At 75.1% G+C, this 112,976-nt stretch carries 103 protein-coding genes, 1 tRNA gene and 3 pseudogenes (1 of these 107 only partly in view); 45 read left to right on the forward strand and 62 right to left on the reverse strand.

Translation table 11 applies throughout. From position 1 onward, the window contains the following. Nucleotides 1–773 carry the 3' portion of an SDR family NAD(P)-dependent oxidoreductase gene (locus tag RM844_RS00460; protein ID WP_311663350.1) on the forward strand. It extends 52 nt beyond the left edge of the window, so 773 of the gene's 825 nt are visible here — the last part of the coding sequence; its start codon lies beyond the left edge, outside the window; its stop codon occupies nt 771–773. Nucleotides 774–800: 27 nt separating this feature from the next. Here RM844_RS00460 and RM844_RS00465 read toward each other — a convergent pair whose 3' ends face one another. Continuing rightward, nucleotides 801–1,709 carry an aminoglycoside phosphotransferase family protein gene (locus RM844_RS00465; RefSeq protein ID WP_311664287.1) on the reverse strand — a complete coding sequence of 303 codons (909 nt, stop codon included), beginning with the start codon at nt 1,707–1,709 and terminating at the stop codon, nt 801–803. 168 nt (nt 1,710–1,877) lie between these two features. On the opposite strand from RM844_RS00465, the gene RM844_RS00470 reads away from it, so the two are divergent. After that, nucleotides 1,878–2,537, forward strand: a complete 660-nt coding sequence (locus RM844_RS00470; protein ID WP_311663352.1) for an aspartate/glutamate racemase family protein — start codon at nt 1,878–1,880, stop codon at nt 2,535–2,537. Between the two features lie 19 nt (nt 2,538–2,556). Here RM844_RS00470 and RM844_RS00475 read toward each other — a convergent pair whose 3' ends face one another. Beyond that, complete coding sequence (locus RM844_RS00475; RefSeq protein WP_311664289.1) at nt 2,557–2,931, reverse strand: MerR family transcriptional regulator; 375 nt, start codon at nt 2,929–2,931, stop codon at nt 2,557–2,559. Nucleotides 2,932–3,016: 85 nt separating this feature from the next. Here RM844_RS00475 and RM844_RS00480 point away from each other — a divergent pair, with 85 nt between their 5' ends. Beyond that, on the forward strand, nt 3,017–4,126 hold the full coding sequence (locus RM844_RS00480) for an alkene reductase (protein WP_311663354.1): 1,110 nt from the start codon (nt 3,017–3,019) through the stop codon (nt 4,124–4,126). Here RM844_RS00480 and RM844_RS00485 read toward each other — a convergent pair. Together RM844_RS00485 and RM844_RS00490 are read right to left on the reverse strand one after the other, a co-directional pair. Next, nucleotides 4,078–5,199, reverse strand: coding sequence for a YihY/virulence factor BrkB family protein (locus RM844_RS00485; RefSeq protein ID WP_311663356.1), 1,122 nt, complete (start codon nt 5,197–5,199; stop codon nt 4,078–4,080). The genes RM844_RS00480 and RM844_RS00485 overlap by 49 nt on opposite strands. 301 nt (nt 5,200–5,500) lie before the next feature. Then, the gene (locus RM844_RS00490) at nt 5,501–6,034 is read right to left on the reverse strand and encodes an Asp23/Gls24 family envelope stress response protein (protein ID WP_311663358.1); all 534 of its coding nucleotides are present in this window, start codon (nt 6,032–6,034) and stop codon (nt 5,501–5,503) included. 460 nt (nt 6,035–6,494) lie between these two features. Between RM844_RS00490 and RM844_RS00495 the strand changes: the two genes are divergently transcribed. The 3 genes from RM844_RS00495 to RM844_RS00505 all read left to right on the forward strand — a co-directional run bounded on the left by RM844_RS00495 (nt 6,495) and on the right by RM844_RS00505 (nt 10,824). Beyond that, on the forward strand, nt 6,495–8,117 hold the full coding sequence (locus RM844_RS00495) for an alkaline phosphatase D family protein (RefSeq protein ID WP_311663360.1): 1,623 nt from the start codon (nt 6,495–6,497) through the stop codon (nt 8,115–8,117). 341 nt (nt 8,118–8,458) lie between these two features. Further along, nucleotides 8,459–9,826 carry a Bcr/CflA family multidrug efflux MFS transporter gene (locus RM844_RS00500; protein ID WP_311663361.1) on the forward strand — a complete coding sequence of 456 codons (1,368 nt, stop codon included), beginning with the start codon at nt 8,459–8,461 and terminating at the stop codon, nt 9,824–9,826. Further along, the gene (locus RM844_RS00505; RefSeq protein WP_311663363.1) at nt 9,823–10,824 is read left to right on the forward strand and encodes a small ribosomal subunit Rsm22 family protein; all 1,002 of its coding nucleotides are present in this window, start codon (nt 9,823–9,825) and stop codon (nt 10,822–10,824) included. The genes RM844_RS00500 and RM844_RS00505 overlap by 4 nt, the downstream gene beginning before the upstream one ends. Nucleotides 10,825–10,958: 134 nt before the next feature. Here the strand turns inward: RM844_RS00505 and RM844_RS00510 are convergent, their stop codons facing one another. Further along, a complete protein-coding gene (locus RM844_RS00510; protein ID WP_311663365.1) occupies nt 10,959–11,378 on the reverse strand; it encodes a hypothetical protein in 420 nt (139 codons plus the stop codon). 238 nt (nt 11,379–11,616) lie between these two features. On the opposite strand from RM844_RS00510, the gene RM844_RS00515 reads away from it, so the two are divergent. Then, on the forward strand, nt 11,617–11,871 hold the full coding sequence (locus RM844_RS00515) for a hypothetical protein (protein WP_311663367.1): 255 nt from the start codon (nt 11,617–11,619) through the stop codon (nt 11,869–11,871). 34 nt (nt 11,872–11,905) lie between these two features. On the opposite strand, the gene selB is transcribed toward RM844_RS00515, so the two are convergent. Further along, on the reverse strand, nt 11,906–13,774 hold the full coding sequence (gene selB, locus RM844_RS00520) for a selenocysteine-specific translation elongation factor (protein WP_311663369.1): 1,869 nt from the start codon (nt 13,772–13,774) through the stop codon (nt 11,906–11,908). Nucleotides 13,775–13,910: 136 nt separating this feature from the next. Here selB and RM844_RS00525 point away from each other — a divergent pair, with 136 nt between their 5' ends. Next, nucleotides 13,911–14,177 (forward strand): hypothetical protein, encoded by a 267-nt coding sequence (locus RM844_RS00525; protein ID WP_311663371.1) that lies wholly within the window; start codon nt 13,911–13,913, stop codon nt 14,175–14,177. Between the two features lie 64 nt (nt 14,178–14,241). Here RM844_RS00525 and selA read toward each other — a convergent pair whose 3' ends face one another. Then, nucleotides 14,242–15,549, reverse strand: a complete 1,308-nt coding sequence (gene selA, locus RM844_RS00530; protein ID WP_311663373.1) for an L-seryl-tRNA(Sec) selenium transferase — start codon at nt 15,547–15,549, stop codon at nt 14,242–14,244. A 155-nt stretch (nt 15,550–15,704) separates the two neighbouring features. Here selA and RM844_RS00535 point away from each other — a divergent pair, with 155 nt between their 5' ends. Then, nucleotides 15,705–16,028, forward strand: coding sequence for a hypothetical protein (locus RM844_RS00535; RefSeq protein WP_311663375.1), 324 nt, complete (start codon nt 15,705–15,707; stop codon nt 16,026–16,028). A gap of 51 nt (nt 16,029–16,079) precedes the next feature. Here the strand turns inward: RM844_RS00535 and RM844_RS00540 are convergent. Further along, a tRNA-Sec gene (locus RM844_RS00540) sits at nt 16,080–16,175 on the reverse strand. 84 nt (nt 16,176–16,259) lie between these two features. Here RM844_RS00540 and selD point away from each other — a divergent pair. The 8 genes from selD (at nt 16,260) to RM844_RS00580 (ending at nt 24,615) form a co-directional block, all read left to right on the forward strand. Then, complete coding sequence (selD, locus tag RM844_RS00545) at nt 16,260–17,267, forward strand: selenide, water dikinase SelD (protein ID WP_311663376.1); 1,008 nt, start codon at nt 16,260–16,262, stop codon at nt 17,265–17,267. Nucleotides 17,268–17,510: 243 nt separating this feature from the next. After that, nucleotides 17,511–18,215, forward strand: a complete 705-nt coding sequence (locus RM844_RS00550) for a hypothetical protein (protein WP_311663378.1) — start codon at nt 17,511–17,513, stop codon at nt 18,213–18,215. A 7-nt stretch (nt 18,216–18,222) separates the two neighbouring features. Continuing rightward, nucleotides 18,223–18,771, forward strand: a complete 549-nt coding sequence (locus RM844_RS00555; protein ID WP_311663380.1) for a MauE/DoxX family redox-associated membrane protein — start codon at nt 18,223–18,225, stop codon at nt 18,769–18,771. A gap of 2 nt (nt 18,772–18,773) precedes the next feature. After that, nucleotides 18,774–19,304, forward strand: coding sequence for a hypothetical protein (locus tag RM844_RS00560; protein WP_311663382.1), 531 nt, complete (start codon nt 18,774–18,776; stop codon nt 19,302–19,304). After that, nucleotides 19,304–20,224: a peptidoglycan-binding domain-containing protein gene (locus RM844_RS00565; RefSeq protein ID WP_311663384.1), complete on the forward strand. Its 921-nt coding sequence runs from the start codon at nt 19,304–19,306 to the stop codon at nt 20,222–20,224. The genes RM844_RS00560 and RM844_RS00565 overlap by 1 nt, the downstream gene beginning before the upstream one ends. Then, a complete protein-coding gene (locus RM844_RS00570; protein WP_311663386.1) occupies nt 20,224–20,400 on the forward strand; it encodes a hypothetical protein in 177 nt (58 codons plus the stop codon). The genes RM844_RS00565 and RM844_RS00570 overlap by 1 nt, the downstream gene beginning before the upstream one ends. Before the next feature lie 63 nt (nt 20,401–20,463). Further along, a complete protein-coding gene (locus tag RM844_RS00575; RefSeq protein ID WP_311663388.1) occupies nt 20,464–20,976 on the forward strand; it encodes a hypothetical protein in 513 nt (170 codons plus the stop codon). Nucleotides 20,977–21,462: 486 nt separating this feature from the next. Continuing rightward, nucleotides 21,463–24,615, forward strand: a complete 3,153-nt coding sequence (locus RM844_RS00580; RefSeq protein WP_311663390.1) for an ATP-binding protein — start codon at nt 21,463–21,465, stop codon at nt 24,613–24,615. On the opposite strand, the gene RM844_RS00585 is transcribed toward RM844_RS00580, so the two are convergent. The 3 genes from RM844_RS00585 to RM844_RS00595 all read right to left on the reverse strand — a co-directional run bounded on the left by RM844_RS00585 (nt 24,596) and on the right by RM844_RS00595 (nt 27,452). Further along, nucleotides 24,596–25,384, reverse strand: coding sequence for an ABC transporter permease (locus tag RM844_RS00585; RefSeq protein ID WP_311663392.1), 789 nt, complete (start codon nt 25,382–25,384; stop codon nt 24,596–24,598). The genes RM844_RS00580 and RM844_RS00585 overlap by 20 nt on opposite strands. Continuing rightward, nucleotides 25,381–26,349, reverse strand: coding sequence for an ATP-binding cassette domain-containing protein (locus tag RM844_RS00590; RefSeq protein ID WP_311663394.1), 969 nt, complete (start codon nt 26,347–26,349; stop codon nt 25,381–25,383). The genes RM844_RS00585 and RM844_RS00590 overlap by 4 nt, the downstream gene beginning before the upstream one ends. 170 nt (nt 26,350–26,519) lie before the next feature. Further along, nucleotides 26,520–27,452, reverse strand: coding sequence for an NmrA/HSCARG family protein (locus RM844_RS00595; protein WP_311663396.1), 933 nt, complete (start codon nt 27,450–27,452; stop codon nt 26,520–26,522). Between the two features lie 135 nt (nt 27,453–27,587). Here RM844_RS00595 and RM844_RS00600 point away from each other — a divergent pair, with 135 nt between their 5' ends. Further along, nucleotides 27,588–28,166 carry a TetR/AcrR family transcriptional regulator gene (locus RM844_RS00600; protein ID WP_311663398.1) on the forward strand — a complete coding sequence of 193 codons (579 nt, stop codon included), beginning with the start codon at nt 27,588–27,590 and terminating at the stop codon, nt 28,164–28,166. Nucleotides 28,167–28,199: 33 nt separating this feature from the next. On the opposite strand, the gene RM844_RS00605 is transcribed toward RM844_RS00600, so the two are convergent. Beyond that, complete coding sequence (locus RM844_RS00605; RefSeq protein WP_311664291.1) at nt 28,200–28,481, reverse strand: winged helix-turn-helix transcriptional regulator; 282 nt, start codon at nt 28,479–28,481, stop codon at nt 28,200–28,202. A 173-nt stretch (nt 28,482–28,654) separates the two neighbouring features. Between RM844_RS00605 and RM844_RS33730 the strand changes: the two are divergent. Continuing rightward, nucleotides 28,655–28,984, forward strand: a pseudogene (locus RM844_RS33730) (imine reductase family protein); the annotation flags it as partial. 53 nt (nt 28,985–29,037) lie between these two features. Here RM844_RS33730 and ddaH read toward each other — a convergent pair. Then, complete coding sequence (gene ddaH / locus RM844_RS00615; RefSeq protein WP_311664293.1) at nt 29,038–29,826, reverse strand: dimethylargininase; 789 nt, start codon at nt 29,824–29,826, stop codon at nt 29,038–29,040. A gap of 241 nt (nt 29,827–30,067) precedes the next feature. Between ddaH and RM844_RS00620 the strand changes: the two genes are divergently transcribed. Continuing rightward, nucleotides 30,068–30,760, forward strand: a complete 693-nt coding sequence (locus RM844_RS00620) for a bifunctional DNA primase/polymerase (RefSeq protein ID WP_311663400.1) — start codon at nt 30,068–30,070, stop codon at nt 30,758–30,760. A gap of 107 nt (nt 30,761–30,867) precedes the next feature. Here RM844_RS00620 and RM844_RS00625 read toward each other — a convergent pair whose 3' ends face one another. Next, nucleotides 30,868–31,881: a hypothetical protein gene (locus RM844_RS00625; protein WP_311663402.1), complete on the reverse strand. Its 1,014-nt coding sequence runs from the start codon at nt 31,879–31,881 to the stop codon at nt 30,868–30,870. A gap of 107 nt (nt 31,882–31,988) precedes the next feature. On the opposite strand from RM844_RS00625, the gene RM844_RS00630 reads away from it, so the two are divergent. Beyond that, nucleotides 31,989–32,741 carry a CDP-alcohol phosphatidyltransferase family protein gene (locus RM844_RS00630; protein ID WP_311663404.1) on the forward strand — a complete coding sequence of 251 codons (753 nt, stop codon included), beginning with the start codon at nt 31,989–31,991 and terminating at the stop codon, nt 32,739–32,741. Here the strand turns inward: RM844_RS00630 and RM844_RS00635 are convergent. Then, nucleotides 32,657–33,124: an adenylyltransferase/cytidyltransferase family protein gene (locus RM844_RS00635; RefSeq protein ID WP_311663406.1), complete on the reverse strand. Its 468-nt coding sequence runs from the start codon at nt 33,122–33,124 to the stop codon at nt 32,657–32,659. The two genes, RM844_RS00630 and RM844_RS00635, sit on opposite strands and share 85 nt — an antisense overlap. Nucleotides 33,125–33,495: 371 nt before the next feature. Here RM844_RS00635 and RM844_RS00640 point away from each other — a divergent pair, with 371 nt between their 5' ends. From RM844_RS00640 to RM844_RS00655, 4 genes are all read left to right on the forward strand, one after another. Further along, nucleotides 33,496–34,791: a glycosyltransferase gene (locus RM844_RS00640; protein ID WP_311663408.1), complete on the forward strand. Its 1,296-nt coding sequence runs from the start codon at nt 33,496–33,498 to the stop codon at nt 34,789–34,791. Then, nucleotides 34,788–36,539 carry a lipopolysaccharide biosynthesis protein gene (locus RM844_RS00645; RefSeq protein WP_311663410.1) on the forward strand — a complete coding sequence of 584 codons (1,752 nt, stop codon included), beginning with the start codon at nt 34,788–34,790 and terminating at the stop codon, nt 36,537–36,539. The genes RM844_RS00640 and RM844_RS00645 overlap by 4 nt, the downstream gene beginning before the upstream one ends. Nucleotides 36,540–36,860: 321 nt before the next feature. Further along, nucleotides 36,861–38,117 carry an MATE family efflux transporter gene (locus tag RM844_RS00650; RefSeq protein ID WP_311663412.1) on the forward strand — a complete coding sequence of 419 codons (1,257 nt, stop codon included), beginning with the start codon at nt 36,861–36,863 and terminating at the stop codon, nt 38,115–38,117. 93 nt (nt 38,118–38,210) lie between these two features. Beyond that, nucleotides 38,211–38,975 (forward strand): pentapeptide repeat-containing protein, encoded by a 765-nt coding sequence (locus RM844_RS00655; RefSeq protein ID WP_311663414.1) that lies wholly within the window; start codon nt 38,211–38,213, stop codon nt 38,973–38,975. Nucleotides 38,976–39,033: 58 nt separating this feature from the next. On the opposite strand, the gene RM844_RS00660 is transcribed toward RM844_RS00655, so the two are convergent. The 5 genes from RM844_RS00660 to RM844_RS00680 form a co-directional block, all read right to left on the reverse strand. Next, a complete protein-coding gene (locus RM844_RS00660; RefSeq protein WP_311663416.1) occupies nt 39,034–40,875 on the reverse strand; it encodes a bifunctional serine/threonine-protein kinase/glutamate ABC transporter substrate-binding protein in 1,842 nt (613 codons plus the stop codon). A gap of 387 nt (nt 40,876–41,262) precedes the next feature. Then, nucleotides 41,263–42,207, reverse strand: coding sequence for an aminoglycoside phosphotransferase family protein (locus RM844_RS00665; RefSeq protein ID WP_311663418.1), 945 nt, complete (start codon nt 42,205–42,207; stop codon nt 41,263–41,265). Between the two features lie 62 nt (nt 42,208–42,269). Next, a complete protein-coding gene (locus tag RM844_RS00670) occupies nt 42,270–43,142 on the reverse strand; it encodes an ATP-grasp domain-containing protein (RefSeq protein WP_311663420.1) in 873 nt (290 codons plus the stop codon). A gap of 26 nt (nt 43,143–43,168) precedes the next feature. Beyond that, entirely contained in the window at nt 43,169–44,641 is a 1,473-nt protein-coding gene (locus RM844_RS00675; protein ID WP_394814378.1) for a hypothetical protein, read from the reverse strand. A gap of 134 nt (nt 44,642–44,775) precedes the next feature. Further along, a complete protein-coding gene (locus RM844_RS00680) occupies nt 44,776–45,189 on the reverse strand; it encodes a winged helix-turn-helix transcriptional regulator (RefSeq protein ID WP_311663424.1) in 414 nt (137 codons plus the stop codon). Nucleotides 45,190–45,340: 151 nt separating this feature from the next. Here RM844_RS00680 and RM844_RS00685 point away from each other — a divergent pair, with 151 nt between their 5' ends. Beyond that, entirely contained in the window at nt 45,341–46,201 is an 861-nt protein-coding gene (locus RM844_RS00685; RefSeq protein WP_311663426.1) for an NAD(P)H-binding protein, read from the forward strand. Between the two features lie 109 nt (nt 46,202–46,310). Further along, complete coding sequence (locus RM844_RS00690; RefSeq protein ID WP_311664294.1) at nt 46,311–47,000, forward strand: DsbA family oxidoreductase; 690 nt, start codon at nt 46,311–46,313, stop codon at nt 46,998–47,000. Nucleotides 47,001–47,507: 507 nt separating this feature from the next. Here RM844_RS00690 and RM844_RS00695 read toward each other — a convergent pair. Continuing rightward, nucleotides 47,508–48,062 (reverse strand): CGNR zinc finger domain-containing protein, encoded by a 555-nt coding sequence (locus RM844_RS00695; protein WP_311663428.1) that lies wholly within the window; start codon nt 48,060–48,062, stop codon nt 47,508–47,510. 129 nt (nt 48,063–48,191) lie between these two features. Here RM844_RS00695 and RM844_RS00700 point away from each other — a divergent pair, with 129 nt between their 5' ends. After that, nucleotides 48,192–49,394 carry an MFS transporter gene (locus RM844_RS00700; RefSeq protein ID WP_311663430.1) on the forward strand — a complete coding sequence of 401 codons (1,203 nt, stop codon included), beginning with the start codon at nt 48,192–48,194 and terminating at the stop codon, nt 49,392–49,394. A 220-nt stretch (nt 49,395–49,614) separates the two neighbouring features. Here RM844_RS00700 and RM844_RS00705 read toward each other — a convergent pair whose 3' ends face one another. Continuing rightward, nucleotides 49,615–51,429, reverse strand: coding sequence for a vWA domain-containing protein (locus tag RM844_RS00705; protein WP_311663432.1), 1,815 nt, complete (start codon nt 51,427–51,429; stop codon nt 49,615–49,617). Further along, nucleotides 51,426–52,487: an ATP-binding protein gene (locus RM844_RS00710; RefSeq protein ID WP_311663434.1), complete on the reverse strand. Its 1,062-nt coding sequence runs from the start codon at nt 52,485–52,487 to the stop codon at nt 51,426–51,428. The genes RM844_RS00705 and RM844_RS00710 overlap by 4 nt, the downstream gene beginning before the upstream one ends. A 247-nt stretch (nt 52,488–52,734) precedes the next feature. Here RM844_RS00710 and RM844_RS00715 point away from each other — a divergent pair, with 247 nt between their 5' ends. The 5 genes from RM844_RS00715 to RM844_RS00735 all read left to right on the forward strand — a co-directional run bounded on the left by RM844_RS00715 (nt 52,735) and on the right by RM844_RS00735 (nt 58,162). Next, nucleotides 52,735–53,595: an MOSC domain-containing protein gene (locus RM844_RS00715; protein ID WP_311663435.1), complete on the forward strand. Its 861-nt coding sequence runs from the start codon at nt 52,735–52,737 to the stop codon at nt 53,593–53,595. Next, nucleotides 53,592–54,098 carry a tetratricopeptide repeat protein gene (locus RM844_RS00720; RefSeq protein ID WP_311663437.1) on the forward strand — a complete coding sequence of 169 codons (507 nt, stop codon included), beginning with the start codon at nt 53,592–53,594 and terminating at the stop codon, nt 54,096–54,098. The genes RM844_RS00715 and RM844_RS00720 overlap by 4 nt, the downstream gene beginning before the upstream one ends. A gap of 155 nt (nt 54,099–54,253) precedes the next feature. Next, nucleotides 54,254–55,054, forward strand: a complete 801-nt coding sequence (locus RM844_RS00725) for a hypothetical protein (RefSeq protein ID WP_311663439.1) — start codon at nt 54,254–54,256, stop codon at nt 55,052–55,054. Between the two features lie 171 nt (nt 55,055–55,225). Beyond that, entirely contained in the window at nt 55,226–57,010 is a 1,785-nt protein-coding gene (gene argS / locus RM844_RS00730; protein ID WP_394814404.1) for an arginine--tRNA ligase, read from the forward strand. Between the two features lie 6 nt (nt 57,011–57,016). Beyond that, nucleotides 57,017–58,162, forward strand: coding sequence for a glycosyltransferase (locus RM844_RS00735; RefSeq protein ID WP_311663443.1), 1,146 nt, complete (start codon nt 57,017–57,019; stop codon nt 58,160–58,162). Nucleotides 58,163–58,487: 325 nt separating this feature from the next. On the opposite strand, the pseudogene RM844_RS00740 reads toward RM844_RS00735, so the two are convergent. The 4 genes and pseudogenes from RM844_RS00740 to gmd form a co-directional block, all read right to left on the reverse strand. Then, nucleotides 58,488–59,309 (reverse strand): annotated as a pseudogene (locus RM844_RS00740) (glycosyltransferase family 2 protein); the annotation flags it as partial. Nucleotides 59,310–59,397: 88 nt separating this feature from the next. Beyond that, nucleotides 59,398–59,913, reverse strand: a complete 516-nt coding sequence (locus tag RM844_RS00745; protein WP_311663447.1) for a hypothetical protein — start codon at nt 59,911–59,913, stop codon at nt 59,398–59,400. Next, on the reverse strand, nt 59,910–62,747 hold the full coding sequence (locus RM844_RS00750; RefSeq protein ID WP_311663449.1) for a CBM96 family carbohydrate-binding protein: 2,838 nt from the start codon (nt 62,745–62,747) through the stop codon (nt 59,910–59,912). Before RM844_RS00750 ends, RM844_RS00745 begins: the two co-directional genes overlap by 4 nt. Before the next feature lie 223 nt (nt 62,748–62,970). Then, on the reverse strand, nt 62,971–63,984 hold the full coding sequence (gene gmd / locus RM844_RS00755; protein ID WP_311663451.1) for a GDP-mannose 4,6-dehydratase: 1,014 nt from the start codon (nt 63,982–63,984) through the stop codon (nt 62,971–62,973). A 113-nt stretch (nt 63,985–64,097) separates the two neighbouring features. Here gmd and RM844_RS00760 point away from each other — a divergent pair, with 113 nt between their 5' ends. Next, nucleotides 64,098–65,039, forward strand: coding sequence for a GDP-L-fucose synthase family protein (locus RM844_RS00760; RefSeq protein ID WP_311663453.1), 942 nt, complete (start codon nt 64,098–64,100; stop codon nt 65,037–65,039). Nucleotides 65,040–65,062: 23 nt separating this feature from the next. Here RM844_RS00760 and RM844_RS00765 read toward each other — a convergent pair whose 3' ends face one another. The 4 genes from RM844_RS00765 to RM844_RS00780 form a co-directional block, all read right to left on the reverse strand. Then, complete coding sequence (locus tag RM844_RS00765) at nt 65,063–66,535, reverse strand: exopolysaccharide biosynthesis polyprenyl glycosylphosphotransferase (RefSeq protein ID WP_311663455.1); 1,473 nt, start codon at nt 66,533–66,535, stop codon at nt 65,063–65,065. A 620-nt stretch (nt 66,536–67,155) separates the two neighbouring features. Beyond that, nucleotides 67,156–68,073, reverse strand: coding sequence for a heme ABC transporter ATP-binding protein (locus RM844_RS00770; RefSeq protein WP_394814405.1), 918 nt, complete (start codon nt 68,071–68,073; stop codon nt 67,156–67,158). A gap of 5 nt (nt 68,074–68,078) precedes the next feature. Next, entirely contained in the window at nt 68,079–69,182 is a 1,104-nt protein-coding gene (locus RM844_RS00775) for a FecCD family ABC transporter permease (protein ID WP_394814406.1), read from the reverse strand. 155 nt (nt 69,183–69,337) lie between these two features. Continuing rightward, nucleotides 69,338–70,381: a heme/hemin ABC transporter substrate-binding protein gene (locus tag RM844_RS00780; RefSeq protein WP_394814379.1), complete on the reverse strand. Its 1,044-nt coding sequence runs from the start codon at nt 70,379–70,381 to the stop codon at nt 69,338–69,340. Nucleotides 70,382–70,534: 153 nt separating this feature from the next. Between RM844_RS00780 and RM844_RS00785 the strand changes: the two genes are divergently transcribed. Together RM844_RS00785 and RM844_RS00790 are read left to right on the forward strand one after the other, a co-directional pair. Next, nucleotides 70,535–72,058 (forward strand): HtaA domain-containing protein, encoded by a 1,524-nt coding sequence (locus RM844_RS00785; protein ID WP_394814380.1) that lies wholly within the window; start codon nt 70,535–70,537, stop codon nt 72,056–72,058. After that, nucleotides 72,055–73,575 carry an HtaA domain-containing protein gene (locus tag RM844_RS00790; RefSeq protein ID WP_311663459.1) on the forward strand — a complete coding sequence of 507 codons (1,521 nt, stop codon included), beginning with the start codon at nt 72,055–72,057 and terminating at the stop codon, nt 73,573–73,575. Before RM844_RS00785 ends, RM844_RS00790 begins: the two co-directional genes overlap by 4 nt. Before the next feature lie 67 nt (nt 73,576–73,642). On the opposite strand, the gene RM844_RS00795 is transcribed toward RM844_RS00790, so the two are convergent. Further along, nucleotides 73,643–74,668 carry a LysR family transcriptional regulator gene (locus RM844_RS00795; protein WP_311663461.1) on the reverse strand — a complete coding sequence of 342 codons (1,026 nt, stop codon included), beginning with the start codon at nt 74,666–74,668 and terminating at the stop codon, nt 73,643–73,645. Nucleotides 74,669–74,764: 96 nt separating this feature from the next. Here RM844_RS00795 and RM844_RS00800 point away from each other — a divergent pair, with 96 nt between their 5' ends. Further along, nucleotides 74,765–75,733 (forward strand): threonine ammonia-lyase, encoded by a 969-nt coding sequence (locus tag RM844_RS00800; protein WP_311663463.1) that lies wholly within the window; start codon nt 74,765–74,767, stop codon nt 75,731–75,733. A gap of 330 nt (nt 75,734–76,063) precedes the next feature. On the opposite strand, the gene RM844_RS00805 is transcribed toward RM844_RS00800, so the two are convergent. The 10 genes from RM844_RS00805 to RM844_RS00850 all read right to left on the reverse strand — a co-directional run bounded on the left by RM844_RS00805 (nt 76,064) and on the right by RM844_RS00850 (nt 86,250). After that, complete coding sequence (locus RM844_RS00805; protein WP_311663465.1) at nt 76,064–76,450, reverse strand: Imm32 family immunity protein; 387 nt, start codon at nt 76,448–76,450, stop codon at nt 76,064–76,066. A gap of 79 nt (nt 76,451–76,529) precedes the next feature. Next, a complete protein-coding gene (locus RM844_RS00810) occupies nt 76,530–76,979 on the reverse strand; it encodes a VOC family protein (protein WP_311663466.1) in 450 nt (149 codons plus the stop codon). Between the two features lie 487 nt (nt 76,980–77,466). Next, a complete protein-coding gene (locus RM844_RS00815) occupies nt 77,467–78,162 on the reverse strand; it encodes a YoaK family protein (RefSeq protein ID WP_311663468.1) in 696 nt (231 codons plus the stop codon). Between the two features lie 93 nt (nt 78,163–78,255). Beyond that, nucleotides 78,256–79,158, reverse strand: a complete 903-nt coding sequence (locus RM844_RS00820; protein WP_311663470.1) for an alpha/beta hydrolase — start codon at nt 79,156–79,158, stop codon at nt 78,256–78,258. Further along, nucleotides 79,155–80,453, reverse strand: a complete 1,299-nt coding sequence (locus tag RM844_RS00825) for an amidohydrolase/deacetylase family metallohydrolase (protein ID WP_311663471.1) — start codon at nt 80,451–80,453, stop codon at nt 79,155–79,157. Before RM844_RS00825 ends, RM844_RS00820 begins: the two co-directional genes overlap by 4 nt. A gap of 93 nt (nt 80,454–80,546) precedes the next feature. Next, nucleotides 80,547–81,353 (reverse strand): ABC transporter ATP-binding protein, encoded by an 807-nt coding sequence (locus RM844_RS00830; RefSeq protein WP_311663473.1) that lies wholly within the window; start codon nt 81,351–81,353, stop codon nt 80,547–80,549. Nucleotides 81,354–81,441: 88 nt separating this feature from the next. Then, on the reverse strand, nt 81,442–82,404 hold the full coding sequence (locus RM844_RS00835) for an ABC transporter permease (RefSeq protein WP_311663475.1): 963 nt from the start codon (nt 82,402–82,404) through the stop codon (nt 81,442–81,444). 32 nt (nt 82,405–82,436) lie between these two features. Beyond that, a complete protein-coding gene (locus RM844_RS00840; RefSeq protein ID WP_311663477.1) occupies nt 82,437–83,411 on the reverse strand; it encodes an ABC transporter substrate-binding protein in 975 nt (324 codons plus the stop codon). Further along, the gene (locus tag RM844_RS00845) at nt 83,408–85,111 is read right to left on the reverse strand and encodes an AtzH-like domain-containing protein (protein WP_311663479.1); all 1,704 of its coding nucleotides are present in this window, start codon (nt 85,109–85,111) and stop codon (nt 83,408–83,410) included. The genes RM844_RS00840 and RM844_RS00845 overlap by 4 nt, the downstream gene beginning before the upstream one ends. Beyond that, entirely contained in the window at nt 85,108–86,250 is a 1,143-nt protein-coding gene (locus RM844_RS00850) for an acetamidase/formamidase family protein (protein ID WP_311663481.1), read from the reverse strand. The genes RM844_RS00845 and RM844_RS00850 overlap by 4 nt, the downstream gene beginning before the upstream one ends. A gap of 429 nt (nt 86,251–86,679) precedes the next feature. On the opposite strand from RM844_RS00850, the gene RM844_RS00855 reads away from it, so the two are divergent. Then, nucleotides 86,680–87,396, forward strand: a complete 717-nt coding sequence (locus RM844_RS00855; protein WP_311663483.1) for a FadR/GntR family transcriptional regulator — start codon at nt 86,680–86,682, stop codon at nt 87,394–87,396. Between the two features lie 233 nt (nt 87,397–87,629). On the opposite strand, the gene RM844_RS00860 is transcribed toward RM844_RS00855, so the two are convergent. From RM844_RS00860 to map, 13 genes are all read right to left on the reverse strand, one after another. Beyond that, on the reverse strand, nt 87,630–89,234 hold the full coding sequence (locus RM844_RS00860; RefSeq protein WP_311663485.1) for an alpha-amylase family glycosyl hydrolase: 1,605 nt from the start codon (nt 89,232–89,234) through the stop codon (nt 87,630–87,632). A 179-nt stretch (nt 89,235–89,413) separates the two neighbouring features. Beyond that, entirely contained in the window at nt 89,414–89,893 is a 480-nt protein-coding gene (locus tag RM844_RS00865; protein WP_311663487.1) for a macro domain-containing protein, read from the reverse strand. 58 nt (nt 89,894–89,951) lie between these two features. Next, nucleotides 89,952–90,074, reverse strand: coding sequence for a hypothetical protein (locus RM844_RS00870; protein WP_311663489.1), 123 nt, complete (start codon nt 90,072–90,074; stop codon nt 89,952–89,954). 57 nt (nt 90,075–90,131) lie between these two features. Continuing rightward, a complete protein-coding gene (locus RM844_RS00875; protein WP_311663490.1) occupies nt 90,132–92,648 on the reverse strand; it encodes a tetratricopeptide repeat protein in 2,517 nt (838 codons plus the stop codon). Nucleotides 92,649–92,719: 71 nt separating this feature from the next. Next, nucleotides 92,720–92,923, reverse strand: a complete 204-nt coding sequence (locus tag RM844_RS00880; RefSeq protein WP_311663492.1) for a DUF397 domain-containing protein — start codon at nt 92,921–92,923, stop codon at nt 92,720–92,722. 35 nt (nt 92,924–92,958) lie between these two features. Then, nucleotides 92,959–93,177 (reverse strand): DUF397 domain-containing protein, encoded by a 219-nt coding sequence (locus RM844_RS00885; protein WP_311663494.1) that lies wholly within the window; start codon nt 93,175–93,177, stop codon nt 92,959–92,961. After that, nucleotides 93,170–93,964, reverse strand: a complete 795-nt coding sequence (locus tag RM844_RS00890; protein ID WP_311663495.1) for a helix-turn-helix domain-containing protein — start codon at nt 93,962–93,964, stop codon at nt 93,170–93,172. Before RM844_RS00890 ends, RM844_RS00885 begins: the two co-directional genes overlap by 8 nt. A gap of 614 nt (nt 93,965–94,578) precedes the next feature. Continuing rightward, the gene (locus tag RM844_RS00895; protein WP_311663497.1) at nt 94,579–95,310 is read right to left on the reverse strand and encodes a DUF7873 family protein; all 732 of its coding nucleotides are present in this window, start codon (nt 95,308–95,310) and stop codon (nt 94,579–94,581) included. A 95-nt stretch (nt 95,311–95,405) separates the two neighbouring features. Then, the gene (locus RM844_RS00900; RefSeq protein ID WP_311663499.1) at nt 95,406–96,242 is read right to left on the reverse strand and encodes a carbohydrate ABC transporter permease; all 837 of its coding nucleotides are present in this window, start codon (nt 96,240–96,242) and stop codon (nt 95,406–95,408) included. After that, a complete protein-coding gene (locus tag RM844_RS00905) occupies nt 96,239–97,183 on the reverse strand; it encodes a carbohydrate ABC transporter permease (RefSeq protein WP_311663500.1) in 945 nt (314 codons plus the stop codon). Before RM844_RS00905 ends, RM844_RS00900 begins: the two co-directional genes overlap by 4 nt. Continuing rightward, nucleotides 97,180–98,454: an ABC transporter substrate-binding protein gene (locus RM844_RS00910; RefSeq protein WP_311663502.1), complete on the reverse strand. Its 1,275-nt coding sequence runs from the start codon at nt 98,452–98,454 to the stop codon at nt 97,180–97,182. Before RM844_RS00910 ends, RM844_RS00905 begins: the two co-directional genes overlap by 4 nt. Before the next feature lie 191 nt (nt 98,455–98,645). After that, a complete protein-coding gene (locus tag RM844_RS00915) occupies nt 98,646–99,305 on the reverse strand; it encodes a biliverdin-producing heme oxygenase (RefSeq protein WP_311663505.1) in 660 nt (219 codons plus the stop codon). 160 nt (nt 99,306–99,465) lie between these two features. Next, nucleotides 99,466–100,332, reverse strand: a complete 867-nt coding sequence (gene map / locus RM844_RS00920) for a type I methionyl aminopeptidase (protein ID WP_311663507.1) — start codon at nt 100,330–100,332, stop codon at nt 99,466–99,468. A gap of 34 nt (nt 100,333–100,366) precedes the next feature. Here map and RM844_RS00925 point away from each other — a divergent pair, with 34 nt between their 5' ends. The 3 genes from RM844_RS00925 (at nt 100,367) to RM844_RS00935 (ending at nt 101,677) form a co-directional block, all read left to right on the forward strand. Continuing rightward, the gene (locus RM844_RS00925; RefSeq protein WP_311663509.1) at nt 100,367–100,639 is read left to right on the forward strand and encodes a hypothetical protein; all 273 of its coding nucleotides are present in this window, start codon (nt 100,367–100,369) and stop codon (nt 100,637–100,639) included. A 45-nt stretch (nt 100,640–100,684) separates the two neighbouring features. Then, nucleotides 100,685–101,386, forward strand: coding sequence for an NADPH-dependent F420 reductase (gene npdG, locus RM844_RS00930; protein ID WP_311663511.1), 702 nt, complete (start codon nt 100,685–100,687; stop codon nt 101,384–101,386). A 75-nt stretch (nt 101,387–101,461) separates the two neighbouring features. Continuing rightward, on the forward strand, nt 101,462–101,677 hold the full coding sequence (locus RM844_RS00935) for a hypothetical protein (RefSeq protein WP_311663513.1): 216 nt from the start codon (nt 101,462–101,464) through the stop codon (nt 101,675–101,677). A gap of 50 nt (nt 101,678–101,727) precedes the next feature. Here the strand turns inward: RM844_RS00935 and panB are convergent, their stop codons facing one another. Then, the gene (gene panB / locus RM844_RS00940; RefSeq protein WP_311663515.1) at nt 101,728–102,606 is read right to left on the reverse strand and encodes a 3-methyl-2-oxobutanoate hydroxymethyltransferase; all 879 of its coding nucleotides are present in this window, start codon (nt 102,604–102,606) and stop codon (nt 101,728–101,730) included. A gap of 237 nt (nt 102,607–102,843) precedes the next feature. Here panB and RM844_RS00945 point away from each other — a divergent pair, with 237 nt between their 5' ends. From RM844_RS00945 to pspAB, 3 genes are all read left to right on the forward strand, one after another. Continuing rightward, on the forward strand, nt 102,844–103,875 hold the full coding sequence (locus RM844_RS00945) for an endonuclease/exonuclease/phosphatase family protein (protein ID WP_311663517.1): 1,032 nt from the start codon (nt 102,844–102,846) through the stop codon (nt 103,873–103,875). 97 nt (nt 103,876–103,972) lie between these two features. Further along, nucleotides 103,973–104,869, forward strand: coding sequence for a zinc metalloprotease HtpX (htpX, locus tag RM844_RS00950; RefSeq protein ID WP_311663519.1), 897 nt, complete (start codon nt 103,973–103,975; stop codon nt 104,867–104,869). Between the two features lie 84 nt (nt 104,870–104,953). After that, nucleotides 104,954–105,544 (forward strand): PspA-associated protein PspAB, encoded by a 591-nt coding sequence (gene pspAB / locus RM844_RS00955; RefSeq protein WP_311663521.1) that lies wholly within the window; start codon nt 104,954–104,956, stop codon nt 105,542–105,544. Nucleotides 105,545–105,590: 46 nt separating this feature from the next. Here pspAB and RM844_RS00960 read toward each other — a convergent pair whose 3' ends face one another. After that, the gene (locus RM844_RS00960) at nt 105,591–106,745 is read right to left on the reverse strand and encodes a S1 family peptidase (RefSeq protein ID WP_311663523.1); all 1,155 of its coding nucleotides are present in this window, start codon (nt 106,743–106,745) and stop codon (nt 105,591–105,593) included. A gap of 194 nt (nt 106,746–106,939) precedes the next feature. Beyond that, nucleotides 106,940–108,694, reverse strand: coding sequence for an NAD+ synthase (locus tag RM844_RS00965; RefSeq protein WP_311663525.1), 1,755 nt, complete (start codon nt 108,692–108,694; stop codon nt 106,940–106,942). A 212-nt stretch (nt 108,695–108,906) separates the two neighbouring features. Between RM844_RS00965 and RM844_RS00970 the strand changes: the two are divergent. Continuing rightward, nucleotides 108,907–109,689 (forward strand): annotated as a pseudogene (locus RM844_RS00970) (terpene synthase family protein); the annotation flags it as partial. A 265-nt stretch (nt 109,690–109,954) separates the two neighbouring features. On the opposite strand, the gene RM844_RS00975 reads toward RM844_RS00970, so the two are convergent. From RM844_RS00975 to RM844_RS00990, 4 genes are read right to left on the reverse strand one after another with little or no spacing between them, the layout of a single operon-like run. Continuing rightward, the gene (locus tag RM844_RS00975; protein WP_311663527.1) at nt 109,955–111,436 is read right to left on the reverse strand and encodes a cytochrome P450; all 1,482 of its coding nucleotides are present in this window, start codon (nt 111,434–111,436) and stop codon (nt 109,955–109,957) included. Next, nucleotides 111,433–112,137, reverse strand: a complete 705-nt coding sequence (locus RM844_RS00980) for a GTP-binding protein (RefSeq protein ID WP_311663529.1) — start codon at nt 112,135–112,137, stop codon at nt 111,433–111,435. The genes RM844_RS00975 and RM844_RS00980 overlap by 4 nt, the downstream gene beginning before the upstream one ends. Further along, on the reverse strand, nt 112,118–112,516 hold the full coding sequence (locus RM844_RS00985) for a DUF742 domain-containing protein (RefSeq protein WP_394814381.1): 399 nt from the start codon (nt 112,514–112,516) through the stop codon (nt 112,118–112,120). Before RM844_RS00985 ends, RM844_RS00980 begins: the two co-directional genes overlap by 20 nt. Continuing rightward, entirely contained in the window at nt 112,513–112,926 is a 414-nt protein-coding gene (locus RM844_RS00990) for a roadblock/LC7 domain-containing protein (protein ID WP_311663531.1), read from the reverse strand. The genes RM844_RS00985 and RM844_RS00990 overlap by 4 nt, the downstream gene beginning before the upstream one ends. Nucleotides 112,927–112,976 lie beyond the last annotated feature (50 nt).

Below are 112,976 nucleotides of genomic sequence, written 5' to 3' on the forward strand. Positions count from 1 at the left end.
TCGGGGCGGCCACCGCCGAGACCCTGGGGCGGCGCGGCATCGCCGTGCTCTGCGCCTGGCTGGGCGCGCCGCCCCCCGACCCCGCGCCGGACGGCCCGGCCGGCACCGGCACCTACCACGCCGACCGGGCCCGCTCGGGCGACGAGGTGGCGGACCGGATCCGCCGGGCCGGCGGCCGGGCCGCCGCCGTGGCGGCCGACCTCGCCGACCCGGACACGCCGGCCCGACTGCTGGACGCCGCCGAGGAGTTGCTCGGTCCGGTCGACATCCTGGTCAACAACGCCTCCGGCTGGGTCCAGGACTCGTTCACCGCCGACCGCCCCGACCAGGTGGGCCGCACCGCCCGGCCGGTCACCCCGGAGACGGTGGCCCGGCAGTTCGCGGTGGACGCGCAGGCGCCGGCGCTGCTGATCGCCGAGTTCGCCAGGCGGCACCGGGCGCGCGGCGCCGACTGGGGCCGGATCGTCGGCCTCACCTCGGGCGGCGGCGAACTCGGCTTCCCCGGCGAGGTCTCCTACGGCGCGGCCAAGGCCGCCCAGACCCACTACACGCTGTCCGCCGCCGCCGAGCTGGCCGCCTACGGCATCACCGCCAACGTGGTGCACCCACCGGTCACCGACACCGGCTGGATCACCGACGAGGTGCGGGCCTTCGTGGCCGGCAGCGGCACCCACTTCCACATCGCCGACCCGGCCGAGGTCGCCGAGACCATCGCCTGGCTGGTCTCCCCGGCGGCCGCGCTGGTCACCGGCAACGTGATCACCCTCAGGTAGGGCCGGGGCCGCCGTGCCGGGCCCGGGTCAGCCGTGCCGGGCGTGGTCGGCCAGCACCTCGGCGATCACCAGCCGGGAGTTGGCCGCCAGCACCGGGTTGGTGTGCCGGTAGTAGGGCAGTTGGATCAGCGCGACGGACAGCGCCCAGGCCCGGCCGCGCCGCCAGCCCGCGTCGTCCACGCCCAGCGCGTCGCGGAACGCGCCGCGCGCCTCGGCCGGCAGCAGGTTCCAGGCGACCTGCTGCTCCACGGTCGGGTCGCCGACGCCGAGGCCGCCGAAGTCGATCACCGCGCTCAACTGGCCGTCGTCGGTCACCAGGACGTTCCCCGGCGCGAGGTCACCGTGCAGCCAGCGGTCCTCGCCCGCGGCCGCGGGCAGCGCCAGCGCCGCTTCCCACACCTCGGTCAGCGCCGGCACGTCCACCGGCTCGGCCGCCGGTCCCAGCCGGGCCAGTTGGGCCAGCGCCTCGCGGGTCGGCGCGTCCCGGGCGGCCAGCGGCACGCCCCGGCCGGCCCGCGGCGCCCCCGCGGCCGGCGGCACCGCCCGCAGCGCGTTGACGAACCCCGCCAACTCCCTTGCCAGCCTCACCGGTTCGACCAGCCGGCCGGGCACCGGGTTGCGGCCGGGCAGCCAGCGGTGCACCGACCAGGGCCAGGGATAGCCGGCGGCCGGCTCGCCCACCTCCAGCGGCACCGGCACCGTCACCGGCAGGTGCGGCGCCAGCACCGCCGGCCAGTGCGCCTCCACGGCGATGTCCGCCGCCGCCCCCGGCCGCCTCGGCAGCCGCACGGCCAGCGCCTCACCCAGCCGGTACATCGCGTTGTCCGTGCCGGACGAGGGGACCGGGCGGACCGGCAGCCCCGCCCAGCGCGGGAACTGGGCCGCGACCAGCCGCGCCACCAGGTCCTCGTCGTGGTCCGGCTCGTCCTCGTGCATCTTCGTCGGTCGCGCCACAGCCGCAGTCCGCCTCCTCGACGGGACGCCCGGCCGGTCCCTCCGGCCCGGGGCGGACCCATCCGAACGCCCGCCGGGCCGGAAGTCCACCGCTTTTCCCGGTGCCGGCCCGCCACCCGGGCCGGGCGGGGGACGGCCTACGCTGGTCCGATGATCGGTTTCCTGCACACCGCCGCCGTCCACCGGGACACCTTCCAGGCGCTGGTGGACCGGCACGCGCCCGGCGTGGCCGCCGTGCACGTGGTCGACGAGGAGCCGCTGGCCGGCGCCAGGGAGCGCGGGCCGGACGCGCTGGTGCACCGGCAGGTGCGCGCCGGCCTGGACGAACTGGTCGCCCGCGGCGCCTCGTTGGCGATCTGCACCTGCTCCAGCCTGGCCGGGATCGCGGAGCGGCTGGGCCGGGACGCCGGCGGGCCGCTGCCGGTGCCGGTGCTGCGGGTGGACCGGCCGATGGCCGAGGCGGCGGTGCGGGCCGGCCGGCGGATCGGCGTCGTCACCACCAGCGCGTCCAGCGTGGCGCCCACCGGGGAACTGCTCACCGAGTGCGCCGCGGCGGCCGGCCTGGCCGTGGAGCTGGTGCCCGCCACCTGCCCGGACGCCTGGGACCTGTTCACCGCCGGCGACCTCGACGGCTACGCGCGGCGGATCGCCGCGACCGCCGAGCGGCTGGCCCCCGCGGTGGACGTGCTGGTGCTGGCGCAGGCCTCGATGGAGCCGGCGGCGGCCCGCCTGCGGCACCTGCCGGTGCCGGTGCTGACCACCCCCCGGCTGGCCGTCGAGGCGGCCGCCGAGCGGCACGCCGCCGGCTAGCGCCGCGCCGGGCGGCCGGTCAGTCGGCTGGCGGCCGGGTCCGCTCCGCCGCGGCGTCGATCACCTGGTCCAACACCTCGCGGTTGGCCCGCAGTTCGGCGATCATCCGGTCGAGCCTGGCCCGTTCCACCGCCAGCTGGCCGAGCAGGGCCGGGGTGGCGGCGGACGGGCCGCCGTCCGCGTCCCCCAGGCCGGGCAGCAGCTCGGCGATCTTGCTGCTGCACAGCCCCGCCGCGAACAGCTCCTGCACCCGGACCACCCGGTGCACCGCGCGCTCCGGGTAGCGGCGCTGGCCGCCCGGGGTCCGCTCGGCGGTCAGCAGCCCCTGCTGCTCGTAGTAGCGCAACGACCGTTCGCTGACGCCCGTGCGCCTGGCCAGCTCCCCGATGCCGATCCGACCGGCCGTCGGCGTCCCGCCACCCGGACCCGGCCGCACAGGACTTGAACCTGACACCGATGTCACCTCCTACCGTCCCGGCATGACGAACACGCCGCTCCTCACGCCCTATTCCCTCGGCCCCCTGACGCTGCCGAACCGGCTGGTGATGGCCCCCATGACCCGCTACCGGGGCCAACCGGACGGCCGCCCGCAGCCGGTCGTGGCCGAGTACTACGCGCAGCGGGCGGGCGCCGGCCTGATCGTCACCGAGGGTCTGTGGCCCAGCGTCGCGGGGCAGAGCGGCTGGCGCATCCCCGGGCTGGCGACCGCCGCGCACGCGACGGCCTGGCGGGCGGTCACCGACGCGGTGCACGCGGCCGGCGGCCGGATCTTCGCCCAGCTGATGCACGGCGGGCGCGCCGGCCACCCCGAGGGCCGGATCGACGGCGGCCAACCGGCCGGCCCGTCCGCCGTCACCGCCCCGGTCCGCATCGCGCTGCGCGACGGCACCCGCCAACCGGCGGTCGCACCCCGGGAGATGACCGAGGACGACCTCGACCGGACGGTCGCCGAGTACGTCACCGCCGCCCGGCTGGCGGTGGGCGCGGCCGGCTTCGACGGGGTGGAGCTGCACGGCGCCAACAGCTACCTGCCGCACCAGTTCCTCGCCGACAACACCAATCTGCGCACCGACCGGTACGGCGGCTCGCCGGCCAACCGGCGGCGCTTCCCGCTGCGGCTGGTGCGCGCCGTGGCCGACGCGGTGGGCGGCGCCCGCACCGCGCTGCGCCTGTCGCCGGGCAACCCGCAGTTCGGCATGGCCGAGGCCGACCCGGGCCCGGTCTACCGGCCGCTGGTGGAGGCCCTGAACGAGCTGGGGCTCGGCTACCTGCACCTGACCGACAACGACCGCTACCCGGCGCTGGCCGATCTTGGCCCCCGCTGGACCGGGACGCTGGTCGCCAACGTCGGGGAGAACGGGCCGCCCACCACCCGGGAGCAGGGCGCGGAGCTGGTCGCCAGCGGCCGGGCCGACCTGGTCTCCTACGGACGGGCGTTCCTCGCCAACCCCGACCTGCCGGCCCGGTTCGCGGCCGGCGCCGCGCTCACCGAGGTGGACCCGACGCACCTCTACGGCTGGGGCCCGGAGGGCTATGTGGACTACCCGACGCTGGAGGAGTCCGAGCGGGCCGCGGTGACCGGCGGCTGAGCCGGCCGTGGCGGCACCGCCGGCCGGCACGGCGGTAACGACAGCCGGGTCGGCGGCGGGCCCGGGGGTGGCGGCGGCGCGGCCGGCCGGGGCGGCACCACCGGGCCGTGCACCGGGACCGGCGGCGGGGCGGTCAGCGGCGCCGGCGGCGGGGTCGGCAGCGGCTCCGGCCGCCCGTTGAGCAGCGGCGGGACCGTCGGGCGGGCCGGCACCGGGGGCGTCTCGGGCGGCGCCGGCCGGTTCAGCTTGGCCAGCTCGGCGTTGAACTGGGCGCCGGACAGCAGCGCCAGGTTGGAGACCCACAGCCAGACCAGGAAGACCACGATGCCGGCGAGCGAGCCGTAGAGCCGGTGGTAGGTGCTGACATGGCTGGCGTAGAGCGCGAAGCCGGCCGACGCGACCAGCCACAGCAGCACCGCCAACACCCCACCCGGCAGCGCCCGCTGCGGCGACCGCGACTCGTCGGGGCCGGTGCGGAAGAGCATCAGCACCAGGGTGGCGATCAGCACCACCAGCAGCGGCCACTTGACCACCGTCCAGGCCGTCGAGCCGCCCTCGCCCATGTCCAGCATCCGGCCCAGCGCCCGCACCGCCTCGCTGGTCAGCAGCAGCGCCGCCGCGCTGGCCACCAGCAGCCCGAGCAGGCCGAGGGCGGTCAGTGTGGTGCGCGGGATGGCCCGCCAGGGCGGGCGCCGGTCGGCCACCCCGTGCATCGCGTGCAGCACCCGGCGGAAGATGCTCAGGTAGTTGTAGGCGGCCAGCACGGCGCTCGCGGCGCCGATGAAGGTCAGCAGCCAGGCGGCCGACCGCTCCTCCGTGACGTCGGTCAGCGCCCGGAAGACGTCCTCCCTGGAGTTGGCCGGAACCAGTGCCGCGACATGGCCGATCAGCTCGGGGCCGGCGGACGGGTGGGCCAGCCCGAGCAGCGAGAGGGCGACGAAGAGGGTGGGGAAGACCGCCAGCACCGAGTAGTAGGTGAGGGCGGCGGCCCAGTGGTCGATGTCGTCCCGCCACAGCGACACCGGGGTGCGGCGGAGGGCCACCCCCCAGCCACGGCGCCTGGTCCGCGTCACCTGTCCGTCCTCCGCCCGGCTCATCGGGGCGCCGCCGGTGCCGACCCGGTGCGGGCCCCGCCGGCGGCCGGCGCCGGCCGGCGCCACCGGCTCCAGTGTCCCCGGCCCCGCCCGCTGCCCCGGCACCCGTCCCGGCCGCCGACCCCGCACTCGGCCCGCCCGTGGCGGGCCCCGCCGCCGGCGGGGCCGTGGACCGACCCGCCGACCGCTTCCGAACCGCGCATCTCACGCTCCCGTACTCTCCGGGCCCGCGCCTGGGCGACGGGCCTGCTCGACGCCGCTCCCCGACCGCCGGGGAGCGTCACTGGACCCTGGGCTCGCCGTCCCCCGGGTCCTCGTCGGGCAGCCGGACGTCGACGATCGCGACGTTGACCTCGATCACCTCAAGGCCGGTCATCCGCTCCACGGCGGCGATCACGTCCTCCCGCACCTCGCGCGCCAGGTCGGCGATCTGCGCCCCGTACTCGACCACCACGTCCAGCTCGATGGCGGTCTGCCGCTGGCCGACCTCGACCCGCACCCCGCGGGCGGCCGGGCCGCGGCCGCCCGGCACCCGGTCGCGGACGGCGCCGAGGGTGCGGGACAGGGCGCCGCCGAGGGCGTGCACCCCGGGCACCTCGCGGGCGGCCAGGCCGGCGATCTTCTCCACCACGCCGCCGGCGATCGAGGTGCGGCCCCGGGAGGCGGCCGGCGCCTGGGCACCGGCGGTGCCCTCGCTGACCGTGGCGGTGTGGGCGTCGGCCGGCTGGCGTGGCAGCAGCTCGTCGGCCGGCCGGGGGGCCGGCTCCCGGGCCGGGCTCTCGGCCGTGGGCTGGGGGACGGTGCTGGTCGCCATCGCCTGCTCGCCTTCCTTCGGTGGGCCGCGACCCGCCGGGTCGCGCTGTCTACCTGGTAGGATATTCGGTACCGCTAGGACACCGGATTACCGGAAAGCCTACGTAGGTTTCCCGTAAGCGCCCTGTTTCGGCCATGATGGGCCGCCCACCGCCCCGGGGTAAAGCGGCGCCCGGCCCCGGCCCCGGCACCGGCCGGCCGACCCGGCGTCACCGACCGGTCGGCGGCGGGTGGCCCGTTCTTCGCCGGCCCCGGGTTTGGGACCGCCGACGATCGAACGTGCACCACCCGCGACCGGTTCCGGGTCGGCGGCCAACGGCCCGGTCAACGCCGGCTGAACGGCCGGCGCTTCGGCCGCGCCCCGGGCGTTTCCCGCCGGCCAGCCGGCGGTCACCGGATCGCCATGCCCCTGACCGGCCGGCGCCAGCCGGCGGCCGACCCGGTTGGCTGCACTCGACACCATGACGCAGATTCCGTCCCCCACCGAGGAACTCCGGGCCGCCGCCCGCCGGTTGGACCGCCGCCGCTTCCTGACCGTGACGGGTGCCGCCGCCGCGCTCGCCTTCGCCGTGAACCTGCCGAACACCGCCAGCGCCGCCGCCCCCGCCGACGGCGCCGCGCTGCCCACCGACCCGTTCACGCTGGGCGTCGCCTCCGGCGACCCGCTGCCCGACTCCGTGGTGCTGTGGACCCGGCTGGCGCCGGAGCCGCTGGCGCCGGACGGCGGGCTGCCGGCCGAGGCCGTCGAGGTGGCCTGGGAGATCGCCGCCGACCCGGCGTTCGACCGGATCGTGGCCGCCGGCACCGCGACCGCGCACCCCGAGTTCCAGCACAGCGTGCGTGTCGAGCCCGCCGGCCTGGCGCCCGCCACCACCTACTACTACCGCTTCCGGGCCGGGCGTTGGCGCAGCGAGACCGGCCGCACCAGGACCGCCCCGGCGCCGGACGCGCGGCCGGCCGCGGTCCGCTTCGGGCTGGTCTCCTGCCAGCGCTACGACCAGGGCTTCTACACCGCCTACCGGCACCTCGCCGCCGAGCCCGACCTGGACGCGGTGCTGCACCTGGGCGACTACCTCTACGAGTACCCGGTCAACGCGACGGCCGGCGTGCGGAACACCCCGGTGCCCGCGCACCTGAACCGGGAGACCCACACCCTGGAGGACTACCGGCTGCGGTACGCCCTCTACCACTCCGACCCGGACCTCAGGGCCGCGCACGCCGCCCACCCGTTCATCGTCACCTGGGACGACCACGAGGTGGACAACAACTACGCCGGCGCGGTCTCCGAACAGGACGTCCCGGCCGAGGAGTTCCTGGTCCGCCGGGCCGCCGCCTACCGCGCGTACTGGGAGAACATGCCGCTGCGCGCGCCCCAGCTGCCGGACGGGCCCGACCTGCGGCTCTACCGCCGGCTGCGGTACGGCCGGCTGGCCCAGCTGGACATCCTGGACACCCGGCAGTACCGCGACGACCAGGCGCACGGCGACGGCTGGCAGGTCCCGGGCGAGGCCGCCGCCGACCCGGCGCGGACGCTGCTCGGCGCCGCCCAGGAGCGCTGGCTGGCGGACGGCTGGCGGGACTCGACGGCCCGCTGGAACCTGCTGCCCCAGCAGGTGACCTTCGCCCGCCGCCGCAACCGGGTCGAGGGCCCGTGGCCGCTGTCCATGGACGCCTGGGACGGCTACCCGGCGGCCAGGGAACGGCTGTTGACGGCGGCCGAGCGGGCCGGCGTGGACAACCTGGTGGTGTGCACGGGCGACGTCCACGTGCACTACGCCTTCGACCTCAAGGCCGACTGGGACGACCCGGACTCCCGCACGCTGGGCGTCGAGCTGGTCACCAGCTCGATCAGCAGCGGCGGGGACGGCGCCGAACGACCCGCCAACTGGGCCGCGTTGACCGAGGCCAACCCGCACCTGCGGTTCTACGACGGGCGGCGCGGCTACGTGGTGCTCACCCTGGACGCGGAGCAGCTGCGCGCCGACTTCCGGACGGTGGACGCGGTGAGCACGCCGGACGCCGGGGTCGGCACCGCGGCCTCCTTCGTGTCCCGCGCGGGTGACCCGGGGCTGCGGGCGGTCTGAGGCCGCCGGGGGCGCGGCCCGGCCGGCGGCGCGGGCGCCGGGGTTTGCCCGAGCGACGTTCGCACGGGGGGCCGCAAACCCTCGGGGCGGGAAGTGAGACGTGATTCACTTCCCGCCCCGGCCGCCCGAACGGCCCGGGCTGACCGCCGTCCGGGCCGTGGGCCGGCGTCCTCCCGGCCTCCTCGGCAGCGGTGCTGGCCTGCGGAAACCGTCGGGGGATCGGCATACTGGCCGGGGTGGGGAGAGGCCGCTCCCCGGGCTCCTCGGGTGGGCTAAACCCAGAGGCGGGGACGTCGAGTCGTGGGATGATTGGATCGTCCTAACGATTCCCGGAGAGGTGCATGACTCAGCTCGGCCAAAGCCCAACGGCCGTACCAGGTACCGACGTTCGTCCACCCAACGCCACCGAGGCGGCCAGCGGAGCGACTCCCGGCATACCCTCGGCCCCCCTCGCTCCTCCCCAGCCCACCCCCGCCTCCCAGCTCAGTCGACGTCGCCGAGCCGGGCTCCTGATCGTTCTCATCCTGGGCAGCCTGTCCGCCCTGCCCCCGCTCTCCATCGACATGTACCTGCCGGCGCTGCCGGAGGTCGCCGACTCCCTGGGCACCGGCGCGGCCACCGTGCAACTCACCCTCACCGCCTGCCTGCTGGGCCTCGGCCTCGGCCAGCTGGTGGTGGGCCCGATGAGCGACCAGCTCGGCCGACGCTGGCCGCTGATCACCGGCATGGCCTGCTACGTGGTCGCCTCCGTCGCCTGTGCCTTCGCGCCCACCGTCGAACTGCTCACCGCCTGCCGGCTGCTGCAGGGCCTGTCCGGCGCGGCCGGCGTGGTGATCGCCCGGGCGATCGTCCGCGACCTCTACGAGGGCGTCGCGATGGCCAGGTTCTTCTCCACCCTGATGCTGGTCTCCGGCGTGGCGCCCATCCTGGCGCCGGTCTTCGGCGGCCAGTTGATGCGGTTCACCGACTGGCGCGGCATCTTCCTGGTGCTCGCCTTCCTCGGCCTGCTGCTCATCGGCGTGGTGCTCCGCTGGCTGCCCGAGACGCTGCCCGCCGAACGGCGGGACAGCGGCGGCGTGCCGGCCGCGCTGCGCGCCATGGGCGGGCTCTTCAGGGACCGGGTCTTCCTCGGTCACCTGCTGGTCGGCAGCCTGGTCTTCGCCGCGCTCTTCGCCTACGTCGCCGCCTCGCCGTTCGTCGTCCAGGAGATCTACGGCGCCTCGCCGCAGACCTACAGCATGGTCTTCATGGCCAACTCCATCGCCCTGGTGCTGATGAGCCAGGTCAACGGCAAGATCCTGATCGGCCGGGTGCCGGTCCACCGGATCATGTCGCTGGGCCTGCTGCTGGTCACCCTCTCCGCCGTCGCGCTGCTGGTGATGACCAGCGGGATCGTCGGCGAACCCAGCCTGCTGGTGATCTCCGTCGGGCTGTTCTGCCTGATGGGCTCCATGCCGCTGGTCCTGCCCAACGCCAACTCCGAGGGCCTGGACCGCGCCCCGCACGCCGCCGGCGCGGCCTCCGCGCTGCTGGGCGCGTCCCAGTTCTTCATCGGCGCGATCGCCTCCCCGCTGGTGGGCGTGGCCGGGGAGCACACCGCCGTGCCCATGGCCGTCACCCAGCTCGTCTCGGTGCTCGCCGGTGCCCTCGCCTACGTCGCCCTGTGCCGGCCGAAGCGGTCCGCCGCCCGGCCTACACTTCCCGGGTGACCAGCACCTCCGACCAGCTGCGCGCCGCGCTCGACCGGCTCCTCGACGGCCTCCCGCCGCGCCGGGCGGCGAGCGCCGTCGAACGGCTGATGGCCGGCTACCGGGGCCAGACCCCGGGGCCGGCCCCCGAACTGCGGGACCGGGCGGACGCCGTGGCCTACGCCGCCTACCGGATGCCGGCCACCTTCGAGGCCGTCTCGGCGGCGCTGGCCGCGTTCGCCGCCCGGCTCCCCGGCTGGACCCCGGCCGGCCAGCTCGACCTGGGCGGCGGCACCGGCGCCGCCACCTGGGCGGCCGCCGGCCGCTGGCCCGGCGAACGGCCCACCCTGGTGCTCGACCGGGCCGGCCCCGCGCTGGAGCTGGGCCGGGAGCTGGCCGGCGCCGCGGAGGCGCCGGCCGCGGTGCGCGGCGCCCGCTGGCAGCGCCAGCTGCTCGGCGCCGACCTGCCGCCCACCGAACTGATCACCGTCTCCTACGTGTTGGGCGAGCTGCCGGCGGCGGACCTGGACCCGCTGGTGGACGCGGTGGCGGCGGCCGGCCGGGCCGTCGTGCTGGTCGAGCCCGGCAGCCCGGACGGCTACCTGCGAATCCGCGCCGCCCGCGACCGGCTGCTGGCCGCCGGCCACACGGTGCTCGCCCCCTGCCCGCACGGCGCCACCTGCCCGCTGACCGTGGGCGACGACTGGTGCCACTTCGCCGCCCGGGTCAGCCGCTCGGCCCTGCACCGGCGCGTCAAGGGCGGCGAACTGCCCTACGAGGACGAGAAGTTCGCCTATGTGGCGACCTTCCGCGAGCCGCCGGTCGCCGAGGTGGCCGACCCGCCCGCGCCCCGGGTGATCCGCCGCCCCCGTCAGCGCAAGGGGCAGGTGCTGCTCGACCTGTGCCGGCCGGACGGCACCACCGAGGCCCGCACCGTCACCAAGCGGCACGGCACCGCGACCTACCGGCAGGCCCGGGACACCGGCTGGGGCGACACCTTCCCACCGGCCGAGGACTGAGCCCGGGGCCGCGGCTCGTCGGGTCAGGGCGGGCGGCCGCGCGCCGGAGCGCTTCGCCGGCTGCACGCCGGCGCGTCCCGCGTGGCCGCGCGCCGGAGCGTCAACGGTGGCCGCGCGCCGGCGCGTCGGCCGGCTCAGTCCGCCGGCGGCCGCACCCAGGGGGCGAACCGCTGCCCTGGCGCCGCATCCGCCCGCCAGTACCGCAGCACCGTCTCCGCACGCAGCTCCAGGCGCCGGGCCGCCACCAGCCCGGTGGCCGGTTCCGCGCCGTCGGCGTCCGCCTCGAAGGCGACCAGCACCGGCGGCCGGCCGGCCGCCGAACGCCGCCGCACCGACGCCAGCTCGGCCGCCGTGGGGGAGCGGAAGACCGGGTCCCTGAACTCCGTCGGGCAGCTGACGAACAGCGGCTCGCCGAAGACCAGTTCCAGGTCGTGGTGGTAGACGCTGTACCCGGCGGCCAACCGGAACTCCCCGGCGTCCCAGGCCACCACGTCCCAGTCCCACCAGTTGCCCTCGGGCAGCCGCAGCGGCGGGTGTGGCCGCTCGCCGTCCATCGCCGCCCCCCGTCCGCGCCCGTCCCGACCGCCGGCCATGCTAGGGCAACCCCCTGGTCGACCCGGCCGAGCGCCCCTCCCGCCCGCCGTGCGTCCGCCGGCCCCGGACGGGTGGTTTGCCGCCCGATGGCCGGGGCCGGCGATTGCCCGAGGCCGCGGCGGGCCAGGTTTCGGGGCGGAAGCACGGCCCCGGCACCGGCCGAGGGCGTACCGAGGTACCGGACAGAAGGAGCGGCAGATGGCCACGTACCACACCGAGATCCACACCGGCGGTGGCGGCTGGCAGGCGGACACGGACCTGGAGGTCGTGATCCGCAACCGCAACGAGGTGGCGCCGGCCGAGGGCGCCCCCGGCACCGGCACCACGGTGACCTGGAGCGGCGACCAGGGCAACGGCTCGGTCACCTTCTTCGACGGCGGACAGACCTTCCAGGGCACCGCCCAGTTCCCCGGCGAGGGTCCGGTCGGCTACCGCGGGCAGCTCGCCGGCTGACCGCCCCGATCCGCCACGCCCCCGGACGCCCGGCTCAGCCGGCGCCCGGGGGCGCCAGCGTGCGCCGGCCGTCCGGCTGGCGCCGGGTGACGCCGGCCGCGTCCAGCGCCTCCAGCAGCGGCACCGCGACCCGGCGGCTGGTGCCCCACGCCCGCCCGGCCGAGCCGACGGTGAACGGGCCGGGCAGCGAGCGGAGTTCGGCGGCGGCCAGGGCCAGCGCGCCGGGCGCCAGGTGGAGCGGGCCGATCCTGGTCAGCCGGCCGCGCCGCACCAGCAGGGCCAACGCGTCGGCGGTCAGGCCCAGTTCGGCCAGCCGCCGGGGGGTGGGCGCGTCGAGCGGCGCCCGCCGCAGCTCGGCCAGCAGCCGCTCCAGGGCGGCGGCCACCGGCGCCGGCAGCCGCTCGGCGTCCGCCGCCAGGTAGACCCGGCCGTCCCGGCTCGACAGGCCGGGCGCCGGGCCCCCGTTCGGGGCGTCGCCGCCGTCCCGCTCGACGAGCGCGGCCAGCGGCAGCGCCGCCGGCAGGTCGAGCAGACGCCGCGCCTCGGCGTGCGGCAGGCCGGGGTCGTTCGGGTGGTCGGCGGCGTGTGCCTCGACCGCGCGGGCCAGTTCGGCCCGCAGCCGGGCCGCGTGCCCGGCGGCCAGCAGCCAGTCGCCGGCCGGCTCCGCCGCCGGCAGGTGGTCCAACGCGTAGCCCATCGCGGCCAGTTCGGCCCGCCGGGCGTGGCCGACGGCAGCCAGCCGGACCGCCGGGTCGGTCGGATCGCCGACCTCGGCCAGCCGCCGCGCGCGCCGCGCGGCGGCGCCCCGGCCGCGCGGCGCGGGCGGGGCCACGTCCAGCACCGTCGCGCCGAGCAGCAGCCGGGAGCCCGGGTCCCGCAGCAGCAACCGGTCCCCGACGTGCAGCGGGAGCGGGGCGCGCAGGGTCAGCCGGGCGGCGTCCGCGCCGAGCGGGCGCAGCCGGGCCGAGGTGGCGGCGGTGCCGCAGTGCACCAGCGGCTCGGCCGGCGGCCGGGGCGCCGGCCGGCCCGGGTGCTCCGCCGGCGCGCTGGGCCGCTCGAACCGCACGTCCACGGCGCTCGTCAACCACCAGGCGCCGGGCGTGACCAGCGCGTGGCCCCGGCGCACCCGTTCGGTCGGGAGCCGGCGCGGGTTGACCGCGACCCGGGCCGGCCCGGTCACCCGGGTGACCGGCCGCCCCATCGACTGGAGGCCGCGCACCGCGGTCGGCGTCCCGGCCGGGGCCAGCTCCAACGCGTCGCCCACGGCCAGCGTGCCGGCCGTCAGGGTGCCCGTCACGACGGTGCCGGCACCGGCCACCGGGAACGCCCGGTCCAGCCACAGCCGGACCGGCGCCGCCGGGTCGGGCGCCGGCTGGCCGGCCGCCAACGCCGCCAGCGCGGAACGGAGTTCGGCGAGTCCGGCGCCGGTCCGGGCGCTGACGGCGACCGCCGGGGCACCGGCCAGGCCGGTGCCGGCGGTCCGCGCCCGCGCCTCGGCGAGCGCGTCCGCCGGGTCGGCGAGGTCGGCCCTGGTCACCACGAGCAGCCCGGCCCGGACGCCGAACGCCTCCAGCGCGGCGAGGTGTTCCGCCGTCTGCGGGCGCCAGCCCTCGTCGGCGGCGACCACCAGCAGCGCGGCCGGGGCGCTGCCCAGCCCGGCGAAGGTGGTGGCCAGATAGCGCTGGTGGCCCGGCACGTCGACGAAGGCGAGCGCCCGCCCGTCGGGCAGCGTGGTCCAGACGAAGCCGAGGTCCAACGTCAGCCCCCGGCGCTTCTCCTCGGCGAGCCGGTCCGGATCGGTGCCGGTCAGCGCCCGCAGCAGGGTGGACTTGCCGTGGTCGACATGGCCGGCGGTGGCGACCACGAAGGTGTCGCGCGGCGTGACATGGGCAGCATCGGGCAAGCGGACTCACCTCACGGTCCGGCGTGGGCAACAACGGCTGGGACACGCACAGAATGGCATCGAGTCCGCTCGGACGCCCCGGCAGCCCAAGGGGCCGGCCGCCGGAAACCGGGCGAACAGGCGGGAGGCCCCACCCATGCGGACGCGCGGCGTCGATCCCCGGGACACGTCCTGGGAGCAGGACCACGCCACCTACCGGGTCTCCTTCTGGGACGTGCCCGCGCACGTGGCCCACGAGTTCGAGATCGTGGACCGGGTCGATATCGAGGAACTCCTCCGCTGGGCCCGGGAGTACGCGGCGGAACGCGGCTGGGCCCACACCGTCTACGCGGTGGCCACCGACGCCGGGGAACGGGGACTGATCCGGCTCGCCGGCGTCCTCGGCGACCCGTTCGCACCCTAGCCCCCCGCCGAAGGCCCGCGCGCACGCCGGCTTCCCGCCGAAGGCCCGAGGCCGGCCGAGGTCGTCAGCCGGCCGGGGCCGACCGGTGGGCGGCGAGGACGGCCGCCAGCAGGGCCGGTTCGTCCGCCGCCGGCACCGTCCGCAGGTCCAGCAGCAGCCGGTCCGCGTGCAGCCGGCCGACCACCGCCGGCCGGCCGGCGCGCAGCGGCGCCGCGAAGCCGGCCGGCACCGCGACGGCCGCGCTGGCCAGCACCACCTCGGGCGCGCCGCCGCCGCCCACCCGCGCCTCGCTGGCCACCGGCTCGGCGACCACCCCGGCCGCCGCCAGCGAGCCGGCCAACCGGGCGGCCCGCGCGGCCAGTTCGGCCGGCTCGGCGGCCAGCGCGCGGGCCACCGGAGGGGCCGGACCGCGCAGGGTGGCCGCCAGCGCGGCCAGCGTCAGCTTGTCGACGCGCAGCGCCCGGGCCAACGGGTGACCGCGCAGCCGCTCCACCGGCTCCCGGCGGCCGAGCACCAGCCCGACCTGCGGCCCGCCGAGCAGCTTGTCGCCGCTGGCGGTGACCAGGTCGGCGCCGGCGGCCAGCGAACCGTCCGCGTCCGGCTCGGCCGGCAGCGCCGGGTGCGGCCGGAGCAGCCCGGAGCCGATGTCGTGCACCACGGGCACGCCCAGGGTGGCGAGTTGGGCGACCGGCACGGCGGCGACGAAGCCGGTGGTCGCGAAGTTGGAGGGATGGATCTTCAGCACGAAGCCGGTGTCAGGACCGATCGCCGCCGCGTAGTCGGCGAGGTGGGTGCGGTTGGTGGTGCCGACCTCACGTAGCCGGGCGCCGGTGCTCGCCAGCAGGTCGGGGAGCCGGAACCCGGCGCCGATCTCGACCAGTTCGCCCCGGCTGACCACGATCTCCCGGCCCTGGGCGAGCACCGTCGCGGCCAACACCAGGGCGGCGGCGTTGTTGTTGGTGAGGTGGACCGCCTCGGCGCGGGGCACCGCCTCGGCCAGGGCGGCCAGTGCCTCGGTGCCGCGCCCCGACCGGCGCCCGGTGGTCAGGTCGAACTCGACGTCGGTGGTGCCGGCGGCGGCCAGCAGCGCCTCGCGGGCCGCCGCCGAGAGGGCGGCCCGGCCGAGGTTGGTGTGCACCAGCACGCCGGTGGCGTTGAGCACCTCGCGCAGCCCGCCGGCGGTCTCCGGCAGCGCGGCCAGCGCGGCGTCGGCCGCCTCCTCGGGTGGCAACGCCCCCTCGCGCACCCGCTGTTGGGCGTCGGCGACGGCGGCGCGGACGAGGGTGCGACCCAACCGCGCGGCGGCGGCGGCCAGGCGCGGCTCGGCCAGCAGCGCGTCGGTGCGCGGCACCCGGCGTCTGACGTCCGACATCGGCAGTTCCCCCCACGACGGTGTCCCGGCGGCGGCCAAGCTACGCCACAACGCGGAACGCCCGCCACCGAACCACCGCCGGCCGGCGGCTCGGAACCGCGGAGATCCCGCGCAACTCCCGTTAGCGGCGGCGCGGTTGGTGGAAGCTACCGGACATGGACAGACGAGCGCGGCGCGAACCACCCCGACGGCCGGCCAGCCTCACCCCGGAGGCCGTCCACCGGTACCTGGCGCAGCTCGCCGCCTACCAGCAGGGGGTGGAGTTCACCGACGCGGACGCGGCGGAGGCGACCCGCGCCGCCGCACACCGCCGCCGGCCGGCCGAGCGGCCCACGGAGACGCACGGTGGCGGGCCGTCCGCGTCGCCCCCGGCCTCGTCGTCGTACGCGTCCCACCCGTCGTTCGACGACGACCACAGCGACAGCGACGATCACAGCGACAGCGACGGCCACGCCGGCGGCGGCTACGACGGCTGCTGACCGCGCGGGCGCGCCGGGGCGGCGGCCCGGTGGTTGGCGAGGGCGCGTGGTTGGCGGAGGCGCATGGGAATCGAACCCACCCGGCCGGGGTTCCCGACCGCATCGGTGTTGAAGACCGTGGGGGCCACCAGGCACCCGCCCGCCTCCGCGGCGGAGTCTAACGCCGCGCCGCGCCGGCCGGCCCGTCGCCGGCCCTGTTCCCAGGGGCCGGTGAGGCGGTAGGTTCCGCCGGTGACCGAGTTGCGACTGACCCAGTACGCGGGCGGCGGTGGCTGCGCCTGCAAGATTCCGCCGGGTGAACTGGACGATCTGGTGGCGGCGTTGGCCCGCCGGGACAGTGAACCCGTCGATCCGGCGGCCGAGTTGCTGGTGGGGCTGGACGGCGGCGGGGACGATGCCGCCGTGGTGCGGCTGGACGCCGAGCGGGCGATCGTCACCACGGCGGACTTCTTCACGCCGGTGGTGGACGACCCCTACGACTGGGGGCGGATCGCGGCGGCCAACGCGCTCTCCGACGTCTACGCGATGGGCGGCACCCCGTGGGCGGCGGTCAACCTGCTGGTCTGGCCCCGGGAGAAGCTGCCGATGGCGGTGGCGGCCGAGGTGCTGCGCGGCGGGCGGGACGTGGCGCACGCGGCCGGCTGCCAGGTGTCCGGCGGGCACAGCGTCACCGCGCCGGAGCCGAAGTACGGCATGTCGGTGGTCGGGATGGTGCATCCGGAGCGGATGCTGCGGCTGGACGCGGCCGAGCCGGGGCGGCCGTTGACCCTCACCAAGCCGCTGGGCAGCGGGGTTCTGAACACCTGGCACAAGGCGACCGGCACGGTCTTCCCCGAGGCGGTGGCGGTGATGGCGGAGCTGAACCGGGACGCCTCCCGGGCGGCGGTGGCCGCCGGCGTCAACTCCGGCACCGACGTGACGGGCTTCGGGTTGCTGGGGCACGCGTACCGGATGGCCAGGGCGGCCGGGGTGACGCTGGCGATCGAGGCCGGCGCGGTGCCCTATCTGGCGGACGCGAGAAGCGCGGTGACGGCGGGTCAGGTCAGTGGCGGCACCCGGCGGAACCTGGACTGGGTGGCGCCGCACGTGGACTTCGGCGGGGTGCCGGAGGACGAGCGGCTGCTGCTGGCGGACGCGCAGACCTCGGGCGGCCTGCTGCTGGCCGGCGAGGTGCCGGGGTATCCGGTGATCGGCGAGGTGCTGCCGCGCGGCGCGGCCCCGGTCGTGGTGCGCGGCTGAAGGGTGCGCGGCTGAAGGGTGCGCGGTCGTGGGGCGCGCGGTCGTGGGGCGCGCGGTCGAGGGGCGCGCGGTCGAGGGGCGCGCGGTCGAGGGGCGCGCGGTCGAGGGGCGCGCGGGGCGTCGGGGGAAGGCCCCGGCCGTCGAAACTACGCGCGTCTACTATGCGCGGACATGACAAGTGGGGTAGCGTGAACGATCGTTAAAGAGCGGGCAGTTCGGGTCCACACCCCCGGGAGGTACGACGTGGCGCCATCCGCAGCCGTCGAGCACCGCGCGCTGGACGGGATCGCCTACCAGCTGGCCGGCGACCTCGATCTGACGCGCCCCGCCACCTCCGTGGTCGAGGTGGTCGTCGGCGGCCGGCTGCACGAGTTCACCGCCGGTGACCTCGGCCTGGCCGACGCCGTCGCCGCCTCGCTCGGCATCACCGCCTTCGACAGCGAGTTGACCTTCCAGGGCGGCACCCTGCGCACCGCCACCACCAGCGAGTTCGACGCCCAGGCACAGCAGGTGGAGAACCCCACGCTGGTGGTCTGGCAGGGCCGCCGGTTCAGCCTGCTCACCCGGCTCTACCGGGCCCAGCTCGCCGACGTGTTGCTGCTGCTGCGCACCCTCGGCCTGGCCGAGCACTCCGACGGCCTGACCCTCACCCCCGACCAGGCCGCCGGCGCCCGCTGGGCGCGGCCGGCCACCGTGGTCAAGGAGGTGCCGGGCGTCGGCCTGGTCGAGATGTCCCGGCGCACCCGCGAGCACGCCGCGGAACTCCCGCCCTGGGAAGGCGCCTCGGTCCGCTCAGGTGAGCTCTTCCGGGACAGCCTCTCCGACGGCAGCCCCTTCTTCGTGCTCGCCGGCGCCGAGGTGTGGGCCACCGTGGTGCCGCTGGCCGACACCACCGTCGACCGGGTGCCGACGCTGCTCGGCGGCCTCGACGTGCGGGCCGTGGGGTGAGGTTCGGGTGACCACCCTGATCGGCGCCGTCGCCACCGGCGTGCTGCTGCTGGTACTGCTCGCCGGCTGCGCCGGCCACCTGAGCCGGCCGGCGACCCTGCCCGACGCGCTGCGCGCCCACCGGGTGCTGCCGGACCGGGCGGTGCCGGCGGCCGCCCGCGCGGCCACCGCGGCCGAGGGCCTGCTCGGCCTGGCCGGCGTGGCCGCGCTGCTGGCCCGGCAGCGCGTCGGCCTGGCCGTGGTACTGGCCGGCGCCGCCGTCCTCTTCCTCGGCTACGCGCTCTACACCCGCCACGTGTTGGCCACCGGTCGCGGCGGCCCGTGCGGCTGCTCCCGGGCCGAGGTGCCGCTCAGCGGCTGGGTCACCGGCCGGGCCTGGGCGCTGGCCGCGCTGGCGCTGGCCGGTGCCGCGCTGGTCGCCGGCCCGGCGGCGGTGCCGGCCGACCCGGCCGAGACGGCGACCGCCGCGCTCGCCGCCGTCACCTTCGCGGCCCTGCTCTGGACGCTGCCGGCGGCCATGGCCCGGCCGGCCCTACCCGCGACAGGAGGCCACTGACCATGGACTTCGTGACCAGCGCCCTGCTCGTCTCCTGGGTCGCCATCGCGCTGCTCGCGCTGGTGGTCTCCGGCCTGGTACGGCAGGTGCACCAGCTGAGCCGCGGCGGGGTGGCCCGCGCCCCCGGCCGCCTCGGCGTCACCCCTGGCAGCGCCGCGCCGCACGCCGACGAGCTGCTCGCCGACGACGTGCTGGCCGCCGGCCGGGAGACGCTGCTGCTCTTCCTCAGCGCCGAGTGCCGCACCTGCGCCCAGGTGTTGACGGTCGCCGCCGAGCTGGCCGAACGGCCGGCGGCGCCCGCCGTCCGGGCGGTCTACGCCGGGGCCGCGCCGGCCGACGCCACCGCCACCGCGGCCGTGCCGGTCACCGAGCACCGGCCCGACCTGTTCACCGCCTACGACGCGATCGCCACCCCGTTCGCCGTCGTGGTCGGCGCCACCGGCCGGGTGCTGCGCTCCGAACCCCTGGGCGCCGCCGCCGCGTTGCGTGACCTGCTCGCCGAACCGCAGCCAAGCCAGCCGAGGAGCGCGTGATGACCAGCCTGGACCAGGTCCCCCAGCTGCGCCGGGCCGGCGCCACCGACCGGCCGGCCCGGCGCCAGGACGCCCGGAGCCTGCCCCGCTTCGTGCCGACCCGCCGCACCGTCCTCCAGTCGGCGACGGTCGTCGGCTTCGCCGCGCTCGGGGCCTTCGGCCCGGCCCGGGAGGCGTACGCGGACGGCTACGACATCTGGACCGGCGAGTGCCCGTCCTACGCCTCCGAGCACGACTGCTCGCCTGGCTGCGGGCCCAGCCTGGTCTACGCGGCGGCCTGCGTGACCACCGGCCAGTACACCGGCTTCCACAAGAACGACGGCACCACCTGGACGCTGCGCCCCAACCAGTGCTACGCCGGCTCCTACGACGGCTGGCTGTGGCGGTTCAGCGGGCCGTGCGGTGCCTGCGGCTGCGGCATCGAACGCCGTTGCCACGACGGCTACTTCAACTCCGGCTCCGGCTGGGTGCGGTCGATCTGCCGGTGGACCACCGACTGCGGCTGCGAGGGTGCCGTCAACTGGCCCACGGTGGCGGACGGTTCCCGGGGCCCCGACGTGTACGCGGTGCAACACCTGGTCACCCACCGGGGGTTCGCCACCGAGCCGGACGGGATCTTCGGGCCGAACACCGCGGCGGCCGTCGCGGACTTCCAGGAGTCCGTCGGGCTGACCGCCAACGGCGTCGTGGACGCCCGCAGTTGGCCGGAGCTGGTGGTCCAGGTCCGACAGGGTGACAACGGTCAGGCGGTGCACGCCGCCCAGCGGCAGCTGGTCAAGCACGGCCACCAGATCACCGTGGACGGCGCCTTCGGGGCGCTGACCGCGGCGGCGGCCCGGGAGTTCCAGCGGAGCGCCGGGCTGACCGTGGACGCCATCGTCGGCCAGCAGACCTGGCGCGCGCTGACCGGCACGGTGTAGTGGGCGACGTCCAGACGGGGCCGGCCAGGCCGGCCTGGCGCGGCCGGCTGACCGACCCGGCCGTGCCGGTGCTCGCGCTGGTCTGCGGGGCCGTCGCCGCCGTCTGGTACGCGCCCCTGCTGACCTGGGCGATCATCGGCGGCCTTGCCGGCTACTCGCTCTCCGGCTCCGTTTGAACGCGGAACAGCGCGCACGCGCTGGCCTCGCCAGGTTGGCGGGCGGTACATCGACAGACCACCGTGCTCGGGGTCTTCACGGCGGGACTGCTGCTCGGCGGCACGCTCTCGGCGCTGGTGCTGTGGTCGGCCTCCGGGCTGACCAGCCCGCTGCCGGCGGGCTGGTGGGCGCCGATCACGGTCGGTGCCGCGCTGCTCGGCGTCGCGCGCGACGCCGGCCTGCTCGCCCTCCGGCTGCCGCAGAACTCCCGGCAGGTGCCGCAGGACGTGCTGCAACGCGACCTGGTGCGCGGCGCCCTCCAGTTCGGCTTCGAGATGGGCACCGGGGTGCGCACCTACGTGTCGGCGAGCCTGCCCTACGTGGCGGCGCTGGCCGTGCTGCTCGCCAACGACCTGGCCGTGGCGCTGCTGACCGGCCTCGGCTTCGCGCTGGGCCGGGCCGCCACGCCGGCGCTGCGGTTCGCCTCCGGCGCGGGTGAGGAGTGGGACGACCGGCTACAGGACCGGCTCCCGTTGCTGAAGGTCGGCGGCGGCGCGGTCCTGGCCGCCACGTTGCTGGCGCTGGCCCTGCGCTAGCCCCTGCCGGGGGCTGAACGCCGGCGCCGGGTCGGTTCGTTGGCCGGCCTGCCACCAGCGCCTCGGGACGGTGGGGGCCACAGCCCGGGCCCGGATGGCGTGGGAGGCGTAGGCGTTGCCGGCCAGGACCACCTCCGGCGTGGTCCCGGTCGGCCGGGATACCCGCGGGTGGGCCATGGCCGGGACCATCTCCGGCGCGGACCTGCCCGGCCGGGCCTGGCCGCCGCGCGCTGCCCGGCCCACCAGGTGTGAACTCCGCGCGGGCCGGAGGTCGTTGGCCTGCCTGGCCGAACGCGGTGCGCGGTCCGGGGCCCCGCCGGACGGGCGCCCGGCCTCGGGCGGTCGTGGCACGGGGGCCGGTGGCTGCCGCGTGCGGCGCGACTCCGCGCGCCCCGCGGCCGGCTCCCGTTCCGGGCGGCCGGGGCCCCGCCTCACACCGTTGCCCCGTGGGGTGGTGGCCGTGGCGGCTTGGCTTAATCTGCACCGGTGACCACCGACCTTGTGCTGCTGCCGCGTGTCGCCTACCGCGGGCGGGAGGTCACCGCGCCCCGGATCCGCGGGCTGCTGGCCCTGCTCGCGGGGGAGTTGAGCGGCGGGTGCGGTACCGCGCGGCTCGTCGCGGGGCTCTGGCCGGGGGAGTTGCCGGCGCGGCCGGCCAAGGCCCTACAGGTGCTGGTGTCCCGGGCGCGGGCGCAGCTGGGGACGGAGGTGCTCGTCAGCACGCCGACGGGGTACCGGCTCGCCCTCGCCGAGGAGCAGGTCGACAGCTCCGCGCTCCTGCTGCACGCCGCCGCCGGCGCCGACCGGGCCCGGGCCGGGGACCACGCGGGCGCGCTCGCCGCCGCCGAGGCCGGGCTCGCGCTGTGGGAGGGCACCCCGGACGAGGACGGGGAGCCCGAGGACCCGGTGGCCGCGCTGCGCGCCGAACGCGCCCCCGTCCGCGCCGCCCTCGCCCGCGCGCGGGGCCTCGCGCTCGCCCGCCTCGGGCGGCACGCCGAGGCGGCCGGGCCGCTGGCCGCGGCCGCCGGCGAGCGGCCGCACGACGAGGAGGTGCTCGCCGAACTGCTGCGCGCCGAGGCGGCCACGGCCGGCCCCTCCGCCGCGCTCACCCGCTACGAGTCCTACCGCCGCGAGCTGCGCGAGGCGCTCGGCACCGACCCGGGCGCCGCGCTCCGGGCCGTGCACCGCGAGCTGCTGCGCGCCGAGGCGCCCCCCGTCCGGCACGGCGTGCCGCACGAGCCGAACCCCCTGTTGGGACGCGACGATGACCTCGCCGCGGTGGAAGCGCTGCTGAGCGCCTCGCGCGCCGTCTCCGTCGTCGGCCCCGGCGGCCTCGGCAAGACCCGGCTCGCGCACGCCGTCGGCCGCCGGGCCGGGCAGCGCGCGGTGTACTTCGTGCCGCTCGCCGGCGTCACGGCGGACGAGGACGTGGCCGCGGAGGTGGCCTCCGCGCTCGGCACGGGCGAGGGACGGCCCGGCGCCCTGGCCGGCCACGCCGCCGCCGACCCGGTGGCCGGCATCCTCGCCGCGCTCGGCCCCGCCCCCGCGCTGCTGGTGCTGGACAACTGCGAGCAGGTCGTCCGCGGCGCCGCCGACCTCGTGCGGACGCTGGTCGCCCGTTCCCGGGACCTGCGCGTGCTCACCACCAGCCGGGCCCCGCTCGGCCTCAGCTCCGAGGCGGTGTACGCGCTGCCGGAGCTGGGTCTCGACACCTCGGTCGAGCTGTTCACCCAGCGGGCCAGGGCCGCCAGGCCCGGGGTCGGGCTGCCGCCGGACGACGTGGCCGGGCTGTGCCGCCAGCTCGACGGGCTGCCGCTGGCCGTGGAGCTGGCCGCGGCCCGGGTGCGGGTGCTGTCGGTGCCCGAGATCGCGCGCCGCCTCGGCGACCGGTTCGCGCTGCTGCGCGGCGGGGCCCGGGACGTCCCCGAGCGCCACCGCACGCTGCACGCCGTCGTCGAGTGGAGCTGGAACCTGCTGGAGGAGGACGGCCGGGCCGCGCTGCGCCTGCTGTCCGTCTTCCCCGGCGGCTTCTCCGGCGAGGCGGCGGAGCGCGTCCTCGGCCCCGACGCGCTGTTCCTGCTGGAGCAGCTGGCCGGCCAGTCGCTGGTCACCGTCGCCGACACCGCCGCCGGCGCGCGCTTCCGGATGCTGGAGACGGTACGGGAGTTCAGCGCGGCCCGGCGCGCGGAGGCCGGGGAGGACGAGGAGGCCGTCGGTCGGTTCCTCACCTGGGCGCGGGACTTCGGCGTCGCGTACCACGACGCGCTGTTCGGCTCCGAGCCGCTGGCCGCGTGGCACCGGATCCGGCCCGAGCAGGACAATCTCGTGCTGGCCCTGCGGCACGCCCTGGCCCGGACGGACGGCCCCGCCATCGCCGCGCTCACCGCGGTCCTCGCCACCCAGTGGTCCACCGACGTCAACTTCCCCCGGCTCATCGCCCTCGCCGCCGAGACCGGCCCGCCGCTCTCGCACTACCACCCGGCCGAGGAGTACGTCGAAGTCGCCCGCGCCGCCGCCGTGTTGTGCGGCGGAACGCTGCTGATGGGCCTCGGCCCGCACGCCGTGCGCCAGCTCGTCACCCTCCGCCGGCTGCCCCCGGCCCCGCCGGACAACCTGCTGCGCGCCACCGCGGCGGTGCTGTGCGCGATCCCCGACATGCGGCCGCCCGACCACACCGTCCTGAAGCGTCTGTGCGACAGCGGCAGCCGCGTCGACGGCGGCAGCGGGCGCTCGCTGGTCGCCGGCATAGCCGAGTGCGTCGCCAGCTACGTCTGGGAGTACGAGCACGACATCGACCGCGCGCTCGTCTCGGCCCGCCGCATGGTCGCCGGGCTGGCCCCGGTGGACAACCCCTCCATGCTGCTCACCGGCCATTCCCGGCTCGGCGAGCTGTGCCTGCGGACCGGGCGGGGCGAGGAGGCGTACCAGCACCTCACGGCCGCGCTCACGGTGCTGCCGCGGCTCGGCGACGGCCAGGACCACATCGGCGTCCGCACCGGTCTCGTCCTCGCGTGCCTGCAGCGTGGCGACCCGGAGGAGGCCGACCACTGGCTGCGGGAGGCCGAGCGCGACGCCGCCCCCCAGGAGGACACCTACTACAGCCCCGACTTCGGCGGGCGCGCCGAGATCGCGCTGGCCCGCGGGCTGACCGAGGTCGGGCTCGGCCTGTGGCGCACCGCCGTGAGCCGGCTGCCCGCGGCCGGCTTCCCGCACGGCGGCGATCCCCGGCTCGACCCCTGGGCGCTGCAGCTCCAGTCGGCGGCGGTGGCGGCGCACGCGTACGCGAGCCGCACGGCGCTCGTCGCGGACCTGGTCGACGGGCTGGAGCGGCGGCTGGAGATCCTGGCCGGCGACCCCGCCCGGCCGCCCATCGAGCTGCCCGTGCTCGGGACCGTGCTGCACGCCCTGGGCCTGGCCGGGCTCGCGGACGGCGACGTTCGCGCCGTCCGGATGATCGCGCTGGCCGAACGGCTGCACGTCCTGCGGGACTTCCAGCCGACGATGGCGGAGGACCGCGCCCGGCGCGCGGCGCGGGACGCCGCCGGGGCGGCGTACTCCGACGCGGTGTCGGAGTACGCCGCCCTGGAGCGCGACGACCTGCGGGGCGCCGTGCGCGCGCTCATCGCGGATCGCGGCTGAACAGCGCGGTGGACCAGCGGTAGCCGAGCACCGTCAGGCCGAGGCACCAGGCGAGAGCGAGCCAGCCGTCGTTTCCGATCTCGGTGCCGAGGAGCAGCCCGCGCAGGGTCTCGATGGCCGGCGTGAACGGCTGGTACTCGGCGACCGGCCGGAACCACCCCGGCATCGTCTCGGCCGGGATGAAGGCGCTGGAGATGAGCGGGAGCAGGATCAGCGGCAGCGCGTTGTTGCTGGCCGCCTCGGCGTTCGGGCTGGCCAGTCCCATCCCGACGGCGACCCAGGTGAGCGCCAGGGCGAACAGCGTGAGCAGCCCGAGCGCGGCGAGCCACTCCAGGGCGGTGGCGTCGGTGGCACGGAAGCCGATGGCCAGGGCGACGGCGCCGACGAGGAGCAGGCTGGCGAGCACCTGTAGCACGCTGCCGGCGACGTGACCGACGATCACGGAGCCGCGGTGGATCGCCATGGTGCGGAAGCGGGCGATGATGCCCTCGGACATGTCCATGGCCACGGAGACCGCGGCCCCGATCACGGTGCTGCCGATGGTCATCATCAGGATGCCCGGGACGAGGTAGGCGATGTACGCGGACCGGTCGGCGTCGCCGCCGATGCCCGCGCTCATCACGTCGCCGAAGATGTAGACGAAGAGCAGCAGCAGGACGATCGGCGTGAGCAGCAGGTTCAGGGTGAGGGACGGGTAGCGCCGGGCGTGCAGCAGGTTGCGGCGCAGCATCGTGGCCGAGTCGCGGACGGCGAGGCCGAGGGTGCTCATCGGGCTGTCTCCGTGGTCTGGTCGGGGGTTCCGGTGCCGCCGGTCAGGGCGAAGAACACGTCGTCGAGGTCGGGGGTGTGCACGGTCAGCTCGTCGGCCTCGACGCCCGCGGCGTCCAGCCAGTCGAGGACGGAGCGCAGCTCGCGCTGGCTGCCGTCGCTCGGGATGCGCAGCGAGAGGGCCTCGTCGTCCCGGCTGACCTCGCGCAGGGCGGTGGCGGCGGCCTGGTAGGCGGCCGGGTCGGTGAAGCGGAGGCGGATGTGCCCGCCGGGGACGAGGCGCTTGAGCTCCTCGGCGGTGCCCTCGGCGGCGATCCCGCCGTCGTGGAGGACGGCGATGCGGTCGGCGAGTTCGTCGGCCTCCGCCAGGTACTGGGTGGTGAGGAAGACGGTGACGCCGTCGGAGACCAGCTGGCGGATGATCCCCCACATCGAGTGCCGCGAGCGGGGGTCGAGACCGGTGGTGGGCTCGTCGAGGAAGATGATCCGCGGGCCGCCGACCAGGGTCATGGCGATGTCGAGGCGGCGTCGCATGCCGCCGGAGTAGGTGGCGGCGGGCTTCTTCGCGGCCTCCACCAGGTCGAAGCGCTCCAGCAGCCCGGCGGCGGTGCGGCGGCCCTCGGCGCGGGGGAGATGGTGCAGGTCCGCCATGAGGAGCATGTTCTCCTCGCCCGTGATCAGGCCGTCCACGGCGGAGAACTGCCCGGTGACGCCGATCGCGGCCCGCACCGCCCGCGGGTCGGTGGCCAGGTCGTGCCCGCCGACGCTCAGTTCACCGGCGTCCGCGGTGATGAGCGTGGAGAGGATCTTGACGACGGTGGTCTTGCCGGCCCCGTTGGGCCCCAGGAGGGAGAAGACCGTCCCCGGCGGCACCGTGAGGTCGATACCGCCGAGGACCTGCTTCGCGCCGTAGGACTTGGTCAGTCCCCGGGCCGCGATGGCGGGTTCGTTCGCTGTCGTTGTCATGCCGCACAGCCTGTGGGGGAGCGGCTTCAGCGGGGTTTCAGAGTGGCTTCAGGGGCGGCCGCCCGGTGAAACCGGCCGTCCCCCGAGCCGCGACAACCGGGGCGTTTCCGCCGGATCGCGCCGCCCGCCGTTCCGCCCCCGCCGGGCCGGCCGGCGGCGGTCCGTGTGGCTCAGACCGTGGCGGTGACCGGTCGGAGGTGTTCCGTGGCCCAGGTCTCGAAGCCGGTGAGGGACAGGCCGAGGGCCTGGGCCAGTTCCGGGCGCGCCGGTTGGCCGACCACGTTCAACCACTCGTGGGTGGCGCCCATGCCCGGCATGCCGGCCGCCCTGGCCTCCGCCTCGGTCAGGTCCGGCGCCGCCAGCTCGGTGCCCAGGGCGCGCGACAGCACCGCGGCGATCTCCGTCATCGACAGGTACTCGCCCGCCAGTTCCAGCTCGACCCGGTCGAACCGGTCCGGCTCGGCGATGGCCGCTGCGGCCACCCGGCCGATGTCGGCCGCCGCTATCAGGGAGAGCCGGGTGGCCGGCTTCACCACCGAGACCAGGCCGCCGGCCACCCCACGCGGGAAGAGGAAGGCCATCTCGGGCTGGAAGTTCTCCATGAAGAAGGCCGGCTTGATCAGCGTCCAGCGGGCGAATCCGGCGGCCCGCAGCCGGTCCTGGATGGTGGCCTTGGCGGTGAGGGTGAGCGCCATCTCCGCCCAGCGGCCCTCGAACCAGCCGGGCGCCTCGGTGTGCTGGCCGGCGCCGCTGACCGAGGTGTGCACGAACTGCCGCACCCCGGCGGCCTTCGCGCCCTCGATGAGGTTGACGCCCTGGTTGATCTCCGCGCCGAAGTCGAAGGTCTGGCCGACCAGGGGCGCCATCTGTACGGAGAAGACGGCCCTGGCGCCCTCGGCGGCCCGGACCACGGAGGCCCGGTCGTCGAGGTCGCCGACGACGAGTTCGGCGCCGAGGGCGGCGACGGCCCTGGCCCGGTCGGTGTCCGGGTTCCGGACCAGGGCGCGGACCGGCACCCCGGCCGCGCGCAGGGCGCGGGTCGTGGCGCCGCCCTGGCGGCCGGTGGCGCCGGTGACCAGAACGGGTGCGGAGTCGGTTGGCATGGTGCTGCTCCTGCGGGGTCGACAACGGAAGGCGTAAACGGCGGGGCCCGCCGTTTAGCTGCCCGCTACGATACGGCGGGGCCCGCCACTTAATCCAGTGGGGGCATCGAGAGACCGAGATCGAGAGGTGACGCCATGCCCGCCCAGCAGCGCGCGGACGCCCGGCGCAACTACGCGCGCATCCTCGCGGTGGCCGAACGGGAGGTCGCCGCGCACGGCGCGCACGCCTCCCTGGAGCAGATCGCCCGGACCGCCGGGGTCGGTTCGGCGACCGTGCGCCGGCACTTCCCCACCCGGCGGGCGCTGGTGGAGGCGGTCTCCGCGACCAGGGTCGAGGCGCTCCGCGTCCGGGCCGGGGAACTGGCCGACCTCGACGACAGCCGGGACGCGCTGCTGACGTGGCTGGGCGAGGTCGTCGTCTACTGCGCCACCGCCCGCGGCCTGGCCGCCGCCCTCACCCCCGACGACGCCGACGCGGGAACGGACGCCGAGTCGCCCTACGACAACTCCTGCGCCACCGTGATCGAGGCGGCCGGCACCCCGCTGCTCCGCCGGGCCGCGCGGGACGGCGCGGTGCCGGAGGACGTCACCATGGCCGAGCTGCTCACCCTGCTGGTCGGCATCGCGCTGGCCACCGAGCACCGGGCCGACCCCGAGGCGACGGCGGACCGGCTGTTCCGGCTGGTGGTGGCCGGGATCAGCCCCGGGCACTGACCCGGGGCCCGGCGGCCCGGCCCCCGGCGGGCGCTAGGAGACGGCCTCGATCCGCTCCATGTGGTCCTCGCCCCACTGCCCGAGCGGCGCCATCGCCTCGTTCAGCGACCGGCCGAAGGCGGTCAGCGAGTACTCCACTTTCGGCGGGACCTGGTGGTACACCTCGCGGTGCAGCAGCCCGCAGGACTCCAGCTCCCGCAGCTGGCGGATCAGCACCCGTTCACTGATACCGGCGATCGTCCGCCGCAACTCACCGAAGCGCAGCGGGCCTTCGGCGAGCGAGAAGAGGATCAGCCCCTTCCACTTGCCGCCCATCATGTCGATGGCCGCGTCCAGCCCGCAGGTGTAGCCGTGCCTTCTTGTTCACTGATCAGAATGTCAGTACCCGATGAAATAGTAGGTACTTGAGAGAACGTGTGCGCGAATGGAGCATGGAGTGCGCCGAATCCCCGGGCCGTTCCGGGGAGTTCCCCCTTTTCCGGAGAACGGAGCACCGCCATGTCCTGCGGGTGCTGGGCGGGGACACCGTGCACCTCGGCGCCGAGCCGGGCCTCGCGGCCCTCTACGAGTCCGCCGTCGGTGCCACCCCGCTGCCCGCCCTGATCGGCTTCCGCCACGGCGCGGCCCTGGTCACCGGGCGTGGGCTGCCCGCTGCCTCGCTGGTGCGGTACCAGGCGCAGTGGCTGGCGATGATCGGCTCGATCCTGCCGACGCTGGCCGCGGAGATCGACCGTGGCGACTACACGGAGCCGGCCTCCTCGCTCGGCCTCTTCCGGGAGGGCATGCCGCAGGACGTGGCGACCGCGGCGGCGGCCGGCCCCGCCGGCCACCGCCGCCACCCGCCCGGCTCAGCGCGCCGGCGGCGCCGGGGTCAGCGCAGCTCCCCGGTGCAGCACTTGACGCTGCCACCGGCCTTCAACAGCTCGCTCAGGTCGATCGGCACCGGCTCGTAGCCGCGCTCGCGCAGCGGCTCGTACAGACCGAGGGCGGCCTGCGGCAGCACCACGTGGTGGCCGTCCGAGACCGCGTTCAGCCCCAGCGCCAGGGCGTCCGACTCCGCCGCCACGATCGCCTCCGGGAAGAGCCGGGCCAGCACCGCCCGGCTCCCGGGCGAGAACGCCCCTGGGTAGTACATGACGCCGCCACCGCTCCGGTCCTGGTCGTCCAGCACGCAGAGCGCCGTGTCCAGGTGGTAGAACCTCGGGTCGACCAGGTCCAGGCCGATCACCGGGCGGCCGAAGAACTCCTGCGCCTCCTGCGGGGCCAGCGGGCTGGAGCGGAAGCCGTGACCGGCCAGCAGCCAGTCGGCCGTCACCGCGAAGTCGCCCTCTCCCTCGTTGGTGTGTTGCGCGCGTTGAAACTCCGCGCGCCCGTGCTCCCGGTGCCACTCCTCGTGCACCCCGGCCTCGCCGTACCGCTCGGGGTGCGCGAACCGGGCGCCCAGCACCCGGTCGTCCAGGACCAGGCCGCCGTTGGCGGTGAAGACCAGGTCGGGCAGGTCCGGGTGGGGGGTCAGCTCGTGCACGGTGTGCCCGAGTGCGCGAAAACAGTCGCGCAGATCACTCCACTGAGCCATCGCCAGTCGCGCGTCGACCGGTTTGGTCAGATCCATCCACGGATTGATCGAATACGTGACCCGGAAATGCTCCGGGGGACACATCAGATAGCGACGGGCTCGATACACCGGGGCTCCTTGAGGGTGAGGGGCCGCTGAACTGGTGCGGGTACGCACCGCGGTGATCACAGTGTGCCCAGCGTGGGCCCCGTTCACCAGACCTCTCCCGATTACCCATCGGGGGTGGGGACAGGGCAGGATGAGCGCCAACCCCGGGAGGAGGAATACGCCGCACTTCCGGGTTGCTGGTCTGCTTACGGGACGAGAGTGAGGCGGTAGGCACTTGATGGCACGCGAGAGCAGGATTCCCCGCTGGTTGCGTCGTGGTGGTCGGGCCGCCGGCGGGGTGGCGGCCGCCGCCCAGGCCCGTGAGGAGTCGCTGCTCGCCGCTGCCGAGGCCGGCCTGCCCGTCGCCCCGGCCGCGCACCCGGAGGGCTACGGCTGTTCCTGCGCCCGGATCGGCTGTCCGACGCCGGCCCGGCACCCGGTCTCCCTCACCTGGAGCACGGAGGCCACCACCGATCCCGAGCGGGTGCTGCGCTGGCTGCGCGCCGATCCCGAGGCCAACTTCGTCACCGCCACCGGCCGCGCCCACGACGTGCTGGACGTCCCGCTCGCCGCCGGCCAGCAGGCGCTGGAACGTTTGGCCGCCGAGGGCGTCGAGGTCGGCCCGGTGGCCGTCGCCGACCCCGACCGGATGCTCTTCTTCACCGCCACCCGCGGCACCCCGGACGACGAGGACGAGTGGTGGCCCTGCGAGTTGGACTGCCACCCCGAGACCATGGACGAGCACCCGGGGCTGCGCTGGCACTGCCGCGGCAGCTACGTGCTGCTGCCGCCCTCCCGGCTCACCGAGGACGGCCGGTCCGGGGTCCGCTGGCTGCGCGGCCCCGAGCACCCGCTGCCCGACCCGCTGGCCCTGCTGGAGACGCTCACCGACGCCTGCGCCAGCCACCGCGAGCCGGCCTGGCCCGGCTGACCCGCCCCTGGACACCCGAAGGGGGGCGACGCCACCGGCGTCGCCCCCCTTCCGCGTTGCTCGTGAGGTTCCCGCGCTTCCCGCGCTTCCCGCGGTCGCCCGCGCCGCTACTCGCCCAGCGCCTGGAAGACGCCCGCCATCCGACCGCGCAGGTCCACCGGGTCCTCGCCCTCCGGCACGTAGGCGGTGAAGGTGGCATACCGCTGGAGGGTGACCGCGCTGTCCGCCGTGCCCTGCATCAGCGGCTTCACCATCTCGTGCACCTGCGGCGTCTCACCCTCGGCCCAGGTCCGCTTCTCGTCCATCCGCATGGTGAACAGCACCAGCGCCCCGCCGTCCGCCGTGCGCACCGCGAACGTCGGGTGGGCGTCCTGCTCGGACGGCACGTCCGCGAAGTCCGTCGACGAGGCCGGGTCCTCGGCCGCCGCCTCCCGGGCGGCCAGCACCTCGGAGGTGTACGGACCACCGAGGAACGAGCCCTGCCCCTGGTCGAGGTACTCGGTGTACGCGGTGCCCAGCTCGCCCGGCACCACCGAGAGGCCGGTGTCCTCGCTGGCGATCTGGATGTCCTCCAGGTAGCCGTCCTCGTCCTCGGCGAACTCCGGGATCGCGGACGGCTGGAGCACCGAGAGGTAGCGCGCCTTCCACTCCTCGTCCACGCTGTTCCGGGAGAAGGTGAGCAGCCAGCGGCTCTCGTTGCCCTCGATCTCGGTGTCCACCATGAAGAACTTGGGCCAGCCGGCCTGCTGCGGGATCAGGAACCGCGGGTTGGCGTAGGACAGCTGCGCCGCCCCGTCCGTCTCCTCGCCCTCGGCACCCTCCTCGCCCTCGGCGGCCGCGGCCTCCTCGGCGAGCGCGCCCTGGGCGGTCAGCCCCGCGCCGTTGATCTCCGCCAGCGCGCCGGCCTCCACCGTCGCGTTCAGCTCCGCGTCGTAGGTGCGCCGGGCCTCGTTGGTCACCTCGAAGTAGCGCTCCAGGACCTGCTCGGCCTCGTCCTCGGTGGCCGCCGGCACCACGGCGGTCTCGCCGTGCACCGTCATGCAGCCCGACAGGGACGTGACCGCCGCCAGGGCCATGAACAGCCCCGCCGTGGTCGTCGTCAGTCGTGCGCGCAGCCGCATCCTGGGCCCTCCCCGTCGTGTTTCGCTCCGGCCCCCGCATGGTATCCGTGCCACGGGCCGGTCCGTGCGGCGGATGCGCGGCCGGCCGCCGTGGGAGGATGCCCCCCATGGTGGGGACGGGGCGCACGATGGGGTACGGGGCGGCCGTGGCGCGGCTGGCCGAGGCGCAGAAGACCGCCAAGGGCGTGTCCCTCTACTCCCGTTACGTCAACCGGCCGGTCGGCCGCCGGCTGGCCGCCGCCGCCTACCGGCTCGGCCTCAGCCCCGACCAGGTCACCCTGCTCAGCGCCGTGGTCAGCGGGCTGGCGCTGGCCGGCGTCGCACTGGCCCCGCCCTCCTGGGCGCTGGGCGCGGCCGTCTGGTTCGGCCTCTTCCTCGGCTTCGCGCTGGACTCGGCGGACGGTCAACTGGCCCGGCTGCTGGGCGTCTCCAGTCCGGCCGGCGAATGGCTGGACCACGTGGTGGACCTGGCCAGAATCACCGCCCTGCACGCCGTGGTGCTGATCGCCTTCCACCGCTTCTTCGAACTGCCCGGCGACGGCTGGCTGTTGCTGCCGCTCGGCTTCCAGCTCGCGCACCTGCTCATCTTCTTCGGCGGGCTGCTCACCGACCAGCTGCGCCGGTCGGCCGCCGGCCGGCCGGCCCCGCCCGCCGCCGTCTCCCGGGTCCGTGCGGTGGCCCTGCTGCCGGTCGACTTCGGCACGCTCTGCCTGGTCTTCCTGCTACTCGGCGACGAACGCGCCTTCCGGTTCGGCTACGCCGCCCTCGCCGTCGCCTACGGCCTGTTCTTCCTGGCGTTCTCGGCGCGCTGGTTCCGCGCGCTCTCCGCGCTCAACGCGTCGAGGGCGCCGCGCAGTTGAGTGCTGGAGGTGTGCACCGTGTACGGGAAGTAGACGATCCGCACGCCGACCGCGGCGAAGTCCCGCTCCAGCCTCTCGCCCTTCGCGGTGCCCCGCCAGTCGTCGCCCTTGAACAGCACGTCGAACCGCACCTGTTGCCAGGTCTCCAGCTTGTCCGGCACGGTCTCCACGAAGGCCGCGTCCACGTGCCGGATGCTGCGCACGATCTCCAGCCGCTCCACCAGCGGGACCACCGGCGGCCTGCCCTTGGCCAGCGTCGCCATCTCGTCCGAGACCACCCCCGCCACCAGGTAGTCGCAGTGACTCCTGGCGTGCCGGAGGATGTTGAGGTGCCCCACGTGGAAGAGGTCGTAGACCCCCGGTGCGTAGCCCACGGTGTGCATGACGCCCGAACCCCCCACTGGCCGGTCGTGAACCCGTCTTACCGTGCCCTGCCGCGCGCTGCCTCGCCGCGCGCTGCGGGACCGGCCGGGCCGGCCCGCGCCGGCACCCCAACTCGCCGGTCCCACAGGCACTTTAGCCCGCGCTGCCGGCCGCGGGGCGGGGAATGGCGCGGCTCGCCCGAATGCGCCAGGATGGCGGCCGGAACCGCCACCGGGACCCCGCCGAGAGTCCGCTGGCACCCGCCGACACCCGCTGTGCGACCGGAAGCTGACGCTCGGTCGTGTCCTTTGCCGGGCGCGCCGCTAGGGTGTGGGGCACCGCCGCCCGGGAAGTCCACCGCTGTTCGGGGCGGCGGAGAGGGAGGACAGTCGTGCGCAACCCGCCGGGTCCCGGTGGCGAACGTCTGCTGCTGGTATCCACCAACTACGCCCCGGAGCAGGCCGGTATCGGCCCCTACGCCAGCCAGCTCGCCGAGCACCTGGCCGCGGCACGCGACGCCGAGGTCCACGTGCTGGCCGGCCTGCCGCACTACCCGGCCTGGCGCGTCGACCCGGCCTACCGGGGCCGTTGGCGCCTGGTGGACGAGCGGGCCGGCGTGCTGGTGCACCGCCGCCGGCACTACGTGCCGGCCCGGCAGAGCGCGCTGCGCCGCGCCGCCTACGAGGCCACCATCCTGGGCCACGGGCTGCTGGCCCCGCCCAGGATCGCCCGGCCGGACGCCGTCCTGGCCCAGGTGCCCAGCCTGGCCGGCGGGTTGCTGGCCGCCCGGCTGGCCCGCCGGTACCGGGTCCCCTTCCTGCCCGTGGTGCAGGACCTGATGGGCGCCGCCGCCGCGCAGAGCGGGATAGCCGGCGGCGGCCGGGTCGCCGCGGTCACCTCGGGGGTGGAGCGCCGGATGCTGGCCTCGGCCGCCCTGGTCGGCGTCATCCACGAGTCGTTCCGGGACCGGGTGCGCGCCCTGGGCGTGCCCGACGAGCGCATCCGCCTGGTCCCCAACTGGACCCATGTGACGGCCCCTTCGCAGCCGCGGGCGGCCACCCGCGCCCGGCTCGGCTGGCCGGCCGGCCAGCAGGTGCTGCTGCACTCCGGCACCATGGGGCTCAAGCAGGGGCTCGACGTGGCGGTCGAGGCCGCCCGGCTGGCCCCGGAGCTGCGCGTGGTGCTGATGGGCGACGGCGCCACCCGCGCCCACCTGGCCCGCCTCGCCGCGCCGCTGCCCAACGTCGAGCTGCGGCCGCCCGCCCCGGCCGCCGAGTTCCCGGAGATCCTGGCCGCCGCCGACGCCCTGCTGGTCACCCAGCGCGCCAGCGTCCTGGACATGAGCGTGCCGTCCAAGCTCACCTCGTACTTCGCCGCCGGCCGGCCGGTGCTCGCCTCGGTCGCCGGCAACGGCGGCACCGCGCAGGAGCTGCGGCGCTCCGGCGGTGGCCGACTGGTCCCGCCCGAGGACCCGGCGGCGCTGGTCGCCGCCGCCCGCGAGCTGGCCGCCGACCCGGCCGGGGCCGACGCGATCGGCGCCAGGGGCGCCGCCTACGCGGCCGGCCACCTCTCCCGCGCCGCCGGTCTGGCCCGGCTCACCGCGCTGCTGGACGAGGCGCTCACCGGGCACCGGACGGCCGCCCCCGCCGCCCGCCCCGCCACCCCGCCCCGCGGAGCGCCCGCGTGAGCGCCGGCGCGAGCGCGGAACCGCGCGCCGGTCAGCCCCACCAGCCCTGGGACGAACCCGACCTGCTCCGCGACCAGTTCCGGCAGCTGCTCCGCTACCGGATGCTGATCATCTGCGGCATCCTGCTCGGCCTGGCCGGCGGCGCCTGGCTCGGCCTGACCGCCAACGAGAGCTACGTCGCCACCAGCGAGATCACCCTCCGCAGCCCCACCGCCGACCCGTTCGCCGGCGGCGCCCCGCTGGACCGGGTCGCGATGGGCTCGGAACGCCGCACCGCCGTCAGCGACATCGTCGCCGAACGGGCCGCCCAGACGCTGGGCACCTCGGAGCGGGCGCCCCGGCTCAAGCGCGGCCTGCAGGTCACCAACCCGCCCAACACCGAGGTGCTGCGCTTCGCCTACACCGCCGACGACCCGGAGACCGCGGCGCAGCGCGCCAACGCCTTCGTCGCCGCCTACCTCGCGCACCGCCAGGCCGACGCCGACAACACCATCGCGCAGAACGTCAACGCCCTGGAGGCCCAGCGCGAGCCGCTGCTGGAGCGCCGCGACCAGCTGCGGGCCGAGACCGACACCCTGGTCGAGGGCACATCCGCCTACGACCTGGCGGTCGCCGACCTCTCCCAGGTGGTCGGCCAGATCTCCGAACTCAACTCCGACATCGCCGCGTTGCGCGCCCTGGACACCACCGGCGGCCGGGTCATCACCGAGGCGACGCCGCCGAGCGAGCCGGCCGGCCCCGGGCTGCCGCTGCTGCTGGGCCTCGGCTACGTGGTCGGCATCGGCATCGGCCTGCTGGCGGCCTGGGTGCGGCTGGTCTTCGACCCCACGGTCCGCTCGGCCGGCGACGTCACCCGCACCCTGCGGGCCCCGGTGCTCGGCGTGCTGCCGCGCGCCGGCCGGGTCCCCGACCAACTGCTGGCCGAGGGCCGGCTCGCCGAGGAGTACCGCTCCATCGCCTTCCGGCTCGCCTACGACGAGAGCTTCGCCCAGCGGCGCCGGCTGCTGGTCGTCGCGCCGCGCGGCGGGATCGAGACCCCGCTGGCCACCGCGGTCAACCTCACCGCGGCCTTCGCCGAGATGGGCATGAACGCGCTGCTGGTCGAGGCCGACCTGCGCACGCCCACGCTGATCGAGCAGCTCCGGCACGCCGACGGCGTCCGCCCGGGCTGGGCCAGGACGCCGGGGCAGGCCACCGACGGCGGCTGGCCGGCCGGCATGCGGGTGCCGATAGACGGCGGCGAGTCCGGCATCTTCGACCTGGTCCCCGGCCGCCGGGTGCGCAACGTGCCGCGCGCGCTGACCTCGCCGGCCGCCACCGCGCTGCTCGGCCACGCCGACACCAAGGGCTCGGTGGTCGTGGTCCTCGCCCCGCCGGTCCTCTCCTACGCCGACGCCATCGCGCTCAGCGACCGGGTGGACGGCGTGCTGGTGGTCTGCGACCCGGCCGAGGTGCGCCGCGAAGACCTCGGCCGGGTCCGTGAACTGGTCGTGGGCGCCGGTGGGTTGCTGCTCGGCGCGGTGCTCCACTCGTGGGGTAACGGCTCCGAGCACACCCGGGGCCAGGCCCCACCGGAACCCGCCGCGGCACCGTCGCCGCACCCCGCCCGTCCCGCCGTCGGCACCGCGCCCGGCGGGCGGGGGACCGTCCCCGGGGGCACCGGCGCCGACCGGGGGGACCCCGCCGAGACCATGGGCCTGCGGGTCCTCGACCCGGCCGACCTGGAGGACGGCAACCCCCGGTACTGATCCGCCGCGCCCCCGCGGTCGCACGGCCGGGACCCCGCCCCGGCCCGCACGCCGGCGCGCACCGTCGCCCGCACGCCCCCAGCGCGTCCCGCACCACCGCCCCAGCCCTCGCAACCAAGCCCCGCAAGCCCACCCCAGCACCCGCGGGCCCCGGACCCCGCACGCCCCAGCACCCGCACGCCCCCACCGCCGGCACCCCGCCGGCGCCCCCCCCGCGGCCCCTGACCCGGGGCCCCGACCAGGGCCCCCGAAGGAGCCCGCCCAACCCCCGCCGGACTCCCCGGAGTTCGCCGAACCCACCCTGAGCAGAGAAACCAAGCTGTGAGCAGAGATAACGGCGCGACCAGCGGCCAGGCCGCCGCGCCCCACCCCCGTGCGTCCCTCACCACCCTGGCCGCAGTCGCCGACCAGGGCGTGGCCGCCGCCACCAACATCGCCGTGGTGATCGTCGCGGCCCGCCAGTCCACCGCCGACGACTTCGCCTCCTTCGCCGTCGTCTACACCGTCGCCGCGGTGCTGCTCGGCGCCACCGGCGCCTTCGTCGGCCAGCCGCTGGTCCTCCGCAAGGGCCAGCGGTTCACCCTCAACCGGCACTGCTGGGACGCCGTCACCTTCACCCTCGCCGGCGCCACCGCCATCGGCGCCGTGCTGGCCCTGGCCACCTTCGCCCTGTCGGGCGGCGTCGCCGCCGGCCTGACCGCGCTCGGCCTGGTGCTGCCGATCGTGCTGACGCAGGACGTCCTGCGCTATGTCTGCTCGCTGCTGGGCGTTCCCGCGCTCGCGCTCGGCGGCGACCTGCTGCGGCTGGCCGTCGTGCTGCCGGTGCTCGCCGCCCAGCCGCACGGCACCGATCCCGGCCAACTCGTGCTGGCCTGGGGCCTGTCGGCGCTGCCCGCGCTGCTCCTCGGCGCCGGGCTGCTGGCCTGGCACGCCCGCGAGGTGCGGGGCATCCGGCCGGCCAGGCTGCTCGGCCACCGGCACCTCGGGCGCCGCTTCGTGGTGGAGTTCGGCGTCGGCAACGCCGGCTCCCAACTGGCCATCATCGTCCTGGGGTTGATAGCCAACCCGCTGGTCGTCGGCGCACTGCGCGGCGCCAGCACCCTGTTCGGCCCGCTCAACGTGCTCTTCAACGCCGCCACCGGCTTCGGGCCGCCGCTCCTCAACCGGCACGAGGGCCCGCACCGGCAGGCCAGGACCGCGCTGGGCGCCGGCGTGGTGCTGGCCGGCGTGGCCGCGCTCTGGGGCCTGACGCTGACCGTGCTGCCGGACCGGCTCGGCCGCGAACTCCTCGGCGACACCTGGGACTCGGCCACCGAGATCCTCACCGCCACCGGCACCCAGTACACCTTCATGGCGCTCGGCACCTGCGCGTTGCTGCTGCTGCGGGTCCTCAGCCCGCGCGCCACCCTCCCGATCCAGCTGGTGTGCTCCGCGCTCACCGTGCTCGCGCTGTTCGTCGGCTACGCGCTGGGCGGCGTCCTCGGCGCGGCCTGGGGCCTGGTGCTCGGCTCGGCGGTGAAGGCCGGCGCCGGCTGGCTCCGCGCCTCGCTGGAACTCCGCACCGTGGTACGGAACTGATCATCAGTCACTGACCCCACGGCCACCGATCCCACGGCCACCGCCCCCTTGGCCCGGCGCCGCCACCCGGCGCCGGGCGCTAGGATCGAACGCGTGTCCGGAACGAGGGGGGCGGGCGGTGCCACCGCGCTGCGCCGACGATGGGGCGCGGCCGAGATCGCCGCGCTGCGGGCGGACCTGCTCGCCCAGTCCCGCGTGGTGCGCGGCCCCCACCTGCTCACCGCCCCCTGGGGGACGACGCCGGACGGTTGGACCGACCTGCGCGGCCTCGCCGACCCCGACGGGCTGTCCGTGCGCTGTCTCACCCTGACCCGGGTGGACCTCAGCCACGCCAGCGGTCGGCTGCGCTTCCACGAGACCGAGGTCACCGACGGCCGTTTCACCCGGGTCGTGGCCACCGCGGGGAGCCGGCTCGACCGGCGGTTCGAACGCTGCGACTTCCGGTCGGCCCGGCTGCCCGGCACGGTGCTCGGCCGCCGCTTCGTCGACTGCGACTTCAGCGGAGCGAAGCTGCGCAAGGCGACCCTGGGGGAGAACGCGGTCTTCGAGCGGTGCGACTTCACCGGCGCCGACCTCACCGACGCCACCCTCGTCGGCGGCCGGTTCGTGGACTGCGTCTTCGCCGACCTCACCCTGTCCGCCCTCAGCCACCTGCACCGCTGCGCGTTCCAGGGCGGTCGCCCCGATCCCGGCCCCGCCCGGCTCACCCGCTGCGCCCACGACGGGACGCCGCTGCCCGACGCCTGGGCCGGCCAGCCGGCCGCCGACCAGCTGGAAGCGGCCTACCTGCGGCGCTACGTCGCCGCCGCCCGGGCCGGCGCGGCCGACACCCTGCCGCTGGCGCCCGAGTCCCCGTGACCGGGGCCGCCCGGCCTGCCGGGCCCGTCGGGCCTGCCGGGCCGGAGGCCAACTGCGCTCAGAACACGGGTGGTTCGGGCGCGTAACCACTCGCGCCGCCGAGATGGGCCTCGACGGCCGCCGCCCAGGAGCCGTCCTCGACCATCCGCCGCAGCGCCGCGTCGACGTCGGCCCGCAACGCGGTCTCGCCCTCCGGCAGCCCCACCCCGTACGGCAGTTCGCCGCCCAGCCGCAGCCCGGCCAGCTCGAAGTCGCCCGCGTACCTCTCCTGCGCCGCGTAGCCGGCCAACAGCGCGTCGTCGTTGGTCAACGCGTCCACCTCGCCGCTGCCCAGGGCGTCGAGACACTCCGTGAGGGTGGAGCGCTCGACCAGCGTCACGCCGGGCGCCAACGGCAGCAGGGCCTGGCCCGCCGAGCTGCCGGTCGGCGCGCATACCGACAGGTCGTTCAGCGCCTCGATATAGGGGACCGTCTCGCCCGCCCGGACCAGCAGGTCCTGGTAGGCGGCCAGATAAGGGCCGGCGAAGTCGATCTCCGCCTCCCGGCTCTCGGTGATCTGGAAGGTGGCGACGACCAGGTCCACCTGGCCGCTCAGCAGCAGGTCCTCCCGTTCGGCGCTGCTGACCTCCACCAGGGCGACGTCCTGTTCGGCGACGCCGAGTTCGGCCGCGACATAGCGGGCCACCTCGATGTCGAAGCCGGCCAGCTCGCCGTCCTCGCCGAAGACCCCGAAGCCCGGCTGGTCGTACCTGACCCCGATGGTCAGCCCCTCCGGGGCGCCGCCCACCGGCTCATCCTCCGGGTCGTCGCCCTCCGGGCCCTCGACCACCCCCTCGACCGTGCCCTCCGGCCCCGGCTCCACGTCGGCCCCGGAGTCGGCCTGGCCTTCGGCGGACTCGGACGTCGGGTCCTCCGCCCGCGCCCCGTCCCCGTTCTCCGGCCACAGCCACACCGCCGTCACCACCCCGAGCCCGGCGGTCGCCAGCGTCGCCGTCGCCCACAGCCCGGCCCGCCGCCGGCCGCCGCCCGGCGGATGCGGGGGCGGCGGCGGCACCGCGGCCGACCCGACCAGCCGCTGGTACGCCGGGTCCTCGGCCAGCGTCCGGTCGACGGCCAACCGCCGCACGATGGTCAACGGGTCCGGCCGGTCCGCCGGTTCGCGCGCCACACAGTGCCGGATCAGCTCGGCCAGCCGCGGCTCCACCCCGGCCACGTCCACCTCGCCGTGCACCACCCGGTAGCTGACGGCCGGCCACTCGCCGCCGCCGTAGGGGGGTCGGCCGGTCGCCGCCGCGGCCATCGTGGCGCCCAGCGCGAACACGTCGGCCGCCGGCCCGGCCGCGCCGCCCAACAACACCTCGGGCGCGGTGTAGCCGACCGTCCCCGGCGTCTGGCCGGTGTGGGTGAGCTGGGTGTGCTCGGCCGCCTTGGCTATCCCGTAGTCGATCAGCTGCGGCCCGCCGGGGGACAGGATCACGTTGTGCGGCTTGACGTCCCGGTGCACCACGCCGTGGCCGTGCACCGCCGCCAACGCCTCCGCCAGCGCGGCGAACAAGCCGGTACACAGGTCAGGTTCGAGCGGCCGGCCCCGGGACGCGTGCAGCAGCGTCGGGCCCGGCGCGAACTCCGTCGCCAGCCAGTAGGGCGGCGCGTCCAGCGACGTCGCGACCAGCCGCGCCGAGTACGGGCTGCGCACCGCCCGCACTGTCGCCGCCTCCCGCCGGAACCGCGCCAGCGCGTCCGCCTCCTCGGCGACATCCGCCCTGATCACCTTCACCGCGACCGACATCCCACCCGGCGACCGGCCCAGGAACACCACCCCCATCCCGCCGCTGCCCAGCCGCGCCAACAGGGTGAACTCGCCCAACCGCTTGGGGTCTTGCCGTCTCAGAGGCTCCACCCCCCTACTCTGGCAGAGCCACCGCCGCCCCGGTGCCTGACCGGGCGATGACCCGGCGGCGGGCGCGTGGGGCGGGCCGATGGCGGCCCGCCCGGTGACGCACCGGAGAGCGGGCGAGGCGGATGACGGGATCGCACACGCCGGTTCGGGAAGCCGATCTGGCCCGCGAGATCCTCGCCCCGCCGGCGGCGACCGTCCCGGCCGGGGGTGCCGACCACCGAGACCAACGCGCTCCGGCCTGGGCCCCGGGCGTGACCGGCCTCCGCACGCTCATCCGGTGCACCGCCGCCGCTCCCACCCGCCACCGCCGGGGCCCGCTGACCGGTGGGGTCTGACCGTCGTGGGCGGCTGACCGGCGGGTCGGGCGGCGGCGTGGCGCGTCGGTGGTCAGCGGCGGTGGTGGGTCAGGATCTCGGCGACGCGGCGGTGCGGGGCCGGGTGGGCGGCGGTCGTGGGGGCGTCGCTCTCGCTCTCCCACAGCAGGTTCTGCAGGACCCGGGCCTGCGTCCAGGCCGCCGCCCTGGGCCGGTCCAGGCCGAGCACCTCGGTCATCAGGTCGAAGCGGCGCAGCACCGCCCGGTCCACGTCGCCGCCGGCGACGGCCTCGTCCCAGCGGTTGTGCAGCGCCGGCAGCAGCTCGAACGCCGGGTCGCCGGCCAGCGGTTTGGGGTCGATCGCCAGCCACCCGGCGCGCTGCTCGCCGTCCGGCAGCGGGGCCAGCACGTTGTCGTAGTGCAGGTCCCAGTGGAGCAGCCGGTCGCCGGCGCCGTCCGGCAGCACGTCGGCGAGGGCGCCGGCGCACCGCGTCAGCAGCCGGCCCGTCGCCTGGTCGGCGGCGGCCACCGCGGCGGGGACCCGGCGCAGCAGGTCGGCGGCGATGTCGGCGAGCCGGGGCAGCCCGGCCGGGGCGGGCACGGCGGTCAGCTGGGCGAGCCGCTCGCTCAGCAGCCGCAGCGCCTGGGTCACGTTCGGGACCGAGCCCAACGAGCGGCCGGCGTCCAGCCGTTCGAGCAGCATCGAGCCGGAACCGGGGTCGTGCTCCAGCAGCCGCACCGCGCCCGCGCCGTCCCAGGCGCGCAGCGCGAGCGGCTCACCGCGGGTCTCCTCGTCCACCGGCTGGAGCTTCAGCACGGCGGCCGTGCCGTCCGCCCGCCGCACCGGCAGCACCAGCGCGACGGCTCCGTTGGCCACCGGCCCGTCCGGCGTCAACGCCCAGCGCTCCAGGCACCGTTCGGCCAGCGCCGGCAACCCGGCCACCCACCCCCGGCCGGCCGCCCCGAAGGCGTCCACCAGCCCCGCCGGCACCTCGAACAACGGACGGGGACGGACCATGCGGACACCTCACGACGGCTGGGCGGACGACGGACAAATCCCCATGGAACCCGGCCCGGCGGTCAGCCGTCCGTCGGCGGTGTCAGCAGCAGGGTGGCCAGGGCCCGGGGCGGGACGCTCGGGTGGCGGTCGCTGACCTGGGCGTCGCCGACCTCGATCAGGCGCCAGGTGCCGTCCGCCCGGCGGGCCACGTCGGTGGTGATGAACGGGCAGCCCAACCGCGCGACCGGGTCCCGCAGTTGGTCCAGCGGCGGGGTGGGGACGGCGGGGTCGGCGGCGTCCGGGTGGGGGGTGTGCAGCACCGGCTCGCCGGCCAGCCACCAGACGCGGACCTCGGGCCCGGTGTAGTGCTCCCAGGCGCGCAGCGCCACCCCGCCGGCCAGGAACTCGTCCTGGAGCTCCATCATGCGGGCCACCACCCGCCGCAGCCCCGGCGTGTCGGCCAGGTCGGGCACGTAGGCGGCGGTGTCCCACTCGTGCTTGCGGGACTTGACCCAGTCCTTGACCACGCCGGGCCCGGCCGGCAGCGTGCTGGCCAGCCTGGCCAGCTCCTCGGCGGTCGGCACCTCGCCCGGCTCGGCGGCCAGCCACCGACTGGCCGCCGTCACCGCCTCGAACTCCGGGTACCAGTAGGGCAGTTCGTGCGCACAGCGGTACTCGTCAGCGGACACCCGCAGCGGGGTGCCGCGGGCGGCGAGAGCGGTCGCCAACTCGGCGTAGCGCTGCTCCGGGATCATCCAGCCCCGGTACCAGACGGGCCCCAGGTCGCGCGGGACCCGTGCCACCGCGTCCCGCGCGTCCCCGGCCAGCAGCGCGTCGTGGTCCAACAGTGCGACCGTGCCACCCAGTTCGCGCACCGCCTCCGCCTCGGGGGCGAAGTGGGCGTCGACCCGGCGCGGGTTGAGCGGATCGCGGCAGAACAGCACCTGACTCATGGCCTCACCGTAACCGGCCCGGCCGGTCAACGCAGTTCGGTATGCGGCCGGGGCCGGAACGTGGTGACCAGGGCCAGGCAGAGCAGCGCGATGCCGATCCGGCCGGACGCCTGGAGCAGCGAGCCGCGCAGCAGGATGAAGCCGTAGCCGGCCAGCACCGGCACGACCACGGCCAGCACGTTCCCCGGCGACGGGTCGTCCAGGGTTCTCCGCACATAGCGGCGGTCGGTGCGGGCGGCCAGGTAGCCGATCCCGGCGAAGCCCAGTGACATGCCCAACAGGCCGAAGTCGAGCCACAGTTCGGCCCAGAGCGGGGAGGACAGGTTGGCGCTGTCGGTGCCCATCCAGCCGCCGACCAGGAAGCCGGTGTCCTCCGGCTTGTCCGCCCACATCCCGCGCGGCACGAAGAACAGCGCCGCGCCGAGGAGCTGTTCGCCGTAGGAGTGGCCGTGCCCGTCGCCGGCGAAGGTGACGGTGTTGGCGAACATGTTCAGCTGGTCGTAGTCCTTGATGACCAGCGGTTCCAGCACCGAGTCCGTCTCCAGTGGGCGTCGTTCCTCCTCCGCGTACCGGAACCGGTCGGTGAACGGGAAGATCAGCAGCGCCACCACCAGGCCAAGCGCCAGCGCCGCCCGGTACATCACCGGGCTGCGCGGGAAGACGGTGAAGAGCAGCGCGAAGAGCACCGTGAGGAACCAGTAACGCGGGTTGGAGATCGGGTTGTTGACCACCGCGTTGAGCAGCAGCAGCCCGGCCCAGGCCAGCACTACCGCCGGCCGTCGGCGGGCCTCCCCCGAGGTGACCAGCCAGCGGGTCAGGAAGAGCAGCGCCAGCAGCGCCGGCACCGTGCCGAAGCCGCGCAGCAGCGCGCTGCCGGCCTCGCCGCCCTCGCCGTCGACCGGCGTGCCGGTGGCCTCGGCCAGGCTCAGTCCCAGCTCCTGACGGCTCGTGAAGAACACGGCAGGCCCGCCGAGTTGGACGATCAGCAGACCGCTGGCCGCGTAGCCGAGCAGCACCAGCAGCCAGAGCCGGCCGCGGTGCACGCTCGCCGGCCGGCGGCGTTCCCGCCCCAGCGGGCGCACCCGGGCCAGCAGCGCCCCCACGTCGAAGGCGATCATGCCGCAGAGCACCAGCGCGGTGGCCAGCTGGGTGTCCTCCCGGGGGCCGAGCACGGGCGTCGGGTCGCGGCCCAGCACGCTCTGCGCCAGCGGCGCGATGCCCATCGCCAGGTAGCCGAAGAGCCAGAACGCGCCCTGCACCAGCCGCCGGCGGCCGGAGAGGACCATCGCGCACAGCCGCACCCCGGCGTAGCCGGCGACCACCAGCTGGAGCCAGAACGTGGCGTCCCGCAGCCCGGAACCCTGCTGGGCGGCGACCGCCAGCGGCAGGGCGCCGACCACGGTGGCGATCAACGGGACCGAAAGCGGCCGGGAGAGCACCGCCCGGCGGGGCACCTCGATCGCCACCCGTCCCCCTCCGCCAACCCGGACCCCCGGCATCGCGGAAGGCCATCACGGAAGGGTCAGTCTAGGTCCCCCAGCCGTTGCCGCACGGGCCAACCGACCCGTCAACGGCCGCCGTTCGGCCACCCGTCCGGCGAGGGGCCCGGTCAGGGGCCGCGCGGCCGGCGGCTTCAGGACCGGGCTTCCGGGGCCCCTCCGCCGGCGGCGGCGTGGGCCTCCCGTGCCGCCATCACCTCGGGCATCCCGGTGTGGATGTGCTCGATCAGCGCCAGCAGGTGGTCCGCCGTGCTCTCGCCCAGCGGGGTCAGCGAGTAGTTGACCTTGGGCGGCAGCACCGCCAGCACCTCGCGTGTCACGAAGCCGTCCCGCTCCAGCGCCTGGAGGGTCTGGGCGAGCATCTTCTCGCTGACCCCGTCGATTCGGCGGCGCAGCCGGTTGAACCGCGCCGGGCCCCGGCGGAGCCCGGCCATCACGAGCACTCCCCAGCGGCCGGTGAGGTGCTCCAGCACCGTGCGGGACGGACAGTCCCGGGAGAACACGTCGAAGGCCAGTTCCTCGGCCTGCCGCTCGTCCTCGGGGCGCATAGCCCGCTCCATGGTGACCACCTCCCGCCGGTAGCGTATCCCCAGCTTCTCACTGTCGAAAAGTTTGCGCTTTCGAAAAGAAAGCGTACGGTGGCGCTGACGACGGGGACGAAGGGTCGCCGCCGTACCGGCCGACCCAGGGAGCGTTGCCATGATCGTTGTCACCGGAGCCACCGGCGGGCTGGGGAACGGGGTGGTCCGTGGGCTCCTCGCCCGCGGGGTGCCCGCCGGCGAGGTGGTCGCCGCCGTGCGCGCCCCGGAAAAGGCGGCCGACCTGGCCGCGCTGGGGGTCACCGTGCGGCACGCCGACTACGACCGGCCGGAGACCCTGGAGCCCGCCTTCGCCGGCGCGGCGAAGCTGCTGCTGGTCTCCTCGGTCGGCACCGACGAGGTCCGGCTCGCCCAGCACCGGGCCGTGCTGGCCGCCGCCGGGCGGGCCGGCGTGCGGCTGCTGGCCTACACCTCGCTGGTCGAGGCCGACACCAACCCGCTCGGCCTGGCCGGCACGCACCGCGCCACCGAGCGCGCGATAGCCGAGTCCGGGCTGCCCCACGTGCTGCTGCGCAACGGCTGGTACACGGAGAACTACCTGTGGCGGCTGCCCGCCGCCGTCGCCCGGGGCGAGCTGCTCGGCAGCGGCGGCGAGGGGCGGGTCGCCGCCGCGGCCCGCGCCGACTTCGCCGAGGCGGCGGCCGAGGTGCTCACCCTGGACGACCAGGCCGGCCGGGTCTACGAGCTGACCGGCGACACCGCCTGGACGGCGGCCGAGCTGGCCGCCGAGGCCGCCGCCGCCACCGGCCGGCCGGTGGCCTACCGTGACATCCCGGGCGAGGAGTACGCGGCCACGCTGGCCGCCGCCGGGCTGCCCCCGTTCGCCGTCGACCTGTTCGTCGACGCCGACCTGCGGGTGTCCGAGGGGGCGCTGGCCACCGTCTCGGACGACCTGGCGAAGCTGCTGGGGCGGCCCACCACCCCGCTGGCGGCCAGCGTCGCCGCGGCGCTCGCCGACTGACCGCCGACTGACCGCCGACCGACCGCCGAACCGGGGACCGACCGCCGCCGGTCGAGACCGCCACGACCACGACCACGACCACGAGATGAGGGGACCCGAGATGACGACCATGCGGGTGGAGATCTGGGGCGATGTCGTCTGCCCCTGGTGCTACATCGGCACCGCGCGCTTCGAGCGCGCCCTGGCCGACTTCGAGCACCGGGAGCGGGTCGAGGTCGTCCACCGTTCCTTCGAGCTGGACCCGAGCCGAGAGCCCGGCCAGACCGAGCCGGTGACCGACCTGCTCGCCCGCCGATACGGGCCGCAGGCGGTCGAGATGGAGCAGCGGGTCGCCGGCATCGCCGCGGCGGAGAACCTGCCCTACCGCTCGGAACGGCTGATGGGCAGCACCCTCGACGCCCACCGCCTGTTGCAGCTGGCCAAGGAGCGCGGCGTTCAACACCGCCTGCTGGACGTGCTGTACGAGGCCAACTTCGGCAGGGGCGAGAACGTCTTCGACCACGCCGAGCTGCTCCGGCTCGCCGGCGCGGCCGGGTTGGACCCGGCGGAGGCCCAGCGGGTGCTCGACGACCCGACGGCGTACCGGGACGCGGTGCACGCCGACCAGCGGGCCGCCGCCCAACTCGGCGCCAACGGGGTGCCGTTCTTCGTGCTGGACGGCCGCTACGGGGTCTCCGGCGGCCAGCCGGTCGAGGTCTTCGCCGAGGCCCTGCGCCAGGCCTGGGGCGACCGCCCCGTGCTGGACACGCTGGGCGGCCCGGCCGACGGCGCGGTCTGCGGCCCCGACACCGCATGCTGAACGGTCCCGTCCCGCCGGGCCCGCCACGCGAGTCGGCTCGCCGCGGGCACCGGTGGAGCCGGTGTGGTGGGGCCGGCGGGAACACGGCCGCTGGGCGGACTCGTTGAGCCGCGGCTTGGACGGGCGGCTTGGACGGGCGGCTTGGACGGGCGGCTTGGACGGGCGGCTTGGACGGGCGGCTTGGACGGGCGGCTTGGACGGGCGGCTTGGACGGGCGGCTTGGACGGGCGGCTTGGACCGGCCTGCTTGGACCGGCCTGCTTGGGCGGGGCAGTTGGACGGGCCCGCTGAGGCCGCCCGGGCTGGACGCCGGCCCGCGCGAGCCGGTCCGTCGGGGTACCACCGATGGCGCGATCGGCCGGGCGGCCCACCGGGGGCGGCACGTTGACGGCCCCCGCCGGGCCCGGCGGGCACGGAGTGGCCCGTCGGGCTGGGGTCGCCGAACCGGCCCGCCGGGCCCGCCCGTCGGGGCGGTGGCCGCCGAGCAGCTCGGCTGGTGTGGAAGCGCTCAGCCGTCGGGCGTGGGGCGGTGACGGCGGCGGTGGGCGGCCACCCGGGCCCGGTTGGCGCAGCCCGGGGAGCAGTGCCGGCGCCGGCTGCCGGGGCCGAGGGCCAGGAAGAGCCGTCCGCAGGCCGGCGCGGCGCAGGCCCCCCACGCCAACCCGCCGCGTTCACTCAGGAGTTGGGCCAGCGCATGGGCGCTGGACGCGGTGAACCAGTCCGCCCAGGAGGCGTCCTCGCCCCGGTCCACGTGCAGGTGCCAGCGCTGTCCGTCGTGCCGGGAGAGGCGGGGCCGGGCCCCGCACTCCGCGAGCAGTGCGTTGAGCGCCTCGGCGGCTCGGTCGGTGTCCGGCTCGGCGAGCACGTCGGCCAGCCGCCCGGCGGCGGCCCGCAGCGCGGCGGCGTCGGCCTCGGTCAGCCGGTCCCGGCGGACGTCGGCCGGTCGTTCTCCGTGCCGGACCAGCAGCGCGGCCAACTCCGCGCGGGGCAGCGCCGGGTCGGCGCGGACGGCGTTGGCCAGCTCGACCAGCCGGTGGGCCGGCTGGATGACAGGTGCGGACACGGGTCCATTCTCCCTCCCGGCCGGTCGGTCGGTCCGGCGGTGGCGTGCGGCGCACCCGGCCGGGGTAATGTCTTTTCGCCACAAGGCATTACAGGGGTTGGCCGACGGCCGGCCCGGGAGGGCGGTGGGATGAGCGGAGCGCTGGCGCGCTGCCTGGTCACGGCCTTCGGCGCCCGGCTGGCGGACGAGGGCATGGCGGTCGCCGTGGTGCTGGTGGCGCTGGCCAGGACCGGGGACGCCGCCGAGGGCGCGTTCGTGGTGACCGCCTGGCTGCTGCCGCACGTGCTGACCGCCCCGCTGACCGGCGCGCTGGTCGGACGGGCGCGCCGGCCGGCGTTGCTCTGCGCCGGCGCGCTGGCCTGTTTCGCGCTCGGCATCGCGCTGCTGGCCTGGCTGGTCGGGCGGGCGCCCACCCCGCTGGTGCTGGCCGTGGCCCTCGCCGGCGGCGCCTGCGGGCCCATGGTCTCCGGTGGACTCTCCAGCCTGGTAGCCGAGTTGACCCCCGCGGGGCGGGTGCGCGACCGCGCCTACGCGTGGGACTCGGCCGGCTACAACGCCGCCGCGCTGGCCGGCCCGGCGCTGGTCGCGCTGCTGGCCGGGGTGGCCACGCCCGGCGTCGCGATGGCGACGCTCGGCCTGGTCGCCGGCCTCGCCGCCCCGCTGGCCGGCACGTTGCCGCTCACCGGCCGCACGCCGGCGCGCACCAGCCGCCTGCGCGCCGAGCTGCTCGCCGGGGCGCGCGCGGTGCTGGCGGTCCGCCCGCTGCGCGCCATCACCGCGGCCACCACCCTGGCCTCGCTGGGGCTCGGCGGGCTGACCACCTGCACCGTGCTGCTCGCCGAGGGGTTCGGCGATCCGGGCGCCGCCGGCTACCTGGTGACCGCCTTCGCACTGGGCGCGTTCGGGGGCGCGCTCTGTGTGCCGAGCGCCCTGCCGCCCGAGCGGCTGGCCGGTTGGGCGCTGGTCGGGTTGGGCCTGGCCCTGGCCGGGGCGGCGACCGCCCCTGGGCTCGCGGTGGCGCTGCCGCTCTACGCCCTCGCCGGCTGGTTCGACGGCCCGCTGCTCAACGCCACCCTGCGGCTGCGGGCCGCGCACGCCCCCGCGCACGCCCGCGCGCAGGTGTTCACCCTGGGCGCCGGCCTCAAGCTGACGGCCGCCTCGCTGGGCGCGGCGGCCGTCGGCGTGGGCAGCCAACTCCCGCCCGCCGCCCTGCTGGTGGCGATCGCCGCGCTCTGCCTGCTGGCCGCCGCGACCCAGCACGCCCTGGCCCGCCCGCCCCGGGCGGCGACCGCCCCGGCCAGCCGCGCCGTCGGGAGCGGCCCACCGGCCTGAGGGCCTACCGGCCTGAGGGCCTACCGGCCTGAGGGCCTACCGGCCTGAAGACCTACCGGCCTGCCGGCCCAGCCCACCATCCCGGCCCGCCGCCGCCGGCCCACCATCCCGGCCCGCCGCCGGCCCACCCGCCCAGCCCACCATCCCGCCCACCGGCTCGGCCCGCCGCCGGCCCACCGGCCAGGCGCCCCGGGCCGCGCCACCGGCGCAGCCGGTGACTTCACCGCAGGCGGAAGACCGGCCCGCGCGGGGTGAAGGGCAGGCCGGCGCCCTCCGGGACGAGGTAGGCGTGTTCGGCGCGCACCCGCAACACGTCGCAGTAGCCGTCCGTGATGATCAACACCGGCGCCGCCGGCGGGAAGTCCGGCGCGCGCCGCAGCAGGTCCACGCCCGGCTGGAGGACCGTGCCGCCCCGCCCCCTGACCCGGACCCGGCCGGCGATCTCCGCCGGCGGCAGGTAGCCCGCGTCGTAGGCCGCGGCGTCGCAGAACACCACCCTGGCCGCCGGCACGTCCCGGGCCTCGGCGTAGGAGGCGATGGCGCCCAGCGCCTTGCCGAGCAGCCGGGCGTTCATCGAACCCGAGGTGTCCAGCACCACCCCGAACGTGCAGCGCGCCACCACCTCGGGCGGGAAGAAGCGGCCGGCGCGCGGGATGTCGGGCGTGGACGCCTGCCGCCTGGCGTACCGGGCATAGCTGCGCACCGGCTCCGGGCGCGGCACGAACTCGTCGAACCAACGGGCCAGCCGCGCGTCCCACGGCACCGGGGGGTGCGCCAGCGCCCGGATCTCCTGCACCAACCCGGCCGGCAACATGCCACGCCCGCCGCTCTCGTGCAGCTCCAGGCCCTGGGTCAGGCCGCGCCGGTAGAACTCGTCGAGGTCCACCCAGTCACGCGGCCGGCCGTCCAGCGGCGCGCCGACCAGGTCGCCGACGCCCTTGCCGCGCAGCGTGGCCAGCCGCCGGGCGCGCCGGGCGTCGGTGACGATCCGGTCGTACACCTCCTCCACCGAGAGTCCCCGCAACTCCGGGTCGTACAGCAGACCTTCCGGCATGGCGCCGACGGCCATCTCGACCAGCCAGCCGTTGACCACGTAGTCGGCGGCCACGTTGAAGAGGTACGGGTCGCGCGCCCCGACCCGGTCCTGGTGGCGCAGGGCGGCGTGCAGCATCTCGTGGGCCAGGACGAACCGCCACTCCTCGTCCTCGTACTGGCGCAGTGGGTTGACGTAGATCTCGCCCAGTGCGGCGTCCACCGCGGCCACCGCGATGCCGTGCGCGCGGGCGAGTTCGGCGTCCGCGACGATCCGCATGCCGGACGCGATGCCGCCGAGCAGCGGGTAGGCGGAGAGGAACCAGTTGAACGCCCGCTCCCAGGGCCGGCTCGGGCGCCGCTCGCCGGTCAGCGTGTCGCGCCGCCCGCCCGCCACGTCCATCGCCGCCGACATGGTGCGGGTCAGCGCGCCCGCGAACGCCGACTGCCAGTCGGGCGGCCCCTGCCACCCCGTCCACCTCAGCAGGATCTGGTCCGGCTCGGTGTCCGCGGCGCCGCCCCGCTCGAAGGCGGCCGGCACGCCGTCCCGCCGCCAGCGGTCGGCCAGCTGCTCCTCGTCCCCGCCGGGGAACTCCGTCGGCACGTGGTCGGGAGCCCGCCCGACGGGATAGCTGGCCAGGAAGCGGTTGACCACCGCGCAGCGGGCGGCCAGCGCGAACCGGTCCGGCTGCGGCCGGCGTTCCTTCGCGGCGGGCACATGGCCGAAGCCGAGGTGGATGACGCAGTGCGCGAGCGCCCAGGCCCATTCCTCCGGCTCGGCGCGGCGATCGGGGTGCACATGGAACCGGCCGTCCGAGTCCACCGCGGCCAGGCCGCGGGCCGGGGAGTGGTCGCAGTTCCGGTCGCGGCAGACGCCGGGCGCCAGCGCCCCGAGCGCCGGATGCCGCCGGACGACCTCCAGGCCGGCGAGGAACGCCGTGGTGGCCGCGTCCTGCCGCTCCTTCTTCTTCTGTTGGGACCGCCCGCGCCCGGCGCGGCTCACCGGCGGGCCTCGACCAGCCGGGGCAGGTCGCGGGCCGCCTCCACCAGGAACCAGGCGGGCAGCACCGGCTGCCCGTCCTCGTCGTCGCGGATCACCGTCTGGGCGACCTCGACCGAGATCTCGGCCAGCTGCACCAGCAGCGTCTTGGCCCGGTGCGCCGACTGCCGCAGCGCGGCCGGCACCTGCTCCCGGGTGGCCGGCAGCTCCCGCACCAGCCGGTCCCGGAAGGCGTCGGCCAGGAAGTAGAGCAGGTCCCGGTCCTCGACCCGGTGCGGCCAGGAGGCCGTGCCCTTGACGATGGCCTCGATGCCGTAGGCGTGCCGGACGATCTTGACGTAGCCGCAGAACGAGACGGCGTGCGCGGGGGTGAGCGTGCCGTGCGCGACGACCCTGAGCGTCTCCTCGTCCAGGTCGTCCCCGAAGGAGTGCAGCGCGTCGGAGAGCATGTGCCAGGAGCGCGGCGTGGAGAACGCCTCCTCGGTCTTCGGCGGCAGCGACCACAGGTGCCCGGGCCGCTCGGTCAGGTAGTCCACCACCCACCGGTGGATGCCGTGCGCCCCCGCCCAGACCAGCCAGTCGGTGGCCGAGGCCCGCAGATGGACGTGGGTGAGCCGGTTGACCAGCGCGGACGCGATCGGCCTGGCCAGCGCGTTGTCCGTGGCGCGGTTCCCGGCGCCGATCACGATGGAGCCGGCCGGCAGCTCGTAGGAGCCGATCCGCCGGTCCAGGATCAGCGAGTAGAACGCCTTCTGCACGTCGGGCGTCGCGGCGTTCAGCTCGTCCAGGAACAGGCAGTACGGCTCGTCCCTGGCGATCGCCTCCGGCGGGCAGAACACCGACCGGCCGTCGCGGATCTGCGGCACCCCGATGAGGTCCTCGGGGGCGAGCTGGGTGCCGAGCAGACTGACACACTCCAGGCCCAGCGACTCGGCGAAGTCCCGCACCAGCGAGGACTTGCCGATGCCGGGCGCGCCCCAGAGGAAGACGGGGCGCACGGTGGCCAGGCCGAGCAGCAGCTCGGGGACCCGGGCGGGGGTGACGGTGACGGCGGCCTGCAAGCGGGGCACTCCTGGGGTGGGGAACGTCGGTGGTGCGCCCGGCTCAGTGCCGGCGCCCGACCAGTGTGTCCGTGAAGTCCCGGCCCGCGCAGTCGATTTATCGGTGGGGCGGGTGCCGGTTATCGGTGGAGCGGGTGCCGGGCGGGGCGACCGGCCCGGTCGGACTGGCGTTCGGCGGCCCGACGCCTAGAGTGGGCAGCCAGTCGGTCAGCCGTCCTGATCAGCCAGGTGGAGGGGTGTGCGGATCATGGCCCGCGTCAGCGCGTTGTTCAGCTACCCGGTCAAGGGCTGCGCCGGCGTGCCGCTGGCCGCCGCCCGGCTGGCGCCCACCGGGCTGCCGCACGACCGGGCCTTCCTGGTCACCGACCCGGAAGGCGTCTTCCGCAGCCAGCGGGCCGACCCCCGACTCGCCCTGGCCCGGCCCGCGTTGGGCGCGCACGGCGACCGGCTGACGCTCACCGCGCCGGGTCTCGAACCGGTCACCGTGCCGGTGGACACCACCGGCCCCGCCCGCCGGGTGACGCTCTTCGGCGACCCCTACACCGGGATCGACCAGGGGCAGGCCGTGGCCGACTGGTTCACCGAACTCCTCGGCCGCCCCAGCCGCCTGGTCCGGGTGCCGCCCGACCACCGCCGCACCACCACCGGGCTGACCCCGGGCACCAGCAACTACGCGGACAGCGCCGCCGTCTCGCTGCTCAGCCAGGCCGCGCTGACCGGGCTCAACGAGCGGCTCGCCGCGCGCGGCGAGCCACCGCTGCCGATGGACCGGTTCCGGCCCAACGTCGTGCTGGACGAGGTGGACGCGCCCCACGAGGAGGACGCCTACCGCGCCCTCACCCTCGGCGAGGCCCGCCTCGGCTTCGCCAAGCTCGCCGTCCGCTGCGCGGTCACCCTCGTCGACCAGCGCACCGGCGCTCGCGCCGGCCCCGAGCCGCTGCGCACCCTCGCCGACTACCGGCGCGCCCCGGCCGGCGGGGTCGCCTTCGGCGCCAAGTTCGCGGTGCTCGGGCCCGGCGCCCTGGCGGTCGGCGACCGGGTCGCCGCGCTCACCCGGGCCGACGCGGCGGAGCCCGCGCCGACGGCGAGCGGGAGCGTGACCCGGTGACCGGGACCGACCGAGACGCCCGACTCGCCGCCGCCGTCGCGCTCCGCGAGGCCGGCCAGCCGGAGCGCGCCAGGGACGAACTCCGCGCGCTCGCCGAGGAGTTCCCCACCGACCTGACGGTGGCCTACCAGACCGCCTGGGTCCACGACGTCCTCGGCCTGGAGGCCGAGGCGGTGCCGTACTACGAACGGGCCGTCGCCGGGCCCGGCCTGACCGCCGAGGAACGCTCCAGCGCGCTGCTCGGGCTCGGCAGCACCTACCGGACCCTGGGCCGTTACCCGGAGGCGGTGGCCACGTTGCGGCGCGGGGTCGCCGAGTTCCCCGCGCACGGCGGGCTGCGCGCGTTCCTCGCCATGGCCCTGCACAACACCGGCCAACACGCCGAGGCCGCCGGCCTGTTGCTGGAGCTGCTCGCCGCGACCAGCGCCGACCCGACGGTCGCCGAATACCGGCGGGCGATCGCCTACTACGCGCCCCGGCTCGACCAGACCTGGCCCGCCTGACCGGCCCGCCGTGCCCGCCGGGTCCGACCGGTTTGCCGTGCCCGACCGGCCCGACCGGCCCGACCGGTCCGACCGGTCTGACCCGGCCGACCCGCCCGCGTCCGGCCGAGTGCCTGCCCCGTCCGAGCCGTCCGAACCGAGGAGGCGCACCCGCCATGTCCGACCTGTTCGACGGGCCTGACCGGCCTGGCGGGCCTGACCGGCCCGCCCCGGCCGACCTGCGTGTCGAGATCGAGCACCGGCTCCGGCGGCTGCTCGCCGACCCCGGCACGGCCGGCGCCACGGCCGACTGGGCCGTCGCCACCATGGCGGGCGACGCCCCCGAGCTGGCGGACGAGACCGTCTGGACCGCCCTCGACCAGCTCGGTGGCGCCGACCTGGAGACCGGGACGGGCCGGCTGCACGGTGCCGCCGACTTCGCCGCCTGGCTGGCCGAGTTCCGGGCCGGCCGTCCCCCCGGGCCCGTCGGCCCGGCGCCGCCCGGGCTGCCGCTGACCCTGGGCGGCCGGCCGGCCCGCTACCTGCCGGCCGGTGAACGCGTCCCGCCCACCTGCGCGTTGGCGTCCTTCGACGCCGAGGAGGACGCCCGACTGGCCGACCACCCCAGGGTGCGGCGGATCGTGCTGCGCCATCGCCCCCGGTGGGTCCCGACGGTCCAGTGCCTGCACTGGTCGGACGGGGCGGACCCGCGCGCCCTGGACGAGCTGGTCGCCGAGGGAGTGGCCACCGACGCGGACTTCGCCGGCGCCCTGCCGGCCCAGGCCGTCGACCTGACCTGTCGGCGCTGCGGGGTGCCGAGCCGGGTGCTGCTGGCGGCGCCCGGCACGGCGCTCCTCGACGACGAGCCGGCCCGGCTGCGGGCGCACCGGTGGGTCGAACGCTGCCCGCGCTGCGCCGGCCGCTGGACGGCGAACGTGCTGGAGATCCTTCCCGACGCCGCCCCGCCGGGCGGCTGACCGGGCCCGCCCCCGGCTGTTCCCCCCGCCCTCACCCGTCGCCGACCCGTTCCGGACCGGCCGGGACCGGGATATGGGTGCGCGGCGGGTCCCGGCGCCTGCCATGCTAGAAGTGGCACAGGCGCACGTGCGGCGCGGTTCGACTCCCGGGGAAGAAGTACACAGAAGATGGTGGAACAGGTACGGCCGTTGGCCGACGAGGTGGCCGCCGCGGTTTCCGCGGCGATGGAGCAGGCGCTGCCGGCCGAGTTGGCCTCGGCGGACCCGCTGGTCCGCCCGTCGGACCACGCGGACTTCCAGGCCAATGTCGCGCTCTCCATGGCCAAGCGCCTCGGCCGGAACCCGCGTGAGCTGGCCGGCACCCTCCGTGAGCACCTGCTGGCCGACGCGCCCTTCGTCGCCTCGGTCGAGGTGTCGGGGCCCGGCTTCCTCAACATCGACCTCACCGACGCCGCGCTGCTGCGGCGGCTGGCCATCCGGCTGACCGCGCCCCGCCTCGGGGTGCCCGAGTCGCAGGCCGGCGAGACGGCCGTGGTGGACTACTCGGCGCCCAACGTCGCCAAGGAGATGCACGTCGGCCACCTGCGGTCGACGCTGATCGGCGACGCCCTGGTGCGGGTGCTCGGCTTCCTCGGCGCCCGGGTCGTCCGGCAGAACCACATCGGCGACTGGGGCACGCAGTTCGGGATGCTCATCCAGTACATCTTCGAGCACCCCGAGGCCAGTTGGCGCAGCAAGGACGAGGACGTCGCGCAGGCCGGCGTCGGCGGCGCGGTCTCCGCCCTGGACGTCCTCTACCGGACCGCCCGCAAGGAGTTCGACGCCGACCCGGCGTTCAAGGAGCGGGCCCAGCGGCGGGTCGTCGCCCTGCAGGCCGGGGACCCGGAGACGACCGCCATCTGGCGAGAGATCGTCGCCGAGTCGGAGGTGTCCTTCCAGCAGGTGTACGAGCGGCTCGGGGTGCTGCTCACCCGGGACGACATCGCGGGTGAGTCGTTCTACAACCCGTGGCTGGACGACGTGGTGGACGAGCTGGCCGGCAAGGGCATCCTGGAGGACAGCGAGGGCGCCAAGGTCGTCTTCTTCGACGACATCAGGGGCCCGGAGGACAAGCCGGTGCCGATGCTGGTCCGCAAGTCGGACGGCGGCTACGGCTACGCGGCGACCGACCTGGCCACCATCCGGCGCAGCATCCAGCACCACGCGGGCACCCGGCTGATCTACGTCGTCGACTCCCGGCAGTCGCAGCACTTCGACATGCTGTTCCGGGTGGCTCGGCGGGCCGGCTGGCTGACCGACGACATCGAGGCCGTGCACGCCGCCAACGGCACCATCAACGGCCCCGACGGCCGCCCGTTCAAGACCCGCGCCGGTGGCACGGTCCGGCTGGCCGACCTGCTGGACGAGGCGCTGGCCGCGGCCCGCGAGGTGGTCGCGGAGAAGGATCCGGACCTCGACGAGGAGCAGCTGGCCGAGATCGCCCGGCTGGCCAGCATCGGCGCCATCAAGTACGCCGAGCTGTCCACCTCGCGGACCAGGGACTACTCCTTCGACGTGGCCCGGATGGTCTCCTTCAACGGCCAGACCGGCGTCTACCTCCAGTACACCCACACCCGGATCGCCTCCATCCTGCGGCGGGCCGCCGAGGGCGAGGGGCCGGGCGCCGCGTTCCACCCGGAGCTGGCGCTTGAGCCGGCCGAGCACGCGCTGGGCCTGGCGCTGGACGGCTTCGGCCGGGCGCTGACCGAGGTCGCGGCGGCGCTGGAGCCGCACCAGCTCGCCGGTTACCTCTACGGCCTGGCGAAGGCGTTCACCGCCTTCTACGAGTCCTGCCCGGTACTCAAGGGCGTCGAGCCCGAGGTGCGGGCGAACCGCCTCGCGCTCTGCGAGCTGACGCGGGCGACCCTGGCGCAGGGCCTGGACCTGCTGGGGATCGCCGCGCCCGAGCGGATGTAGCCGCCGGTGCGGGTGCTGCACGCGGTGACCCTGCACACCCCCAGCCACGCGTTCGGCGGGCCCACCCGGGTCGCCCTCGGGCTCTGCCGGGGGCTCGCCGAACGGGGGGAGCACGCCACGCTGTTGGCGCTGGGGGACGAGTTCCCCGCCGGCCCGCTGCCGCGCGTCGTGGAGGGCGCCCGGGTCCGGCTCTTCCGGGCGCGGCACGTGCTGCCCCGCTTCGAGGTGAGCGGGATCACCTCCCCGGCGCTGCTGGCCAGCGCCTGGGGGTATGTGCGCTCCGCGGACGTGGTCCACGTCCACCTGATGCGGGACCTGGTGACGCTGCCGGTGGCGCTGCTCGCGCTGCGCGCCGGCACCCCGCTGGTGCTGCAGACCCACGGCATGGTCGACCCCACGGAGAACCGGGTGGCCCGGCTGGTGGACCGGCTCGGCGTCCGGCGGGTGCTGCGGCACGCCGACGCGGTGCTGCACCTGACCGAGCGGGAGCGGCGGGAGACCGCGGCCGTGGTCGCGCCCGCGCCGCTGGCGCCGGCCCACCGGCTGGTCAACGGCGTGCCGGCGCGGGAGCGCGCGGCGCCGCCGCAGGGGCCGCCGCGGCTGCTGTACCTGGCCAGGGTGCAGGCGGGGAAGCGGCCGAAGGACTTCGTGGGGGCGATGCCCACGGTGCTGGCCGCCCACCCGGCGGCCCGCTTCACGCTGGCCGGGCCCGACACCGGCGCGCTGGCCGAAACCCTCGCCCACGCCGAGGAGTTGGGGGTGCGGGGCGCACTGGACGTGGTGGGGGCGCTGGACGGCCCCGCGGTGCTGGCCGCGCTGCGCGAGGCGAGCGCGCTGGTGCTGCCGTCCACCCAGGACGCGTTCCCGCTGTCGGTGCTGGAGGCGATGTCGGTGGGCACCCCGGTGGTGGTCACCGACAGCACCGGGCTGGCGCCCGACGTGGCGCGGGTCGGGGCGGGCCGGGTGGTGCCGGCGCGGGCGGCGGCCAACGGGCCGGCCGTGGGGCGGGCGATCCTGGAGCTGCTGGCGCCGGCCGCCCGGGAGCGGGCCTCCCAGGCCGCCTGGCGGCTGGTCCGCGACGAGTTCACGCTGGACGCCGTCGTGGACCGGCTCCGCGGCCTCTACACCGAGGTCCTCGACCGCCGGCCCTGAGCCGGCCATCCGGCCCGCTGGCCCGCTGGCCCGCTGGCCCGCTGGCCCACCCGCCCACCAGCCCGCTGACCGGGGCCGGGCCGGCTCAGGTGGACTCAGGCACCCGTGCCGGGCGCGGTCGTGCCCGGCACCGCGTCGGGCGGCGGCCTCAGCGGTCGCGGGCCCCGGGGTCCGGCTGGCCCCCTGACCACCCCGCTCCGGTAGCGGCGTCGAGCCCCGGACCGGCACCGCCGCCGCCACCGGTACCGCCACCGGCACCGGCATCGGCGTCGGCACCGCCACCCGCGTCTCGACCGGCCGGCGGCGCGGCTTCGGGCGGCGCCGCCGCCCGCGCCTCGCGGGTCTTGAGGCCGATCTGCCAGCGGTAGAAGCTCATCGCCAGCGCGTAGTCCAGGCCGGCGCGGCCGTCCAGGAAGCCCCGCCGGTAGACGTAGGCGTAGCCGAAGGACAGCAGCGGCTTCAGCGGCGCCCGGTGGAAGAGCTGGCCCTGCCGGGTCTTGGCCAGCCGGATCTCCTCGCGCACCGCCGGATGGCACTCCAGCCAGGCCTCCCAGTCCGAGTAGCGGTTGTGCCGCTCGAACCAGGTGCGCACCGGATCCAGGTCCCGGTGCTCGATCGGGGCCCGCAGCCGGTACACCGGCTCGGCCAACGGCTGGTAGTGGCCCTCCTGTTCGCCCATCCCCGGGGCGGCCAGGTCGGCCGGCTCGGGGAACCTGGCCCGGGTGCGGTCCAGCAGGGCCCGCTTGACGATGGTGTGGCCGTGCCGCAGCCGGCGGCCCGCGAACCAGTACCCCAGCGGGATGTCGAACGCCGCCGGCCGCACCGGGCGGCCGTCCAGGAAGATCCGCCGCAGCTCGGCCAGCAGCTCCCCGCTGGGCGTCTCGTCGCCGTCCAGGAACAGCACCCAGTCGATGTCGGTGCGGACCCGGTCCAGGCACCACTGCTTCTTCTTCGGGTAGCCGCCGTCCCAGGTGTAGCCGATCACCTCCGCGCCCTCGGCCTTGGCCAACTCCCGGGTGTCGTCGGTGCTTTCGGAGTCCACCACGACCACGGCCGTGAAGTGGGCGATGACCGAGCGCACCGTCGAGACGATGTTGGCCGCCTCGTTCCTGGTGGGGATCACCACGGCTATCGGTAGTCGGGGCACACTTCTCCTCGGGTTGGGGACGGCACTGACCGGGTCGGGCTGGCCGGGCTGGGCGGGCTGGCCGGGCTGGGCGGACCGGGGCGGCGGCTCATCCGGCGGGGGCGAGGGACTCGGCGTACTCCGGGCACAGGTGCGTCACCGCCGCCTCGGCCTCGGGGATCTCGCCAGCCGCGACCGCCTCGGGTATCGCCTCGGGCGCGTGCCGGGCGAGGTAGCCCAGCCGCTCGCAGGCGGCCATCCCCTGGTCGAGGACGGCGCCCGGGGCCACCCCGGCCGGCACCCGCTCGACCAGGAACTCCCGCTGCTCCTCGGTGAACTCGCCGTCAGGCGGCGCCAGCTCGTCCTCCGGCAGCGGCTCCGCCGAGGAGAGGTCCGTCAGCGCTGACCCCGCCGCCTCGCCGGCAGCCTCGCCCGTCTCCTCGTCCGCCTCCCCGGCCGGCGCCGGCCGCTCCTCCGCCGGCCCCGCGCTCTCCGTGGCGGCGGCCTGCCGGCCGGCGCCGTCCTCGGCCGGCTCCTCGCCGGCCGATCCGCCACAGCCGGCCAGCAGCAACAGCAGCCCGAGGACCGGCGCCGCCGCCCGCGCGGCGCGCCCGCGGGCCGTCACGGCGCCCCGAAGGTGAGCAGCAGCTGCGGCCGGGCGGCGACCTGGCCGCTCTCCCTGGCCCGCAGCCAGAGACTGTCCGTGCCCTCGCCGGTCAGCGCCAGGCCCAGCTCGCCGCCGAGCGCGTCGGCTATCTCCCCGACCTCCAGCCGCGCCGTGTAGCTGCCGCCGGGCGCCTCGGGCGCCGCCAGCGTGCCCAGCGACTCCTCGGCCAGCTCCGGTCTGTTGGCGTAGGTCGTCGTCGCCTCCGACCAGTCGCCGACCGTGGCCCGCACCGCGAAGTCGTCCAGGGAACCGGCCGCCGCGTCGTCGCTGACCCGGACCCGCAGCGCGGCGTCCTTCAGCACCGTGCCCGGCGGGGCGGCCGGCAGGGTGAAGGCGAGGTAGCTCTCGTAGCGGCTGCTGCCGCGCACCGCCAGCTGCTGGTGGGTGCCGTGGATGGCGTTGACCGCGGCGCCGTTGACATACGTGTCGGCATCCGGGGTGAGCTGGGTGACCGTGTCGACCGGCAGCGCGGCCGCCGCGTAGTGCGCCGCGATCCGGGCGGCCGGCAACTGCGGCGCGTAGACCGCCGTCTCGTCCAGCCGGCCCTGGTAGAAGTCGCTGCTGGGCCGGCCCGGCCAGCTCTGCAGGCTGTCCCCGCCGGTGCGCCAGTAGCCGTTGACCTCGCGGCTGGCGGTGATCGAGGTGTTGACCGCGACCTGCTCGCCGTCCACGTAGAGCCGCATCCCGGCCGGCCCGACCGAGGCGGCGACCTGGTGCCACTGGCCGTCGTTGTAGCTCTCCCGACTGGTCACCGTGTGGTACCTGCCGTCGTAGACGCCGAACGCGACCCGGCCGTCGTTGAGCAGGTAGATGTTGTTGTCCCGGTTGGCGCTGGGCTGGAGCGTCCGGTCGCCCAGGCCGATCAGCTTGCCGCCGCGGCTCGTCGTGGTGTTGAACCACGTCTCCAGGGTGAACTCGCTCATCCCGCCGTACCGGACGTCACCGTAGGTGTAGTCGTCCACGCCGTCGTACCCGACGCCGGCGGCGGCCGGGCCCGGCACCGCCGGGGGCGTCACCCCGCGCTGCGGGCCGCCCCGGTGCACGCCGGCCGAGTCGTTCCCGGAGGCGTCCGAGACGAAGTTCCCCGCCGACTCGTCGTACCGCCAGTAGAGCAGCGGCTCGTCCGCCAACACGGCGTCCGCGTAGGGCTGTCCGCCGCTGGCCGTGGTCACCGAGACCGGTGTGGACAGGGCGCTGGTGTTCCCCGCGGCGTCGGTGGCCGTGATCCGGTAGCTGTGCGTCTCGCCCGGCGCCGTGTCCTCGTCGGTGTACCGCAGCTGGGGGCGGCGCCAGGGCAGCGAGGAGCCGTCCACCGTGTGCACCGGGGTGGCCGCGCCGTCCCGGTAGACCCGGTAGGTGAGCAGGCTGTCGTCCAGGTCGAGGCTGGACCGCCAGCTCAGCTCCACGACGCCGTCGGCCGGGGAGGCGGCGTGCGCCTCGGGGGCGGTCGGCGCCCCCGTGTCCGGCTCGGTGGTGAAGCGGGTCAGGCCCCACTGCGGCTGGCCGTTGACCGTGGTGAAGCCGCCGCCCACCCAGAGGAAGTCCCGGTCGTCCGCCGGGTGGTCCTCGACGACGGCCAGGGTGCGCGGGCCGAGCCGCTCGCCCAGGCCGTCGTTGGTGTTGGGGAACCAGCCGAGCAGCGCCGGATCGTCCACGCCCTGCCCGAAGAGGTGGTAGCGCTCCTGGTTGGGGAACTCGCCCATGCTGGAGCAGTCGTGCGCGTGGTGCCCGCTGTAGAGCACGTCCCGGTGGACCTCGACGGCCTGGGTGGCGCCCAGGCAGGTGTCCCGCCAGCGCTCGTCGAAGGTGTCCAGCTCCAGCGCGATCCGGCCGTCGAAGGCGCCGGTGCCCTCGTTGCCCGTGTAGAAGCCCGTCTCGTCCACGGCGAGGTCCTGCACCGTGGAGCGGGTGTCGATGAAGCCCTCCGGGTATCCGCGGGTCAGCGCGCCGGAGTCGGCCTCGACCACCGCCAGGGCGTGGCTGTCCGCGCCGTTGACCGTGAAGAAGTCCCCGCCGAGCAGCACGTGCTCGCCGTCCGGGGTGAGCGCGATGGCCTTGCCGGCCTCGTCGGCGTCGGCCCGCCAGTCGAGCAGCTGGCCGGCGGTGTCGACGGCGCCGAACTTGGCCCGCGGCGTGCCGCTCAGCTGGGTGAAGTCGCCGCCGACATAGACCGTCTCGTCGGTGGCGGCCAGGGCCCGCACGATGCCGTTGGCGGCGACCGGGAACGGCTTGCGGGCGCAGCCCGGCAGCTCGAACGCGGCCAGGCTGGAGGCGCCGGCGCCGGCCACCGAGCCGAAGGTGCCGCCCGCGTAGAGCGTGCCGCCGTCGGGGGAGACGGCCAGCGCCCGGATCGTGGCGTTGCCCGAGCCGACCGTGAACGCCAGCGCGCAGTCGGCCAGCGGCTCTCCCGTCGCCGCGTCGAGGGCGACGAAGTTGACCGCCGGCTGCTCCTGGGTGTCGGGCTCGGCGCCCGGCGGGCGGACGGTCGTGAAGGAGCCGCCCGCGTAGACCACGCCGTCGGCCTCGGCCAGCGCGTGCACGATGCCGTTGGTCTGCCAGGTCGGGAGATCCTCGGCGGTCATGGTCAGCGGGGGCGTCACCGCGCCGGCGCCGCCGGTCACCCCGCCCGGCCCCAACAGGCCGGCGCCCAGCGCCAGCGCCGCGGCCACCACCACGGCCCGCCGGGAGCGCCGCCGGCCGTGCCGCGCCCGGCCCGGCGCCCGGGCCGTCCGCGCGAACCACGCGAGCCGCGAGGGCCGCGTCAGCCGCGACCCGCCACCTCCAAGCCTCATGGCCCCTCCCCTTCGACTGCCGCACCCACGGCCCCGGTCATCCGACTGTCCCCATACTCCTGCACGGCACTGACACTTGGCACCCACACAGCTGACGCACCGTGAGCCTGGACCCCCGGCACGGGGCGCACGTTGTCGGCGCACGGTGGTGTGAAGGGCGCACAATCCGGGCGGACCGGCCGCCGCACGCCCCTCGGCCGGCCGGCGTCCGGCCGTCGCCGGCTCATCGGTCGATCCGCACGCGCGAGCCGCTCAACTCGGCCTCCAGCGCCTCGACGTCGGCCGTCACCATCAGCTCGGCCAGCTCCCGCCAGTAGGTGCTCGGCCGCCAGCCCAGCAGCCGCGCCGCCTTGCCCGGGTCGCCGACCAGCGCGTCCACCTCGCTGGGCCGCTCGTACTTGGGGTCGAAGCGGACGTGTCGCTCCCAGTCCAGCCCGCCGGCCGCGAACGCCGCCTGGAGGAACTCCCGGACGGTCGCCGGCACCCCGGTGGCCACCACGTAGTCGTCCGGGGTGTCCCGCTGGAGCATCAGCCACATCGCCGTCACGTACTCCGGCGCGTACCCCCAGTCCCGGACCGCGTCCAGGTTGCCCAGGTAGAGCCGGTCCTGGAGGCCGGCCCTGATCCGGGCGACGGCGCGGGTGATCTTGCGGGTCACGAAGGTCTCGCCGCGCCGCGGCGACTCGTGGTTGAAGAGGATGCCGTTGACCGCGAACATGCCGTACGCCTCGCGGTAGTTGACGGTGGACCAGTAGGCGTAGACCTTGGCGCATCCGTACGGGCTGCGTGGGTGAAAGGGGGTGGCCTCGTGCTGCGGCGGCGGCGCCGAGCCGAACATCTCGGACGAGGACGCCTGGTAGATCCTGGTCTCCACGCCGCTGGCCCGGATCGCCTCCAGCAGCCGCAGGGTGCCGAGCCCCGTGGTGTCCGCCGTGTAGAGCGGCGCGTCGAAGGAGACCCGGACGTGGGACTGGGCGCCCAGGTTGTAGACCTCGTCGGGCGCGATCTCCCGCAGCAGGTTGACCAGCGCGACGCCGTCGGCGAGGTCGGCGTGGTGCAGCAGCAGGGTGCGCTCCGGGTGCTGCGGGCCCTGGTAGATGTGGTCGATCCGCTCGGTGTTGAACGAGGAGGACCGGCGCAGCAGGCCGTGCACCGTGTATCCCTTGGCGAGCAGCAGCTCGGCCAGGTACGAGCCGTCCTGCCCGGTGATTCCGCTGATCAGCGCGGTCTTGCCCATGGCTGGTTCTCCTTTGCTCGATGGTCGGACGAGGCGGTCGCGGTCGCCGGGCGAGCGTCACCGACCGTCGTGCGGCCGGTCGCTGTCAGTGCTGCCTGGCACAATCCCCACCCATGAAGACGCTGTTGCCGCGCCAGGCGCGGATCTTCGTGGCCGGGCACCGCGGGTTGGCCGGCTCCGCCATCGCCGCGGCGCTGACCGCCGCCGGCCACGAGGTGCTCACCCGGCCCAGAGACCGGCTGGACCTGCGGGACGCCGAGGCGACCGCGGCCCACCTGCGGGACCTCCGGCCGGACGCGGTCGTGCTGGCCGCCGCCCGGGTCGGCGGCATCATGGCCAACGCCACCCAGCCGGTGCCGTTCCTGGAGGACAACCTCCGCATCCAGCTGAGCGTGCTCGCCGGGGCGCACGCGGCCGACGTGGACCGGCTGCTCTTCCTCGGCTCCTCCTGCATCTACCCGCGTGAGGCGCCCCAGCCGATCCCCGAGGAGGCGCTGCTGACCGGCCCGCTGGAGCCGACCAACGAGCCCTACGCGCTGGCCAAGATCGCCGGCATCGCCCAGGTGCGGTCCTACCGGCGGCAGTTCGGCCGCTCCTACATCGCGGTCATGCCGACCAACCTCTACGGCCCCCGGGACAACTTCGACCCCGAGACGGCCCATGTGCTGCCGGCGCTGATCCGCCGGCTGGACGAGGCCAGGCGGGAGGGGCGGGCCGAGGTGACGCTCTGGGGCAGCGGCCGGCCGCGCCGCGAGTTCCTGCACAGCGCGGACCTGGCCCGGGCCTGCCGGCTGCTGCTGGAGTCCTACGACGGCGAGCTGGCGCTCAACGTGGGCTGTGGGGCGGATCTCTCGATAGCCGAGCTGGCCGGGGAGATCGCCTCGGTGGTGGGGTACCCGGGCCGGATCGGCTGGGACACCGGCAAGCCGGACGGCGCCCCGCGCAAGCTGCTGGACATCAGCCGGCTGCGCGCGCTGGGCTTCACGCCGGAGATACCGCTGGCGCAGGGGCTGGCCGACACCTACGCCTGGTGGCGCGCCCAGCGCCCGGGGTGAACGACGGGTCATCGGCGGGCCGTTCAGTACGCGCCCCGGCCGCTGACCACCGCGCGCACGGTCCTGGCCAGCACGTCCAGGTCGCCGGTGAGGGTCCAGTTGTCGGTGTAGCTCAGGTCGAGGGCCAGGCCCTCGTCCCAGGACAGCTCGGAGCGCCCGCTCACCTGCCAGGGCCCGGTCAGCCCCGGCCGGACGGTCAGCCGCCGCAGCTCGACGGTGCTGTAGCGGGCCACCTCGTCGGGCAGCGGCGGTCTGGGCCCCACCAGGGCCATCTCGCCCCGCACCACGTTGACCAGCTGCGGCAGTTCGTCCAGCGAGGTGCGGCGCAGCAGCCGGCCCAGCCGGGTGATCCGCGGGTCCTGGCGGATCTTGAAGAGCGGGCTGGCGCGGTGTTCGTTGGCCGACTCCAGGGCGGGCCGCCGCCGGGCCGCGTCCGGCACCATGGTGCGGAACTTCCACAGCGTGAACGGCGTCCCCCGGTGGCCGATCCGGGTCTGCCGGAAGAGCACCGGGCCCGCCGAGTCCAGCCGGACGGCCAGCGCCAGCAGCGCCAGCAGCGGGGCCAGCAGCGCCAGCGCCAGCGCCGCCAGCACCCGGTCCAGGGCCGACTTCCACAGCACGGCCGCGCCCCGGCGTGGCGGCGGCGCCACGTGCAGCAGGTTGAGCCCGGCGGCGCTGGCCACGGTGACCCGGTGCCGGGCCACCTCGGTCAGCCCGGTGGCCACGGTCAGGGCCAGCCCGGCGTCCTGCACTGACCAGCTGAGCCGGCGCAGCCGGTCCCCGGAGAGCCGGGCGCCGGGCACCAGCAGCACCAGGTCGGCGCACTGCTGGCGGGCGGCGGACAGCACCACGGAGCCGTCGGTGCCGGCCGGCACCAGGTCCGGCACGGCGGGGGAGTGGGCCGGGGCCGCCGCTGGCAGCCGGGCCAGCGGCGGGGCGCCGCTGGTCAGTTCGCCCGGCCCGAGCAGGACGGCGCCGACCGTCACGTAGGCGTGGTCGGTGCCGGCGGCCAGCCGCGCGGTGACCAGGTCGACGGTGTCCGGCTCGCCCACCACCAGCACCCGGCGCACCGCCTCGGCACGGTGCCGGCGCCCGGTGAGGTGGCGGTGCAGCGCGGCACTGGTCAACGAGGTCACCAGCGGTGCCCAGAGCAACCCGAGGGCGGCGGCGGACACCTCCGACCGCTCGCCGGTGACGGCCCGCAGCCCGGCCAGCAGGCCGAGCAGCAGCAGCCAGTCGTGCAGCGAGGCCAACAGCCCGCGGCTCTCGCCCAGCGCGCCCCGCCGGTAGCGGTGGTGGGCCGCGCGTAACCCGAGCCAGCCGAGCGTCGCGACGGTGGCCGCGGCCAACGGCCTCGGCTGGGCCGTGAGGTAGTAGACCGTCAGGACGGGGACGAAGGCGCCGAGCGCGTCCGAGGTCAGGGCCACCGGCCGGTACCAGCGGGCGGTGCCCGCCGGCGGCAGCGCCCGGCGGCGCGGGACCTGCGGTCTTCGCACCCGTCGGGTACGTGAGATGTCTGGATGGCGCATATCCCCCCCGAGCGGTGAATGCGGGTGACGCCGAGCGAGCGACGGGAAGTGGAGCAGGAGAGCGGTCGAGCACGGTGTGGCGACGGAGCGGCGGAGCGGACCGCCACGGCGGAACGACCGGGCGGCGCGGGGGGACGGGTGGGACGACGGGGCGAGGGCGCCGGGCCGGCGGGGACGGACCGGGAGCGGGGCCCGGGCCGGCCGGCCACGGCCCGGTGGCGGGCGGCGGCGTCGGCGGCGAACCGGGAGACGGCTGCGGGGACGGCGGGGACGGCGGGGGGTGGAACGGAGTGTCGGTGTGGGACGGGCAGTTGGCGGCGGCTGGCGGCTGGCGGCTGGCGGCTGGCGGCTGATGGCGGACGGCTAACGGCTGGCGGCGACTAAGAATGACCGGGAACGACTGAGGGTGACAAGACGACAAGGAGAAGGCGCGTCCTCAACCGCCGTGAGTGCGCGCCTTGCCGCTGAAAAGGCTAGAACATCTCCGAGTCGTTCGCCCGGCGTTCGCGGTAACTTTCCGCCGTCGCCCGCGCGCCATGAGTACCGGCCGCCGCCCGGCGCGGGCGCCGCGCCCCCGCCGGCCCTGGTCAGCCCCCCGACACGCCCCGCTCCCGCGCCACCGGCGGTGGCGCGGCTCGGCTGGCGGCCGTCACCCGCTCCCGGGCGCTCCCCGTCGCGCCCGCGCGCCGGCCGGGTCGTTCCGGCACGATCAGCGGCGCGTCGGTGTCCGGGTCGCGGAGCACCCGCACCGGATGCCCGTACACCTCGCTCAACAACTCCTGGGTGAAGACCTCGTCGGGCGGGCCCGCGGCGGCCAGCCGCCCCCGGTGCAGCACCGCGGCCCGGTCGGCCCAGGCGGCGGCCAAGCCCAGGTCGTGCAGCACCACCACCACGCCCCGCCCGGCGGCGGCCCGCTCCCGGCAGATCCGCATCACCTGCTCCTGGTGGCGCAGGTCGAGCGCCGCGGTCGGCTCGTCGAGCAGCAGCAGCTGGGTGCGCTGGGCCAGCACCCGGGCCAGCGCCACCCGGGCGCGCTCCCCGCCGGAGAGCGCGCCGAACGGCCGGTCGGCGAAGGCCAGGACGTCGGTGGCCGCCATCGCCTCGGCGACGGCCGCTTCGTCCTCGTCCGCGGCCGCCGTGTTCGCCCACGGCGCCCGGCCCATCCGCACCACCTCGACCACCGGGAACGGGAAGGAGAGGGTGGCGGCCTGCGGCAACACGGAGCGGCGCAGCGCCAGTTCCCTGGTGGTCCAGTCGGCGGCCGGCCGGCCGTCCACCAGCAGCGTGCCCTCCGACGGGGCGAGGTCGGCGGCCAACGCGGCCAACAGCGTGGACTTGCCGGCGCCGTTGGGGCCGACCAGGGTCAGCACCTCGCCCGCCCGGACCGCGAGGTCCACCTCCCGCAGCACGGGCCGCTCGCCCAGCCGCACGGTCAGTCCCTCGGCCGCCGCGAGCACCGCGCCCGGCGGCCGCTCCGTCGGTGTCGCGGTCGTCCTGCCCCGCAACCTGATCACGCCCAACCTCCCTGCCGGCGACGGGTCCTGCGCAGCAGCCAGAAGAAGAACGGGCTGCCGATCAGCGCGGTCAGCACCCCGAGCGGCAGCTCGGCCGGGGCCGCCGCGGTGCGTGCCACCAGGTCGGCGGTGGCCAGCACCAGCGCGCCGCCCAGCGCGCTGCCGGGCAGCAGGAACCGGTGCCCCGGGCCGGCCACCATCCGCAGCAGATGCGGCACCAGCAGCCCGACGAAGGTGATCACGCCGGCCATCGCCACGGCGGCGGCCGTCAGCAGCGCGGTGACCAGGATCAGCACCACCCGCAGCCGCTCCACGTCCACCCCCAGGTGGCGGGCGGGCCGTTCGCCGAGCGCCAGCAGGTCGAGCCGGCGCGCGTACCAGGGCGCGATCAGCAGCCCGATCGCCGCGCAGGGCAGCACCGCGACCACCTTGGGCCAGGTGGCCTGGGCCATCGAACCCAGCTGCCAGAAGGTGATCTCGGAGATCTGCGCGTTGTCGGCGAAGAAGATGGACAGGCCGATCAGGGCGCCGGCGAAGGCGTTCACCGCGATCCCGGTGAGGATCAGGGTGACCACTTCGGTGCGCCCGTCCGATCGGGACAGGAGATAGACCAACAACACCGTGCCAAGACCGGTGATGAAGGCGACACCGGTGATCGTCCAGTTGCCGAGGAAGTCCAGCCCGAAGGCGATCGCCACCACGGCGCCCACCGCCGCGCCCGAGGAGATCCCGATCACCCCCGGCTCAGCCAGCGGGTTGCCGAAGACGCCCTGCATCAGCGCCCCGGCGCAGCCCAGCGAGGCACCGACCAGCAGCGCCAGCACCACCCGTGGCAGTCGGGCGTTCCACAGCACGCTCTCGCCGACCTGGTCCAGCGGCTCGCCGCCCAGGTGCGCGCGGTGCAGCACCGAGCCGATCACGTCGCTCAGCGGGATCGAGTAGGCGCCGGTGACCGACGAGAGCAGCGTGACCACGACCAACGCGCCGGTGAGTCCCAGCGTCAGCAGGGTGATCCGGCCCAACCCCGGGCCGCGCGGCGCCCGTTCGCCGGCCGCTGTGGCGTCCCCAGCCTCCACCCCCGCCCCCGCGCCGCCGGTCACCGCGCCGCCAGCCGCCTCGCCGCCGGCCCCCGTGCCGCCCGTCGCCTCGACGGCTCCCGACGCGTCGCCGCCCGCCGGCCCGTCCCGGTCCGGTGCGGCGCGGCCGTCCCGCTTATCGCCCGGGCCGGAGGCCGCCCCGGCGGCGGTGGGCGCGGTCACGAGGCCGGCTCCCCGGCGTGGATCTGCTCGGCCAGCGAGGCCAGCACCTGGTCGGTACGGGGGCCGTAGTTGAGCAGCACCCCGTCGTCCACCGAGGCCACCCGGCGGTTCATCCCGGCCGGCGTCTGGGCGATGCCCGGGATCTCCACCAGCCCGTCGACCCCGCCCACCGATTCGAGTCCCTTGGTCATCACCAGCACCACGTCCGGCGCGGCGGCGGCCAGCGCCTCGCTGGTGATCGGCGTGAAGTCCTTGTCCAGGCCGGACTCCGAGCCGGCGTCCACCCCGCCGGCCGCCTCGATCAGCGAGACCGCGCCGGACTCGGCGCCGCCCAGCAGGTAGACCGAGGCGCTGCCCCGCAGGTAGAGGAAGGCCACCCGGGGGCGGTCCCCGTCGGTCGGCAGCTCGGCGCGCACCGCCTCGACGCGCTCCGTGGTGCGCGCCGCGAGCGCCTCGCCGGCCTCCGGCACGCCCAGTGCCTCCGCCACCGCCGCGATCCGGCGGTTGACGTCGTCGAGTTCGAGCGCCGGGTCCAGCACCACCAGCGGCACCCCGGCCGCGCGGATCTGGTCGACGGCCTCGGCCGGTCCGGTGGTGGACTCGGCCAGCACCAGGTCGGGACGCATCGAGAGCACGCCCTCGGCGGACACGTCGTGGCCGCGGGTGATCACCGGGAGGTCGGCGGCCTGTTCGAAGGTGGCCGAGACATCCCTGGCCACCACCCGGTCGCCGAGCCCCAGGCTGAACACCAGCTCGGAGAGCGAGCCGGAGAGCGGTACCACCTGGTCCACCGACTCGACGGTCACCTCGGTGCCGTCCGCCGAGGTGACGGTCGTCGGCAACGCCGGCTCCGGCGGCGGGCCTTCGAGCGGCTCGACGCGGTCGGGGGCCGCCGGGGTGGCACCGCCCGCGTCGGCTCCGCCGGTCGCGTCCGACCCGTCGGCGCCGCCACCGCAACCCGTCAGCAACAGCACGAGGGACAGGGGGATGGCCAGGGCGGCGATCAGCCTGCCGAGCAGCCGTCCGGAGTGAGGGGCCACCGCGCTTCCACCTTTCTGGGGGCTCCGCCGGGGGCGGCCAACCGGCCGGCCCCTGGCGTGGTTCGGGCGGCGGGGCTACCCCCCGAGCCCGGATTAGCTTAGGTTAGCCTAACCTAGCCTCATTGAGCCCCGGGTGCCCTGGGAGGACCTTTGATGCTGCCCAAAGCGCTGCGTCACACCACATTCACGTTGACCGCCGTGCTGTTTCTGACGCTCGCCGCGCTCTGCGGACCACTGGCCGCCGGGACCGCGCAGGCGGCGCACCCCGACCGGCCAACGGTCGAACGCCCGGTGGCCGGCGGCCGGTTGGACTGGGGCATCAAGGCCTCCTTCCAGACCTATGTCACTGGCCCCATCGCCGGCGGCAGTTGGAGCCTGAGCGGCGGCGCCGCGACGGTCGGCCAGAGCCAGTTCCGCTTCCACTCCGCCAGCGGCGGCTACGACCCGGACAGCGGCGCGCTGACCGCCGGCTACTCGGGCGGCGTGCGCTTCGTCGGCCACCAGAAGGACGACGGCTCCTACGAGCTGGACCTGACCATCAGCAACCCCTCGCTGTCCGTCTCGGGTCAGTCGGGCACCCTGCACGCGGACATGCGCTCCAAGGACCGCGGCAACGGGCAGGTCACCGAGCGCGGCCAGGTGCCGCTGGCCACCGTCGACCTGACCGGGATCGACCTGCGCGGCGGCACCCAGATCGCGGTGACCGGCGCGCCCACCACCCTCACCGCCGACGGCGCCACCGCCTTCGCCGGCTACTACCAGGCCGGCGACCCGCTGGACCCGGTCTCCTTCACCGCCGACAGCCAGGAGCCGGCCGCCGACGAGCCGGCCGACGAGCCCCCGGCCGACGACCGGGACGCGGACGCCGAGGAGGCGGACGGCGCCGGCGACGGGGAGCCCGAGGCGGCCGGCGGGCCGGCCCAACTGGCCGCCGCCGCCGTGGACTGGGGCGTCCGCCGCACCTTCCGCGAGTACGTCACAGGACCCATCGCCGAGGGCTCCTGGGCGCTGTCGGACGGCGCCGAGGACGGCGGGGCGCTGTTCCGCTTCCCGCTGGCCGAGGGGGTGTGGGACGCCGAGGCCGGCACCGTCGAGGCCGAGTTCACCGGCGCCGTCCAGTTCACCGGCAACGACCTGGACCTGACCCTGGACGCCGTCCGGGTGGCCGTCGCGGACGGCACCGGCACCCTCACCGCCGACGTGCACACCGCCGGCGAGACCGCCGAGGACCAGCCGCTGGTCACCTTCCCGGCCGAGGAACTCGCCCCGGCGGACGGCCTGGTGCTGCTCTCCGAGGTGCCGGCCGCGCTGACCGCCGAGGGCTCGGCCGCCTTCGCCGGCCTGTACGCCGAGGGCACCGAGATGGACCCGCTGACCCTGGCGCTGGCCGTCACCGAGGACGCCACGCTGCCGCCGCTGCCCGACCTGGGCAGCGAGCCGACCGCCCCGGCGGAACCGGCCGCCGACCCCGAGCCGACCGCCGAACCGGAGGCCACCTCGGCCGACGACGACGGCGGCGTCACCCCCACGCTGATCGCGCTCGGCGCCGGTGCCCTGCTGGCACTCGCCGCCGTCGCGTATCCCCTCGCGCGACGCAGGCGTCGCGCCACCCCCACCGATCACTCCGCTGACCCGTCAGCGACCAGCTCCGACTCCGAGGAGACACCCCGCTCATGACCACCAGAACCCTCCCCGCCCGCGCGGCGCGCCGGGGCGCCTCGCTGCTCACCGTGGCGTGCGCCACCGTGCTGAGCGTCACCGCGTTCGCCGGCCCGGCCGTGGCGGACGACGCCGCGCCCGCGCAGGTCATCGAACTCGCCGACGCGCAGCTCGACTGGGGCGTCAAGGAGTCCTTCCGCCGCTACATCACCGGCCCGATCGCCGGCGGCAGCGCGGAGCCCACCGGGGGCGCCGAGGCGACCGAGACCGGCTTCCGCTTCGGCGGCGGCAGCGGCACCTATGACCTGGCCAACCACGGGGTGACCAGCGCCTTCCCCGGCGGCGTCCACTTCACCGGCCACCACGGCGAGTTGGACCTCGCGCTGGCCGACCTCCAGGTGGTCACCGAGGGCACCACCGGCACCATCCTGGCGGACGTCACCGTGGCCGGTGCCACCACCGAGGACGTCGAGTTCGCCACCCTCGACCTCTCCGGGGTGTCCCCGGGGCGGGGCGACGGCGGCGCGATGGTCTTCGCCGACATCCCCGCCACCCTGACCGCGGACGGCGCCACCGCCTTCGAGTACCACGGCTCGGCGATGTACCCGGAGGGCACGGCCCTGGACCCGGCGACCCTCACCGTCACCCCGGGCAGCAGCGGCGGCACGGACCCGGGCACCGACCCCGGTACCGACCCGGGCACGGACCCGGGAACTGACCCCGGCACTGCCCCCGGTACCGACCCGGGGACGGACCCGGGGACCGACCCGGGCACCGACCCCGGTGAGGTCTCCGGCGAGGTCGTCGACGGTCGGCTGGACTGGGGCGTCAAGGAGTCCTTCCGCTCCTACGTGACCGGCCCCATCGCCGGTGGCGAGGTCGAACTCTCCGGCGGCGCCAGCGAACTGGCCGACGGCTACCGCTTCCCCGACGCCTCGGGCGCGCTCGACGCCGAGGCCGGCACGCTGGCCAGCGACTTCGCCGGCGGCGTCCGGTTCACCGGCCACGAGGGCGCGCTGGACCTGCGGTTCAGCGAGCTGAGCGTGGAGATCGACGGCACCGAGGGCGCCCTGGTCGCCGACGTCTCGTCCAAGGACCGGGAGACCGGCGAGGTCACCGAGTACGACGACCTCACCCTGGCCGAACTCGACCTGCCGGCCGACGCGTTGAACCCCGAGGGTGACGTGCTGACCCTCGCCGGCGTGCCGGCCACCCTCACCGCCGACGGCGCCGAGGCGTTCGGCGGCTTCTACGAGGCGGGCGAGGCGCTCGACCCGGTCAACGTCTCGCTGGCGCTGAGCGACGACGCGCGGCTGCCCGACGGCGACCCGGGCGGCACCGGCGGCACCGGTGGTGCCGAGGCCGGCGGCGCGACCGGCGGCCCCGGCCCGCAGGGCGGCGCCAACGGCGGCGCGCTGGCCGCCACGGGCGCCGGTGGCCAGCAGCTCGCGCTGCTCGGCGGCGCCGGCGCGCTCGCCCTGGCGGGCGCCGCGGCCGTGCGCTACTCCCGGATGCGCCCGCGCCCCCAGGGCTGACCAGGCGGCCGGCTCCGGCCCGGCCCCGGTTCCCCCCTCGGGGGCCGGGGTCGGGCCGGGCCCGGCCTCAGCCCTCGGTCACCCGGCCCGTCCCGTCCTCCCCGTCCCCGCCCGCCGGCCCGTCCCCGCCGGCCCTCCCGATCCCCGGCCCGTCCCCGCCGGTCTCCCCGCCGGCCGCCACCCATCGCTGCTCGGTCACCGTCCGCTGGAGTGCCTCGCTGAACGCGCGGACCGGCTCCGGCGCCGGCGAGGTGCCGTAGACGGCCAGCGCCACCCGCCGCGTCTCGTGCGGCAGCAGCTGGGCCCGCACCCGCCGGTCGCGGTGCGCGGCCAGCGCCAACCCGGGCAGCAGGCTCACCCCGAGCCCGGCCGCCACCAGCGCCTGCACCGCCACGTAGTCGTCCGTCTCGAAGGTGATCCGGGGCGCGAAACCGGCCCGCTCGCAAGCCGCCGTCAGATGCGCCCGGCACCGTTCGCAGCCGGCGATCCAGCTGTCCCCGGCGTGCCGGGCCAGCCCGCCCGGCCGCCGGGCCGCCGGCGCCTCGCCCGGGTCCGCGTCCCCCGCCCTGGTCACCAGGTAGAGCGGCTCCTCCAGCAGCGGCAGCAGCGTGGTGTTGCGCTGGTCGCCTGGCGGCGGGTCGTCGTGCGCGAAGACCAGCGCCGCGTCCACGTCGGCGTTGCGCAGCGCGGTCAGCGCGGCCGGCGGCTCCGCCTCGGTCAACGCCAGCTCCACGCCCGGGTGTTCGGCCGCCAGCGCGGCCGCGGCCGGCGGCACCAGGGTGGCCAGCGCGGACGGGAAGGCGGCCAGCCGCACCCGGCCGGTGCGCAGCCCGGCGTGCGCGGCCACCTCGGCCCGCGCCGACTCCACCCGCCCCAGGATCTCCTCGGCCCGCGCCACCAGCAGCCGGCCGGCGTCGGTCAGCAGCACCCCGCGCCCCACCCGGCGCACCAGCACCACCCCCAGCTCGGACTCCAGCCTGGCCAGGTGGTGGCTCACCGAGGGCTGGGCGTAGTGCAGCGCCTCGGCGGCGCCGGTCACCGAGCCCTCCCTGGCCACGGCGACCAGCACCCGCAGTCTGGTGAGGTTCCACATGGAGCCGAGCCTAGACCAGCACTCATAGACGACATCGATGGAAGGAGAGAAAACCGGCATTGGAGCTATGCGTCCGCTCCGTGCGACAGTGCCCGTATGCTCCAGCCGACCATCTCCGACGCGCTGGCGGCCCGCCGGGTCATCGCCGGCCAGTTGCCCCCGACTCCGATGTGGAACTATCCGGCGCTGGACGCGACCACGGGCGCGACCGTGCTGGTCAAACACGAGAACGTGCAGCCCACGGGCGCCTTCAAGGTGCGCGGTGGGCTCAACCTGCTGGCCGGACTCGGCCCGGCGGAACGCCAGGCCGGCATCGTCGGCTACTCCACCGGCAACCACGCCCAGTCACTGGCCTTCGCGGCCCGGCGGCACGGGGTGCCCTGCGCCATCGTGATGCCCACCGACCCCAACCCGTGCAAGGCCGCGGCGGTCCGCGCGCTGGGCGCCGAGCTGATCGAGGCCGGCGCCGACATGGGCGAGGCCGCCGAGCGGGCCGCCGAGCTGGCCACGGCCCGCGGCGCCCGACTGGTGAGCGCGGCGGACGAGCCGGCGCTGATCGCCGGCGTCGCCACCGCCTACCTGGAGATCTTCGAGCAGGCGCCCGACCTGGACGCCGTGGTGGTGCCGGTGGGCGGCGGCAGCGGCGCGGCGGCGGCCTGCCTGGTGGCCCAGGCGCTGGCCCCGCGCTGCCAGGTGATCGCCGTGCAGTCGGCGGCCTCGCCGGCCGCCCACGACTCCTGGCGCGCCGGCCGGCTGCTCAGCCGCCCCAACCGCACCCGGGCCGAGGGCCTGGCCGTCGGCTCCGGCTTCGCCCTCACTCAGGGCCTGCTCGGGCCGGGACTGGCCGACTTCCTGCTGGTGGACGACGAGCGCATCAGCCAGGCCCAGTGGGTGCTGATGCGGGACGCGCACACCCTGGCCGAGCGGGCCGGCGCCGCCGCGCTGGCCGCGCTGCTGGCCCACCCCGAGCGGTTCGCCGGCCGCCGGGTTGCGGTGGTCTGTACCGGCGCCAACGCCAGCGAGCACGAGCTGCGCGGCCAACTGGGCCTGGCCAGCGCGGCCTGAGCGCGAGGTGGCCTCCGGCCGGGGCGGCAACGGCCTCCGGCCGGGGTGGGCGGCCTGGTCGGGGCGTGCCCCGACGGGAGACGGCGCTGACCGGGAGGTGGCCCGATGGGGAGACGGTGCTGATCCGGAAGTGGTCTCAGTCCGCGGGCGGCTGGGGTTCGGAGGCGGTTCCGATCCGGGCGCGGCTCCGACGCGGCTGCGGGCGGGATCGGACGGTGGTCCCGATCGGGAGGCTCGGCCGGGCCGAGCGCGCGGCGAGCACGGCAGGAGAGTGGCCGGCGCCGGCGTAGGCGCGGCCAAGCGCCGGGCGGCGCCTGCGCCGGCGCGCCATCAGCGGGCCGGCATGCCCCCGTGCGGGCTGTCGACCACGACCGGCACCGACCCGGCGACCAGGTAGGGGTGCTCGGGGAAGTGGTCGATGTGCAGGTGGCCGCTGTCCGTCGCGGTCGCTATGGCCCGCAGGTTGTCCGCGAGGACCGCCAGCGCGGCGGCGTCCCCGCTGATCACCAGGACGCGCCGGCCGGCGTCGCGGGCGATCCGCACCCCCGGCCCGGCCGTGCCGGTGACCTCGATCCCCGTCAGGGCAGCACCGGCCCCGGCCGCCGTGGCGTCGAGGAGGCCGGCGCCGGCGGCCACCGCCTCGGCCAGCGCGGCCAGTTCGGCCGCCGAGGCGGTGAGCACCACCTCGTCGCACGCGGGATCGGAGACCAGTCGCACCGGCGGCACTCCCTCGGGGTCGGGCCTCCATGATGCCGCGCCGGGCCGGCCGCTCCCGACCGGACGCAGGCCGGTGGCGTCAGGCCGGCGGGGTCGGCGTCGGCACCGGGTCCCGGCCGAAGACCCACGGGGCCAGCACCACCAGCCAGCCGTCCGGGTCCGGGAAGAGCAGCCCGCCGCGCTCCGGCCAGTACGGGTTGGCCGCCGGCACCGGCCGGTGCCCGCGGGCGGTGAGCCGGGCCGCCGCCGCGTCCCGCGCGGCGGGGCCGCGCAGGTAGAGCACCAGCTGGTTCTCCGGGTGCGGCGGCGGCACCACGGGTGGGTCCTCGTTCTGGGTGATCTCCAGGTGCACCGGGGCGTCCGGCAGCCCCAACACCACCCCGTTGTGGCCCTGTTTGTCGCGCCATTCGGCCAGCACCGGCAGGCCGAGATCGTCGCGGTAGAAGGTGATGATCTCCTCGAACCTGCCGGTCGGGCGGGCGAACCGCACGGCGCCAACCGCCAGGTGCTCGGGCCAGTCGTTGGTCATGCGCCCCACGGTGACACCCCGCGCCGCCGGCCCACCACGGGCGCTGGTCGCACGCGGGACCGGTCCCGGGACGTAGGGCTGGTGCGCCGGCTCGGCGACTGCCACCATCGGTGCCATGACCGCCGACCGCGCCCCTTACCCCGACTGGGTCACCATCGCGTACTACGAGAACCTGCCGGGCTGCCCCCGGCCGTGGGCCGCCGCGCGCGGTTGACTGCGCGCGCGGGGCATCGACTGGCTGCCCTGGGCGGCCGACGAGCTGCGTGCCGCACTCGTCTGCGGGGTCGGCCCGGACGGCCGCTGGCACGGCTGGCACCGGGTGGAGGTACGCGCGGCGGCGCTGCGGCGGCTGGGCCTGCACCCCCGGCAACCGACCGCCCGGGTCACCGGCCCGGCGCCGCCAGCCTGGTGGCACGCGGCGGCCGAACGCCGGGCCCGCGGCGCGGGCGGCTGACCCCGGAGCGGGTCCAGGCCGGCTGACCCCGGCTCAGGCCGTGGGCGTGGCCGGCGGGCGCAGCCGGTAGTGGCCGAGCAGGGTCACCGCGCCGGAGAGCACGGCCGCCAGGCCCATCGGCACCGCGAGGTGCGCCTTCAGCAGCAGCGCGCCGGCCAGCGCGCCCACGAATATGGCCAGGATCGCCGCCGTCCGGCGGTTGGCGATCGAGCCGAGCCCGCCCTTCGGCAGCGACTCGCTGGCCAGCGTGGTCAGCGTCGAGGTGACCACCACGGTGGTCATCTCGGCCACCCCGATCCGGCGGGCGACGGCGGCCTGGCCGCCCATCGCGGCGGCCGTGCCCGCGGCGATCAGCAGTTGGGCCAGCGGGTCCGGCTCCTCGCCGAGCACCGCGAGGGCCAGCGTGAGCCCGGCCAGCAGCCCGCTCTGCGCCGCCAGCAGCACGATCACCGGCCCGCTCCAGCCGGTCGGCCGGCCGCGCAGCGCCAGCCCGGCGACCAGCGCCCCGCCGGCGAACGCGACCAGCGCCAACGCGGGCCCGAGGACCGGGAGTTCGTCGGCGCCGGCGGCCCCCATGCCGAGGATCACGATGTTCCCGGTCATGTTGCCGGTGAAGACCCGGTCCAGCCCGAGGAAGCCCACCGCGTCCACCACACCGGTGACAAAGGTGAGCACCACGGTCAGCAGCAGCGCCAACCGTTCGGTTCCGGGCATTCTGGTCGGGCTCACAGCGACTCCTCCAGGAAGTTCGTACGGGGCGGCGGCGGGCGCCGGTCCGCGGGCCGGCGCCGGCGGGTCGGGCACACCGGGGGAAGCCGCCGGTCAGGGCTCCAGCAGGCGCAGCGCCGCGCGGGTCAGGGCCCCGTCGGGGGAGCGTAGCTCCTCCAGCACGGTGAAGTGGTCCCGGTCCACCAGCGGCAGCAGCTCGCCCGGCGCGCCGGCCGCCCGGCGCAGCCGCCAGAGCCGGTGCGCGTCGGCGACCAGGGTGGGCAGCTCGGCGGTGCCGAACGCGACGGTCAGCGGCTTGGGTTCGACGGGCCGGCGCAGCGGCGAGAGCCGGCGCGCCGCCTCCTCGGTCAGCCCCAGCGCCGCGTTCAGCCAGGTGTCCCGCAGCGGCGGCAGGTCGTACGGGCCGGAGACGGCCAGCCCGGCGCGCACGCCGGCGTGCGGCAGCGCGAGCGCGGCCAGTTGCGCCCCGGCCGACCAGCCGGCCAGCACCAGCGGGCCCGCGACGCCGTGCCGCGGACCGGCCGCCACCAGCCAGTCCAGCGCCCGCTCCACCTCGGTGGCGATCTCGTCGAGCGAGGCGGCCGGGGCCAGCGTGTAGCCCGGGAGCGCGGCCGACCAGCCGTGCGCCCGGACGCCGGCGACCACGTGTGCGAAGTCCTCCCGGCCGTTCCGCTGCCACCAGCCGCCGTGCAGGAACACCAGGCAGGGCGCGGCCGGTTCGGGCCCCGGGTAGAGGTCGCAGCGGTTGCGTGGCGCGGGGCCGTAGGGCAGGTCGAGCCGGGCGGCGGGCAGGCCGGCCGGGGTGCCGGCGCGGTAGCCGCGGGCGGCGGCGTTCCGCGCGGCGATCAGCACGTCGCTGTCCGGGACGGCCGCGTTGTTGTCGTAGGCGGCGTCCCTGGCCGCCTGGTCCAACTCCGCCCAGCCGGCCCGGGGATCGGCGACCCCGCCGGCCCCGTCCCCGGCCCCGTCGCCCGGTGTTCCGCCGCCCCCGGTCACGCCGGCACGGGGACGGGCTCGGGCAGCAGCGGCGAGTCGGCGTCGAACCGCTGCCCGGCGCGCAGGCAGAAGTCGGGCCGCAGCAACCGCTCGGTCGCCACCTCGGTGCCCTCGTTGTCGCGCAGCAGGAACGTGCCGCGCTCGTCGGCCAGCACCGTCACGTCCGCCACCCGGCCCGGGGCCAGCGAGCCCAGCTCGTCCGAGAGGCCCAGCAGCCGGGCCGCGTTGGTGGTCACCATGGGCACCACCGAGGCGAGCGGCAGCCCGAGCGCCAGCAGCGAGGTCATGGCCTGCACCAGGCTGAACCTGGCCTGGCCGACGAACGGGTGGTTCTCGTCGTCCGGGTGCTCGGTCGGCGTGCCGGGCGGAGCGGGCACGTGGGTGTTGTAACCGTGCATGTCGGCGCCGAGGGTGTCCGGCACCACGCCGGCCGCCAGCGCGGTGCGGGCCAGCCGGTAGGAGAAGTGGCTGCCGTGCCCCACGTCCACCTTCAGGCCCCGGTCCAGCGCGGCCCGGATCACCGGGTGCACCTCGCCCAGCCGGTTGACGAAGCCGCCCGGGTGGCGGGTGAACGGGTGCGCCAGCACGTCGCCCTCGTCCAGCAGCGGGATGACGCGCTCCAGGATGGTGTCCGCGTCCTCGCCGTTGGCGCCGCTCTCCGGGAGGCCCCAGAGCTGCCCGAAGTGCACATAGAGGGGCAGTTCCGCGCGGTGCGCGATCTCGGCGGCCAGCTCGATGACCCGGATGCCCCAGCGGGCGAAGCCGCCGATCTCGGCGTGCGCCTTGATGCCGCGCACCAGGTCCCGGTTGGCGGTCGCGGACGCCACCGTGGCCGCGACGTCCACCCCGTCGGGGCTGTACAGCTGGCTGTAGAGGTGGCCCTCCAGGCCGCCCACCAGGTAGGCGGAGAGGAAGGCCAGGCAGCGTGTGGCCGACGGCTCGGCGACGTGGTGCCGGTAGCCGGGCAGCGTCATGCAGGACGGGCCGCCCTGGTCCACCACGGTGGTCACCCCGGAGCGCACCCCCACCAGGTCGGCGGCCAGGCCGAAGCGGCCGGTCACGTGCTGGTAGATGTGGCCGTGGGTGTCGATCAGCCCGGGCAGCACCAGCCGCCCGCCGACCTCGTGGGTCACCCGGGCGGTGGCCGGGTCGATCCGCTCGGCGACGGCGGCGATCCGGCCGTCGCGGACGGCGAGGTCGCGGAGCCCGTCGGTGCCGGTGGCCGGGTCGATCACCCGGCCGCCCCGGAGCAACAGGTCGTAGGGCGCGGTGGGTTGGGCGGTGCGGTCGGACATGGGACGCTCACGTTTCCGGTTCGGGGTGCTGGGGCCTTAGCTGGGACTGGGGGACTGGGGGACTGGGGGACTGGGGGACTGGGGGACCGGGGGTCAGCCGACGGTGACCTCGTTGCCCTGGTGGACCAGGGCGTCGATGCGCCGCTTGAGCGCGTTGAACTCGGGCGACGTGGTGTCCCGTTCGGCCGGCAGGTCGACGTCGACGATCTCCCGGACGTGGCCGGCGTTGCCGTGCGCCGAGCCGCCGGCCATCACCACCACCCGGTCGGCCAGGTAGACCGCCTCCTCGATGCTGTGCGTCACGAAGACGACGGTGACGCCGGCCTCCCGGTGGATGCGTTGCAGCTCGGCCTGCATCCCGGACCGGGTCAGCGCGTCCAGCGCGCCGAACGGCTCGTCCATCAGCAGCACCGTCGGCTCGTTGGCCAACACCCGGGCGATGGCGACGCGTTGCTGCATGCCGCCGGAGAGCTGGTGCGGGAAGGAACGTTCCATCCTGGTCAGTCCGACGGCGGCCAGCGCCCGGCTGGTGCGCTCCCGGACGGTCGCCTTGGGGAGTCTGGCCTGGCGCGGGCCGTAGGCGATGTTCTCCGCGACGGTCAGCCACGGGAAGAGGCCGTAGTCCTGGAAGACCACCGCCCGGTCCGGGCCGGGGCCGGTGATCGGCGCGCCACCGACCCGGGCGGTGCCCTTGCTGGCCGTCTCGAAGCCGGCCAGGATCCGCAGCAGGGTGGACTTGCCGCAACCGCTGGCGCCCACCACGCAGACGAACTCGCCCCGGGCGATGTCGATGGTCACCTCGTCCATGGCGTAGGCGGCGGCGCCGGGGTAGCGCTTGCCCAGGTCGGCGATCTCGATGCCGGCGGCCTGGGCCGGCGGGCTCTTGGCGGCTTCGGACACGGGGTGCTCCTCTCTGCGGCGCCGCCCGAGGGGGCGGGGCGGCCGGTGCGAAGGACGGGGGGCGTTGGTGAGGGACCGCGCCGGGCGGTCAGTTGATCAACGGGCGCCGGCCGGCGATCAGCCGGACCAGCAGCATCAGCAGCCGGTCGGCCAGGAAACCGGCCAGACCGATCACGATCATCACGGCCACGATCAGATCCGTGCGGGACTGCTCCCTGGCCTGGGTGATCAACGCGCCCAGGCCGGTGCTGATACCGACGGTCTCGCCGACCACCAGAATCACCCAGGCCAGCCCCAGCGCGATCCGCAGCCCGCCGATGATGCTGGGCATGGCGGCCGGCAGCACCACCTTGTACAGCGTCCGCGCCGGCCGGGTGCCGAGCATCGCCGCGGCCTCCACCAGCCGCTCCGGCACCTCCCGCACCCCGGCGATGGTGTTCAGCAGGATCGCGAACACCGAGGCCAGGAAGACCAGGAAGATGGTCGACTGGTCGCCGAAGCCGATGATCAGCAGGGACAGCGGCGCCCAGGCGGTCACCGGGATCGGCCGGATCAGGTTGATCGTCGGCTCCAGCAGGCGGAAGACCACCCGCGAGCGCCCCATCACCACGCCCAGCGGGATGGCCACCGCGGCGGCCAGCGCGAAGCCCTGGAGCACCCGGCGGGTGCTGGCCCACAGGTGCTCCCAGAGGGTGCCGCTGTAGGTGTCGTCGAGGATGCCGCCCACCGCCAGGTCGAGGAACCGGCGGGCCACGTCGTAAGGGGCCGGCAGGTGCTCCATCTGGATGCCGAACGGCAGCAGCCAGGCGCCGGCCACGCCGCGGTCCCAGAGGATCACCAGCAGCACCGGCACGGGGACCCCGTAGAGCACGCCGGTCAGCGCGGACCGCAGCCGGCGGCGCCGCTCGCCGCCGGCGCGCTCCCGGTGCGGCCGCGCCCGGGCGCCGTCGGGAGCGGCCTTCGAGCCGGACGTGGCCTCGGCCACGGCGTCGGGCGTCCGGTCGGACGCGGGGGTGTCGTTGGACGTCGAGGGGGATGTCGAGGTGGACATGGAGGGCTCCTTTCAGCTCCGCGCCGGTCCGGTTACTCGGCGAACTCGCTCGCCTCGACGAACGTCGGGTCGATCAGGGTGTCCAGGTCCGGCTCCCCGGAGATCTGGTCGAAGACCACCATCTGCTCGGCCTGCGCCCCGAGTTCGGTCAGGTACGCCTCGTCCAGCGCGTACCGCGGGGTGATGTTCTGCACCGACCGGGCGGTCACCGCGGCGTCCAGTCCGAAGGTCTCCACCACACCGTCCACCCAGGTGTCCGGGTCCTCGTTCATCAGCCCGATGGCCTGGATGAAGGAGTCCGTCACCGACTGCACCAACTCCGGGTTGTCCTCGATCAGTTCGGCGCGGGTGCCGAAGACGATGTTCACCCCGCCGATCGGCGTCTCGTAGGGCGAGGCGATCTCGTGCGCGCCGGCCTCCAGCGCGATCGAGACCCCGGTCTCGGCGCTGAGGAACGCGTCCACCTGGCCGGACTCGTAGGCCGGCGCCATGTCCGGGTAGGCCAGGTTGACCAGCTCCACGTCCTCGTCCGGGTCGATGCCGTGGGCCTCCAGGGTCAGCTTCAGCAGGATCTCCTGCGAGGAGCCGGCCGGGTAGCCGATCCGGGCGCCGGCCAGCGCCTCCGGGCCGCTGATCTCCGGGGTGCCGACGAAGCCGGAGCCGCCGTTGGCCGCCGAGCCGATGATCCGCACGTCCTCGCCCGCCGCCGAACCGGCCAGCATGGAGGGCGCCCCCAGCACCGCGAAGTCGATCGCCCCGCTGGAGAGCGCGTTCTTGATGTCGGGTGAGTTGTCGAAGGTGGTGACCTCGTAGGAGACCCCCTCCTCGGCGAACCGCTCCATGAAGTACGGCTGGTAGAGGTGGGGTTGGCTGCGCAGCGTGCCGATGGTCACGGTGTCGGACGAGCCGCCGTCCGCGCCGTTCGAGGTGCCGCAGCCGGTCAGGGCGGCGGTCAGGGCCAGGCCGAGCGCGGCGGTCAGGCCGGCCTTGGGCAGGTGGTGGTTCATCTGATGTCCTCCGTGACGGGGGTCGGGCGGCCGGTCAGGGTGGCGGCGGCGCCCAGGGCGAAGCGGATCAGCGCCAGGTCCGAGCCGGCGGGGCCGACCAGACCGAGGCCGTACGGCAACGGGCTCCCGGCGGCGCTGCCTTGAGCGGTGGTGGGGTGTGCGGGGGTGGGCTCGGGGGCCGGAGTCGGGGCCGAGGTCGGGGCCGGCAGGGTCAGCGCCGGCAGGCCGGCCAGCGAGGCCAGGCAGGTCAGCTGGAGCGTGCGGTCCCTGGCGGCGGCCAGCGCCGCCGGGTCGGCGGCCGGCGGGGCCGGCGTCGCCGTGCTCGGCAGCAGCAGCACCCGGCCGGCGAGACCGGCCCGGAGCAGCCCGGCCGCCCGGTCCAACTCGACTCGCGCGGCGGCCTGTTGGTCCTCGGTGACGGTGGCGGCCCAGGCCATCCTGGCGGCCACCTCGGCGCTCAGCGCCCCCGGGTGCTCCGTCACCCAGGCGCCGTGCGCGCGCCAGGCCTCGAAGCCCTGCACGGTACGGAAGGCCGCGTACCAGCCGGCCAGTTCCGCGCCGAGGTCGACACCGAGGTCCAGCGGCCGGGCCGCCAGCGCCCGCGCCGCGGCCTCGACGCCCCGCGCGATCTCCGGATCGGCCAGGGCGTTCAGCGCCGGCACGGTGCACACCTCGGGGTGCTCACCCAGTGCGTCCTGCCCGTCCTCGGGCCCCTCGGGGACCAGCGTCCGGGCCACCGCGTACAGCGTCGCGCCGTCCCTGGTCAGCCAGCCCACCGCGTCGAAGGACGGCGCCAGCGGCAGCAGGCCCCGGGTGTCCACCCGGCCGGTGCTGGTCCGCAGCCCCCACAGGCCCAGGTAGGAGCCCGGCACCCGGATCGATCCCGCGGTGTCCGTGCCCAGGCCCACGCTCACCTCGCCGCGGGCGACCGCGACGCCAGGACCGTTGGTCGAGCCGCCGGGGACCCGGCCGGGGGCCGTCGGGTGTGCCGGGGTGCCCCAGTGCCCGCCGAGCCCGCTGACGCTGTAGGCGAACTCGTCGGTCTGCGCCAGGCCGGTGACCGAGGCCCCGGCCGCCAGCAGCGCCGCCACGGCGGCGGCGTGCTCCGCCGCCGGCCGGCCCTCGGCCAGGAAGGCCGGCACCCCGGCGCCGACCGCCTGGCCGGCCACCGCGAAGAGGTCCTTGACCGCGACCGTCTCGCCGGTCAGCGGGCCGGTCGCCGACGCCGCCACCAGCGGCGCGCCCACCACCCGCCAGACCGCGCCGTCCACCGGCCGGTCCCGCGCCGGCCGCGGTGGGGCCGTGACATGGGCCGCCGCCACCCGCCAGCGGCCGGCCACCCGCTGCCAGAGCTGGGTCTGCAGGCCCGGCGCCCCGGCCGGCGAGGCCACCTCGGCGACCAGCAGCGCCACGTCGTCGGCCGGCAGCCGGACGTGCACCCGGACCAGCCGCCGCTCCGGCGCCGCCGGCCGGCCGGCCCGGAACGCGGCGATCGCGTCGTGCCCGACCAACACCCCGGTGTGGTCCGCCCGCAGGGTCAGCTCGCCCGGCGCGAAGGAGGCGTCCAGGGCCGGCACGTCGTTGCTCAACAGGGCCCGGTCGTAGGCCAGGAAGGCCGCCCACAGGTCGGCCGGCAGCGGTCCTTCGCCCAGCACCTCGGGCGACGTCGGGGCTGACTCGGGATGCCCGGTGTCGGTCATCGCGCCCGCTCCAGGATGCGGCGGGCCACCGGCCCCGGCACGCCGTCCAGCGCGAAGTCGGCGACCCGCAGCTCGCCGTGCACCCCGGCGACCTCGTCCACCGCCTGGGATATCTGGAAGTCGGCCGCCGCGCTCAGGTAGAGGTAACCCTGCCGCTCGTCCAGCCCGGAGACCGCGCTCAGCAGCCCCACCGCGTTCCGCACGCAGCGGCGCAGCGCCTCGTTCAGGTCGGCGTCCAGGCCGGTCGGCACCAGCAGCCCGTGCCCGGCCGCGAACGGCCCCCGCACCCCGCCGAGTTCCTCGGCGACCAGCTCCCGGGGCAGCAGGTCCACGCTCAACTCGGCGCGCAGCGGCGCCTCGAACGCGGTCAGCGCCACCTCGCCGTTGCCCTGGGCGTAGTGCGGGTCACCCACGTAGAGCAGCGCTTCCGGCACCTGCACCGGGAGGAAGAGCGTCGCGCCCGGGGTGAGCAGCCGGATGTCCACGTTCCCGCCGTGCGGCCCCGGCGGCACCGAGTTGACCCGGCCCGGGGTGTCGGTGGCCACGCCCACGATGCCCAGAAACGGGGCCAGCGGGAAGCTCACCCGCGGACCGTCGCCCGGTTCGGCGTCGTGCCGGGTGGGCAGCGAGCCCTGCCAGCGGCCGCCGGGACCGGCGGTCACCGAGCAGAACGTGTGGTAGGCGCCGCCGAGTTCGGGGTCGGCGGCGAGCACCCCGCGCCCGTGCCGGGTGGAGATCACGCCGTAGGGCGCGCGCATCTCCAGCCGCTCGGTGCGCACCGCGAGCAGGTCGCCGGGGCGCGCGCCGGCCACCGCGATCGGGCCGGTCACCACGTGCGGGCCGTCCCCGGCGACCCGCCGGCCCCGGGCGGTGATCTCCACCGCGTCCTGGAGCACCTGGTCCCCGGCCACCCCGTACCGGCCGAAGAAGGCCACCGGGTCGGAGCCCTGGTCGTCGAGGATGCCCTCGTGGCTGACGGTGTCCACCACGATCCGCTCGCCGGGCGCCACCGAGGCCACCGGCCGGTCCCCGGCACAGGGGAGCCGGCCCCAGAGCACGTGCTCCGGGTCGGCGGGCAGGTAGTCGATGCCCGTCGGCAGCCGCTCGCCCCGCTGGAGAACGGGGAAGGCCCCCGTCATCGTCGCTGTCACTGCTGGTCGCGCCCCCTGCGTCAGCGCCGCCGTCCCGCGGCGTTCTGTCCCGGACTCCAAGCGGACTGGTACTGGCCCCGGCTCGGTCGGAACCGGCCTGATGCGGTCTCGTTCGAACCGATCCGGCGCGGTCGCCGTATTGGTCAGACCATCCGATGTCCTGGCCACAGTGGCCGGGGTGGCCGACCCGCGTCCAGGGCTGGCGGCATTCGTCACGGCGCTTTTACCTGGCCGAAACGGCGCCGGCCGTACGGGCTTTACCGCAGGTCAGCAGGAAACACGCCGGACACCGAACGGTCTCGGCCATCCCACCACCCGCGCCCCGTGACGTCTTGCGGGCGCGCGATCCCGGGTGGTAGTCATTGGTCAGACCAGTGGGCCCACTCGCCGGTCCGGTCTCAACAGGGGGAGACGCCGATGAGCTTCGCGTCCATTCCGCCGATGGTGCGCCGCTCGCGCAGCGTCGGCGCCGAGGTGGCCGCCCATCTGGAGCGCCTGATCACCAGCGGGGAGCTGCGCGCCGGCGACCGCCTCCCGGCGGAGCGGGAGTTGGCGGCCAGCCTGAACGTCTCCCGCGCCTCGTTGCGCGAGGCCATGTTCGAGCTGGAGTCCAAGAAGCTGATAGAGCGCCACCAGGGCCGCGGCAGCGTGGTCGCCGAGCAGCCCGAGGGCGTCGCCCAACTCTACGAGAACCTCTCCGAGTTGGATGTGGAGATAGCCAACGCCACGGAGCTGCGTGACCTGGTCGAGCCGCGGATAGCCCAGCTGGCCGCGCTCCGCGCCGCCGACTCCAACCTGATCTCGCTGGAGGAGGTGCTGGCCCGCTCGCACGCGGAGCTGAGCCCCGAGGAGTCGCTGGCGCTGGACGTCGAGTTCCACACTCTGCTGGCACACGCCGCGCAGAACCCCCTGCTGGTGACGCTCTGCACGATGACCACCAGCTGGACGCGGAACACCCGGGAGCTGGGCCACCGCACCCGGCAGGGCCGGGAGGTCTCCTTCCGCGGCCACCAGGCCATCTACGAGGCGGTGTTGGCCCGCCGCCCGGCGCCGGCCGGCGCGGCGATGGAGCGGCACCTGCGGGAGGTCCGGGAGGTCAGCTCCCGCCAGGGCGCCCACCCCGAGCCGGCCTGACCCCGGACCCGGTGTCGGGGCGGTGGGCGGAGGGGCGACCCGCCGCCCGACGCCGGGCCGTCCACTCGGGTCCGCACGCGGGCCCGGCCGATCGGGGCCCGGCCAGACGGCTCGGGGCCGGACTGACTCGGGGCGGACGGTCAGGCCCGGACGGTGCGGGCCGGACGGGCTCAGGCCCGGGACGGACCCGGGCGGTCGGGCGCGGACGGCTCAGGCCGGGACGGGTGTGGGGCTCAGGGCCGCAGGTCGAAGACGCCGTAGCCGAAGCCGGCGGCCGCGATGCCGTCCGGCCCCACCGTCACCCCGTCGCCCAACACCAGCCGCGCGGTGGCCAGATCCGGCCGGGGCAGCGGATGCTCCGCCCGCTCCCGGCGCGGGTTGACCACCACGAGGAAGCGGTCCCCCCGCAGGTAGACCAGCGGATAGCCGGTGTGGAAGACCTCAAGCCCACACCGCGCGCCCAGCTCGGCGTGCGAGCGGCGCAGCGCGATCAGCCGGCGCACCAGGTGCAACAACGAGCCCTCGTCGGCCCGTTGGGCGGCGACGTTGGGCCGCTGCGGATCGGGGTCGATCGGCAGGTAGAGCCGCTCGGCCGGCGCCGTCGAGAAGCCGGCGTTTGCGGAGCCGTCCCACTGCATCGGGGTGCGCGAGCCCGCCCGGTTGTAGCGCGGACCCAGCCGGCTGCCCTCGTGGTCCGGCAGGTCGGGCAGATACCGCATGCCGATCTCGTCGCCGTAGTAGATCGCCGGCAGCGCGGGCCAGGTCAGCTGGAAGGCGAACGCCGCCGGCAGCTGCTCCGCCGTGCGGCTGCCGCAGGCCAGCCGGGAGAAGTCGTGGTTGGCGCTCGGCAGCGTGACGAAGCCCTGGTCGCCGATGGCCCCGCTCACCGACTCCCAGGCACTGACGAAGGTACCGGCCGAGGTCTGGCCCGCCGCGTCGAAGTAGCAGTGCTCCTGCGTCCAGTGCTCGGCCACCGTGCCCTGCCCGTTGTTCCACAGCGAACGCAGCGGCAGCCCGTCCGACGGCCCACCGAACTGGAGGAAGAAGTCCGAGTGGAAGCCGGCCGGCACCGAGACCGAAGGATCGCCCCACTCGGCCAGCAGCGCGGCGTGCGGGTGGGCGTCGTCCAGCCAGCCGCGCAGCTCCGTCCACAGCGTGCTGGTCTCGGTCAGCCCCGGATCGTCCTTGACCAGCGAGTGCGCCATGTCCACCCGGAAGCCGGCCAGCCCGAGCCCCAGCCAGTGGTCCATCACCTCCCGCAGCGCCGCCCGGTTCGCCTTCGGCCCGGCCGCGTCCACCGGCTGCCGCCACGGCTCCGCCGGGTCGGTGCGGGCATAGCCGAAGTTCAGCGCGGGCTGGCTGTCGAAGAAGTTCGGCAGGTAGCCGCCCGGCCGGCTGCCCGGCGAGGTGACGAACCCCTTCGGCAGCTCCTCGTCCACCCGGTCGGTCCAGATGTAACGGTGGTCCTCCGGGTCGTCCACCGCCGCCTGGAACCAGGGATGCTGGTCCGAGGTGTGCCCGGCCACCAGGTCCAGCATCACCCGGATCGACCGCCGCGCCGCGGCCTCCACCAGCTCCGCCAGCTGCTCCTCGGTCCCGTACCTGGGCGCCACCCGCAGGTAGTCCGAGACGTCGTAGCCGGCGTCGTTGAACGGCGAGGCGAAGCACGGGTTGAGCCAGACGGTGTTCACCCCCAGCCAGGCCAGGTGGTCCAGGCGCTCGGTGATCCCGGCGAAGTCACCGATCCCGTCGCCGTCGGAGTCGGCGAAGCTCTGCGGGTAGATCTGGTAGAGGACGGCGTCGGCCAGCCAGGTGGGCGCGGGGCGGAAGGGCGACATGCGGGACGACCTTTCAGGCGGGTGCCCGCCGCTCGCGCGGCGGTCTCGGACGTTCGACACGCTCTCAGACGTTCGACCCAAACCAGACGATCATCGCCGATCACCCCCCGGCCGGCGTAGGGCGTGTCCGGGGCGGACGCCGGCGCCCGCGCCCCGTGGCGGGCTACCGGAGCGTCCCCTCAGCCGTGGTCGTAGACGGTGGTCGGCACGGCCCGGGCCAGCAGCGTCCGCTCGATCAGCGGCTCGATCCGCTCCCACTTCCCGCCCGCCAGCCCACAGCCGATTCGCGGCATGTGCACCGAGGCGCCGAGCGTCCCGGCGTGCTCGGCGACCGTGCCGAGACAACGCTCGACCGCCTCGTACCGGATCGGCACCCCCTTGCTGCCGGTCTTGATCCCCCGCTGCCCGACCATGTTCGCCACCCAGACATCCGGCCGCACCCGCACCAGCCCCACCGCCCCCAACCCGAAGTCGTTCCCCGCCCGCTCCCGGTGCCAACGCCGGTACTCCCGCTCCGGCTCCGGCCAGCGCCGCGACAGCGCCAGCACGAAACCCTTGCCCCAACCGCCGATGTCGTTGCAGACATGCGCGATGATCTTCGGCCCCTTGGCCTGCGGATCGGTCGCGTCCCCCGGAATGATGCGCAGCGTCGTCGTCATCCCCCCAGCCTCGACCACGGGCCTGGCCGTTGGCCAGGCGATTCCCACCGGGGCGGGGTCACCGCCCCGCGGCGACCAGTAGCTCCCTTACGCGGCGGATCGGCTCGGTAGCGGGCAGGTCCGGCCGGAAGTTGTTGATCATGAACAGCACCTCCCGCACCTCGTACCAGGGCGGCGCCACTGTGCTTGGCCGTACTTTCTCCGGCGTGTGGAAAGCCAGCAGATAAGCCTCAGCGAATCATGGGGATGATTGGTCTCTTTTGAGGTGCACTTCGTCATGCTGAGTGCCGGGTGGGGCCGGGGAGTACACGGAGATGAGTCGGAAGGCGCGGCGCAGGTCGGCGAGGGCCTGCTCGTAATGGCCCAGGAGTTGACGGATTTCGCTCCGCTCGCTGAGGGCCAGAACATGTCCGGGGTCAAGTCGAATGGCGTGGTCCAGGTCGGCGAGGGCCTGGTCGGTGTGCCCCAGGGCGCGGTGGATCTGTCCTCGGCTGGCCAGCGCCCAGGGGTATTCGGGATCCAGTCGGATGACGTGGTCTAGGTCGGTGAGGGCCTGCTGGTAGTTGCCAAGGAGACGATGAGTGGTGGCACGCTGGGCGAAGGCCCAGGTGTACTCAAAATTGAGCTTGATGGCGCTGTCCAGGTCGGCGAGGGCTTGCTGGTGGTCGCCTAGGAGATGGTGGATCTCACCGCGTCGAGCGAAGGCCCAGGCATCCGCCGGGTTGAGCTGGACAGCGTGGCTGAGGTCGACGAGGGCTTGGTCGAGTTGACCGAGGGCTCGATGGGTGAGACCGCGCTGAGCGAAGGCCCAGGAGTACTTGGGGTTGAGCTGGACGGCCTGGCTGAGATCGGCGAGGGCTGGTTCGTGCTGACCCAGGAGCCGGTGGGTGACGCCCCGGAGTCCCCAATGTTCCGCATCCGCCGGATCGATCTGGACGGCTCGATTCGCGTCCGCATGGGCGCCCGGCAGTTGGTCCAACTGCAACAGTGCCTTGGCCCGTCCAACATAGGGAGAGGCGAAGTCGGGTCTCAGGTCGATGGCCTGGGAGAAGTCGGCTACGGCCGCGTCGAGCTGGTCGTCCGTGTGGTGAGTGCGGCCCCGAAGAGAGTGCGCTAACGCGCGGTCAGCGTCGGTCAGGCCAGGGGCGGCCAGCAGGTGGTTTAGAGTTGCGACCAACCGACCATTCGCGGATTCACTGCCCTCTTCCGGCAATGGCGAGGTGAGTCGTTTGGACCACTCCATCAGGACCCTGCTGTCGGTGTCCCGTCCTGCTTGACGAAATGCGCGTGCGTGGTGGCGAAACAGCGAGATATCCACGACGCCGGCGTTGAGCATCTCGCGTAGCGCGTGGGGCAGTGCCGCTTGTGGTTCGGCGCACAGCCGGTGGTGGGTTTCAGAGCAGCGTGCTTCCCGCCAAGCAGTGTCCTGCCAGCGGTCATCGGCTGGCAGTATCTCCTCAAGTGTTTGCCGCCGCTCGGCGAAGTGCGCAGCCAGCGCGGTGTGTTGGGCGCGCCAGCGGGTGGGGGAGCGGTGTCGTTGGAAGCGGAGCATGATGGCCCGGACCACCTCGTGGTACTGAAGTTCACCGCCATGTTCTTGAACGAAGCTGAGCCGCCGCAACCACGAAAACCGGTCCGCCACCGGCTCCGGCGCCAGCACGCGGAACACGTCCTCGTCCAGCCGCAGCGGCAGCGCGCAGGCCAGCGCGGCGGCGCGCAGGTCGTCGTCTGTCTCCCACCTCAGGAACCGCTCTACGGCGGACTCCGAGGGGTCGGGTATCTCTGGCAGGGGCGCTGGGCTGGCCTGAGCGAGCTGCTCCACCAAGGCCGGCAGGCCATGGCTGAGCCGGAGGATCTCCTCGATCACCGTTTCGTCGGTGACGCCTTGGCCGGCCAGCAGGGCCCGGCTCTCCGCCTCGCTGAAGACGTCCAGCGGGACGTCCGTGACCCAACGCCCGTGGTCGCCCCAGACCAGCTGGTCCAGCTCGCCTTGGCCGGCGATGACCACGATCACGTTCTGGTCCAGGGCGCCGTACCGCTCCGTGCAGATCATGTCCCGCAGCCACTCGTCCAGCACCGGGGCTAGCTGCTCGTAGGTGTCGCAGACCAGCACCACCAGCCGCTCGCGGGCCACCCCGGCCAGTTCTCGCAGGAAGAGCGGGGTGAGCACCTGCACCGGGCTGAGCACCAGCCGCACGTCGTCGGCGTTCCGCAGCCGGGCGGAGAGCCAGGAACGGGCGCTCTCCAGGCCCTGGGCCACCGGCTGCGGGTCCAACCCGCCGGCGAGCAGGCCAAGCCCGGGCACCGAGCCCAGCCCGGCCAGCGCCAGCTGGGCGGTCGCCGCGCTGCCGGCCGACGGGCCGATGCCGTCGACCGGTCCGTCGACGCTGGTGACCGCCTCGTGGTGGCGCTGCCGGTAGCTGGCCAGCCGCTTGTCGAATGCCTTCAACACGTGCCCCTGGGAGGCCAGTTCGGTGCTGATCGCCGCCATTGCCTCCAGCGGGTTGAGGGGGCCGGCGTCCAACGGCACGGTGACGGCGCCGCGTTCCCCCGCCAGCTGCCGCCAGCGGCGGACCAATGTCGATTTGCCAATTCCGGTGAGGCCCCGGACGTGGTACAAGAACGGGAAGCCCTCGCCTGCCGGGTCGAGGTTCAGATTCTCCCGAAATCGAGATACCTCCGCCACCCGCCCGACGAAGTCCTGCCGCCGCTGCTGGAGCATCAACTCCTGCCGGGACGGGCGTCGTTCCGCCATGGCCAACCCCCGACTATGGAATCCCAACCCAACCGTACCTGGGTCACCTGGGGGTCGGGAGTGGCGTTAGCTTAGCCGTGGCGGTCGGACTTCACGGTGTCGACAAAGGTGTTCCACTGTGTGGTGGGGAAGAGGAGCGCTGGGCCGTGGGTGTTCTTTGAGTCCCGCACGGGGACTCCGGCCGGGTGTCCGTCGAGTACCTCGACGCAGCTTCCGGCCTCACTACCGCTGTATGAGGACTTTCGCCAGCCGTCCACGATCGTGTGTGCAGTCATGGTGTTCCGGCTCCTCAGCTGTTGCCCGACTGTCGTCAGCCGTGGCGGTCGGACTTCACGGTGTCGATGAAGGTGTTCCACTGCTCGGCGGAGAAGACGAGTGCTGGGCCGTGGCTGTTTTTGGAGTCCCGCACGGGGACTCCGGCCGGGTGTCCGTCCAGCACCTCGACGCAGCTTCCCCCCTCGTTGCCGCTGTACGAGGACTTCCGCCACCCGCTCAGCGTGGACGCGTCTGCGATCGTGTGCTCAGTCATGGTGTCCGAATTCCTTCGCTGTTGACCTCAACAGGTCAAGTGACTCTCGTAGGGGCAGAGCATCACTCAGTGCCAGATTGTAGGACCCCTGTAGCTCTTCGACCACATCCGGACTGTCGTGGACCTTTCCGGTCCGCAAGCCTTCGGTGTAGGCGACGGGGGGCTGGTCCTCGAACCACATCAGGGTCAGCATGCTCTGCATCAGCGGATGCGGGCCCAGCGCGAAGGGCATCACATGGGCCCGCACGCGGTTGCGCTCAACCAGGTCCGCGATATAGGTGAGTTGCTCGGCCATCACCTCCGGGCCGCCGACTGGGCGGCGAAGCACCGCCTCGTCCAGCACGGCCCAGACCACCGGCTTGACCGGGTCAGCGAGGAGCTTGCCGCGTTCGAGTCGGCTGACGATCGTCCGTTCACAGTCCTGAGCGCTACGTGGTGGGTAGCCGATCGGAATGATCGCTCGCGCGTACCTCTCGGTCTGGAGGATGCCCGGGATGAAGGAGATGGCGAACTCCTGGATCACTGTGGCCTGTTGTTCCAGCTGTCGCGCGGATTCGAAGTAGTCGGCGACCGCCGCCGTGTTCTCCGGCAGGAAGTTGGTCAGGACGTCCCCCGTGTTGAGGGCGCGGTCCAGGCGGCGGGCGTCGTCCTTGGAGGGGACTCGGCGGCCGGCCTCGATGTGGGAGATGTGGGAGCGGGTCATCAACGCCCGCTCGGCCAGGTCCTGTTGGGTGAGCCCAGCGGCCTCCCGCTGCTGCTTCAACCAGTTGCCGTACACGCTGGCCATCGGCGGCCTCCCCTTCGTGCCACTCCCCGTGGAGGCACGCTACTCGCACCCGCAGTGACCGGCCAACTCCGCGTTGTGCGCCGGCGCGAGCGCGCGCCCAGCGCGCGCCCCTCACCGCGAGGGCCGAGGCACCGGCGGAGCCGGAACGTGGCGGGACCCGGGAGTCGTATCCAGCTCCCGGGCCCCTGGGGTTGCCACCCAATTGCGCACGCCGGCGGCGTTGAAGAGGACGGATCATTCGTCAGGCCGTCGCGTTCTGCCTTTGAACTACCGCACCACGGAGAGGTGCAGGCGGGAATTGAACCCGCATTCGACGGCGGTCGTCCGTCCCCGGTCGATCCGGCGATCGGTGGCGATGCTGAAGCTTGAGCGAGAGTCTGAGCTTGAACGCGGCTGCCTCTGCCATTGGGCTACCCCGGCCTGGGTGCCGGGGGAAGGACTCGAACCCTCACTGTCACCGCGCGCGTCAGGCTGAACGTTCAGTTTCAGCTTGCGCCCGCGCGGACCGGCCTCAATCGGTCCGCGCTCTTTCGCGCACCCCCGCGCTCGCACGCGGGGGCATCTGTGGGGCCGCGCCCCGGAGGGCACGGCCGGACGGCCAAACGGCCAAGGCGTCAGCCGAGGAGGTAGCCGAACACCGCCTCACCGACGCGCCGGTCCTCGACCTCCGCCGAGTTGGCCTCCTCCCGGGCGTACTTGACCGCGGTCTGGAGCTTCTCCACCCGCTCCAGCAGCTCGTTGACCTGGCGGGCCGAGAGGCTGCCGGAGAACTTCACCGTGGTCCAGTAGCCGATCGCCACGTCCTCGTAGTACACCTCGACCTGCGCCGGGTGCTTCTCCGTGGCCTCGGCCTTGACGTGGTTGCGCGGGACCTTCTTGGTGCGGATGGTGCGCACCGGGTCCGTCTTCCACCAGTCGGTGGACGGGTCGAGTGTCCAGGTCTCGGCGCCGTCCAGGACGGGCAGCTTCTTGACGAAGGTGTGCAGGTCGGTGAGCTGCTTCTCCAGGAAGAGCAGGTAGCTGACCGGCACGTCCGGCACGATGGTGCGGCCGTCGACGACGACGTCGGCGCGGGCCGCGCAGTTCGCCCAGTCCTTGGTGGCGGTCACGTCGAAGAGCCGGGTCAGCGACGCGGCCATCTCCCGCAGCACGGTCTCGGCCTTGACCTGCACCCGGGTTGACTCGGGCGGCAGCTGCTCGCCCTCCTCGTCCTTCGGCTGGTAGGTGCGCGAGATGCCGGCCAGCAGCGCGGGCTTCTGCACCTGGTGGTGCGCCGCGGTGATGTCCTGGTACGACTTGCTCTTGACGCCCTTTTCGACGGCGATGATCTGGTTGAGCTTCGCCACTGTTCCCCCCTTCGAGTGATCTTCATACTAGCCAGGGGCGGCCCGCCCCACCCCCGGTTTTCCGCGCCCCGGCCGCCCCTTGGCCGCGCCCGTCGTCAGCCCTTGACCGCGCCCGAGGTGAGGCCGGAGACCACGGCCCGGCGGAAGATCAGCACCAGCAGCGCGATGGGCAGCACCGAGACCGTCGCGGCGGCGAAGATCGTGCCGTAGGGCACGGTGAAGGTGCTGCCGAAGAGCGCCACGCCCACCGGCATGGTCCGGTAGCTGTCGGCCGTGTTGAGGGTGAGGCCGATCAGGAACTCGGTCCAGCAGGCGGTGAACGTGAAGATCGCCGCGGTGAACATCCCGGGCAGCGCCTGCGGCAGGATCACCCCGACCACGGTCCGCACCGGGGAGGCCCCGTCCACCCAGGCGACCTCCTCCATCTCCTTCGGGATCTGGAGGAAGAAGTTCCGCAGGATCCAGATGGCGAACGGGATGTTGAGCGCCGTGTAGACCAGGATCAGCCCCTGGTAGCTGTTGAGCCAGCCGATCTCCCGCATCAGCAGGAAGAGCGGCGCGGCCAGCGCGATCGTCGGGAAGAGCGAGATCATCAGCAGCGCGATCATGATCGGCGACTTGCCGCGCAGCGGCAGCCGGGCCAGCGCGTAGCCGGCGAACGCGCTCAGGCACAGCACCAGGCCGGTGGCCAGCAGCGAGACCAGCGCCGAGTTGAGCAGGTACCGGCCGAAGTGGTTGGTGACGAAGGCGTCGCGGTAGTTGTCGAAGGTGAACCGCTCCGGCCAGGCGGTCGGCGGGTTGGCGCCGACCTCCTCCATCGGCTTGAGGGAGCTGACCGCCATCCAGTAGAGCGGGGCGGCGACGAAGAGCGCCACCAGCAGCGCCGCCAGGTGCACCCAGCGGAACTGGAACCGGAACCGGGGTCGCGTCACGCTTGCGCCTCCTCGTCGCCCACCCGCGCCCGGAAGGCGCGGAGGAAGATCAGACACCCCACCAGGACCAGTGCGGCGGTGCTGGCGGCCACGGCGGCGCCGGGGCCGAAGTCCAGGTTGGTGAACATCACGTGCCAGCCGAGCAGCGCCAGCGACTCGGTGGCGTCCCCCGGGCCGCCGCCGGTGAGCACGAAGGGCAGGTCGAAGATGCCGAAGGCCTGGAGGATGCGGAAGAGCACGGCGATCACCAGCGCCGGCCGCAGCAGCGGCAGCCGCACCCGCCAGAACGCGGTCCACGCGCTGGCGCCGTCCACCCGGGCGGCCTCCACCACGTCGCTGGGCAGCATCATCAGCCCGGCGAGCACGATGATCGCCACGAACGGGGTGGTCTTCCAGACGTCGGCCGCCGCCATCGACAGCACCGCGGGGGTGGGGGTGCCGAGGAACTGGAACGGGGTGCCGGTCAGCCCCTCGGTGAGCGCGGTCAGCACCCCGTAGACGCCGTTGTACATGTAGGCCCACAGCTGTGCCGAGACCACCGTGATCATGGCCCAGGGGAGCAGCAGCAGTGCCATCATCCAGCCCCGGCCGCCGGAGAGCTGCTCCAGGACCAGCGCGATCAGGGTGCCGAGCACCAGCTCGGCGACGACCGTGCCGATGGTGTAGAGCACCGTGAAGACCAGCGCGTGGCGCCAGCGTTCGGACTTCAGCAGCATCTCGTAGTGCTCGGTGGTGGTGCCGGAGAGCTGGAAGCCGTCTGCCGAGACGGTCACGTGGCTCAGGCTCATCGCCACCGAGAACGCGATGGGGAAGAGGGTGATGGCCAGGACCACCACCAGCGCCGGCGTGGCGAAGCCCCACCCCAGGCGGGCGAACCGCCGTTCCAGGATGGAGTGTCCCTTGTTGGGTCGGATCGCCGCCCGCGCTGTGCCACCGCTCATAGCGCCCGGTCCTCCAGTGCGCGTTGGATGTCCTCCGCCGCGTCGCGCAGCGCGTTCGCGGTGGGAGCCGAACCGGCCAGGGAGCCGTTGATGTTGGTGTAGATGCCGTGGCTGATCTGCGGGTAGCGCGGGGTCTGCGCGGGGCGGGCCACGAGGTCGAGGTCGGCGGCCACCTCCAGCACCGGGTTCTCGCGCTGCAGCTCGGGGTCGTTGAGGACCTCCTCGCTGGCCGGTAGTACCGAGTTCTCCGCCATCATCCGCTGGGCCTCCGGGCCGGTCATCCAGTCCATGAAGACCAGCACCGCGCCGATCTGCTTGCTGTGCGGGTTGACCATCAGGTTCCAGCCGCCGGCCGCCGACGGGCCCCGCTCCTCGCCGCCCTCGAAGCCGGGCAGTGGCAGCACGCCGACCTGGTCCGCGATCCGTGAGGCCAGCGGGTCGTTGGCCATGTCCCAGCCGTGCGACCAGTTGCGGTGGAAGGCGGCGTCGCCCTCCACGAAGGTCTGGAGCGACTGCTGCTCCTGGAAGCTGGTGGAGGCCGAGGGCACCACGCCCTCGTCGAGCAGCCGGCGCATGAAGTCCAGTGCCGCGCGGTTCTCCTCGGAGTCGATGGCCGGCTCCGCGTCGTCGGCGGTGACGCTCCGGCCGCCGGCGGCGGCCGACAGTTCGGTCCAGTTGACGGTGAGCCCCTCGTAGTTGGCCCACTGCCCGACGTAGCCGTAGGTGACGTCGCCCGCGTCCTGGAGCCGCTTGGCGGTGTCGGCCAGCTCCTGCCAGGTGCGGGGCACCGGCAGGTCGTGCTTGGCCAGCAGGTCCTTGCGGTAGTAGAGGAAGCCGGCGTCCACGTAGAGCGGGGCGGCGAGGTGGTTGTCCCGGTACTCGGTGAGCCGGGCGCGTTCCTTCGGGTAGCGGTCCCAGAAGTCGTCGGGCAGGTGCTCGTCCAGCGGCATCGCCAGCTGGGCGTCGCCGAACTGGGCGGGCCAGACCAGGTCGCCGTTGTAGACGTCGATGCTGTCCGAGCCGCCGGTGATCTCGGTGGTGAGGGTGGCCCGCATGGTGTCGGTGTTGTTGGGGGCCGGTTGGAAGTCGACGCTGATCTCCGGGTGGGCCCGCTCGAAGGCCGCGATCAGTTGTTCGGGGAACCCCTCGGGCCCGAAGTTGATGGCGTACCAGGTGATGTCCCCCCTGGCGGGCCCCACCCGGTCGGGGTCGACCGATGCCGCGTCGGCACCGGCCGATCCACAGGCGGTGGTGGCCAGCAGAACGGACACGGCCCAGAACGCCCTTGCGCTGCTACCGAACGAGGTACTCAGGACGTGCTCCTTGGGAAGACCCGCGTGCCAAGGGCCTCAGCGTCCCGTTTCCCCCACCCCACACCAAGCCAAAAACGCGCTTATCGGAAATATTCACCGGAAAGGTCCCGGCGGGTGACCCCCACCGGGACCTCTCGATCGACCGGGTGTCAGCGGGTGGCGGCGCCCAGATCCCGGAAGACCGCCGTGTTCAGCGCGAAGGCCCGGCGGCACTCGGCCACGATCCGCTCCCGCTCGGCGGCGTCGGCCGGGATCGCGTCCAGCAGCGCCCGGTACTCGCGCTTGAACGCGGCCGGGTTGCCGATCCGGTCGAAGACATAGAACCGGACGCCGTCCCCCTTGTGGGCGAAGCCCCAGGTCTTCTCGGCGATGCCGCGGATCACCTGGCCGCCGGAGAGGTCGCCGAGGTAGCGGGTGTAGTGGTGGGCGACATAGCCGCCCGGCCAGTCCCTGGCCACGGCCAGCACGCGGGCCGCGTACTCCTCGGTCGCGGGCAGCGGGCGCAGCCCGGTCCGCCAGTCGGAGCCCTCGTGGAGGTGGTCCAGGTCCTGTTCGAGCGCGGCGCGGCGGAGCAGCTCGGGCCGCAGGAACGGGCCGGCCACCGGGTCGCCGGCCAGTGACTGTGTGACGCCCTCCAACGCGCGGTAGACGAACCACAGTTGCTCTGTGTAGCTGCGGTAGGCGGTCACCCCGAGGCGGCCACCCAGCAGGTCGGCCATGAAGGAGGAGTTCTCCGCCTCGGTGTGCTGGGCCTGCGAGGCGTCGCGGATCAGGGTGGAGAACGGGGCGGTGGCGTCGAGCACGGTCACGTGTGACCTCCAGGGCCAGGGGCAGCGGGGCGCGGCAGGGCGTCGCGCCTGGCCATACTGTCTACTTAGGCTTACCTAAGTCAAGCGTTTGCCGACGCCCTGTCGGTAAAAGTGCCGGGCGCGGCCGGCGTTCGGCCGCGCCCTCCCGCGCGCCACCGTCTCAGGGCAGCGTCAACACCTCGGCGCCACTCTCGGTGACCACCAGCGTGTGCTCGAACTGGGCCGAGCGGCGGCCGTCCCTGGTGACCACCGTCCACTCGTCCGGCCACATCTCCCAGGTGTGGGTGCCCAGGTTGAGCATCGGCTCGATGGTGAAGGTCATGCCGGGCAGCAGCACCGTGTCCGCGTTCGGGTCGTCGAAGTGCGGGATGATCAGCCCCGAGTGGAAGGCGCTGTGCACCCCGTGCCCGGTGAAGTCCCGGACCACGCCGTAGCCGAACCGCTTGGCGTAGGACTCGATCACCCGGCCGATCACGTTGATCCGCCGGCCGGGACGGACCGCCTTGATGGCCCGCGCCAGCGCCTCCCTGGTCCGCTCCACCAGCAGTCGCGACTCCTCGTCCGCCGCCTCGGGGCCACCCACCAGGAACGTCGCGTTGGTGTCCCCGTGCACCCCACCGACGTAGGCCGTGATGTCCAGGTTGACGAGGTCGCCCGCGCGCAACTCGGTGGAGTCCGGGATGCCGTGACAGATCACCTCGTTCACCGAGGTGCACAGCGACTTGGGGAAGCCCCGGTAGCCCAGCGTCGACGGGTAGGCGCCGTGGTCGCAGAGGTAGGCGTGCGCCACCGCGTCCAACGCGTCGGTGGTCACGCCGGGTTCGATGTGCCGGGCGGTCTCCGCCAGCGCCCGCGCGGCGATCCGGCCGGCCACCCGCATCCGCTCGATGGTCTCCGCGTCCTGCACGTCGGGACCCGTGTACCGGGCCGGCCCGGGCCGCCCCACGTACTCGGGCCGGGGAATGGCGGAGGGCACCGCGCGCCGCGGCGAGATCCTGCCGGGTTGAAGAAGTGACTGGCCAGACATGCGTCCGAGTCTACGGGCGGGCAGGATAAGGAACATGGCTCTCTTCAAGCGCACCACCAGCGGCCAACCGGGCGAGTGGTACTACTGCCTGAAGCACGGCAAGGTCGAGGAAGGCCCCGAGTGCCCGGCCAAGGACCGGCTCGGCCCCTACGCCAGCCGCGAGGAGGCCGCCCGCGCCATCGAGACCGCCAGGGAGCGCGACGACCAGTGGCGGCAGGACCCCCGCTGGAACGACGAGCCGGACCGCGAGGACGGCGGGGAACCCGACGAGCGGCGCGCGGACCGGGAGGACCCGGGCCCCTGGTGACGGCCGCCGACGCCGCGTCAGCCGGCCGGTGGCAGGATGCCGGGTATGACCACACGTGACGACGCCCCGCCACCCCGCCGCGACCCCTGGGAGCTGCCCGACGTCTCCGACCTCGTGATCGGCGTGCTCGGCGGCACCGGCGACCAGGGCCGCGGCCTGGCCTACCGGCTGGCCAGGGCCGGCCAGCAGGTGATCATCGGCTCCCGCTCCGCCGACCGCGCCCGGGCGGCCGCCGAGGAACTCGGCCACGGCGTCCAGGGCGAGGAGAACGCCGCCTGCGCCAGCCGCAGCGACGTGGTGATCGTCGCCGTCCCCTGGGACGGCCACGCCCGCACCCTCACCGCGCTGCGCACCGAGCTGGCCGGCAAGCTGGTGGTGGACTGCGTCAACCCGCTCGGTTTCGACAAGCGCGGCGCCTACCCGATCGTCCCCGAGGAGGGCAGCGCCGCCCAGCAGGCCGCCGCCCTGCTCCCCGACTCCCGGGTGACCGCCGCCTTCCACCACCTCTCCGCGGTGCTGCTGCAGAACCCGGAGATCGAGCGGATCGACACCGACGTGATGGTGCTCGGCGAGGACCGCGACGACTGCGCGACCGTGCAGGCCGTCGCCCAGCTGATCCCCGGCATGCGCGGCGTCTTCGCCGGCCGGCTGCGCAACGCCCACCAGGTGGAGGCGCTGGTCGCCAACCTGATCTCGGTCAACCGCCGGTACAAGGCGCACGCCGGCATCCGGCTGACCAACATCTGAGCCGGCGAGGGAGAATGGCGGTCGGGCCCACCACCGGGCCCGACCGCCGTACCCCAGTCCCTTGGAAGGCCCCCCATGGCAGCCCCGACTCCCGCCGGCAACCCGCGCCGGCTCGCCCTCTACGCCACCGTGCTCTGCGCGCTGACCGCGGTGGCCGCGGTGGTCTCGTTCGTCAGGGGCGACTGGTTCGGCATCGTCTGGGTGGCGCTGGCCGGCCTCTCCTCCAACATGGCCTGGTACTACGGCCGCCGGGCCAGGGCCCAGGGCGCGGACCGGCGCACCCCGGCCTGACCCGCGGCGCCGGGCCGGCCGCCGGCCCGCGAAGACCCGCCGGCCGGGCGTCAGTGGAAGCTGTGCTCCTCGGCCGGGTAGGCGCCGCCCACCACGTCGTCGGCGAAGGCCTTCGCCGCGTCGCCCAGCGCCGCGCGCAGCTGCCCGTACTGCTTGACGAAGCGCGGCGACCGGCCGCCCGGCCAGTCCGTCATGCCGGCCATGTCCGTCCAGACCAGCACCTGCGCGTCGCACTCCGGGCCGGCGCCGATGCCCACCGTCGGGATGGCCAGGCCCCGGGTCACCTCGGCGGCCAGCTCGGCCGTCACCAGCTCGAGCACCACCGCGAAGGCGCCCGCGTCCTGCACCGCCTTGGCGTCCCGCAGCAGCTGCGCCGCCGCCTCGTCGCCGCGGCCCTGCACCGGGTGCCCGCCGAAGGCGTGCACCGACTGCGGAGTCAGCCCCACGTGCGCCATCACCGGGATGCCGGACTCCACCAGCAGCCGGATCTGGTCGGCCGACCGCTCGCCGCCCTCCAGCTTGACCGCGCCGACGCCGGCCTCCTTGACCAGGTGCGTCGCGCTGCGCAGGGCCTGCCGCGGGCCCTCCTGGAACGAGCCGAACGGCAGGTCGGCCACCACCATCGCCCGCCGGGTGCCCCGCACCACGGCCGCCGACAGCATCGTGACCTGCTCCAGGGTGACCGGCACCGTGGAGTCGTAGCCGAGCGCGGTGTTGCCCATCGAGTCGCCGACCAGCAGGACCGGGATGCCGGCCTCGTCGAAGACGGCGGCGGTCATCGCGTCGTAGGCGGTGAGCATCGGCCACCGCTCGCCCCGCCGCTTGGCGGCCGCGAGGTCCCTCACCGTGACCCGGCGGCTGCTCTTGCCGCCGTAGAGCCCCGGACGCTCCGGCTTCGCCGGCGCCTGGGCAGGGGAGTGCTGCGTCATCACGCTGCTCCTGTTCTCGTGATCTCGAAGCGCCGTAACGGCGTCCCCGGACTGAATCCATCGTCGCACCGCCCAGCGCGGTCGGGAAGTGGGGGGCGAAGATCACGGCTGATATAACGGGAACCTCACGCCGTGCGCCGGCCGTCTTCCCCGGCAGCGGCCCCCCGGGGCCCAGGCGCGGCGTACGGGGGAGCGCGGGGCCCGCACGGAATTGCACGACGGTCAGGCAGGGCGTGAATGGCACAGGTGGACTCCTCGAAGACGCCTCACGAAGCGGCGGCCGGGTCACCACCCGGTGAGCCCGCCGAGGCGGCGAGCACCCCCGGGCCCAGGTGGAGCGACCGGGTCGGCCGCTGGCGGCGCGGCCTGGTGCCGGCCGGCCTGGCGCTGCTGCTGGCCCTGCTGCTCAGCGTGCACTCCCGGGTGCCCAACCGGATCGGGAACCTGGGCAGCCTGCTGGAGACCTTCCTGCCCTGGTGCGCGGTGGCCGTGCCGCTGCTGGTGCTCTGGGCCGTGCTGCGCCGCTCGGTCAGTGCGCTGGTCGCGCTGCTGGTGCCGCTCCTGGTGTGGACCAACCTCTTCGGCGGGCTGCTGCTGGACAAGACCGGCGGCGGTGGCGAGCTGATGGTGGTCAGCCACAACGTGGACGCGGACAACGCCGACCACGCCAGCACCGCCCGGCAGCTCTCCGGCAGCGGCGCCGACGTGATCGCGCTCCAGGAGGTGCCGCAGGCCGAGCTGGCCACCTACGAGGCGGAGCTGGCCGACGCGTTCCCGCACCACGCCGTCGAGGGCACCATCGGCCTGTGGAGCCGCTACCCGCTGGCCGACGTGGCCCCGGTGGACACCGGGATGGGCTGGACGAGGGCGCTGCGCGGCACGGTCCGCGCCGAGCCGGGGCCGGTCGCCGTCTACGTGGCGCACCTGCCCTCGGTGCGGGTGCAGTTCCGGGCCGGTTTCACCGCCGAGCAGCGGGACCAGTCGGCGGAGCTGCTCGGCCAGGCCATCGCCGCCGAGCCGGTGGACCACGCGGTGCTGCTGGGCGACCTCAACGGCACCATGAACGACCGGGCGCTGGCGCCGCTCACCTCGCAGCTGCGCTCCACCCAGGGGGCGGCCGGGGCCGGCTTCGGCTTCAGCTGGCCGGCCGGGTTCCCGATGGCCAGGATCGACCAGATCCTGGTGCGTTCCCTGGAGCCGGTGTCCTCCTGGACACTCTCCGCGACCGGAAGTGACCATCTGCCGGTCGCTGCCCGGGTGGACTTCTGACCGTCGGCCGATCGCCGGCCGGCTTCCGGGTGGCCCGCCGGTTTTGCTCCGGTTGTTTTACTTTTGAGGGAGACCTGACGCCTGGGAAGGGAACGGTATGGCGCGCACCCGGTTCGCCGCCGATCACGGACTGACCCGCCGCATGCTGCTCACCATGTTCCTGATCGGCCTGCTCTACGTGGTCTTCGTCGGTGTGTTGATCGCCGCCTTCGGGCAGGCCTGGCCGCTGATCCTGGTGCTCGCCGGCGGGCTGTTCTTCGTCCAGTTCTGGTTCAGCGACCGGATCGCCGCCTACAGCATGGGTGCCCGCGAGGTCACCCCCGAGCAGGCGCCCGAGCTGCACGGCGCGGTGGACCGGCTGTGCGCGCTGGCCGACATGCCCAAGCCGAGGGTGGCCATCGCGGACACCGACGTGCCCAACGCCTTCGCCACCGGCCGCAGCCAGAAGAAGTCGCTGGTCTGCGCCACCACCGGGCTGCTGCGCCGGCTGGAGAAGGACGAGCTGGAGGGCGTGCTGGCGCACGAGCTGTCCCATGTGGCGCACCGGGACGTGGCGGTGATGACGGTGGCCGCGTTCCTGGGCGTGCTGGCCGGGCTGATCACCCGGATCGCCCTGTGGGGCGGGCTCAGCCGCGGCGGTCGGAACAACAACAACCTGGTCTTTCTGCTGATCCCGTTGGTCAGCGCCGTGGTCTACGTGATCAGCTTCCTGCTCACCCGGCTGCTGTCCCGGTACCGCGAGCTGTCCGCCGACCGCACCGGCGCGCTGCTCACCGGCCGCCCGTCGGCGCTGGCCTCGGCGCTCACCAAGGTCTCCGGGCAGATGGGCCGTATCCCCACCAGGGACCTGCGGCAGGCGGAGCCGTTCAACGCGTTCTACTTCGCCCCCGCGCTCTCCGGCGACGGGATGAGCCGGCTGTTCTCCTCGCACCCGACGCTGGAGCAGCGGCTGGACGGGCTGGCCAAGCTCTCCCGCCAGCTGGGCCAGCCCTGACCGACCGACCGTTCCCGCGGGCCCGCAGGCCCGCAGGCACGCAGGCACCTAGACATGTAGGCACCGAAGGCAGGAACCGACCCCGTGGGCTTTCTCGACGCGATCCTGGGCCGCCGCAAACCGGTCAAACCCGATCTGGACCAGCTCTTCGCGGTCCCGTCGGCCGCCATCACCCTGCAGGCGGGGGCCGGCTTCACCCCCACCGGCGCCGGCTCGGTCTGCTTCGCGAGTGTGGAGGGCGGCGCGTTCACCCGGGTCAGGGACGAGGTGCGGGAGCTCCTGGACGCCGACCACGCCCCGGGCGGCGACGACCATCCGGTGGAGTTCAGCCAGGACGACTACGGCTACACCTGGCTGCTCGCCCGGCACCCGGCGGACCGGCTGACCGACCTGGTCAACGACCTGCACGCGGTCAACACCCTGCTCCAGGACGCCGGCTTCGGGCCGCAGCTGCTCTGCTCCCTGGTCGGCTTCCGCGACCCGGAGGGCCGGCCACTGGCCCTGGTCTACCTCTACAAGCGCGGCACCTTCTACCCGTTCGCGCCGCTGCCCGGCGCGAAGGAGCGCCGGGACAACGGCCTCGAACTGCGGGTGCGCGCGCTGCTCGCCGACGACCTGCGGGTGGAGAACGATCTCGGCCGCTGGTTCCCGGTCTGGGGCGCGCCCGGGCTGTGAGCCGGCCGGCGGGCCGCGCGGGCCGCCGGCCGGTCGCGTCCGGCGGTCAGGCGGTGTGCAGCGTCAGACCGTAGGTGGACAGGATCTCGTTGACCGGCTGGTACCAGGTCTCGCCGCCGCTGGAGCAGTTGCCCCAGCCGCCCGAGGTGACGCCCTGGGCCTGGTCGCCGCTGATGAAGGAGCCGCCCGAGTCGCCGCCCTGGGCGCAGGCGCTGGTCTTGGTCAGCTGGTGCACCACGGTGCCGTCGCTGTAGTTGACCGTCTCGTTCTTGGCCAGCAGGGTGCCGCAGTGCCAGCCGGTGGTCGAGCCTGACCGGCAGATCGAGGAGCCGACCGGGGCCTCGTTCGAGCCGCGCACCAGCTGGTCCGGGATCGCGCCCCAGCCGAGCACCACCGGCTCGGTCCACCAGCCGCTGCCCACGCTCACCCAGGCGTAGTCGTTGCCGGGGAACGAGGAGCCCTGGAAGGTCCCGATGTGGGTGCGGTCCCAGCCGGAGACGCTGGCGCCCCGCGCGCCGCAGTGCCCGGCGGTGACGAAGCCGCCGTGCACCGAGAAGCCGATGGAGCAGCGGACGTTGCCGGTGTAGTAGGGGTCACCGCCGACGGTGCCGGCGGCGAAGGTGGTCGGGGCCTGCGGCACGGTGCCGAGGGTGACCGGAACGGTCTCCTCGGCCGCCGCGACGAACGCGGCCACCTCGGCGCTGTCCTGCTGGCCCTCGACCACGTCGACGACCACGCTGTTGGCCCGCGGGTCCACCCGCCAGCTGGCCACCGCGTCCGGCGCGCCGGCCTCGGCGGCCAGCGTGTCGAGCGCGGCCAGGCCCCGGTTGAGGGTTGCCTCGCTGTGCCGGACCAGGGTGGTCTCGGCGCCGGTGGCCTCGACCTCGGCGGCCCGCTCGGCGTCGGTGACGGCGACCACCAGGTCGCCGGTCGCCGGGTCGAACCAGCTGCCGCCGAGCGCCGGGCCGGCCGCCTCCCGGGCGACCGGGTCCAGCTCGGTGGCGGCGGCCTCGTCGGCCAGCCGGGCCTCGACCTCGGCGGCGGTCAGGCCGAACTCCTGCTGGAGGCCGAGCAGCAGGCCGGGGGAGGCGAGCGGCTCGGCGGCCGGGTCGGCGGCGGCCGCGGCGGCCCCGGTGCCGGCCAGCGCGCCGGCGACCAGCAGGGCCGACAGTCCAAGGCGCAGGCTTCTGGTGCGTCTCATGTGGGGGTACTCCTTCGATGCGCTACCGGTGAGGAGTGGAACAGCGAAGGGAGAGAGCGCTCTCACCGCCGCCGGGGGAGAGCGTAAAGCGATGCCATGTACATGTCTAGACCAAGGGTGTCAACAAGCGTTCCGGAACGGCGAGAAGCGGCCACCGGCGGCCGGCGGGCCCCACGTCCGCCGGCCGCCACCCGTCAACTGCCCTCGCGCCAGCCGCTGGTGATCGGCAGCCGGCGGTCCTTGCCGAAGCCCTTCGGCGAGATCTTGGTGCCCGGCGGGTACTGGCGCCGCTTGTACTCCGCCCGGTCCACCAGCCGCAGCACCTCCGTCACCAACTCGGCCGGGAATCCGGCCGCCACGATCCGCGACCAGCCCTCGTCCCGGTCCACGTACCGCTCCAACACCGCGTCCAGCGTGTCGTAGTCCGGCAGCGAGTCGGTGTCCACCTGCCCCGGGCGCAGCTCCGCGCTCGGCGGCTTCACGATCGAGTTCTCCGGGATCGGCGGCGTCTCGCCACGCCGCTCGGCCGCCTCGTTCCGCCAGCGCGCCAGCCGGTAGACGCCCGTCTTGTACAGGTCCTTGATCGGGCCGTAGGCCCCCACCGAGTCCCCGTAGAGCGTCGAGTAACCCACCGCCAGCTCGCTCTTGTTGCCCGGGGCCAGCACGATGTGGCCCTCCTGGTTGGAGAGCGCCATCAGCAACGTGCCACGCAGCCGGGACTGGAGGTTCTCCTCGGCCAGGCCGGTCAGCTCCACCTGCCGCTGGTAGGCGTCGAACATGCCGCCGATCGGCACCGTGCGCAGCGTCAGCCCGGTCCGCCTGGCCAGCTCCTCCGCGTCCGCCACCGAGTGCTCCGACGAGTAGCGCGAGGGCATCGCCACCCCGTGCACCCGGTCGGCGCCCAGCGCGTCACAGGCGATGACCGCGCAGAGCGCCGAGTCGATCCCGCCGGACAGCCCCAGCAGCACCGAGGGGAAGCCGTTCTTCTCGGTGTACGCGCGCACCCCGGTCACCAGCGCCTGGTACATCTCCTCCGCGTCGTCCAGCCGCGGGTGCGTCCCGCCGGTGAACCGCGGCTCGTAGGGCGCCAGCGGCGCGGCGTCCAGCGTCAGGTGATCGACGGTCAGCCCGTCGGCCAGCCGGCCGGCCGGCGGCGCCACGGCCGCCGCCGGCAGCGCCAGGTCCAGCAGCAGGCACTCCTCGGCGAACTGCGGCCCCCTGGCCAGCACCTCGCCGTCCCGGTCCACCACCAGCGAGTCCCCGTCGAAGACCAGCTCGTCCTGGCCGCCGACCATCGCCAGGTAGGCCAGCGCGCAACCCGCCTCCCTGGCCCGCCGCCGCACCAGCTCCAGCCGGGTGTCGTCCTTGGCCACCTCGTAGGGCGAGGCGTTGATCGACAGCAGCAGCCCGGCCCCCGCCGCGCGGGCCGCCGGCACCCGGCCGCCCTCCTGCCACAGGTCCTCGCAGATCGCCAGCGCCACGTCCACCCCGCGCACCCGCACCACCGGCAGCGTGTCGCCCGGCACGAAGTACCGGTACTCGTCGAAGACGCCGTAGTTGGGCAGGTGGTGTTTGGCGAAGGTGAGCCTGACCTCCCCGCCCTGCAGCACCGCGGCCGCGTTGCGCGGGGCGCCCGCCGGCCGGCCCAGATGCGGGGCGCGCTCGTCCGTGCGGTCCAGATAACCGACCACCACCGGCACCCCGCCCAGCCCCTCGTCGGCCAGTCGGGTCGCCAACTCGTCCAGCGTCCGCCGGCTGGCCTCGGCGAACGAGGAGCGCAGCGCCAGGTCCTCCACCGGATAGCCGGTGAGCATCATCTCGGGGAACGCCACCAGGTGGGCCCCGTGGTCCACGCTGTGCCGCGTCCAGCGCAGCACCGCGTCCGCGTTGCCGGCGAGATCGCCGACCCTGGCGTCGATCTGGTTCAGGGCGATTCGTAGCTGAGGCACGTCAGTGAGTGTAATCGTCCAATTGACGCGATGGGGGTGTCGGCCCCCGGTGATCCGGTCGTTGTGGCCAGCCACCCCTCCCGGTTCACCTGCGGTGATCTCTCCGCTACCGGTGTGATTCGGCCACCGCGCGCCGGCCTGTCCGGTTGTCTCCCCGGCGCCCGGGGCAGAGCTTTGGAGCGCTGGCACACGCGGACGCAAGGGGGCGGTCCATGCCGCAGAACGTGCGGTTCTTCCTGCCGTTCGAAACCAGGGTCAACCCCGCGGCCGAGCGCGCCAGAGCCCATCACCTCGACTGGGTGCGCGCCCACCGACTGGTCGCCGAGGGGCCGCCGTTGCGCGCCTACACCGCCTGGCGGCTCACTGACCTGGCCGCCTACGCCTACCCGGACGCCGCCCCTGAGGACCTGGAGCTGGCCACCGACGCGGTCTGCCTCGGCTTCCCGCTGGACGACCAGTTCGACGGCGAGCTGGGCCGCCGCCCGGAGAGCGTCGTCCGGCTCTCCACCGCGCTGGCCGCCATCGCCTACCAGCCGGCCGGCCGCCGCCCCGCCCTCGACCTGCCGCTCACCCACGGCTACGCCGACATGTGGCGGCGGGCCGCCGACGGGATGTCCCCGGCCTGGCGGGAGCGGGCCGCCGGCAACCTCACCCGCTTCTTCCGCTCCTACGTCAGGGAGGCGCGCAACCGGGTCTCCACCGCGCCGCTGGACGAGCACGCCTACCTGACGCTGCGCCGGCAGGCCGTCGGCACCGCGCCCTGCTTCGACCTGATCGAACGGGTCGGCCGGTTCGAGGTGCCGGGCGCCGCCTACTGGAGCAGCGAGGTCCAGATCCTCACCCGCTGCGCCGGGGACGTCATCTTCCTCTGCAACGACGTGCACTCCGTGGAACGCGAGGCGGACCAGGGCGACCCGCACAACCTGGTGCTGATCCGGCAGCGCGCCCAGGGCTGCTCCCGGGAGAGCGCGGTCCGGCAGGTGGTCGGGCTGGTGCGGGGCCGGGTCGAGCTGTTCCAACGGATCGCGGCCCGGCTGCCCCGGCTGGCCGCCCGGCTCGGCCTCGACCGGGCCGGCCGGGAGGCCGTCGAACGCTACGCCGCCGGGCTGCGCTGCTGGATGGTCGGCAACCAGCGCTGGGGCGTGAGCACCGCCCGCTACGCCGGGGGCGCGGCCGGCCGGGGCGTGATCGGGGACCTCACCACGCCGGGGCGCCCGCCCGGGCGAAGCGCCCCCGAGCGCCCCAGCCCGGCCGGCCGGCTCAGCCCTCCCGCCGGCCCGGGCGCTCCGCGTCGGCCGGCTGGTCCGAACGGCCCCACCGCCGCCGCAGGCCAGCCCAGAACGAGCGCCGCTCCGGGCGCGCCGGCCGCTCAGTCCGCGCCGGCTCGGCCGGCGGCCGGGGCCGCTGCCGGCCCGGCGCCTGCCGTCGCCCCGGCGCCGGCGGCACCAGCGCGATCCGCTCGGCGCGGGCCCGTGGCGTGAACTCGGCCGGCAGCGCCACCAGGTGGCGGGACCAGGTGGACGAGGACCAGGTCAGCTCGTCGGGCTCCACGGTCAGCCGCAGGTCGGGCAGTCGGGAGAGCAGCACCTCGATCCCGGTCACGGTGATCGCCCGGCCGATGTCCTGACCCGGGCACTCGTGCGGGCCGCTGGTGAACGAGAGGTGCGAGCGGTTGCCGTGCATCGGCGCCCCCGGCGCCGGCCGGATCGCCGGATCGGCGTTGGCCCCCGCCAGGCCGAGCAGTAAGATGTCGCCCTTTCGGATGTTCTGTCCGCCCAACTCGACGTCGTCGCTGGCGAATCCGCCCGGGCAGACGGAGATCGGCGGCTCGTCCCAGAGCACCTGCTCCACCGCGGCCGGCAGCGTCATCCGGCCACCGTGCAGCGAGCCGCGGAACCTGGGGTGCGTGAAGACCACCCGCAGCGTGTTGACGATCAGGTTGGTCGTCGTCTCGTTCGCCGCGACCATCACCAGCCGCAGGTGGTGCAGCACCTCCTCGTCGGACAGGTCCGCCGGGTGCGCGATCAGCCAGGACGCCAGGTCGTGCCCCGGCGTCGCGTGCTTGGTCGCCACCAGCTCGGTCAGCGTGCGCTGGATGTAGCGGTCGGCGGCCACCGCCTTCTCCGTGCCGATCAGCAGCTGCCGGCTGGCCTCCACCAGCCGCGGCCCCTCCTCCTCCGGCAGCCCCAGCACCACCGTGAGCACCAGCATCGGCAGCTGCTGCGCGTACTGGCCGAGGATCTCGGCCCGGCCCTCCGGCGCGAACCGGTCGATCAGCTGGTGCCCGTAGAGCTGCACGTAGCGGCGCAGGCCACGCCGGTCGAAGCGCTCCAGCGACTCGTTGACCGCGCCCCGCAGCCGCTGGTGCACCGAGCCGTCCTGGTGCGAGCAGTCCGGGCCCCAGGCCAGCACGGGCGCGATCGGCGAGTCGGTGCCGATCTCGCCGCGCTGCCAGGGCGACCAGGCCCGGCCGTCCCGGCGGAACCGGCGTGGGTTGCGGGTGACCTCCAGGATCTCCTGGTACCCGAGGACCAGCCAGGCCGGCACGTCGCCCTCCAGCAGTACCGGGGCGACCGGCCCGTGCTCGGTGCGCAGCCGCTCGTAGAGCCCCATCGGGTCGGCGGAGGCCGCCGGCCCGTAGAGCCGCTGCACCCCGCCCGGGCCGCTGGCGTGCGCCGGGCAGCCCGGCGGCGGCGCGCCCAACGGGATCGAGGCGCGCGGGGGTTCTGGCAGGCTGGTCACGTGGCCTCCGAGGGGTGCGGGGGAGCGGGGACGACGGTCGGGGTGCCGGGCTCCTCGGGCGCCTCGCCCTCGGTCGCCCGGGTGTAGAGATGGCGCAGCAGGGTCAGCAGCACCTCGCGGGAGGAGTCGAACTGGCGGGCGTCACAACTGACCACCGGCACCCGGGCCGGCAGGTCGAGGGCCAGCCGCAGCTCGGGCACCGGGTGCAGCGGGGCGTCGGGGAAGTTGTTGACCGCCACCACGAAGGGGACGCCGCACTCCTCCAGCCGGTCCATCGCCTGGAAGCTGTCCTCCAGCCGCCGGGTGTCCACCAGCACCACGGCCCCGAGGGCGCCCTCGATCACGCCGTTCCACAGGAACCAGAACCGCTGCTGGCCCGGGGTGCCGAAGAGGCAGAGGACCAGCCGCTCGTTGAGGGTGATCCGGCCGAAGTCCATGGCGACCGTGGTCTCGGTCTTGCGCTCCACGCCGGCCAGGTCGTCCACCCCGGCGCCGGCCTGGGTCATGGTCTCCTCGGTGGTCAGCGGGCGGATCTCGCTCACCGAGCCGACCATGGTGGTCTTGCCGACGCCGAACCCGCCGACCACCACCACCTTGACCGACTGCTCGGCCGAGCTGGGCAGCAGGTCCTCCTCGCGGGGACCGCCGGTGAACTCGGGAAGCCGCCCGGCCGCCGGGGAATCAGAGTCGTTGTAGGCCATCGATCAGTGCCTTCAGGGTGTCGAGGTCGGGGTCGGCGGCGACCGCGCGCTGCGCCACCCTGGTCTGCCTGACCTCCACCTGGGAGCTGTCGAGCAGGTCCATGAGCAGTACGGTCACCGCGCTGAACGGGAGGCCGAGGTAGGCCGAGATCTCCGCGACCGAGATCGGGAAGCGGCACATCCGCAGCAGCGCGGCGTGCTCGGGGGACTGGCCGGCGTGCGGGTCCGCCCTGGCCACCACCAGGGTGACCAGGTCGAGGGCCATCGCGTCGGCGGACTCGCTGCGTCCGCCGGTCACCACGTAGAGCGGGACGGGCTGGTCGCCCTCCGGCTTGCGGCGGCCCGGTTCGTCCGCGCCGGCGTCCTCGGAGACGCTCACGGCGCGGCCCGTTCCGGCGTCCTGGTGCCGGTGGACAGGTGCTCGCCGATGCGCAGCACCAGGTCGCGCATCCGCTGGCTGATCAGCCCCGGGTCCACCTCGGCGTCGGCGGTGACCGCGAGGTAGGAGCGCTCGCCGGCCGACATCAGGTAGAAGAAGCCCCCGGTCAGCTCCAGCAGCACCATCTTCACGTCGCCCTCGTCGCCCGGGAGTTCGGTGGCGATCGACTGGGCGAGGCTCTTGATCCCGGAGGCGGCGGCGGCCAGCCGGTCCCCGCTGTCCCGCTCGCTGCCGTGCTGGGCCATGCACAGCCCGTCCGCCGACAGCACCACGATGTGCCGGATACACGGGACGGAGGCGGCCAGGTCCCTGAGCATCCAGTCCATGTCCTTGAACCGACGCTGTGTCACGTGCTTCTCACCTTGATTCCGACTTGATCCGAGGAGGGCTTGGCGTTGTG

It is taken from the genome of Streptomyces chisholmiae (assembly GCF_031845445.1).
Taxonomy (GTDB): domain Bacteria; phylum Actinomycetota; class Actinomycetes; order Streptomycetales; family Streptomycetaceae; genus Streptomyces; species Streptomyces chisholmiae.

Bases quoted from the DNA above. Each gene is read 5' to 3' on its own strand.
- RM844_RS00465 (WP_311664287.1), bottom strand. From the start codon at position 1,709: ATGCACGAGGACGAGCCGGACCACGACGAGGACCTGGTGGCGCGGCTG.
- RM844_RS00470 (WP_311663352.1), top strand. From the start codon at position 1,878: ATGATCGGTTTCCTGCACACCGCCGCCGTCCACCGGGACACCTTCCAG.
- RM844_RS00480 (WP_311663354.1), top strand. From the start codon at position 3,017: ATGACGAACACGCCGCTCCTCACGCCCTATTCCCTCGGCCCCCTGACG.
- RM844_RS00490 (WP_311663358.1), bottom strand. From the start codon at position 6,034: ATGGCGACCAGCACCGTCCCCCAGCCCACGGCCGAGAGCCCGGCCCGG.
- RM844_RS00495 (WP_311663360.1), top strand. From the start codon at position 6,495: ATGACGCAGATTCCGTCCCCCACCGAGGAACTCCGGGCCGCCGCCCGC.
- RM844_RS00500 (WP_311663361.1), top strand. From the start codon at position 8,459: ATGACTCAGCTCGGCCAAAGCCCAACGGCCGTACCAGGTACCGACGTT.
- RM844_RS00510 (WP_311663365.1), bottom strand. From the start codon at position 11,378: ATGGACGGCGAGCGGCCACACCCGCCGCTGCGGCTGCCCGAGGGCAAC.
- RM844_RS00515 (WP_311663367.1), top strand. From the start codon at position 11,617: ATGGCCACGTACCACACCGAGATCCACACCGGCGGTGGCGGCTGGCAG.
- RM844_RS00525 (WP_311663371.1), top strand. From the start codon at position 13,911: ATGCGGACGCGCGGCGTCGATCCCCGGGACACGTCCTGGGAGCAGGAC.
- selA (WP_311663373.1), bottom strand. From the start codon at position 15,549: ATGTCGGACGTCAGACGCCGGGTGCCGCGCACCGACGCGCTGCTGGCC.
- RM844_RS00535 (WP_311663375.1), top strand. From the start codon at position 15,705: ATGGACAGACGAGCGCGGCGCGAACCACCCCGACGGCCGGCCAGCCTC.
- RM844_RS00560 (WP_311663382.1), top strand. From the start codon at position 18,774: ATGGACTTCGTGACCAGCGCCCTGCTCGTCTCCTGGGTCGCCATCGCG.
- RM844_RS00565 (WP_311663384.1), top strand. From the start codon at position 19,304: ATGACCAGCCTGGACCAGGTCCCCCAGCTGCGCCGGGCCGGCGCCACC.
- RM844_RS00585 (WP_311663392.1), bottom strand. From the start codon at position 25,384: ATGAGCACCCTCGGCCTCGCCGTCCGCGACTCGGCCACGATGCTGCGC.
- RM844_RS00590 (WP_311663394.1), bottom strand. From the start codon at position 26,349: ATGACAACGACAGCGAACGAACCCGCCATCGCGGCCCGGGGACTGACC.
- RM844_RS00595 (WP_311663396.1), bottom strand. From the start codon at position 27,452: ATGCCAACCGACTCCGCACCCGTTCTGGTCACCGGCGCCACCGGCCGC.
- RM844_RS00600 (WP_311663398.1), top strand. From the start codon at position 27,588: ATGCCCGCCCAGCAGCGCGCGGACGCCCGGCGCAACTACGCGCGCATC.
- RM844_RS00605 (WP_311664291.1), bottom strand. From the start codon at position 28,481: ATGGGCGGCAAGTGGAAGGGGCTGATCCTCTTCTCGCTCGCCGAAGGC.
- ddaH (WP_311664293.1), bottom strand. From the start codon at position 29,826: ATGTGTCCCCCGGAGCATTTCCGGGTCACGTATTCGATCAATCCGTGG.
- RM844_RS00620 (WP_311663400.1), top strand. From the start codon at position 30,068: ATGGCACGCGAGAGCAGGATTCCCCGCTGGTTGCGTCGTGGTGGTCGG.
- RM844_RS00625 (WP_311663402.1), bottom strand. From the start codon at position 31,881: ATGCGGCTGCGCGCACGACTGACGACGACCACGGCGGGGCTGTTCATG.
- RM844_RS00630 (WP_311663404.1), top strand. From the start codon at position 31,989: ATGGTGGGGACGGGGCGCACGATGGGGTACGGGGCGGCCGTGGCGCGG.
- RM844_RS00635 (WP_311663406.1), bottom strand. From the start codon at position 33,124: ATGCACACCGTGGGCTACGCACCGGGGGTCTACGACCTCTTCCACGTG.
- RM844_RS00665 (WP_311663418.1), bottom strand. From the start codon at position 42,207: ATGGTCCGTCCCCGTCCGTTGTTCGAGGTGCCGGCGGGGCTGGTGGAC.
- RM844_RS00670 (WP_311663420.1), bottom strand. From the start codon at position 43,142: ATGAGTCAGGTGCTGTTCTGCCGCGATCCGCTCAACCCGCGCCGGGTC.
- RM844_RS00675 (WP_394814378.1), bottom strand. From the start codon at position 44,641: ATGCCGGGGGTCCGGGTTGGCGGAGGGGGACGGGTGGCGATCGAGGTG.
- RM844_RS00680 (WP_311663424.1), bottom strand. From the start codon at position 45,189: ATGCGCCCCGAGGACGAGCGGCAGGCCGAGGAACTGGCCTTCGACGTG.
- RM844_RS00685 (WP_311663426.1), top strand. From the start codon at position 45,341: ATGATCGTTGTCACCGGAGCCACCGGCGGGCTGGGGAACGGGGTGGTC.
- RM844_RS00690 (WP_311664294.1), top strand. From the start codon at position 46,311: ATGCGGGTGGAGATCTGGGGCGATGTCGTCTGCCCCTGGTGCTACATC.
- RM844_RS00700 (WP_311663430.1), top strand. From the start codon at position 48,192: ATGAGCGGAGCGCTGGCGCGCTGCCTGGTCACGGCCTTCGGCGCCCGG.
- RM844_RS00715 (WP_311663435.1), top strand. From the start codon at position 52,735: ATGGCCCGCGTCAGCGCGTTGTTCAGCTACCCGGTCAAGGGCTGCGCC.
- RM844_RS00725 (WP_311663439.1), top strand. From the start codon at position 54,254: ATGTCCGACCTGTTCGACGGGCCTGACCGGCCTGGCGGGCCTGACCGG.
- RM844_RS00750 (WP_311663449.1), bottom strand. From the start codon at position 62,747: ATGAGGCTTGGAGGTGGCGGGTCGCGGCTGACGCGGCCCTCGCGGCTC.
- gmd (WP_311663451.1), bottom strand. From the start codon at position 63,984: ATGGGCAAGACCGCGCTGATCAGCGGAATCACCGGGCAGGACGGCTCG.
- RM844_RS00760 (WP_311663453.1), top strand. From the start codon at position 64,098: ATGAAGACGCTGTTGCCGCGCCAGGCGCGGATCTTCGTGGCCGGGCAC.
- RM844_RS00785 (WP_394814380.1), top strand. From the start codon at position 70,535: ATGCTGCCCAAAGCGCTGCGTCACACCACATTCACGTTGACCGCCGTG.
- RM844_RS00790 (WP_311663459.1), top strand. From the start codon at position 72,055: ATGACCACCAGAACCCTCCCCGCCCGCGCGGCGCGCCGGGGCGCCTCG.
- RM844_RS00795 (WP_311663461.1), bottom strand. From the start codon at position 74,668: ATGTGGAACCTCACCAGACTGCGGGTGCTGGTCGCCGTGGCCAGGGAG.
- RM844_RS00800 (WP_311663463.1), top strand. From the start codon at position 74,765: ATGCTCCAGCCGACCATCTCCGACGCGCTGGCGGCCCGCCGGGTCATC.
- RM844_RS00810 (WP_311663466.1), bottom strand. From the start codon at position 76,979: ATGACCAACGACTGGCCCGAGCACCTGGCGGTTGGCGCCGTGCGGTTC.
- RM844_RS00825 (WP_311663471.1), bottom strand. From the start codon at position 80,453: ATGTCCGACCGCACCGCCCAACCCACCGCGCCCTACGACCTGTTGCTC.
- RM844_RS00835 (WP_311663475.1), bottom strand. From the start codon at position 82,404: ATGTCCACCTCGACATCCCCCTCGACGTCCAACGACACCCCCGCGTCC.
- RM844_RS00840 (WP_311663477.1), bottom strand. From the start codon at position 83,411: ATGAACCACCACCTGCCCAAGGCCGGCCTGACCGCCGCGCTCGGCCTG.
- RM844_RS00845 (WP_311663479.1), bottom strand. From the start codon at position 85,111: ATGACCGACACCGGGCATCCCGAGTCAGCCCCGACGTCGCCCGAGGTG.
- RM844_RS00850 (WP_311663481.1), bottom strand. From the start codon at position 86,250: ATGACGGGGGCCTTCCCCGTTCTCCAGCGGGGCGAGCGGCTGCCGACG.
- RM844_RS00855 (WP_311663483.1), top strand. From the start codon at position 86,680: ATGAGCTTCGCGTCCATTCCGCCGATGGTGCGCCGCTCGCGCAGCGTC.
- RM844_RS00860 (WP_311663485.1), bottom strand. From the start codon at position 89,234: ATGTCGCCCTTCCGCCCCGCGCCCACCTGGCTGGCCGACGCCGTCCTC.
- RM844_RS00865 (WP_311663487.1), bottom strand. From the start codon at position 89,893: ATGACGACGACGCTGCGCATCATTCCGGGGGACGCGACCGATCCGCAG.
- RM844_RS00875 (WP_311663490.1), bottom strand. From the start codon at position 92,648: ATGGCGGAACGACGCCCGTCCCGGCAGGAGTTGATGCTCCAGCAGCGG.
- RM844_RS00880 (WP_311663492.1), bottom strand. From the start codon at position 92,923: ATGACTGCACACACGATCGTGGACGGCTGGCGAAAGTCCTCATACAGC.
- RM844_RS00885 (WP_311663494.1), bottom strand. From the start codon at position 93,177: ATGACTGAGCACACGATCGCAGACGCGTCCACGCTGAGCGGGTGGCGG.
- RM844_RS00890 (WP_311663495.1), bottom strand. From the start codon at position 93,964: ATGGCCAGCGTGTACGGCAACTGGTTGAAGCAGCAGCGGGAGGCCGCT.
- RM844_RS00905 (WP_311663500.1), bottom strand. From the start codon at position 97,183: ATGAGCGGTGGCACAGCGCGGGCGGCGATCCGACCCAACAAGGGACAC.
- map (WP_311663507.1), bottom strand. From the start codon at position 100,332: ATGTCTGGCCAGTCACTTCTTCAACCCGGCAGGATCTCGCCGCGGCGC.
- RM844_RS00925 (WP_311663509.1), top strand. From the start codon at position 100,367: ATGGCTCTCTTCAAGCGCACCACCAGCGGCCAACCGGGCGAGTGGTAC.
- npdG (WP_311663511.1), top strand. From the start codon at position 100,685: ATGACCACACGTGACGACGCCCCGCCACCCCGCCGCGACCCCTGGGAG.
- RM844_RS00935 (WP_311663513.1), top strand. From the start codon at position 101,462: ATGGCAGCCCCGACTCCCGCCGGCAACCCGCGCCGGCTCGCCCTCTAC.
- panB (WP_311663515.1), bottom strand. From the start codon at position 102,606: ATGACGCAGCACTCCCCTGCCCAGGCGCCGGCGAAGCCGGAGCGTCCG.
- RM844_RS00945 (WP_311663517.1), top strand. From the start codon at position 102,844: ATGGCACAGGTGGACTCCTCGAAGACGCCTCACGAAGCGGCGGCCGGG.
- htpX (WP_311663519.1), top strand. From the start codon at position 103,973: ATGGCGCGCACCCGGTTCGCCGCCGATCACGGACTGACCCGCCGCATG.
- RM844_RS00960 (WP_311663523.1), bottom strand. From the start codon at position 106,745: ATGAGACGCACCAGAAGCCTGCGCCTTGGACTGTCGGCCCTGCTGGTC.
- RM844_RS00980 (WP_311663529.1), bottom strand. From the start codon at position 112,137: ATGGCCTACAACGACTCTGATTCCCCGGCGGCCGGGCGGCTTCCCGAG.